This window comes from Curtobacterium sp. 9128, from assembly GCF_007673775.1.
GTDB lineage: Bacteria > Actinomycetota > Actinomycetes > Actinomycetales > Microbacteriaceae > Curtobacterium.
The window spans coordinates 1-115,343 of sequence record NZ_VEAF01000001.1; the positions used below are offsets into that span (position 1 = coordinate 1).

Annotated in this window: 98 protein-coding genes and 1 tRNA gene (1 of these 99 running past the window's edge); 24 read left to right on the plus strand and 75 right to left on the minus strand. The window is 71.3% G+C overall.

What is annotated here, in order from left to right:
- Positions 1-90 precede the first annotated feature (90 nt).
- The gene (gene glgA / locus FS641_RS00005) at positions 91-1,287 is read right to left on the minus strand and encodes a glycogen synthase (RefSeq protein ID WP_144758189.1); all 1,197 of its coding nucleotides are present in this window, start codon (positions 1,285-1,287) and stop codon (positions 91-93) included.
- A gap of 47 nt (positions 1,288-1,334) precedes the next feature.
- Between glgA and FS641_RS00010 the strand changes: the two genes are divergently transcribed.
- Positions 1,335-2,576 (plus strand): glucose-1-phosphate adenylyltransferase, encoded by a 1,242-nt coding sequence (locus FS641_RS00010; RefSeq protein ID WP_144758191.1) that lies wholly within the window; start codon positions 1,335-1,337, stop codon positions 2,574-2,576.
- A gap of 55 nt (positions 2,577-2,631) precedes the next feature.
- A complete protein-coding gene (gene serB / locus FS641_RS00015; RefSeq protein WP_144758193.1) occupies positions 2,632-3,270 on the plus strand; it encodes a phosphoserine phosphatase SerB in 639 nt (212 codons plus the stop codon).
- Between the two features lie 96 nt (positions 3,271-3,366).
- On the opposite strand, the gene fabG is transcribed toward serB, so the two are convergent.
- Positions 3,367-4,080 (minus strand): 3-oxoacyl-ACP reductase FabG, encoded by a 714-nt coding sequence (gene fabG / locus FS641_RS00020; RefSeq protein WP_144758195.1) that lies wholly within the window; start codon positions 4,078-4,080, stop codon positions 3,367-3,369.
- 178 nt (positions 4,081-4,258) lie between these two features.
- Here fabG and FS641_RS00025 point away from each other — a divergent pair, with 178 nt between their 5' ends.
- From FS641_RS00025 to FS641_RS00035, 3 genes are read left to right on the plus strand one after another with little or no spacing between them, the layout of a single operon-like run.
- Positions 4,259-4,702 (plus strand): DUF3099 domain-containing protein, encoded by a 444-nt coding sequence (locus tag FS641_RS00025; protein WP_186317502.1) that lies wholly within the window; start codon positions 4,259-4,261, stop codon positions 4,700-4,702.
- Entirely contained in the window at positions 4,702-5,013 is a 312-nt protein-coding gene (locus tag FS641_RS00030) for a hypothetical protein (RefSeq protein WP_395878675.1), read from the plus strand. The genes FS641_RS00025 and FS641_RS00030 overlap by 1 nt, the downstream gene beginning before the upstream one ends.
- A gap of 34 nt (positions 5,014-5,047) precedes the next feature.
- Positions 5,048-6,028: an SURF1 family protein gene (locus FS641_RS00035; protein ID WP_144758199.1), complete on the plus strand. Its 981-nt coding sequence runs from the start codon at positions 5,048-5,050 to the stop codon at positions 6,026-6,028.
- Between the two features lie 262 nt (positions 6,029-6,290).
- On the opposite strand, the gene FS641_RS00040 is transcribed toward FS641_RS00035, so the two are convergent.
- Entirely contained in the window at positions 6,291-7,889 is a 1,599-nt protein-coding gene (locus FS641_RS00040) for an ABC-F family ATP-binding cassette domain-containing protein (protein WP_144758202.1), read from the minus strand.
- Between the two features lie 115 nt (positions 7,890-8,004).
- Between FS641_RS00040 and FS641_RS00045 the strand changes: the two genes are divergently transcribed.
- Entirely contained in the window at positions 8,005-8,604 is a 600-nt protein-coding gene (locus tag FS641_RS00045; protein WP_144758204.1) for a biotin transporter BioY, read from the plus strand.
- A gap of 258 nt (positions 8,605-8,862) precedes the next feature.
- Here the strand turns inward: FS641_RS00045 and FS641_RS00050 are convergent, their stop codons facing one another.
- From FS641_RS00050 to sufB, 5 genes are read right to left on the minus strand one after another with little or no spacing between them, the layout of a single operon-like run.
- Positions 8,863-9,192: a metal-sulfur cluster assembly factor gene (locus FS641_RS00050; RefSeq protein WP_071300728.1), complete on the minus strand. Its 330-nt coding sequence runs from the start codon at positions 9,190-9,192 to the stop codon at positions 8,863-8,865.
- Between the two features lie 2 nt (positions 9,193-9,194).
- Positions 9,195-9,968, minus strand: a complete 774-nt coding sequence (gene sufC / locus FS641_RS00055) for a Fe-S cluster assembly ATPase SufC (RefSeq protein ID WP_144758206.1) — start codon at positions 9,966-9,968, stop codon at positions 9,195-9,197.
- Positions 9,969-10,023: 55 nt separating this feature from the next.
- Positions 10,024-10,353: a non-heme iron oxygenase ferredoxin subunit gene (locus FS641_RS00060; protein WP_144758208.1), complete on the minus strand. Its 330-nt coding sequence runs from the start codon at positions 10,351-10,353 to the stop codon at positions 10,024-10,026.
- Positions 10,350-11,648, minus strand: coding sequence for a Fe-S cluster assembly protein SufD (sufD, locus tag FS641_RS00065; RefSeq protein WP_144758210.1), 1,299 nt, complete (start codon positions 11,646-11,648; stop codon positions 10,350-10,352). The genes FS641_RS00060 and sufD overlap by 4 nt, the downstream gene beginning before the upstream one ends.
- A complete protein-coding gene (gene sufB, locus FS641_RS00070; protein WP_144758212.1) occupies positions 11,649-13,067 on the minus strand; it encodes a Fe-S cluster assembly protein SufB in 1,419 nt (472 codons plus the stop codon). It abuts the gene before it with no gap.
- 265 nt (positions 13,068-13,332) lie between these two features.
- On the opposite strand from sufB, the gene FS641_RS00075 reads away from it, so the two are divergent.
- Complete coding sequence (locus tag FS641_RS00075) at positions 13,333-14,304, plus strand: heme A synthase (RefSeq protein WP_144758214.1); 972 nt, start codon at positions 13,333-13,335, stop codon at positions 14,302-14,304.
- Between the two features lie 501 nt (positions 14,305-14,805).
- Here the strand turns inward: FS641_RS00075 and FS641_RS00080 are convergent.
- A complete protein-coding gene (locus tag FS641_RS00080) occupies positions 14,806-15,729 on the minus strand; it encodes a heme o synthase (protein WP_144758216.1) in 924 nt (307 codons plus the stop codon).
- Between the two features lie 449 nt (positions 15,730-16,178).
- Between FS641_RS00080 and tkt the strand changes: the two genes are divergently transcribed.
- The 6 genes from tkt (at position 16,179) to pgl (ending at position 24,542) form a co-directional block, all read left to right on the plus strand.
- Positions 16,179-18,272, plus strand: coding sequence for a transketolase (gene tkt, locus FS641_RS00085; RefSeq protein WP_144758218.1), 2,094 nt, complete (start codon positions 16,179-16,181; stop codon positions 18,270-18,272).
- A 153-nt stretch (positions 18,273-18,425) separates the two neighbouring features.
- Positions 18,426-19,541 (plus strand): transaldolase, encoded by a 1,116-nt coding sequence (tal, locus tag FS641_RS00090; RefSeq protein WP_144758220.1) that lies wholly within the window; start codon positions 18,426-18,428, stop codon positions 19,539-19,541.
- Positions 19,541-21,169, plus strand: coding sequence for a glucose-6-phosphate isomerase (locus FS641_RS00095; protein ID WP_144758222.1), 1,629 nt, complete (start codon positions 19,541-19,543; stop codon positions 21,167-21,169). The genes tal and FS641_RS00095 overlap by 1 nt, the downstream gene beginning before the upstream one ends.
- A gap of 22 nt (positions 21,170-21,191) precedes the next feature.
- The gene (gene zwf / locus FS641_RS00100; RefSeq protein ID WP_144758224.1) at positions 21,192-22,730 is read left to right on the plus strand and encodes a glucose-6-phosphate dehydrogenase; all 1,539 of its coding nucleotides are present in this window, start codon (positions 21,192-21,194) and stop codon (positions 22,728-22,730) included.
- Entirely contained in the window at positions 22,727-23,671 is a 945-nt protein-coding gene (locus FS641_RS00105) for a glucose-6-phosphate dehydrogenase assembly protein OpcA (protein ID WP_144758226.1), read from the plus strand. Before zwf ends, FS641_RS00105 begins: the two co-directional genes overlap by 4 nt.
- A 100-nt stretch (positions 23,672-23,771) precedes the next feature.
- Complete coding sequence (pgl, locus tag FS641_RS00110; protein ID WP_144758228.1) at positions 23,772-24,542, plus strand: 6-phosphogluconolactonase; 771 nt, start codon at positions 23,772-23,774, stop codon at positions 24,540-24,542.
- A gap of 506 nt (positions 24,543-25,048) precedes the next feature.
- Here pgl and FS641_RS00115 read toward each other — a convergent pair.
- From FS641_RS00115 to uvrB, 11 genes are all read right to left on the minus strand, one after another.
- The gene (locus FS641_RS00115) at positions 25,049-25,408 is read right to left on the minus strand and encodes an RNA polymerase-binding protein RbpA (RefSeq protein WP_144758230.1); all 360 of its coding nucleotides are present in this window, start codon (positions 25,406-25,408) and stop codon (positions 25,049-25,051) included.
- Positions 25,409-25,411: 3 nt separating this feature from the next.
- Positions 25,412-25,663 (minus strand): preprotein translocase subunit SecG, encoded by a 252-nt coding sequence (gene secG, locus FS641_RS00120; RefSeq protein ID WP_144758232.1) that lies wholly within the window; start codon positions 25,661-25,663, stop codon positions 25,412-25,414.
- A 93-nt stretch (positions 25,664-25,756) separates the two neighbouring features.
- Positions 25,757-26,536, minus strand: coding sequence for a triose-phosphate isomerase (tpiA, locus tag FS641_RS00125; protein ID WP_144758234.1), 780 nt, complete (start codon positions 26,534-26,536; stop codon positions 25,757-25,759).
- Positions 26,533-27,768, minus strand: coding sequence for a phosphoglycerate kinase (locus tag FS641_RS00130; protein WP_144758236.1), 1,236 nt, complete (start codon positions 27,766-27,768; stop codon positions 26,533-26,535). The genes tpiA and FS641_RS00130 overlap by 4 nt, the downstream gene beginning before the upstream one ends.
- A gap of 3 nt (positions 27,769-27,771) precedes the next feature.
- Positions 27,772-28,776 (minus strand): type I glyceraldehyde-3-phosphate dehydrogenase, encoded by a 1,005-nt coding sequence (gene gap / locus FS641_RS00135; RefSeq protein WP_144758238.1) that lies wholly within the window; start codon positions 28,774-28,776, stop codon positions 27,772-27,774.
- A 201-nt stretch (positions 28,777-28,977) separates the two neighbouring features.
- Entirely contained in the window at positions 28,978-29,958 is a 981-nt protein-coding gene (whiA, locus tag FS641_RS00140; RefSeq protein ID WP_144758240.1) for a DNA-binding protein WhiA, read from the minus strand.
- Positions 29,959-30,036: 78 nt separating this feature from the next.
- Positions 30,037-30,924, minus strand: coding sequence for an RNase adapter RapZ (gene rapZ / locus FS641_RS00145; protein ID WP_144758242.1), 888 nt, complete (start codon positions 30,922-30,924; stop codon positions 30,037-30,039).
- 183 nt (positions 30,925-31,107) lie between these two features.
- Positions 31,108-33,168: an excinuclease ABC subunit UvrC gene (gene uvrC, locus FS641_RS00150; RefSeq protein WP_144758244.1), complete on the minus strand. Its 2,061-nt coding sequence runs from the start codon at positions 33,166-33,168 to the stop codon at positions 31,108-31,110.
- The gene (gene uvrA, locus FS641_RS00155; protein WP_144758246.1) at positions 33,169-36,222 is read right to left on the minus strand and encodes an excinuclease ABC subunit UvrA; all 3,054 of its coding nucleotides are present in this window, start codon (positions 36,220-36,222) and stop codon (positions 33,169-33,171) included.
- Positions 36,223-36,270: 48 nt separating this feature from the next.
- On the minus strand, positions 36,271-37,185 hold the full coding sequence (locus tag FS641_RS00160; protein ID WP_144758247.1) for an SDR family NAD(P)-dependent oxidoreductase: 915 nt from the start codon (positions 37,183-37,185) through the stop codon (positions 36,271-36,273).
- Positions 37,175-39,253 carry an excinuclease ABC subunit UvrB gene (gene uvrB, locus FS641_RS00165; RefSeq protein ID WP_144759738.1) on the minus strand — a complete coding sequence of 693 codons (2,079 nt, stop codon included), beginning with the start codon at positions 39,251-39,253 and terminating at the stop codon, positions 37,175-37,177. Before uvrB ends, FS641_RS00160 begins: the two co-directional genes overlap by 11 nt.
- Before the next feature lie 206 nt (positions 39,254-39,459).
- Between uvrB and FS641_RS00170 the strand changes: the two genes are divergently transcribed.
- A complete protein-coding gene (locus tag FS641_RS00170; RefSeq protein WP_144758249.1) occupies positions 39,460-40,788 on the plus strand; it encodes an MFS transporter in 1,329 nt (442 codons plus the stop codon).
- A gap of 113 nt (positions 40,789-40,901) precedes the next feature.
- Here the strand turns inward: FS641_RS00170 and FS641_RS00175 are convergent, their stop codons facing one another.
- From FS641_RS00175 to polA, 7 genes are all read right to left on the minus strand, one after another.
- Positions 40,902-42,125 (minus strand): acyltransferase, encoded by a 1,224-nt coding sequence (locus FS641_RS00175; protein WP_144758251.1) that lies wholly within the window; start codon positions 42,123-42,125, stop codon positions 40,902-40,904.
- Complete coding sequence (locus FS641_RS00180) at positions 42,122-43,633, minus strand: class I adenylate-forming enzyme family protein (protein WP_186317504.1); 1,512 nt, start codon at positions 43,631-43,633, stop codon at positions 42,122-42,124. Before FS641_RS00180 ends, FS641_RS00175 begins: the two co-directional genes overlap by 4 nt.
- Positions 43,634-43,655: 22 nt before the next feature.
- On the minus strand, positions 43,656-44,765 hold the full coding sequence (locus tag FS641_RS00185; protein ID WP_144758255.1) for a BPSS1187 family protein: 1,110 nt from the start codon (positions 44,763-44,765) through the stop codon (positions 43,656-43,658).
- Positions 44,762-45,355 carry a dephospho-CoA kinase gene (gene coaE, locus FS641_RS00190; protein WP_144758257.1) on the minus strand — a complete coding sequence of 198 codons (594 nt, stop codon included), beginning with the start codon at positions 45,353-45,355 and terminating at the stop codon, positions 44,762-44,764. Before coaE ends, FS641_RS00185 begins: the two co-directional genes overlap by 4 nt.
- Before the next feature lie 108 nt (positions 45,356-45,463).
- Positions 45,464-46,921: a 30S ribosomal protein S1 gene (gene rpsA / locus FS641_RS00195; protein WP_144758259.1), complete on the minus strand. Its 1,458-nt coding sequence runs from the start codon at positions 46,919-46,921 to the stop codon at positions 45,464-45,466.
- A gap of 212 nt (positions 46,922-47,133) precedes the next feature.
- A complete protein-coding gene (locus FS641_RS00200) occupies positions 47,134-48,813 on the minus strand; it encodes a DUF885 domain-containing protein (protein WP_144758261.1) in 1,680 nt (559 codons plus the stop codon).
- Between the two features lie 246 nt (positions 48,814-49,059).
- A complete protein-coding gene (polA, locus tag FS641_RS00205) occupies positions 49,060-51,732 on the minus strand; it encodes a DNA polymerase I (protein WP_144758263.1) in 2,673 nt (890 codons plus the stop codon).
- A 43-nt stretch (positions 51,733-51,775) separates the two neighbouring features.
- Here polA and FS641_RS00210 point away from each other — a divergent pair, with 43 nt between their 5' ends.
- The gene (locus FS641_RS00210; protein WP_260855540.1) at positions 51,776-52,201 is read left to right on the plus strand and encodes a PaaI family thioesterase; all 426 of its coding nucleotides are present in this window, start codon (positions 51,776-51,778) and stop codon (positions 52,199-52,201) included.
- Positions 52,202-52,205: 4 nt separating this feature from the next.
- Here FS641_RS00210 and FS641_RS00215 read toward each other — a convergent pair whose 3' ends face one another.
- Positions 52,206-52,676, minus strand: a complete 471-nt coding sequence (locus tag FS641_RS00215) for a GNAT family N-acetyltransferase (protein WP_144758267.1) — start codon at positions 52,674-52,676, stop codon at positions 52,206-52,208.
- Between the two features lie 64 nt (positions 52,677-52,740).
- On the opposite strand from FS641_RS00215, the gene FS641_RS00220 reads away from it, so the two are divergent.
- Positions 52,741-53,748, plus strand: a complete 1,008-nt coding sequence (locus FS641_RS00220; RefSeq protein ID WP_144758269.1) for a hypothetical protein — start codon at positions 52,741-52,743, stop codon at positions 53,746-53,748.
- Here the strand turns inward: FS641_RS00220 and FS641_RS00225 are convergent.
- From FS641_RS00225 to FS641_RS00250, 6 genes are all read right to left on the minus strand, one after another.
- Complete coding sequence (locus FS641_RS00225; protein ID WP_144758270.1) at positions 53,745-54,719, minus strand: DUF6891 domain-containing protein; 975 nt, start codon at positions 54,717-54,719, stop codon at positions 53,745-53,747. The two genes, FS641_RS00220 and FS641_RS00225, sit on opposite strands and share 4 nt — an antisense overlap.
- A 21-nt stretch (positions 54,720-54,740) precedes the next feature.
- On the minus strand, positions 54,741-55,895 hold the full coding sequence (locus tag FS641_RS00230; protein ID WP_144758272.1) for a DUF1963 domain-containing protein: 1,155 nt from the start codon (positions 55,893-55,895) through the stop codon (positions 54,741-54,743).
- A gap of 103 nt (positions 55,896-55,998) precedes the next feature.
- On the minus strand, positions 55,999-56,604 hold the full coding sequence (locus FS641_RS00235) for an ANTAR domain-containing response regulator (RefSeq protein ID WP_144758275.1): 606 nt from the start codon (positions 56,602-56,604) through the stop codon (positions 55,999-56,001).
- A gap of 395 nt (positions 56,605-56,999) precedes the next feature.
- Positions 57,000-57,080, minus strand: a tRNA-Leu gene (locus FS641_RS00240).
- Positions 57,081-57,087: 7 nt separating this feature from the next.
- Entirely contained in the window at positions 57,088-58,602 is a 1,515-nt protein-coding gene (locus tag FS641_RS00245) for a HAMP domain-containing sensor histidine kinase (RefSeq protein ID WP_144758276.1), read from the minus strand.
- Positions 58,599-59,282: a response regulator gene (locus tag FS641_RS00250; protein ID WP_186317505.1), complete on the minus strand. Its 684-nt coding sequence runs from the start codon at positions 59,280-59,282 to the stop codon at positions 58,599-58,601. The genes FS641_RS00245 and FS641_RS00250 overlap by 4 nt, the downstream gene beginning before the upstream one ends.
- Before the next feature lie 144 nt (positions 59,283-59,426).
- On the opposite strand from FS641_RS00250, the gene FS641_RS00255 reads away from it, so the two are divergent.
- The 4 genes from FS641_RS00255 to FS641_RS00270 all read left to right on the plus strand — a co-directional run bounded on the left by FS641_RS00255 (position 59,427) and on the right by FS641_RS00270 (position 63,692).
- Complete coding sequence (locus tag FS641_RS00255; RefSeq protein WP_144758280.1) at positions 59,427-59,966, plus strand: hypothetical protein; 540 nt, start codon at positions 59,427-59,429, stop codon at positions 59,964-59,966.
- Positions 59,967-60,141: 175 nt separating this feature from the next.
- Positions 60,142-61,443 (plus strand): ATP-binding protein, encoded by a 1,302-nt coding sequence (locus FS641_RS00260; protein WP_144758282.1) that lies wholly within the window; start codon positions 60,142-60,144, stop codon positions 61,441-61,443.
- A complete protein-coding gene (locus FS641_RS00265) occupies positions 61,433-62,983 on the plus strand; it encodes a tetratricopeptide repeat protein (protein WP_144758284.1) in 1,551 nt (516 codons plus the stop codon). Before FS641_RS00260 ends, FS641_RS00265 begins: the two co-directional genes overlap by 11 nt.
- Positions 62,984-63,152: 169 nt before the next feature.
- Positions 63,153-63,692 (plus strand): HdeD family acid-resistance protein, encoded by a 540-nt coding sequence (locus FS641_RS00270; protein WP_186317506.1) that lies wholly within the window; start codon positions 63,153-63,155, stop codon positions 63,690-63,692.
- 61 nt (positions 63,693-63,753) lie between these two features.
- On the opposite strand, the gene FS641_RS00275 is transcribed toward FS641_RS00270, so the two are convergent.
- From FS641_RS00275 to FS641_RS00430, 32 genes are all read right to left on the minus strand, one after another.
- Positions 63,754-64,848 carry a VIT1/CCC1 transporter family protein gene (locus FS641_RS00275; protein WP_144758288.1) on the minus strand — a complete coding sequence of 365 codons (1,095 nt, stop codon included), beginning with the start codon at positions 64,846-64,848 and terminating at the stop codon, positions 63,754-63,756.
- Between the two features lie 114 nt (positions 64,849-64,962).
- Positions 64,963-66,408, minus strand: a complete 1,446-nt coding sequence (gene pyk, locus FS641_RS00280; RefSeq protein ID WP_144758290.1) for a pyruvate kinase — start codon at positions 66,406-66,408, stop codon at positions 64,963-64,965.
- A gap of 129 nt (positions 66,409-66,537) precedes the next feature.
- Positions 66,538-67,995, minus strand: a complete 1,458-nt coding sequence (locus FS641_RS00285; protein WP_144758292.1) for a glutamate synthase subunit beta — start codon at positions 67,993-67,995, stop codon at positions 66,538-66,540.
- Positions 67,996-68,105: 110 nt separating this feature from the next.
- A complete protein-coding gene (gene gltB, locus FS641_RS00290) occupies positions 68,106-72,644 on the minus strand; it encodes a glutamate synthase large subunit (protein ID WP_144759741.1) in 4,539 nt (1,512 codons plus the stop codon).
- A gap of 338 nt (positions 72,645-72,982) precedes the next feature.
- On the minus strand, positions 72,983-73,975 hold the full coding sequence (lgt, locus tag FS641_RS00295) for a prolipoprotein diacylglyceryl transferase (protein ID WP_144758294.1): 993 nt from the start codon (positions 73,973-73,975) through the stop codon (positions 72,983-72,985).
- Positions 73,976-74,189: 214 nt separating this feature from the next.
- Positions 74,190-74,984 (minus strand): tryptophan synthase subunit alpha, encoded by a 795-nt coding sequence (gene trpA, locus FS641_RS00300; protein WP_144758296.1) that lies wholly within the window; start codon positions 74,982-74,984, stop codon positions 74,190-74,192.
- Positions 74,981-76,195 (minus strand): tryptophan synthase subunit beta, encoded by a 1,215-nt coding sequence (gene trpB / locus FS641_RS00305; RefSeq protein WP_144758298.1) that lies wholly within the window; start codon positions 76,193-76,195, stop codon positions 74,981-74,983. Before trpB ends, trpA begins: the two co-directional genes overlap by 4 nt.
- A 44-nt stretch (positions 76,196-76,239) precedes the next feature.
- Positions 76,240-77,013 (minus strand): indole-3-glycerol phosphate synthase TrpC, encoded by a 774-nt coding sequence (gene trpC / locus FS641_RS00310; protein WP_144759744.1) that lies wholly within the window; start codon positions 77,011-77,013, stop codon positions 76,240-76,242.
- 16 nt (positions 77,014-77,029) lie between these two features.
- Positions 77,030-77,269, minus strand: coding sequence for a DUF6704 family protein (locus tag FS641_RS00315; protein ID WP_144758299.1), 240 nt, complete (start codon positions 77,267-77,269; stop codon positions 77,030-77,032).
- Complete coding sequence (locus FS641_RS00320; protein WP_144758301.1) at positions 77,256-77,987, minus strand: Trp biosynthesis-associated membrane protein; 732 nt, start codon at positions 77,985-77,987, stop codon at positions 77,256-77,258. Before FS641_RS00320 ends, FS641_RS00315 begins: the two co-directional genes overlap by 14 nt.
- Entirely contained in the window at positions 77,984-79,549 is a 1,566-nt protein-coding gene (locus FS641_RS00325) for an anthranilate synthase component I (protein ID WP_144758303.1), read from the minus strand. Before FS641_RS00325 ends, FS641_RS00320 begins: the two co-directional genes overlap by 4 nt.
- A complete protein-coding gene (gene hisI / locus FS641_RS00330; protein ID WP_144758305.1) occupies positions 79,546-79,965 on the minus strand; it encodes a phosphoribosyl-AMP cyclohydrolase in 420 nt (139 codons plus the stop codon). The genes FS641_RS00325 and hisI overlap by 4 nt, the downstream gene beginning before the upstream one ends.
- A 7-nt stretch (positions 79,966-79,972) precedes the next feature.
- Entirely contained in the window at positions 79,973-80,749 is a 777-nt protein-coding gene (hisF, locus tag FS641_RS00335) for an imidazole glycerol phosphate synthase subunit HisF (protein WP_313957769.1), read from the minus strand.
- Positions 80,746-81,585: an ATP phosphoribosyltransferase gene (gene hisG / locus FS641_RS00340; protein WP_144758307.1), complete on the minus strand. Its 840-nt coding sequence runs from the start codon at positions 81,583-81,585 to the stop codon at positions 80,746-80,748. Before hisG ends, hisF begins: the two co-directional genes overlap by 4 nt.
- Positions 81,586-81,645: 60 nt before the next feature.
- Positions 81,646-81,909: a phosphoribosyl-ATP diphosphatase gene (locus FS641_RS00345; RefSeq protein ID WP_144758309.1), complete on the minus strand. Its 264-nt coding sequence runs from the start codon at positions 81,907-81,909 to the stop codon at positions 81,646-81,648.
- 70 nt (positions 81,910-81,979) lie between these two features.
- Positions 81,980-82,639 carry a ribulose-phosphate 3-epimerase gene (gene rpe / locus FS641_RS00350; RefSeq protein ID WP_144758311.1) on the minus strand — a complete coding sequence of 220 codons (660 nt, stop codon included), beginning with the start codon at positions 82,637-82,639 and terminating at the stop codon, positions 81,980-81,982.
- Between the two features lie 205 nt (positions 82,640-82,844).
- Positions 82,845-84,380, minus strand: a complete 1,536-nt coding sequence (locus FS641_RS00355; RefSeq protein ID WP_144758313.1) for an RsmB/NOP family class I SAM-dependent RNA methyltransferase — start codon at positions 84,378-84,380, stop codon at positions 82,845-82,847.
- Positions 84,377-85,309 (minus strand): methionyl-tRNA formyltransferase, encoded by a 933-nt coding sequence (locus FS641_RS00360; RefSeq protein ID WP_144758315.1) that lies wholly within the window; start codon positions 85,307-85,309, stop codon positions 84,377-84,379. The genes FS641_RS00355 and FS641_RS00360 overlap by 4 nt, the downstream gene beginning before the upstream one ends.
- Positions 85,310-85,603: 294 nt before the next feature.
- Positions 85,604-87,655, minus strand: coding sequence for a primosomal protein N' (locus FS641_RS00365; RefSeq protein ID WP_144758317.1), 2,052 nt, complete (start codon positions 87,653-87,655; stop codon positions 85,604-85,606).
- 8 nt (positions 87,656-87,663) lie between these two features.
- A complete protein-coding gene (metK, locus tag FS641_RS00370) occupies positions 87,664-88,878 on the minus strand; it encodes a methionine adenosyltransferase (RefSeq protein ID WP_186317507.1) in 1,215 nt (404 codons plus the stop codon).
- A gap of 5 nt (positions 88,879-88,883) precedes the next feature.
- On the minus strand, positions 88,884-89,150 hold the full coding sequence (gene rpoZ / locus FS641_RS00375) for a DNA-directed RNA polymerase subunit omega (protein ID WP_144758319.1): 267 nt from the start codon (positions 89,148-89,150) through the stop codon (positions 88,884-88,886).
- A 55-nt stretch (positions 89,151-89,205) separates the two neighbouring features.
- Complete coding sequence (gene gmk / locus FS641_RS00380; RefSeq protein ID WP_144758321.1) at positions 89,206-90,117, minus strand: guanylate kinase; 912 nt, start codon at positions 90,115-90,117, stop codon at positions 89,206-89,208.
- Positions 90,114-91,022 carry an orotidine-5'-phosphate decarboxylase gene (gene pyrF / locus FS641_RS00385; RefSeq protein WP_260855543.1) on the minus strand — a complete coding sequence of 303 codons (909 nt, stop codon included), beginning with the start codon at positions 91,020-91,022 and terminating at the stop codon, positions 90,114-90,116. Before pyrF ends, gmk begins: the two co-directional genes overlap by 4 nt.
- Positions 91,019-94,312, minus strand: a complete 3,294-nt coding sequence (gene carB / locus FS641_RS00390; RefSeq protein ID WP_144758323.1) for a carbamoyl-phosphate synthase large subunit — start codon at positions 94,310-94,312, stop codon at positions 91,019-91,021. Before carB ends, pyrF begins: the two co-directional genes overlap by 4 nt.
- Positions 94,312-95,532 carry a glutamine-hydrolyzing carbamoyl-phosphate synthase small subunit gene (gene carA / locus FS641_RS00395; RefSeq protein ID WP_144758325.1) on the minus strand — a complete coding sequence of 407 codons (1,221 nt, stop codon included), beginning with the start codon at positions 95,530-95,532 and terminating at the stop codon, positions 94,312-94,314. The genes carB and carA overlap by 1 nt, the downstream gene beginning before the upstream one ends.
- A complete protein-coding gene (locus FS641_RS00400) occupies positions 95,532-96,074 on the minus strand; it encodes a hypothetical protein (RefSeq protein ID WP_144758327.1) in 543 nt (180 codons plus the stop codon). The genes carA and FS641_RS00400 overlap by 1 nt, the downstream gene beginning before the upstream one ends.
- Positions 96,071-97,423, minus strand: coding sequence for a dihydroorotase (locus tag FS641_RS00405; RefSeq protein ID WP_144758329.1), 1,353 nt, complete (start codon positions 97,421-97,423; stop codon positions 96,071-96,073). The genes FS641_RS00400 and FS641_RS00405 overlap by 4 nt, the downstream gene beginning before the upstream one ends.
- On the minus strand, positions 97,420-98,388 hold the full coding sequence (locus FS641_RS00410) for an aspartate carbamoyltransferase catalytic subunit (protein WP_144758332.1): 969 nt from the start codon (positions 98,386-98,388) through the stop codon (positions 97,420-97,422). Before FS641_RS00410 ends, FS641_RS00405 begins: the two co-directional genes overlap by 4 nt.
- Complete coding sequence (gene pyrR, locus FS641_RS00415) at positions 98,385-98,993, minus strand: bifunctional pyr operon transcriptional regulator/uracil phosphoribosyltransferase PyrR (RefSeq protein ID WP_144758334.1); 609 nt, start codon at positions 98,991-98,993, stop codon at positions 98,385-98,387. Before pyrR ends, FS641_RS00410 begins: the two co-directional genes overlap by 4 nt.
- A 58-nt stretch (positions 98,994-99,051) precedes the next feature.
- Positions 99,052-99,504 carry a transcription antitermination factor NusB gene (gene nusB / locus FS641_RS00420; protein ID WP_144758336.1) on the minus strand — a complete coding sequence of 151 codons (453 nt, stop codon included), beginning with the start codon at positions 99,502-99,504 and terminating at the stop codon, positions 99,052-99,054.
- Positions 99,501-100,064 carry an elongation factor P gene (efp, locus tag FS641_RS00425; protein ID WP_144758338.1) on the minus strand — a complete coding sequence of 188 codons (564 nt, stop codon included), beginning with the start codon at positions 100,062-100,064 and terminating at the stop codon, positions 99,501-99,503. The genes nusB and efp overlap by 4 nt, the downstream gene beginning before the upstream one ends.
- A gap of 244 nt (positions 100,065-100,308) precedes the next feature.
- Entirely contained in the window at positions 100,309-102,000 is a 1,692-nt protein-coding gene (locus FS641_RS00430) for an AarF/ABC1/UbiB kinase family protein (protein WP_144758340.1), read from the minus strand.
- Positions 102,001-102,412: 412 nt separating this feature from the next.
- On the opposite strand from FS641_RS00430, the gene FS641_RS17880 reads away from it, so the two are divergent.
- Positions 102,413-102,580 carry a hypothetical protein gene (locus tag FS641_RS17880; protein ID WP_186317508.1) on the plus strand — a complete coding sequence of 56 codons (168 nt, stop codon included), beginning with the start codon at positions 102,413-102,415 and terminating at the stop codon, positions 102,578-102,580.
- A gap of 7 nt (positions 102,581-102,587) precedes the next feature.
- On the opposite strand, the gene aroB is transcribed toward FS641_RS17880, so the two are convergent.
- The 9 genes from aroB to FS641_RS00480 all read right to left on the minus strand — a co-directional run bounded on the left by aroB (position 102,588) and on the right by FS641_RS00480 (position 112,791).
- Positions 102,588-103,685: a 3-dehydroquinate synthase gene (gene aroB / locus FS641_RS00435; protein WP_260855546.1), complete on the minus strand. Its 1,098-nt coding sequence runs from the start codon at positions 103,683-103,685 to the stop codon at positions 102,588-102,590.
- Positions 103,682-104,263, minus strand: a complete 582-nt coding sequence (locus FS641_RS00440; RefSeq protein ID WP_260855547.1) for a shikimate kinase — start codon at positions 104,261-104,263, stop codon at positions 103,682-103,684. Before FS641_RS00440 ends, aroB begins: the two co-directional genes overlap by 4 nt.
- Complete coding sequence (gene aroC, locus FS641_RS00445) at positions 104,260-105,480, minus strand: chorismate synthase (RefSeq protein ID WP_144758344.1); 1,221 nt, start codon at positions 105,478-105,480, stop codon at positions 104,260-104,262. The genes FS641_RS00440 and aroC overlap by 4 nt, the downstream gene beginning before the upstream one ends.
- 36 nt (positions 105,481-105,516) lie before the next feature.
- On the minus strand, positions 105,517-107,034 hold the full coding sequence (gene mltG / locus FS641_RS00450; RefSeq protein ID WP_260855549.1) for an endolytic transglycosylase MltG: 1,518 nt from the start codon (positions 107,032-107,034) through the stop codon (positions 105,517-105,519).
- A gap of 71 nt (positions 107,035-107,105) precedes the next feature.
- Complete coding sequence (gene ruvX / locus FS641_RS00460) at positions 107,106-107,552, minus strand: Holliday junction resolvase RuvX (RefSeq protein ID WP_186317554.1); 447 nt, start codon at positions 107,550-107,552, stop codon at positions 107,106-107,108.
- Between the two features lie 8 nt (positions 107,553-107,560).
- On the minus strand, positions 107,561-110,218 hold the full coding sequence (gene alaS, locus FS641_RS00465) for an alanine--tRNA ligase (RefSeq protein ID WP_144758348.1): 2,658 nt from the start codon (positions 110,216-110,218) through the stop codon (positions 107,561-107,563).
- Positions 110,219-110,272: 54 nt separating this feature from the next.
- Complete coding sequence (locus tag FS641_RS00470; RefSeq protein WP_144758350.1) at positions 110,273-110,455, minus strand: hypothetical protein; 183 nt, start codon at positions 110,453-110,455, stop codon at positions 110,273-110,275.
- A 118-nt stretch (positions 110,456-110,573) separates the two neighbouring features.
- Positions 110,574-111,203, minus strand: coding sequence for a 30S ribosomal protein S4 (gene rpsD, locus FS641_RS00475; RefSeq protein ID WP_144758352.1), 630 nt, complete (start codon positions 111,201-111,203; stop codon positions 110,574-110,576).
- A 223-nt stretch (positions 111,204-111,426) separates the two neighbouring features.
- The gene (locus FS641_RS00480; protein ID WP_144759762.1) at positions 111,427-112,791 is read right to left on the minus strand and encodes a replication-associated recombination protein A; all 1,365 of its coding nucleotides are present in this window, start codon (positions 112,789-112,791) and stop codon (positions 111,427-111,429) included.
- Positions 112,792-112,885: 94 nt separating this feature from the next.
- On the opposite strand from FS641_RS00480, the gene FS641_RS00485 reads away from it, so the two are divergent.
- The 3 genes from FS641_RS00485 to FS641_RS00495 all read left to right on the plus strand — a co-directional run.
- Positions 112,886-113,734, plus strand: coding sequence for a peptidylprolyl isomerase (locus FS641_RS00485; protein WP_260855550.1), 849 nt, complete (start codon positions 112,886-112,888; stop codon positions 113,732-113,734).
- 112 nt (positions 113,735-113,846) lie between these two features.
- Positions 113,847-115,079 (plus strand): DUF349 domain-containing protein, encoded by a 1,233-nt coding sequence (locus FS641_RS00490; RefSeq protein ID WP_186317509.1) that lies wholly within the window; start codon positions 113,847-113,849, stop codon positions 115,077-115,079.
- Positions 115,080-115,324: 245 nt separating this feature from the next.
- Positions 115,325-115,343, plus strand: partial view of an ABC transporter ATP-binding protein gene (locus FS641_RS00495; RefSeq protein WP_144758354.1) — the 5' end (the start) only. It continues 764 nt past the right edge of the window; the window shows 19 of its 783 coding nt (coding positions 1-19); it begins with the start codon at positions 115,325-115,327; its stop codon lies off the right edge, out of view.

Consider the following 115,343-nt stretch of genomic DNA (forward strand, 5'->3'; position numbering starts at 1 on the left):
TGGCGCGGGCAGTCCAACGGCCTGGAGGCCGGGGTGCCGTCCGGTGCGGACGTCACCCGGGCCTCCAGGCCGTTCCGGTGCGGTGGTCGCTCAGCGGGCCGCCAGGACCCGGTCGTAGACGGCGCGCGTGCGCGCCGCGATGGCCTCCCAGGTGAACTCGGTCTCCACACGGAGCCGACCGGCGCGCCCCATGAGCTTGGCGAGACCGAGGTCGCTGAGCACCTCGTTGAGCGCCGCCGCGAGGTCGGCCACGTACTTGTCGGGGTCCGTCGGCGTGCCGGTGCCGTCGGTCGCCTGGTCGATCGGGACGACGCGGCCGGTGAGACCGTCGGCGACGACCTCGGGGATGCCGCCGGTGCCGGTGCCGACGACGGGGATGCCGCACGCCATGGCCTCGAGGTTGACGATGCCGAGGGGCTCGTAGATGGACGGGCAGACGAACACGGTGCCGGAGGACAGGACGTGCACGATCTCCTGGTGGGCGAGCATCCGGTCGATCCAGACGACGCCGTCGCGGTGCTGCCGGAGGTCCTCGACGAGCCCGGTGACCTCGGCGAGGATCTCTGGCGTGTCCGGGGCGCCGGCGCACAGCACCACCTGGACCTCCGGCGGCAGCGACGCGACCGCGCGGAGCAGGTAGGGCAGGCCCTTCTGCCGGGTGATGCGACCGACGAAGACGACGCTCGGGCGCTCCGGGTCGATGCCGAGGGCACGGACGGCGTCGTGGTCGACGTCGGGCTTCCACTCCTCGACGTCGATGCCGTTGTAGACCACGTGCACCGACGCCGGGTCGATCGAGGGGTACGAGCGGAGGATGTCTGCACGCATCGCCTTGGACACGGCGATCACCGCGTCGGCCTGTTCGAAGGCCTCGCGCTCCATCCAGCTGGACAGGCGGTACCCGCCGCCGAGCTGCTCGGCCTTCCAGGGACGGAGCGGCTCGAGGCTGTGCGCGGTGACGACGTGCGGGATGCCGTGGGTGAGCTGGGCGATGCGCCCAGCAGCGTTGGCGTACCAGGTGTGCGAGTGCACGAGGTCAGCGCCCTCGACGTCGGCGGCGATCTGCACGTCGGTGCCGAGGGTCTGGAGGGCCGGGTTGGCGTGCTCGAGGCCGGCGGGGGTCCGGTAGGCCCACACGCCCTCCTCGTCGCGGAACGCCCCGAAGGCACGCACCCGCACGTCGGTGTCCGTCCCCGACCGCAGCGCAGCGGTGAGTTCGGCCACGTGGACGCCAGCACCGCCGTAGACCTCCGGCGGATACTCCCTGGTCAGCAGATCGACTCGCACCCGTTCAACGTAACGGGTTCCCAGTGCTGACGCCTACTGTGGACGGCATGGCTCCAAAGAAGGTCTTCGGCATCGTCCTCGCAGGAGGTGAGGGCAAGCGGCTCATGCCGCTCACTGCCGACCGGGCGAAGCCCGCCGTCCCGTTCGGCGGGAACTTCCGTCTCATCGACTTCGCGCTCTCGAACCTGGTGAACTCCGGGCTGCAGAAGATCGTCGTCCTGACGCAGTACAAGTCGCACAGTCTCGACCGCCACGTGGCGGAGACCTGGCGCATGGAGGGACTGCTCGGCTCCTACGTGGCGTCCGTCCCCGCGCAGCAGCGGCTCGGCAAGCGCTGGTTCGCCGGCTCGGCCGACGCGATCCTGCAGTCGCTCAACCTGCTGCGCGACGAGCGTCCGGACATCGTGGTCGTCGTCGGCGCCGACCACGTGTACCGCATGGACTTCCACCAGATGGTCGAGGCGCACATCGCGTCCGGTCGGAGTGCCACGGTCGCGGCGATCCGCCAGCCGATCGGCCTCGCGGACCAGTTCGGCGTCATCCAGGTCGACGAGCAGGACCCGACGAAGATCGACGCCTTCCTCGAGAAGCCCAAGGACGCCGTCGGGCTGGCCGACTCCCCCGGCGAGATCCTGGCCTCGATGGGCAACTACGTCTTCGACGCCGACGCCCTCGTCGACGCCGTGCTCCGCGACGGGCAGCTCGAGACGAGCGCCCACGACATGGGCGGCGACATCGTCCCCGACTTCGTCGCGCGCGGCGACGCCGGCGTGTACGACCTGCAGCGCAACGAGGTCCCGGGGTCGAACGACCGCGACAAGTACTACTGGCGCGACGTGGGCACGATCGACTCGTTCTTCGACGCCCACATGGACCTCATCGCCCCCGTGCCCGTCTTCAACCTGTACAACCAGGACTGGCCGATCTTCAACCAGCAGACGAACCTGCCGCCGGCGAAGTTCGTCCGCGACGGCAACGGCAACACCGGTGCGACGGTCGACTCGATCGTGTCGCTCGGCTGCCTGCTCTCCGGGGCCCAGGTGGAACGCAGCGTGATCGGTCCGTGGTGCTCGATCGACTCCGGCTCGAAGGTCCTCGACTCGATCGTGTTCGAGCGGGCGTCCATCGGCGCGGGCTCGGTCGTGAACCGGGCGATCCTCGACAAGGACGTCGTCCTCGAGGCCGGTGCGCAGGTCGGCGTCGACCGGGAGGCCGACCTCGCCCGGGGCTTCACGGTGACCGACTCGGGCATCACCGTCGTGGGCAAGGGCGTGCGCGTCTCCGCCTGAGCACGGTCGGCGACGCACGGCGTCACGAGGTGCGCGGCACCGCTACCGTTGTGGCGTGCCGCGCTTCCTCGTCGTCCTCGATGCCGATTCCACCCTGCTCGAGGACGAGGTCATCGAGCTCCTGGCCGACGCCGCCGGCACCAGGGCCGCGGTCGCAGCGGTCACCGAGCGGGCCATGCGCGGTGAGATCGACTTCGCCGAGAGCCTCCGTGAGCGGGTCGCCACGCTCGCGGGCCTGCCCTCCGCGGTGTTCGCCGAGGCGCAGCGCGCGGTCAGGGTCACCCCGGGCGCCCGGGAGCTCGTCGACGGGGTGCACGCCGCGGGTGGGACCGTCGGGGTCGTCTCCGGCGGGTTCCACGAGGTGCTCGACCCGGTCGCCGGCGGGCTCGGCCTCGACCACTGCCGGGCGAACCGCCTCGAGGTCGTCGACGGCGTCCTCACCGGACGGGTCCTCGGCGAGGTCGTCGACGCCGAGGCCAAGGCGGTCGCACTGCGGGCGTGGGCGGCGGCGGACGGCGTTCCCCTCCACCAGACGGTCGCGGTGGGCGACGGCGCGAACGACCTCGCGATGATGCGGGACGCGGCGCTGGCGGTCGCCTTCGACGCGAAGCCGCGGGTGCGGGCGGCGGCCGACGTGGTCGTCGTCGACCGGGACCTCGCCGCCGTGCTCGCCGTGCTCGGTCTGCGCGGCTGACGCGCTCTTCCGTCCACGTCACGCGCCCAGCGACGGTGCACGGGCCGGACGGCGCGTGCGGTGTCGCTGAGCGCGTGCGATCGCGCGGGACTGGGGCTAGTGGCCCATCCCGAGGCCGCCGTCGACCGGGATGACGGCTCCGGAGATGTACCCGGCGCCGTCACCGGCGAGGAAGAGCGTCGCGTCGGCGACGTCGTCCGTGCTGCCGTAGCGCGCCGCCGGGATCTGCTTCTTGAACTCCGCCTGCAGCTCCTCCGGCAGCGCCGCGGTCATGTCCGTCTGGATGAACCCGGGCGCGACGACGTTCGCCGTGATGCCGCGGGACCCGAGCTCGCGGGTGATCGACCGGGCCATGCCGACGAGCGCCGCCTTCGACGAGGCGTAGTTGACCTGCCCGATCTGCCCGTACGCGCCGACGACGCTGCCCATCAGGACGATGCGCCCGAACTTCGCGCGCATCATGCCCTTCGTCGCGCGCTTCACCACGCGGAACGTGCCCGTGAGGTTCGTGTCGAGGACGTTCGTGAAGTCCTCCTCCGACATGCGGAGCAGGAGCTGGTCGTTCGTGATGCCCGCGTTGGCGACGAGCACCTCGACCGGGCCGAGCTCGGCCTCGACCCGGGTGAACGCCGCGTCGACCGAAGCCGTGTCGGTGATGTCGGCCTGCACCGTGAGCGCACCCTCTGGGCCGCCCTGCCCGCTCCGGGAGGTCACCGCGACCCGGTGTCCCTCCGCCACGAACCGCTGAGCGAGGGCGAAGCCGATGCTGCGGTTCCCGCCGGTGATGAGGACGGTACGGGGGGTGGTCATGACGGCTCCGTTCGGTGGTGGTCTCGTGCTCGGCGTGGGCCGCTTGCGGCCCGACACGCCGCGCACGAGCCTACCGGGGCGCAGATGCCGCGCGTCTTGTGGACGCATCGTGCTCGGATGCGTCCATGTGTCGGTGCTCGGGATTAGGCTTGATCGCGGGAAGACGGAGACCGAACGCATGAAGACGACGCGACGCAGCACGCGACGCACGACGCAGGCCATCACAGCGCTGCCGGAGACGCCCCAGCGCGACCGCAAGCACCGGCTGTCTCGCTACATCTGGCAGATGGCGGTCCGGGTGATCCTCTTCGTCGGCGCGGTGCTCGTCTACACCGTCTGGCACAGCCCGTGGCTCGCGCTCATCCCGATCGTGCTCGCCGGGGTCATCCCGTGGGTTGCCGTCGTGATCGCGAACGCCGGCTCGCACACCGAGTCCGACTACGTCGCCCCCGCCGGTGCCCTCGTGCGCGCCGCCGACGTCGACCCGCGGCTGCGCGAACAGCAGGAGGAAGCGCGGGCGCAGGCCTACCGCGACGAACAGGACCGCCTCCGCAACGGCGCACAGCACGCGCAAGAGGAGTGGCAGCGCTCCGGGGACCGCCGCGTCTGGGGGCATCGCTGATGGGGGCCACGTTCGACCTGGTCACCGAGCCCGGCTCGACGCCGGTGTGCTCGCGCGCGGGCTGCTCCACGGCGGCGAACTGGCGCATCAACTGGCGGAACCCGCGTATCCACGCGATCGACCGGGTGAAGATCTGGGCGGCGTGCGACGAGCACCGCGACTTCCTCGCCGACTACCTGCGCTCGCGGACCTTCCCCGTCCGGGTCACCGGCCTCGACGAGGACGTCGACCAGCTCGACGACCCGCGCCACGAGCACGACGCCCCGAAGAACGACGTCGGCGAGCGTGCGCGCTCCGCGAACCAGCGATGACCGAGCCAGTGATGACCAGGCCGGACCCGACGCGATGAGCTCCGACTTCGATCCGACGTCCCGGTACGGTCGCCGCCATGCGGAACGCATCCGACGCGCCGCCGAGCAGGAGCGTCGGACGGCGACGCAGGACGCACATGCCGAGCGCGATCCAGACGAGCCCTTCGTCGGCTGGCGCTTCGTCGGGAGCCGGCGCTGGGTCGGGTACTTCGCGATCGCCGTCGCCTTCGCGATCGTCTGCGCCCTGTTCGGCATGTGGCAGTGGGACCGCCGGAACGAGGCCGTCCGCGAGAACGACCAGATCGCCGCGAACTACGACCACGCCCCGGTCCCCCTCGACCAGGCGCTCCCCCGGTCCTCGAGCTGGAACGACGACCAGACATGGCTCCGCGTCACGGTCACCGGACGGTACGACACCGACGACCAGCTCCTCGTGCGCAACCGCGTGCACAACGGCCAGCCCGGCTTCGAGGTCCTGACGCCGCTCGTCACCGCCGACGGGCGCGCCTTCGTCGTCGACCGCGGATGGGTCCCGACGGGCAACCGGCAGGACGCTCCGGACAGCGTCCCCGCGGCCCCGCGCGGTGAGGTGACCGTGGTGGCTCGCCTCCAGCAGAGCGAACCGCGCATCCCCGGGCGCACCGACCCCGCCCACACCGACCAGGTGCAGTCCGTGACCCTGACCGACGTCGCGAAGAAGGTCGACGCGCCGATCTGGACGGGCGCCTACGGACAGCTCGCCTCCGAGACGCCGGCACCGACCGAGGCGCGACCGCTCGGCTGGGACCGCCCGAGTGCCGACACCGGGCTCCACCTCAGCTACTTCATCCAGTGGTTCATGTTCGCCGCCGGCGGGTTCGGCTTCCTCGCGTACCTGATGGTGCAGGAGTACCGGAACCTGAACCAGGACGACCCCGAGGAGCGCGAGCGCGCCCTCGAGCGGCAGCGTCGGAAAGACGCCAAGCCCAAGTCAGACGCCGACATCGAGGACGAGCTCATCGAGTCCCGCCGCTGACACGGCACCCCGTGACCGGCGCCGTCGCTGCGGACGCCGACGCTGCTGGCCCCGATGCTGCTGGCGCCGACTGGTCACGACTCCCCGTCTGCACGTCGTCGAGCGGTCGCGTTCCGTCGCTCCGCGACGCGTGCGCCGACCGTTGGTGACCGCGCAACGGACGTGAGCGGTGCGTCCTGACCGCTCGCGCGGCGGACGGGAGGCCCGTGTCGATGCCGCCACAAGCCTCCCGTCCGTCATCGCCCCGGGCGCTCAGCAGGCGTCAGGCGAGCTCGATGAGCTCCGCGTAGTCCTTGTTCCAGTGGTCCTCGGTGCCGTCGGGCAGGAGCAGCACGCGCTCGGGGTTGAGCGCCTCCACGGCCCCTGCGTCGTGGGACACGAGCACCACGGCGCCCTCGTAGCCGGCCAGTGCGCCGAGGATCTCCTCACGCGATGCGGGGTCGAGGTTGTTCGTCGGCTCGTCGAGGAGCAGCACGTTGGCCCCGGAGACGACGATCATCGCCAGCGACAGGCGGGTCTTCTCACCGCCGGAGAGGACGCCGGCCTTCTTGTAGCCGTCGTCACCGGTGAACAGGAACGACCCGAGGACACGTCGCGCCTCGGTCTCGTTGAGCTCGGTCGACGCCGACACCATGTTCTCGATCACGGTGCGGTTGACGTCGATGTTCTCGTGCTCCTGGGCGTAGTAGCCGATGCGGAGGCCGTGCCCGGGCTGGACCTCGCCGGTGTCCGGCGCATCCGCACCCGCGAGGATGCGTAGCAGCGTCGTCTTGCCGGCACCGTTGAAGCCGAGGATGACCACCCGCGAACCGCGGTCGATCGCCAGGTCGACACCCGCGAAGATCTCGAGGGACCCGTACGACTTCGACAGGCCCTCGGCCATGAGCGGGGTGCGGCCGCAGGCGACCGGCGTCGGGAAGCGCAGCTTCGCGACCCGGTCGACGGCACGCTCGTCCTCGAGGCCGGCGAGCAGCTTGTCGGCGCGGGCGACCATCTGGTGCGCCGCCGCGGCCTTCGACGCCTTCGCACCGAAGCGGGCGGCCTGGTCCTTCAGCGTGGCGGCCTTCTTCTCGGCGTTCGCACGCTCCTTGCGGCGGCGGTCCTCGTCGGCCACGCGCTGCCGCTGGTAGAGCTTCCACCCCATGTTGTAGATGTCGATCGTCTGCCGGTTGGCGTCGAGGTAGAACACGCGGTTGACGACCTCGTCGACGAGCTCGACGTCGTGCGAGATCACGATGACGCCGCCCGGGTACGTCTTGAGGTGCTCGCGGAGCCACACCACGCTGTCGGCGTCGAGGTGGTTCGTCGGCTCGTCGAGGATCATCGTCTCGGCGTCCGAGAACAGGATGCGGGCGAGTTCGATGCGACGGCGCTGACCACCCGACAGCGTCTTGAGCTGCTGGTCGAGGATGCGGTCCGGCAGCTTGAGGTTCGACGCGATGGACGCCGCCTCGGCCTCGGCGGCGTACCCGCCGAGCGCGTTGAACTGGTCGTCGAGCCGGGAGTACCGGCGCATCGCCTTCTCGGCGACGGCTGGGTCGGTGCTCGCCATGTCGAGCGTCGCCTGGCGGATGCCCTCGACGAGCTCACCGAGACCACGGGCATCGAGGATGCGCTTCCGCGCGGTGTCCTCCGGGTTCCCGGAGCGCGGGTCCTGCGGCAGGTAGCCGATCTCTCCGCCGCGCTCGATCTTGCCGTCGGTCGGCTGTGCCTCGCCGGCCAGGGCCTTGGTCATGGTGGTCTTCCCCGCGCCGTTCCGGCCGACGAGACCGATCTTGTCGCCCTTCTCCACTCGGAAGGACACGTTCTCCATCAGGAGGCGAGCCCCGACGCGGATCTCGAGGTCGTGCACGGCAAGCACAGTGGAAGTCCAATCAGTTGGTGGTTTTGCACAACGACGTGCGCAGGAGGTGCACCGCTACGCTGACGGGACCGATGGTCCTGAACAGGACCAGCAGTCCATTCTAGGAGAATCCATGACGAACGCCACCGGGTTCGCTCCCCGCGCAGTCCTCGCCGACCGTCTGCGGACGCACGGCCTCGCCACCGACGTCGCGCTCATCGCCGGCGGAGCGCTCTTCACCGCGGCCATGGCCCAGGTGGAGGTGCCGATGTGGCCGGTCCCGATCACCGGTCAGACGCTCGCCGTGGTGCTCGTCGGTGCGTCGCTCGGGGCACGCCGCGGCGTCCTCTCGATGCTCGTGTACGCCCTCGCCGGTCTGGCCGGTGCGCCCTTCTTCGCCGACATGCAGGGCGGGCTGCACGCGCTGGCCCTGCCGAGCTTCGGCTACGTCATCGGCTTCGTCCCCGCCGCTGGAGTCGTGGGCTGGCTCGCGCGCCGCAACTGGGACCGTCGTGTGGGTCGTGCCGCGCTGGCGATGCTGCTCGCGAGCGCGATCCCGTTCGTCACGGGGCTGCCGTACCTCGCTGTGGCCCTCGGTGCGCTCGGCCTGCCGAACGACCTGCAGGCGGTGCTCGCCGCGGGGCTGTACCCGTTCGTCGTGGGTGGCGTCGTGAAGGCCCTCATCGCCGCCGGCGTCCTCCCCCTGGTGTGGAAGGCGCTCGCGCGCCGCTGACGCGCGTCCGGCGGCGGCTGCGCCCCGGCCCCTTCCCCTGCCCCGTCGAGGTTCCGTAATTGCGGAACCTCGACGGGGCCGTTCGGCGTGTTGTGGAACCACGCCGAACGTGAGCGGCGAGTTGCGGAACCGCGAGCCCCAGCCCGCGACCCCGCAGCGCACGTCGGGACGCACGCATCAGCCGTGCACGCGACGACAGACGGACGGGAGGCGCGGTGCCAGCTGGCACCGCGCCTCCCGTCCGGTGGTCGGTCGCGACTAGATCGAGAACCCGAGCGCGCGCATCATCTCGCGCCCGTCGTCCGTGATCCGCTCCGGGCCCCACGGCGGCATCCACACCCAGTTGATGCGGAAGGCGTCGACGATGCCGTCGAGCGCGTTCGCGGTGTCACCCTCGATGACGTCGGTCAGCGGGCAGCCGGCGCTCGTCAGCGTCATGCTGATGATGAGCGCCGTCGCCTCGTCGTCCCAGGCGAGGTCGTAGATCAGCCCGAGGTCGACGATGTTCACGCCGAGCTCGGGGTCCTGGACCTCCTTGAGGCCCTCGACGACCTCGTCGAACTTCTCCGGTGCGAGTGCGGTGATCACGGTCAGTTCGCCTCTGCTGCGGCCGCGGCCTGCACGTAGCGGTCGTAGCCCTCGTTCTCGAGCCGGTCGGCGAGCTCCGGACCGCCCTGCTCGGCGACCTTGCCCGCGACGAACACGTGCACGAAGTCCGGCTTGATGTAGCGCAGGATGCGCGTGTAGTGCGTGATGAGCAGCACACCGAGGCCGGTCGCGGCCTTGGCACGGTTGACACCCTCGGAGACGATCTTCAGCGCGTCGACGTCGAGCCCGGAGTCGGTCTCGTCGAGCACGGCGAACTTCGGCTTGAGCAGCTCGAGCTGCATGATCTCGTGGCGCTTCTTCTCGCCGCCGGAGAAGCCCTCGTTGACGTTGCGCTCCGCGAAGGCGGGGTCCATCTTGAGGTCAGCCATCGACGAGCGGAGGTCCTTGACCCAGCCGCGGAGCGCCGGAGCCTGCCCGTCGATCGCCGTCTTCGCGGTGCGGAGGAAGTTCGACACCGTGACGCCCGGGATCTCGACCGGGTACTGCATGGCGAGGAACATGCCCGCGCGAGCACGCTCGTCGACGCTCATCGCGAGGACGTCCTCGCCGTCGAGGGTGATCGAGCCGCCCACGACGTTGTAGCGCGGGTGCCCGGCGATCGTGTAGGCGAGCGTGGACTTGCCGGAGCCGTTCGGCCCCATGATCGCGTGGATCTCGCCCTCGTTGATCGTGAGGTCGACGCCCTTGAGGATCTCCTTGACACCCTGGTCGGTGTCGATCGAGACCTGCAGGTCGCGGATTTCGAGAGTGGACATTGCGTTCCTTCGGTTGAAGCTGGATCGCGGCGTCAGCCGCTGGAAGAAGTGGAGGTCAGTCGACAGGGACCGGGTCGTGCACGTCGACGTACACATCGCCCTCGCGGACCTCGACCCGGAAGACCGGGACGGGCTCGTAGGCGGGGAAGTTCTGCGGCTTGCCGGTCGTCAGGGAGAAACGCGACCCGTGCGCCCAGCACTCGAGCGCGTCGCCCTCCACGAACCCCTCGGCGAGCGAGATGTCGCCGTGCGTGCAGGTGTCGCCGATCGCATGCACCGTGCCGGCGGAGTCCTTGACGATCGCCACAGCGGTGCCGTCGACGACCACGCGCATCGGGCTGTCCACCGCGATGTCGGCCGCGGCGCAGACCTTCTCGGCCATCAGGCGTCCGCTCCGGCCGCGACGGTCTCCGCGGTGTCCGTCGACGGGGCGACCAGCACGGTGCGGCCCTCGGCGAGCTCCTGCTCGACGGCAGCGATCAGGCGTTCCTCGAGCTCGGGCGCGCCGATCTTCTGGATGACCTCGACGAGGAACCCGAGCACGACGAGTCGACGTGCCTCTTCTTCAGGGATGCCGCGGGCCTGCAGGTAGAACAGCTGCTCGTCGTCGAACCGGCCGGTGGCACTCGCGTGACCGGCGCCCTCGATGTTGCCCGTCTCGATCTCGAGGTTCGGGATGCTGTCCGCGCGGGTGCCGTCGGTGAGCACGAGGTTGCGGTTCTGCTCGTAGGAGTCGGTGCCGTCGCCGGCGCGGCCGATGAGCACGTCGCCGATCCACACGGTGTGCGCGCCCTGACCCTGCAGTGCGCCCTTGTAGTTGACACGACCGCGGGTGTTCGCCGCGTCGTGGTTCACGTAGACCTGCTGCTCGATGTACTGCCCGGCGTCGGCGAAGTACACGCCGTACATCTCGGTGTCGGCGCCCTGCTGGCCGAGGTGCGTCGACGGGTTCACCCGGATGACGTCACCACCGAGCGAGACGACGACGTGCTTGAGGAAGGCGTCGCGCCCGACCTCGGCGAACTGCGTCGAGACGTGCACGGCGTCGTCGTCCCAGTCCTGCAGCGACACGAAGGTCAGCCGGGCGTTGTCGCCGACGACGACCTCGACGTTCTCGCTGAGGAGCGCCGACCCGCGGTTGTCGATCACGACGATGCCCTGCGCGTTCGGCTCGGCCGTGACGACCGTGTGTGCCGCTCGTGCCTGCGGACCGAAGGCCGACCGGGTGATCGTGATCGACTCGAACGCGTCGGTCGCCTTCACCGTGACGGCGAGCACGGCGTCACGCGCGGTCCACGCCGCGGCAGCAGCGCGGTCCTCGGGGAGCCCTGCCGTGCCGACACGGGGGTCGTCACTCCGGCCCCACTCCACGTCGGCGCCGTCCGTCTGCGTCGCGAGGAACGGGTAGGCCGAACCATCGAGGCCGCCGGCCAGGAGCGGCGCGAGCTTGTCGAGCGGTGCGAACTTCCAGTTGACCTCACGCCCGGTGACGGTCGGGAAGGCCTCGATGTCACCGGACTGCGGGCGCTGGGAACGCGTCTGGACCGGGACCTTGGTGTCCCAGCCGCCGTCCGAGTGCGCACGAGCGCCGTGCTGCTCGGTGCCGGCTGCTGGCTCGACCGGCTGGTCGATGCGCGGGGTGCCCGCGGCGGATGCCTGGTTGGTGGTGGAGCTGGACATCTAGCCGACGGATCCTTCCATGCTCATCTCGATGAGCTTGTTGAGTTCGAGTGCGTACTCCATCGGGAGCTCGCGGGCGATGGGCTCGATGAAGCCGCGGACGATCATCGCCATCGCCTCGTCCTCCGGCATGCCGCGGGACATCAGGTAGAACAGCTGCTCCTCGCTGACGCGGGAGACCGTCGCCTCGTGCCCGAGCTGCACGTCGTCGACGCGGATGTCGATCGCCGGGTACGTGTCGGACCGGCTGATCGTGTCGACCAGCAGCGCGTCACAGCGGACGGTGTTCGCGGCGTGGTGCGCGTTCGGGTCGACACGGACCTCGCCCCGGTACCCGGCGCGGCCACCGCCGCGGGCGATCGACTTCGAGACGATCGAGGACGTCGTGTACGGCGCCATGTGGATCATCTTCGCGCCCGCGTCCTGGTGCTGGCCCGGCCCGGCGAAGGCCACGGAGAGCGTCTCGCCCTTGGCGTGCTCGCCGGCGAGGTAGATCGACGGGTACTTCATCGTGACCTTGGACCCGATGTTGCCGTCGATCCACTCCATCGTGGCGCCCTCGTGCGCGATCGCACGCTTGGTGACGAGGTTGTAGACGTTGTTCGACCAGTTCTGGATCGTCGTGTAGCGCACGCGGGCGTTCTTCTTCACGATTATCTCGACGACGGCCGAGTGCAGGGAGTCCGACTTGTAGATCGGCGCCGTGCAGCCCTCGATGTAGTGGACGTAGGAGTCCTCGTCCGCGATGATCAGCGTCCGCTCGAACTGGCCCATGTTCTCGGTGTTGATCCGGAAGTAGGCCTGCAGCGGGATCTCGACGTGGACGCCCTTCGGGACGTAGACGAACGAGCCGCCCGACCACACCGCGGTGTTCAGCGCGGCGAACTTGTTGTCGCCGGCGGGGATGACGGTGCCGAAGTACTCCTGGAAGATCTCCGGGTGCTCACGGAGCGCCGTGTCGGTGTCCATGAAGATGACGCCCTGCTGCTCCAGATCCTCGCGGATCTGGTGGTAGACGACCTCGGACTCGTACTGCGCGGCGACGCCGGCGACGAGGCGCTGACGCTCCGCCTCCGGGATGCCGAGCTTCTCGTAGGTCGCACGGATGTCCTCGGGGAGGTCCTCCCAGGACTGCGCCTGCTTCTCCGTCGAGCGCACGAAGTACTTGATGTTGTCGAAGTCGATGCCCGTCAGGTCGGCACCCCACGTCGGCATCGGCTTGCGGCCGAAGAGCTGCAGACCCTTGAGCCGGTTCTTGAGCATCCACTCGGGTTCGCCCTTGAGGGCCGAGATGTCACTGACGACCTCGGCGGAGATGCCGCGGCGCGCCGAGGCGCCGGCCGTGTCGGAGTCCGACCAGCCGAACTCGTACTGGCCGAGCCCTTCGAGTTCCGGACGGTCGATGAGCACGTCGGACATGATCTCCTCGTTTCCTTCTCGCGGCAGCGTTCCTGGGTGGCAACCGGCGGCTGCTGGACGCCATTCCACCGCAGACCGCCGACACACGGGTCACGTGCACGGCGGACACGGTGTTGCTGCCTCGCAACGTCATGGTTCCACGCAGCCCTGGGACTGATCGGCGATCTCGGCCCATTCGGAGCCGGCGCCTGCCTAGACTTGACTGCTGCTGAACCCTCGAATCCTACAGGTTCACTGCACGGAACAACAGGAAGGCACCATCCTCGTGACACGCGTCGGAGCACCCGTCGAACCGGAGACCCGCACCCGGTGGTGGTCGCTCCCCCGGGTCGTCGACCAGCGTGTGGTCGTCCTCGCGTGGGCCTCGTTCGTCGTCGAGGTCGTCCTGATCGGCACGGGAGGCCTCGTGCGCCTCACCGCGTCGGGCCTCGGATGCCCGACCTGGCCGCGTTGCACCGCGGATTCACTGGTCTCGACGCCCGAGATGGGCGTGCACGGGATCATCGAGTTCGGCAACCGTCTGCTCACCTTCGTGCTCGTCATCGTCGCCATCGCGATGTTCCTGCTGGTCGTCCGGATGCGTCGGACCCGGCCCGAACTCTTCTGGCTCGCGTTCGCCCAGGGCGCAGCCATCCCCGTGCAGGCCGTCATCGGTGGCCTGAGCGTCCTCACCAACCTGAACCCCTACGTCGTCGGGCTGCACTTCGTCGTGTCGACACTCCTGACGTGCATCACGGCGACGTTGGTCTACCGGGCGATGAACGGTCCGAGGACCAGCCTCCGGGTCGTCCCGAACTGGTACGTCGGCGTCGTCCGCGGCACGGTCGCGGCGACGGCCGTCACGGTGCTGATCGGCATCCTCACGACGGGCAGCGGCCCGCACGCCGGCGCGGACGAGGCCGTCGACGGCGGACGCCTGCACCGCACCGGCCTCGACCCGGCGATCCTGCAGCACGTGCACGCCGTGCCCGCCTACGTGCTGTTCGCGCTGACGCTCGTCCTCGTCGTGGGCGCGGTGCGCCTCCGCCTGTCGAGCAGGTGGGCCCTCGTGCTGCTCGTCGTGGAGTTCGTCCAGATCGCGGTCGGCCTGACCCAGGCCCGTACGGGCCTGCCGGTCGGCCTGGTCGGCACGCACATGGTGCTCGCCGGCCTGCTCGTCGGCGCGGTCACCGTCGTCACGCTCTCCACGCGTCGCTCCGCAGGGCGCGCTGCGGTCCGCGAGTCCGTCCTCCGCTGACGGACTGGAGGCTCGTCTCGGCCCCGCCGCGCGCTCGGCGTCCGGCAGGGCCCGCCTCCGCGTGGCGCCGCGCTGCCCAGCGCACCCGCGCCGCCCTGCCCTCGCGCCACCCAGCGCACCCGCGACGACTCGGAACGACAGTGTCGCTGTCGTACGACGACGACACTGTCGCTCCCCCGCGCCCGCGCCACCCCGCTCCCGCAACGAACGACACCGTCGATGTCGTACGACGACGACCGTGTCGTTCCAGCGCGTCTGCACCGCCCGTCGCCCGCGGCACCCCGCGCTCGCGACGCCCTGCGCCGGCGCCACCCCGCTCCCGCAACGAACGACACTGTCGATGTCGTACGACGACGACACTGTCGTTCCAGCACGCCCACAACACCCCGCGCACGCAACGGACGAGGGGGTCGCTGTCGTACGACAGCGACCCCCTCGTTCCGAGTCGAGAACGGCGCGACGCGACAACCAACCGCCCGGGCGACAGCCGCCCGCCGGCCCCTAGAAGGTGAAGACCTGCGGCAGCAGCGGGTCGATGCCCACCGCGATGAAGAGCAGCGTCAGGTACGTGATCGAGCTGCGGAACACCCGCATCGGCTGCACCTGCTCGACGTGCTGGATCGCCCGGTTGTAGAGCATGTGCGACTCGATCACGAACCACACGCCACCGGCGAGGGCGACCACCGAGTACAGCGGCCCCATGTGCGCGACGGGGATCAGCAGGAGCGAGCACACGAGCGTCGCCCAGGCGTACAGCACGACCTGGAGTCCGACGACCGTGCGGCCCCGGACGACGGCGAGCATCGGCACGTCGGCGGCGTCGTAGTCGTCGCGGTACTTCATCGAGAGCGGCCAGTAGTGCGGCGGCGTCCAGAGGAAGATCACCATGAAGAGGATGATCGGCGCCCACGAGAGCGACCCCGTGACCGCTGCCCAGCCGATGAGCACGGGCATGCACCCGGCCGACCCGCCCCACACGATGTTCTGCGGGGTGCGGCGCTTGAGCCACAGCGTGTACAGGAACACGTAGATCAGGATCGCGACCACGCTGAGCGCCGCGGCGAGCCAGTTGACCAGCAAGCCCAGGACGGCGGTCGAACCGATCGCCAGCACCCACGAGAACACCAGAGCCTGGCGGTCGGTCAGCTCCCCGGTGACGAGCGGGCGGTTGCTGGTCCGCTTCATGAGCCGGTCGATGTCGCGGTCGATGTAGCAGTTGAAGGCCGAGGCCGAACCGGCGGACATCGCCCCGCCGAGGAGCGTCCAGAGCACGAGCCACAGGTCCGGCACTCCGCGCGCGGCGAGGAACATCGTCGGCGCCGTCGTGACGAGCAGGAGCTCCATCACGCGCGGCTTCGTCAGCGAGACGTACGCTCGGACCTTGCGGGACAGCGTCGAACGACGCTCGATGTCGGGCCTGGTCACGGTGGCAGTCGGCAAGGGGACCTCAGTCTGTTCGCTTCAGCTCGCACACTCGGTGGACGACGCCATCGACGTCCGGGCATGCGCTGACCCGGAATGTCCACGGGCCGTCGACAGTTTACGTGATCGAAGCGCCGCGATGTCGCCCCGCTCCCCATCCCGCGCAGAACCGCCTCGGAACGGGGACAGAACCGCAGAACGACGGCCGACACGCCCGGAGCCGCGAGCCGCGACCACCGCGACGGTGAACATCGGGGGTCACCTGAACCCCTTCTGAGTGCCGGGTCAGTATGCTGGAGTCGCCCTCCCGCAGTGTGCCCCGACGAAGCCGGCCAGAACATGCGTCGGTCGGCCGCCGGTGACGGCGACACGACGGAGCCCCGGGACGGGAACCATGTCCGTGCGATGGCACGAGCCCTCGCACATGTCGCTACAGAAGGGTCAACATCCAAGTGGCTGAATTCACCTGGGACGCCATCGACCGGAAGGCCGTCGACACGGCCCGCGTTCTCGCCGCCGACTCGGTCGAGGCCGCCGGCAACGGTCACCCCGGCACCGCGATGAGCCTCGCTCCGCTCGCCCACCTCCTCTTCCAGAAGGTGATGCGCCGCGACCCGAGCGACTCCACCTGGATCGGCCGTGACCGCTTCATCCTGTCCGCGGGTCACGCCTCGATCCTCCAGTACGTGCAGTTCTACCTGCACGGCTACGGCCTCGAGCTCGAGGACCTCCAGCACCTCCGCAAGTGGGGCTCGAAGACGCCGGGTCACCCGGAGTACGGCCACACCGACGGTGTCGAGATCACCACCGGCCCGCTCGGCCAGGGCCTGGCGTCCTCGGTCGGCTTCGGCTACGCGCAGCGCTTCGAGCGCGGCCTGTTCGACCCGGAGACCGCCGACGGCGAGTCCCCCTTCGACCACTTCACCTACGTGATCGCCGGTGACGGTGACATGCAGGAGGGCATCACCAACGAGGCCGCGAGCCTCGCGGGCCGCCAGCAGCTCGGTCGCCTGGTCGTCTTCTACGACTCGAACCAGATCTCGATCGAGGACGACACCGACATCGCGTTCTCCGAGGACGTCGCCGCACGCTACGAGGCGCTCGGCTGGCACGTCCAGCACGTCGACTGGAAGAAGACCGGCGAGTACTCCGAGGACGTCGAGGAGCTCTACCGCGCCGTCGAGGCCGCCAAGGCCGAGACCGGCAAGCCGTCGCTCATCGTCCTCAAGACGATCATCGGCTGGCCGTCGCCGACCAAGCAGAACTCCGGCAAGATCCACGGCTCCGCCCTCGGTGGCGAGGAGCTGAAGGGCCTCAAGGAGGTCCTCGGCTTCGACCCCGACCAGACCTTCCACGTCGACCCCGAGGTCCTCGAGTACACCCGCGGCGCGATCGCCAAGGGCCAGGCCGAGCACGCCGAGTGGAACAAGTCCTTCGACGCGTGGGCCGCGGCCAACCCGGAGAAGAAGGCGATGCTCGACCGCATCAACAGCGGTGAGCTCCCCGAGGGCCTCGAGGAGGCGCTCCCGGTCTTCTCCACCGAGAAGGAGGTGTCGACCCGTGCCGCCTCCGGCAAGGTGATCAACGCCATCGCGCCGCTCATGCCCGAGTTCTGGGGTGGCTCGGCGGACCTCGCCGAGTCGAACCTCACCACGATCGAGGGCGCCAAGTCCTTCGGTCCGGCCGAGGCGTCGACCAAGGCGTGGACCACCGACCCGTACGGCCGCGTGCTGCACTTCGGCATCCGCGAGCACGCCATGGGCGCGATCCTCTCCGGCATCGTCCTGCACGGGAACACCCGCCCCTTCGGCGGCACGTTCCTCATCTTCAGCGACTACATGCGTCCGGCCGTGCGTCTCGCCGCGCTCATGAAGGCGCCGGCGATCTACGTCTGGACCCACGACTCCATCGCACTCGGTGAGGACGGCCCGACGCACCAGCCGATCGAGCAGCTCACCGCGCTCCGTGCGATCCCGGGTCTCGACGTCGTCCGTCCGGCCGACGCCAACGAGGTCGCGTACGCGTGGCTCGAGATGCTCAAGCACACCGACCGTCCGGCCGGCATCGCGCTGAGCCGCCAGAACCTCCCCGTCTTCGAGCGTGGCGAGGGCGAGGCCTCCGGTGACACCTTCGCGTCGGCGAAGAACGTCGCGAAGGGTGCCTACGTGCTCGCCGAGGCGCCGAACGGCACCCCGGACGTCATCCTCATCGGCACCGGCTCCGAGGTCCAGATCGCGCTCGACGCGCGTGAGCAGCTCAAGGGCGAGGGCATCAACGCCCGCGTCGTGAGCGCGCCGTCCCTCGAGTGGTTCTTCGAGCAGTCGGAGAACTACCGCGAGCAGGTCCTGCCGAAGGCCGTCACCGCACGCGTCTCGGTCGAGGCCGGCATCGCGATGAGCTGGCGCGACATCGTCGGCGACAAGGGCCGCAGCGTCTCGATCGAGCACTTCGGTGCCTCGGCCGACTACCAGCGGCTCTTCGCCGAGTTCGGCTTCACGACGGAGCACGTCGTCGCCGCCGCCAAGGAATCGATCGCCGCTTCCTGACCACGAGGGCCGGGTCCGGTACGCCGGATCCGGCCCTCCTGCCGGGAGGCGCGGTGGCAGCCCGCCCCGCGCCTCCCGGCCCACAGACCACGACACCACGGCCCGGTTCGCGACGAGCGCCCGGACCGGTCGACGAAAGAAGAAGAGAAACACATGGCTGAGAACACCCCCACTGCCGCCCTCTCCGAGGTCGGCGTCAGCATCTGGCTCGACGACCTGTCTCGCGAGCTGCTCGAGACCGGCAAGCTGACCGAGCTCATCGAGCAGAAGAACGTCGTCGGCGTGACCACGAACCCGACGATCTTCGCCTCGGCCCTCGCCAAGGGCGAGCGCTACGACGACCAGGTCAAGGAGCTCGCCGAGAAGGACACCGCGGTGACCGACGCGATCTTCGAGATCACCACGCAGGACGTCGCGAACGCCTCCGACGTCTTCAAGCCGATCTACGACCAGACGAAGGGCTTCGACGGCCGCGTCTCGATCGAGGTCGAGCCGGGCCTGGCCCACGAGACCCAGAAGACCATCGAGCAGGCCAAGTTCCTGTTCGAGAAGGTCGGTCGCGAGAACGTCCTCATCAAGATCCCGGCAACCGTCGAGGGCCTCGAGGCGATCACCGAGGTCATCGGTGCCGGCATCTCCGTGAACGTCACCCTGATCTTCTCGCTCGAGCGCTACCGCGCCGTCATCGACGCCTACCTCGGTGGCCTCGAGAAGGCCAAGGCCGCCGGCCACGACCTCTCCAAGATCCACTCGGTCGCGTCGTTCTTCGTCTCCCGCGTCGACTCCGAGATCGACAAGCGTCTCGACGCCGTCGGCTCCGACGAGGCGAAGGCCCTCAAGTCGAAGGCCGGCATCGCCAACGCGCAGCTCGCCTACCAGGTCTGGACCGAGGCCTTCGCCACCGAGCGCGCCCTGGGTCTGCTCGAGGCCGGTGCGAACACGCAGCGCCCGCTCTGGGCCTCGACCGGTGTCAAGGACCCGTCGCTGCCCGACACGCTCTACGTGACCGAGCTCGCCGCGCCGAACACCGTCAACACCATGCCGGGCAAGACGCTCGACGCCACGTTCGACCACGGCGAGATCCACGGCGACGCGATCGCGGGTCAGTACGACGCCGCGAACGAGGTCATGGACAAGCTCGCCGCTGCCGGCATCGACTACGACGACGTCGTGGCCCTGCTCGAGAAGGAGGGCGTGGACAAGTTCAACGTCTCCTGGGGCGAGCTCGTCGACACCGTCACGACGGCACTCGAGAACGCCAAGAAGTAGTGACCGTCTCCATCGCCGCCAGCGGTGACGCGGCGCGGGCCATCGAGACCGTGGTCCCGCGCCTCGTCACCGACCTGGTGGCGTCGGGCATCACCGCCCAGGACCCCGATCTCTGGGGTCCGTCGGCGGCGACCGAGGCCGCATCGCGCCTCGGGTGGGTCGAGGCGGTCGCGGTCTCGCGACCCCTCGTCCCCCGCATCGCCGCGCTCCGCGAGGAGTTCCTGGCGGCGGGGCTCGACCACGTCGTGCTCGCCGGCATGGGCGGTTCCTCGCTCGCGCCGGAGGTCATCACGAAGACCGCCGGCGTCCCGCTGACGGTGCTCGACTCCACCGACCCGGCCCAGGTCAGCACGGCGGTCGCTGACTCCCTCGAGCGCACCGTGCTCGTCGTGTCGTCGAAGTCCGGCTCCACACTGGAGACCGACTCGCAGCGCCGCCTGTACGAACAGGCCTTCCGCGACTCGGGCATCGACCCGGCCGAGCGGATCGTCGTCGTCACCGACCCGGGATCGCCCCTCCACGAGCTCGCCGAACAGGCCGGCTACCGGGTCTTCACCGAGGACCCCGAGGTCGGCGGCCGGTACTCGGCGCTGACCGCGTTCGGGTTGGTGCCGTCCGGGCTCGCCGGTGCGGACATCGCCGAACTGCTCGACGAGGCCGATGCCATCTCGGCCCTCCTCGCCGTGGACCTCGACGAGAACCCCGGCCTCGTGCTCGGTGCGGCACTCGCCGGCACGTCCCCGCTCCGGAACACGATCGGCATCGTCGCGGACGGCACCCACATCGTGGGCTTCGCCGACTGGGCGGAGCAGCTGATCGCGGAGTCGACCGGCAAGGACGGCCGCGGCCTCCTGCCCGTCGTGCTCGAGGTCGACTCCCCCGAGGTCACCGCCGGACTGCCCGACGTGCAGATCATCCGCCTCGTCGGCTCGCGCGAGGCCGAACGGCACGTCGCCGAGGGCGAGGTCGAGATCACCGGGACCCTCGGTGGACAGTTCCTCGTCTGGGAGTACGCGGTCGCGGTCGCCGGCATCCTGCTCGGGATCGACCCGTTCGACCAGCCCGACGTCGAGGCCGCCAAGGCAGCGGCTCGCGCGCTCCTCGAGGGCGACGGCGCAGCCGACGCCACCACCGGCACGACCGCAGCGTTCCAGGACCACGGCGTCACCGTGCAGTGGTCCGGTGTCGCTGCCGGCGGCACCACCGTCGTGGAAGCCGTATCGAGCCTCCTGGCCGCCGTCGGTGACGACGGCTACGTCGCGATCCAGGCGTACGTCGACCGCGGTGTCAACCGCGAGCTCGAAGCGCTCCGCGACATCGTCGCCGACCACGTCGCCCGGCCGGTCACCTTCGGCTGGGGTCCGCGCTTCCTGCACTCCACGGGGCAGTACCACAAGGGCGGACCGGCGACGGGCGTGTTCCTGCAGATCATCGCCGACGACGACACCGACATCCCCATCCCGGGCCGACCGTTCACGTTCGGCCAGCTCATCCGGGCCCAGGCCGCGGGGGACGCACACGTCCTCGCGCAGCACGGCCGCCCCGTGCTGACCCTCGCCGCGCAGGACCTCCCCGCGCTGGCGGACGTGGTCACCGCAGCGGTCTCGGCACCCGGACCCTCTTCCTGACACCAAAGGAGTTCACCGACACATGTCACCGGTGGCGATCACCCCGGAGCACAACCCGCTCCGGTTGCCCACGGACCGTCGACTGAACCGCATCGCGGGTCCCAGCACCCTCATCATCTTCGGCGTGACGGGCGACCTGTCCCGCAAGAAGCTGATGCCCGCGGTCTACGACCTCGCGAACCGGGGGCTCCTGCCGCCCGGGTTCGCGCTGGTCGGGTTCGCTCGACGCGACTGGGAGGACCAGGACTTCTCCCAACTCGTCCACGACGCGGTCAAGGAGCACTCCAGGACCCCCTTCGACGAGGACGTCTGGCGGCAGCTCGAACAGGGCATCCGCTTCGTCCAGGGGTCGTTCGACGACCCGGACGCATTCGTCCAGCTGAAGGAGACCGTCGACGCGCTCGACGCCGAGCGGGGAACGCTCGGCAACCACGCCTTCTACCTGTCCATCCCGCCGAAGATGTTCCCGGTGGTCACGGAGCAGCTCAAGCTGTCCGGCCTGACCGAGAAGCGCGACGGCTCCTGGAGCCGTGTCGTCGTGGAGAAGCCCTTCGGGTCCGACCTCCGCACCGCGCGTGAGCTGAACGCGATCGTCGAGAGCGTGTTCGCGCCGGACGACGTGTTCCGCATCGACCACTACCTCGGCAAGGAGACCGTCCAGAACCTCCTGACGCTGCGGTTCGCGAACCAGATGTACGAACCCATCTGGAACTCGAACTACGTGGACCACGTGCAGATCACGATGGCCGAGGACATCGGCGTCGCCGGACGCGCCGCGTACTACGACGGCATCGGGGCGGCACGCGACGTCATCCAGAACCACCTCCTGCAGCTCCTCGCGCTCACCGCGATGGAGGAGCCCGTCTCGTTCAAGGCCGGACACCTCCGCGCCGAGAAGGAGAAGGTGCTCTCCGCGGTCGAGCTCCCCGAGGACCTGTCCACGGCGACCGCCCGCGGGCAGTACGCGGGCGGCTGGCAGGGCGGCGAGAAGGTGCTCGGCTTCCTCGAGGAAGCGGGCATGAACCCGGAGTCCGGCACCGAGACGTACGCGGCGATCAAGCTGAACATCGCCACGCGTCGCTGGCAGGGCGTCCCGTTCTACCTCCGCGCCGGCAAGCGCCTCGGTCGACGCGTCACCGAGATCGCGATCGTGTTCAAGCGGGTCCCCGAGGACGTCTTCGGCATCCCGCAGTCCCCCCTCGGTCAGAACGCGCTCGTCATCCGCGTGCAGCCGGACGAGGGCGTCACGCTCCGGTTCGGCTCGAAGGTCCCCGGTGTCGGCACCCAGGTGCGCGACGTCACGATGGACTTCGGCTACGGCCACGCCTTCACCGAGGCATCCCCCGAGGCGTACGAACGGCTCATCCTCGACGTGCTCCTCGGTGACCCGCCGCTGTTCCCGCGGCACCAGGAGGTCGAGCTGTCCTGGAAGATCCTCGACCCGATCGAGGAGTTCTGGGCCACGCAGGGCCAGCCCGAGCAGTACCGTCCCGGCACGTGGGGTCCGGCTTCGGCCGACGACCTGCTCGCCCGTGACGGCCGGACCTGGAGGCGTCCATGAAGATCGACCTGCCCGACACCACGGTCTCGAAGATCCAGAAGACCCTGGTCCACATCCGCGAGGAGGGCGGCGCCGTCGCCCTCGGCCGCGTCCTCACGCTGATCATCTCGACGGCCCTCGGCCACGAGGAAGAGGCGATCGCGGCGGCGAACGAGGCGTCCCGCGAGCACCCGATGCGCGTCATCATCGTGTCGAAGAACGACGGGGACATCGCGTCCCCCGGTCGTCTCGACGCGCAGATCCGCGTCGGGAGCGACGCCGGCGCGAGCGAGGTCATCGTGCTCCGTGCGTACGGCGAGACCGCGACCGACGAGGAGAGCCTGGTCACGGGCCTCCTGCTGCCGGACGCGCCCGTCGTCGCCTGGTGGCCGGGAACCGCCCCGTCGAAGCCGGCCGAGTCGTCCCTCGGCCGGATCGCCCAGCGCCGGATCACCGACGCTGCCGCGCAGAAGGACCCGAACGAGGCGATCACCGCGCTCGGGGAGTCCTACGTGCCAGGCGACACCGACTTCGCGTGGACGCGGTTGACGCTCTGGCGCAACCAGCTCGCGGCGGCGCTCGACCAGCCGCCGTACGAGCCGATCACGGGTGTCGAGGTCTCCGGAGCGAGCGACAGCCCGTCGACGATCCTCCTCGCGGCGTGGTTGCAGCTCCGGCTCCAGGTGCCTGTGTCGGTGGTGACGTCGCCGCGGGCGACCGGCTCGAGCGGCATCCACGGCGTCTCGCTCATGCGCGAGTCCGGCACGATCGAACTCGAGCGGTCCCTCGTCGACGTCGCGACGCTCTCGATGCCCGGCCAGCCGACGCACGACCTGTCGCTGCCACGCCGCAACCTGCGTGACTGCCTGGCCGAGGAACTCCGTAGACTCGACCCAGACGTCCTCTTCGGAGACGTCGTCCAGCACGGGGTTGCCCAGCTCCGCGACTCGCTCGCGAGCTGACCAGCACCACAGCGGTCCGGCCGACCTCCCCCGACGGAGGCAGGCCGGCCGGACCGACGGCGGTCACACCGTGTGGCCGCACCACGAACACGGGAGTCACGTGACCAACGAACGGCGGGTGCTGGTGCACCCGGACAAGCAGGCCCTCGGCGCCTCCGTCGCCGCACGCTTCATCACGAAGATCATCGACGTGCTCGACGAGCAGGAGCGTGCCGACATCGCCATCAGCGGCGGCTCGGTGTCGTCCCTGGTCCTCGCGGCCATCGGCCAGTCGCAGGCGCGCGAGAGCGTCGACTGGTCGAAGGTGCACGTGTGGTGGGTCGACGAGCGCTGGGTGCCGGAGGGGGACGCGGACCGCAACGTCACCGGTACGCAGACCGACTTCTTCGACCACGTCGCGATCCCGGCCGAGAACATCCACCCGATGCCCGCGTCGGACGCCGGCCTCGGCATCGACGAGGCCGCCCAGCAGTACGAGCGTGAGCTCGCCGCAGCTGCGCCGGACTCAGCCGTCGCCCCGCGGTTCGACATCGCCCTGCTCGGCGTCGGCCCGGACGGCCACACCGCGTCGCTCTTCCCGGAGTTCCCGCAGCTCTCGGTCACGGACCGCGTCGTCGTCTCGGTGGACGACTCCCCCAAGCCGCCGCCGCAGCGCCTCACGCTGACCTACCCGGCGATCAACGCCTCGCAGCGGGTCTGGGTGATCCTCTCCGGTGCCGAGAAGGCGTCCGTCCTCGGACTCGCCCTCGCCGGGGCGTCCGTGGACGAGGTCCCCGTCGGCGGCGTGCAGGGCCGGAAGCGCACCGTGTTCTTCGTTGACCAGGACGCCGCGCGCGACGTCCCGGAGAACCTCATCGCGTCCACGTACTGATCGTTCGCACGTCCCGACGGGAGGCGCGGTGCCGGCTGGCACCGCGCCTCCCGTCGTTCTGTGGGTGGGGCGACCCCGAGGTTCCACAATTACGGAAAACCTCGGGGCGCCCCAGCGGAGCGTCGTGGAACCGCGGCGGACCCGAGCGGCGAGTCGTGGAACCTCGACGGTGCGCGCGGGACGGGCACGCCCGTACGCCCGGCCGGTGCGCGCGGGACGGCCCCGCCCGTGCGCCCGCCCGAACGCCCGCCCGAACGCCCGCCCGGACGTCGGCCCGGACGACGCCCCGCACGCCGGCCCGCGTCCGCCCGGCCCCGAGTGGTCACGACTCCCCGCGCGCGAAACGCCGAGTGGTCGGGAACCGTCGGCCGCGCAAACTCGCAGCGACAAGACGTGACCGTTCGCCGGAGATGAGCGGGGTGTCGTGACCACCCGGGCGGTGCCGGAAGCGACGACGAAGGCCCCCGTACCGATCTTCGGTGCGGGGGCCTTCGTGACGTCTGGTGCTACTTCGCGGTACCGCGACGCTGCCGGAGCTGCTGGAGCGCGTCCTCGAGGAGCTGCTCTGCCTCTTCCTCGGTGCGACGCTCCTTCACGTACGCGAGGTGCGTCTTGTACGGCTCGGTCTTCGTGACCTGCGGCGGGTTCTCCTTGTCACGACCGGCCGGGAGCCCGGTGGACGGCGAGTCGACCGTCTCGGGGATCTCGTCGTCGGGGAGGTTCGCGGCGAAGTACCGCACGACTTCGTTGCCGAGGGCGTCCCAGTACGAGACCGCCACACGCTCGGCCTGGACCCCGCGGTCCTGCTCCCCCATCGGGCCCGCACCGACGCGCGAACCCCGGATTGCACTGCCTCCGGATGCCATGGATCAGCTCCCCGCCGTGAACTTGTTGATGAGCCCGAGCACGATGATGCTGGCGATCCAGAGGAGGCCGAGGATCACCGTGATCCGGTTGAGGTTGCGCTCGGCTACGCCGGACGCCCCGAGGTTGCTCGTCACACCGCCGCCGAACATGTCGGAGAGACCGCCACCGCGGCCCTTGTGCAAGAGGATGAGGAGCGTGAGCAGGAGACTCGTGATGGCGAGGAGGACCTGCAGCACGACGGAGAGTATCGCCACGACGTACCTTTCGTGTCAGTCAGCCGTACCAGTGTACCGGCCGAGCAGGGCTCGGCCGGTCCACCGGACGGGAGTGGTGCGGAAGAACGTCGATCAGAGACCGACGTGCTGACGGAAGCGCGCGATCGCCGCGAACTCCTGCACGTCGAGCGATGCCCCACCGACGAGTGCTCCGTCGACGTCGGGCTCGCGGAGGAACCCCGCGATGTTCCCGGACTTCACCGAACCGCCGTACAGCACGCGGGTCTCGGCGGCGGCCTCGTCACCCCAGGCTGCGGCGATGCCCCGACGCAGAGCAGCGCACTCGTCCTGCGCCTGCTCGGCCGTCGCCGCCTGACCCGACCCGATCGCCCAGACCGGCTCGTACGCGACGACGATCTCGGCGGGCTGCACGGCGTCGAGCACGACCTGGAGCTGTTCGACGGGAACGACACCGGGGCCGCGGCTCTCGCGCTGCTCGCCGGTCTCACCGACGCACACCACCGGGACCAGCCCGTGCTTGACGGCGGCGGCGGTCTTGGCGGCCACGACCTCGTCGGTCTCCCCGTGCACCGTGCGGCGCTCGGAGTGCCCGACGATCACGTACGCAGCGTCAAGCGCGGCGAGGAACGCCCCGGACACGTCCCCGGTGTAGGCACCGGAGTCGTGCTGGGACAGGTCCTGCGCGCCGAAGCGGATCGGGAGCTTGTCCGCCGAGATGAGCGTCTGCACACTGCGGAGGTCCGTGAAGGGCGGGAACACCGCGACCTCGACGTCGTCGAAGTCGTGGCGCGCGTCCTTCAAGGTCCACGCGAGCTTCTGCACGGTCGCGATGGCCTGGAGATGATCAAGATTCATCTTCCAGTTGCCGGCGATCAGCGGCGTGCGGCTCATCGGGTCCACCCCAGTGCTTCGAGACCCGGCAGCGACTTGCCCTCGAGGAACTCGAGGCTCGCACCGCCACCGGTCGAGATGTGCCCGAACTGGTCGTCCGAGAACCCGAGCGAGCGCACGGCCGCGGCGGAGTCGCCACCGCCGACGACCCCGAGGCCGTCGACCTCGGTGAGCGCCTGCGCGACCGTCTTCGTCCCGGCGGCGAAGGCCGGGAACTCGAACACGCCCATCGGGCCGTTCCAGAACACCGTCTTCGATCCGGACACGGCCGACGCGAAGCGTGCTGCGGTCTCCGGCCCGATGTCGAGGCCGATGCCGTCGCTGCCGAACGACGACGACTCGATGGCGTCGGCGCGGACGGTCTCGTGGTCGGCGTCGGCCGAGAAGCCGGACGCCACGACGACGTCGGTCGGCAGGTCGATCGTGACGCCGAGCTCGTCGGCGCGCGACAGGTACTCGCGCACGACGTCGAGCTGGTCCTGCTCGAGCAGCGACTTCGCGACGCCGTGGCCCTGTGCCGCCAGGAAGGTGAACAGCATGCCGCCACCGATGCAGAGCGTGTCGACCTGCGGGAGCAGGTGGTCGATGACGCCGAGCTTGTCGCTCACCTTCGACCCGCCGAGCACGACCGTGTAGGGGCGCTCCGGGTCCTTCGTGAGCCGCTCGAGCACGCGCAGTTCGGTCTCGATGAGCTCACCGGCTGCCGAGGGCAGTATGGAGGCGAGCTCGTACACCGAGGCCTGCTTGCGGTGGACCACGCCGAAACCGTCGGACACGAACGCGTCCCCGAGCGCCGCGATGCGTTCCGCGAACTGCTGGCGCACAGCGGCGTCCTTCGCGGTCTCCTCCGGGTTGAACCGGAGGTTCTCGAGCAGGACGACGTCGCCGTCCTCGAGGGCCTCGACGGCGGCGGTGGCGTCGTCACCGACGGTCTCGCCGACGAACGTCACCGGCTTGCCGAGCAGCTCGGAGAGCCGCTGCGCGACGGGCGCCAGCGAGTACTCCGGCGCCGGCGACCCGTCGGGTCGGCCGAGGTGGGAGATCACGACGACGCGGGCGCCGGCCGTGATCAGCGTGTTCAGCGTGCCGAGCGACGCGCGCACGCGGCCGTCGTCCGTGATCGAGCCGTCCTTGAGCGGGACGTTCAGGTCACAGCGGACGACGACGCGCTTGCCGGCGAGGTCGCCGAGGTCGCCCCAGTGATCGGGGCTCCCCAGAGTACGGAGGCTCATTTGTTACAGGCGCTCGCCGACGAACTCGGTCAGGTCGACGAGGCGGTTCGAGTAGCCCCACTCGTTGTCGTACCACGAGGTGATCTTCACGAGACCACCGATGACCTTGGTCAGGCCGGAGTCGTAGATCGAGGAGTGCGGGTCCGTGGTGATGTCGGTCGACACCAGCGGGTCCTCGCTGTACAGCAGGATGCCCTTGAGCGGGCCCTCTGCTGCCTCCTTGTACGCGGCGTTGATCTCGTCGACCGTGACCTCGGCCTTGGTCTCGAGCGTCAGGTCGGTGATCGAGCCGGTCGGCACCGGGACGCGGAGCGCGAAGCCGTCGAGCTTGCCGGCGAGCTCCGGGAGGACCAGGCCGATGGCCTTCGCCGCACCGGTCGAGGTCGGGACGATGTTGAGCGCCGCGGCACGGGCACGACGGGGGTCCTTGTGCGGGCCGTCCTGCAGGTTCTGGTCGGCCGTGTAGGCGTGGACCGTGGTCATGAGACCGCGCTCGATGCCGAACTTGTCGTGGAACACCTTGGCGAGCGGCGCGAGGCTGTTCGTGGTGCAGGACGCGTTCGAGATGATGTTGTGGTTGGCCGGGTCGTACTGGTCCTCGTTCACGCCGAGCACGATCGTGACGTCGTCGCCGGTGGCGGGCGCGGAGATGATGACCTTCTTGGCACCGGCGTCGATGTGCTTCTGCGCGTCGGCGGCCTTGGTGAAGAAGCCGGTCGACTCGATGACGATGTCGACGCCCAGCTCGCCCCAGGGGAGGTTGGCGGGGTCGCGCTCCGCGAGGACCTTGATCGGCTTGCCGTCGACGACGATGTTGTCGCCGTCGAGCTCGACCGTCGCCGGGAGCTTGCCCGTGATCGAGTCGAACTTGAGCAGGTTCGCGAGAGCGGTGTTGTCGGTGAGGTCGTTCACCGCCACGATCTCGAGGTCGCTGCCCTTGGCCAGAGCGGCCCGGAAGAAGTTACGGCCGATGCGGCCGAAGCCGTTGATACCGATCTTGACGGTCAATGGATCTCCTGTTGGTGTGGAGCGCCCGGGGGCGCTGCTTTCGCGAGGCGCGAGCCCTCTGCGGGCCCACGTGTGGTGGACGATACGCCCCGTAACGCCGCCGAAACGAGCCTAGCAGTCTGACCCTGCGCGACGGCGACGGATGACGGCCCGCAACGACGGACCGGAGGCTCCCCACCGGCACGGCCGGAGGAGCCGACCTCAGGCGCCCTCGAGCTCCTCGGGGACGCTGGCCTCGGTCCCGGGGACGTCGAGCTCGACGGCCCGCTTGTCCGCCATCGCGAGCAGGCGCCGGATGCGCCCCGCGATGGCGTCCTTCGTCATGGGCGGGTCCGCGTGCTGACCGAGCTCGTCGAGCGACGCGTCCCGGTGCGCCAGCCGGAGCGATCCGGCGTACTGCAGGTGGTCGGGGACCTCGTCGCCGAGGATCTCCAGCGCACGCTCGACCCGGGCGCACGCGGCCACGGCGGCCTGGGCGGAGCGGCGGAGGTTCGCGTCGTCGAAGTTGACGAGGCGGTTGGCGGTCGCGCGGACCTCGCGACGCTGCCGCATCTCCTCCCACTCGGCGGTGGTGCGGGCGGCCCCCATGACGGTGAGCATCTGGCCGATGGCCTCGCCGTCGCGGATCACGACGCGGTGCACGCCGCGCACCTCGCGGCCCTTCGCGGCGATGCCGAGGCGCGACGCGGCACCCACGAGCGCCATTGCCGCCTCGTTGCCGGGGCACGTCACCTCGAGGGCCGCCGCACGACCGGGGTCGGTCAGCGTCCCGGCGGCGAGGAACGCCCCGCGCCAGATCGCGGCGAGGTCCTCGCGGTTGCCGGTGGTGAGCCGGTTCGGCAGCCCACGGACCGGACGACGACGCGCGTCCATGAGCCCGGTCTGACGGGCGAGGGTCTCCCCCGCCTCGAGGACGCGGACCAGGTACCTGGTGCCCCGACGGGCCGAGGCGGACGAGCCGACGGACGCCTCGCTCCGGACGCCGTAGAGCTCGGCGAGGTCCTTGCGGACGCGGTGCACGATGATCCGGGTGTCGAGCTCGACCTCCACCGCGATGCGACCGGAGATGACGTGCAGGCCGCCCGCGAACCGCAGGATCGTCGCGAGTTCGGCGGCACGGACCGTGTTGCGGCCCACGACGACCCTGGCCAGTTCGTCCTTGACCTCGGCAGTCAACGGCACAGCATCATTCCTAACGTTTCTTCGGGGTGGGGCTCGCGGGACCCCCGGCGCAGCCGTGTGGAGCGGCCGGTGGGACGCTCACTCCCGGCCGAGATCTCGGTTCTTCACACGCACGGCGACGTTGGGCATCCCGCGGACGAGACTCGCCAACTCGGCGACGATGGCGACCGAGCGGTGCTTGCCGCCGGTACAGCCGATGGCGATCGTAGCGTGTCTTTTGTTCTCGCGCTGGTAGCCGTCCAGGACGGGCTCGAGCACGGCGGCGTACCGGTCGACGAACGTGCGGGCTCCGGACTGGGCCAGGACGAACTCCGAGACGGGGGCGTCGAGCCCGGAGTGCGGCCGCAGTTCCGGCACCCAGTAGGGGTTCGGCAGGAACCGGACGTCGGCGACCATGTCGGCGTCGGCGGGCAGCCCGTACTTGAAGCCGAAGCTCATCAGGGTCACCTGGACGCCGGTGAAGCGGTCCTCGGCGAACTTCTCGACGACGGTGTTCGCGAGCTGGTGGATGTTCAGGTCGGAGGTGTCGATGATGACGTCGGACGCCTCACGGAGCCCGAGCAGCCGGTTCCGCTCCCGTGCGATGCCGTCCAGCAGGGTGTCCTCGCCCTGCAGCGGGTGCGGCCGTCTGACCTGCTCGAACCGCCGGACGAGCACCTGGTCGGTCGCCTCGAGGAAGAGCACGCGGACCCGCGCCGAGGTGCTCGCACGCAGCTGCTCGACCGCGGCCTCGGGGTCGGTGAAGTGCCGCCCACCGCGGACGTCGACCACCGCGGCGAGCTTCGGGATCTTCTCACCGGCACGGTCGGCCAGGTCCGTCAGCGGTCCGAGCATCTGCGTCGGCAGGTTGTCGACGACGTACCAGTCGAGGTCCTCGAGCGCCTTGCCGACGGTCGACCGGCCCGCCCCGGACATCCCGGTGACGATGAGGACGTCGTGCTGGGGCTTCGCTTCGGTGTCGTTCATCTGCGAGATGTGCTCCGTCGTCGCTGCCCGGGCGCGTCGTCAGGGGTGTCCTGGACGTCCCGGAGGAGGGGTGTCGGGTCGGTCGGGTTCGCCGACAAGGCTATCCCGCGTCGGGCGGGTCGTCGCGGCCGATCCTGCGGCCCGACCCGTGGTCGGCGACCCGGTCTGGAGGCTCGGCCCGCGTCACGCGGGCAGCTCCGGACCGTCGTCGGTGGTCTCCGGGACGCGCACCGGGCCTCCTGTCCGGTCGCCGTCCGCACCACGCACCGTGGTCGTGTCGACCGGCGTTCCGTCCGCCGCCTCGGGTGCGCTCGACGGGGAGTCCCCCGTCGGCGTGCTCGTCGGCACGGTCGTCAGCTTGCGGACGACCGCCGCGGCCGTCGCCGGGCCGACACCGGGCACCTCGCCGATCTCCTCGGCGGTGGCGCCGCGGAGCCGCGCCACGGAGCCGAAGTGCTTGAGGAGCGCGCTCACCCGGCTCGGGCCGAGGCCCGGGATCTCGGACAGCTGCGTGCGGACGTCACGCTTGCGCCGACCGCGCTGGTGGGTGATCGCGAATCGGTGCGCCTCGTCGCGGATGCGCTGGATGAGGAACAGCGCCTCGGAGTTCCGCGGCAGGATCACCGGGAAGTCGTCGTCGGGCAGCCAGAGCTCCTCGAGCCGCTTCGCGATGCCGACGAGCGCGATGTCGGTCACGCCGGCTTCGTCCATCGCCCGCTTGGCGGCCTGCACCTGGGGCTGCCCGCCGTCGACGATGAGCAGCTGCGGCCGGTACGCGAAGCGCTTCGTCGGCTTCTCCACCGCGACCACGCCGTCGGCGTTCTGGTCCGGCTGCTCCGGGAGCTCGGCGTCCTCGTCGAGGCGTGCCAGGCGCCGGGTCAGCACCTGGTGCATGCTGTCGGTGTCGTCGCGGGTCTCGGCGATCGAGTACCGCCGGTACTGGTCCTTGCGGGGCAGACCGTCCTCGAAGACGACCATCGACGCGACCACGTTCGTGCCCTGCAGGTGCGAGATGTCGTAGCACTCCATGCGCAGCGGTGCCTCGGTCATGCCGAGGGCGTCCTGGATGTCCGCCAGGGCGGCGGCGCGCGTGGTGTAGTCGGCCGAGCGCTTCGTCTTGTAGAGCATCAGCGCCTGCTGCGCGTTCTGGGACGCGGTGCGCGCGAGCCCCGCTCGGTCGCCGCGCTGCGCGGTGCTGAGCTTCGTTCCACGCCCGCCGCGCCGGTCGCTGAGCCACTGCTGGAGGGCGTCGGCGTCCTCGGGGAGTTCGGGCACCACGACCTCGCGCGGGGGCACGCTCTCGGCGGTGCCGTCGGCGTAGTTGCCCTGCACGATCTGCTCGACGAGGTCGCCGGTGCTGATGTCGAGCTCCTTGTCGACGACCCACCCGCGGACACCGCGGATGCGGCCGCCGCGGACGCTGAACAGCTGCACGGCGGCGGCGAGCTCGTCCTCGGCGATGCCGAACAGGTCGAGGTCGACCGAGTCGCGGAGCACCACGGCGGACTTCTCGAGCACGGCCTCGAGGGCCTCGACCTGGTCGCGGTACTTCGCGGCCTGCTCGTACTGCATCGCGTCCGCCGAGGCGCCCATCCGCTGCCGGAGCTCCGTGATCACCCGTCGGTCGTAGCTGTTCATGAACCGCACGAACTCCTCGACGAGCGCACGGTGCTCGGCGATCGTGACCCGCTGGGAGCACGGCCCGCCGCACTTGCCGATCTGCCCGGGGAAGCAGGGCTTGCCGGTCTGCATGGCCCGCTTGTACGACGAGTCGGAGCAGGTGCGGATCGGGAAGACCTTGATCATCAGGTCGATGGTGTCGTGCACGGCCCAGATCTTCGGGTACGGACCGAAGTACTTCGCGCCCTTGATCTTCCGGTTCCGCGTCACCATCACGCGGGGCGCTTCGTCCGCCATCGTGATCGCCATGTACGGGTACGACTTGTCGTCGCGGAACTTGACGTTGAAGGGCGGGTCGAACTCCTTGATCCAGGTGTACTCGAGCTGCAGCGCCTCGATCTCGGAACCGACGGTGGTCCACTCGACGCTCTGCGCCGTGAGGACCATCCGCCGGGTGCGCTCGTGCAGGGTCGGCAACGGTGCGAAGTAGTTGCTCAGCCGTGCCCGGAGGTTCTTCGCCTTGCCGACGTAGAGCACCCGCCCGTTGCCGTCACGCCAACGGTAGACACCGGGATCGGTGGGGATCTCCCCCGCCTTCGGACGCCACGGGACGGTGTCCGCCACCTACCGCGCCCCCGCCTTCGACCCGCGCTTCAGGGTGCCCGTCTCGGACACCGTGCGGGCGCCCACCGAGCGCTCCTTGCCGACCCGGGCGTCCTGCGCGTCGAGGATCTCGCGCAGGAAGACGCCGGTGTGGCTCTCCTGGACGTCGGCGACGTGCTCCGGGGTGCCGGTCGCGAGGACCGTCCCGCCGCCGGAGCCGCCCTCGGGACCCATGTCGATGAGCCAGTCGGCGCTCTTGATGACGTCGAGGTTGTGCTCGATCGTGATGACCGTGTTGCCCTTGTCGACCAGGCTCTGGAGGACGAGCAGCAGCTTCCGGACGTCCTCGAAGTGCAGACCCGTCGTCGGCTCGTCGAGCACGTAGACCGTGCGGCCGTTCGAGCGACGCTGCAGCTCGGTCGCGAGCTTCACGCGCTGCGCCTCGCCGCCGGAGAGCGTCGTGGCGCTCTGCCCGAGGCGGACGTAGCCGAGGCCCACGTCGACCAGGGTCGCCATGTAGCGGTGGATCGCGGAGATCGGCGCGAAGAACTCGGCGGCCTCGCTGATGGGCATGTCGAGGACCTCGGAGATGTCCTTGCCCTTGTAGTGCACCTGCAGCGTCTCGCGGTTGTACCGGGCACCGCCGCAGACCTCGCACGCGACGTAGACGTCGGGCAGGAAGTTCATCTCGATCTTGATCGTGCCGTCGCCGGAGCAGTTCTCGCAGCGACCGCCCTTGACGTTGAAGCTGAAGCGACCGGGCTGGTACCCACGCGCCTTCGCCTCCGGCGTCTCGGCGAAGAGCTGCCGGATCCGGTCGAACACCCCGGTGTACGTCGCCGGGTTCGACCGCGGCGTGCGGCCGATGGGCGCCTGGTCGACGTGCACGACCTTGTCGAGCTGGTCGAGGCCCTTGACCCGGGTGTGCTTGCCGGCGATGTGCCGCGCGCCGTTGAGCTGGTTCGCGAGCACCTTGTAGAGGATGTCGTTCACGAGCGTGGACTTGCCGGACCCGCTGACGCCGGTGACCGCGGTGAAGACGCCGAGCGGGAAGTCGACGCTGACCTCTTTCAGGTTGTTCGCCCGGGCGCCCTGCACGCTGATGACCCGGCGCTTGTCGACCTTCCGGCGCTCGGTCGGCATCTCGATGGCGCGGCGGCCGGCGAGGTAGTCGCCGGTGATCGACTCGTGGTTGGCGATGATGCCCTCGTAGGAACCCGAGTGCACGACGTTGCCGCCGTTCACGCCGGCACCGGGACCGATGTCGACGACCCAGTCCGCCGTGCGGATGGTGTCCTCGTCGTGCTCGACGACGATGAGCGTGTTGCCGAGGTTCTTCAGCTTGACGAGGGTGTCGATGAGCCGACGGTTGTCGCGCTGGTGCAGCCCGATGCTCGGCTCGTCGAGGACGTACAGCACGCCGGTGAGCCCGGAGCCGATCTGCGTCGCGAGGCGGATGCGCTGGGCCTCACCACCGGAGAGCGACCCGGCGCCGCGGGACAGCGTGAGGTAGTTGAGGCCGACCTCGAGCAGGAACTCGAGCCGCGCCCGGATCTCGCGCAGCACGGCCGCGGCGATGTGGGCCTCGCGGTCGGTGAGGGTGAGGGTGTCCATGAACGCGTAGGCGCCGTCGAGGCTCATCTCGGTGACGTCCGCGATGCTGCGGTCCGCGACCGTCACGGCGAGGACCTCGGGCTTCAGGCGCGTGCCGTCGCACACGGGGCACGGGACCTCGCGCAGGTAGCCCTGGAACCGCTGCCGCTGCGAGTCCGACTCGGCCTCGGCGAACTTGCGCTCGATGTAGGGCATCACGCCCTCGAAGCCGCTGGTGTAGCGCATCTCGCGACCGAAGCGGTTGCGCCAGGAGACCGAGACCTCGAAGTCCTTGCCGGTCAGGATCGCGGCCTGCACGGACGGGTCGAGCTGGTTCCACGGGGTGTCCAGGCGGAACCCGAGCTCCTTGCCGAGACCGGCCAGGAGCTTCTCGAAGTACGAGTAGAGCCCGCTCGTGCCGGTCCACGGCAGCAGCACGCCGTCGGCGAGCGAGGCCTCGGGGTCGCCGAGCACCAGGTCAGGGTCGACGGACATCCGCGTGCCGAGGCCGGAGCACTCCGGGCACGCGCCGAACGGGGCGTTGAAGGAGAACGTCCGCGGCTCGATCTCGGTCAGCGCGAGCGGGTGGTTGTTCGGGCAGGACAGGTTCTCGGAGTAGGTCCGGACCGCGCCGGGTCCCTCGTGGTCGACGAGGTCGATCGCGACCGTGCCGTTCGTCAGCCGCAGGGCCGTCTCGAGCGAGTCGGTCAGACGACCGAGGATGTCGTCGCTCGCGACCAGGCGGTCCACGATGACGGCGATGTCGTGCTTGACCTGCTTCTTCAGCGTCGGTGGGCTGGCCAGCTGGACCCGCTCGCCGTCCACGATCGCGCGCGAGTAGCCGGACGCCGCGAGCTCCTGGAAGAGGTCGACGAACTCGCCCTTCTTCTTCGACACGATCGGCGCGAGGACCTGGAACCGGGTGCCGGTCTCCTGGGTCATGAGCTGGTCGGCGATCTGCTGCACGGTCTGCTTGCTGATGACCTCGCCGCAGGTCGGGCAGTGCGGGACCCCGATGCGCGCCCAGAGCAGGCGCATGTAGTCGTAGACCTCGGTGATGGTGCCGACCGTCGAACGCGGGTTGCGGTTCGTCGACTTCTGGTCGATGGACACCGCGGGCGACAGGCCCTCGATGAAGTCGACGTCCGGGCGGTCCACCTGGCCGAGGAACTGCCGGGCGTACGCGGACAGGGACTCGACGTAGCGCCGCTGCCCCTCGGCGAAGATCGTGTCGAACGCCAGCGAGGACTTCCCCGACCCGGACAGCCCCGTGAAGACGACGAGCGAGTCCCGCGGGATCTCGAGGTCGACGTCGCGGAGGTTGTGCACCCGGGCGCCGCGCACGCTGAGCGTCGAGCTGCTCTCGGGGGCGGAGACACCGGCGGCGAACCGCTCGGCGGGGTCGAGGTCGGCAGGGGAGGCGGACTCGCCGAAGGCGTTCCGGCCGGGAGTCGCGGTACCGCGGTCAGAGGTGATGGTCATCGCGAACGATTCTACGAAGCCGCTCCGACATCCGCCCGCGGGTCGGCTTCACCCGAGTGCGTCGAGAGCGAACGCCACCCCGGTGACGCGCTCGCTCGCGTGCCACAGTCGCGCCGCCTCGGTCCGGTCGTGCGCACGCGGTTCGGCGTGCACGACCGCCGCGGGACCGCGGAGCTGCAGGGCTCCCCTCGGCCCCCAGTACTCCCCCGAGCGGACGTCGAGACCGACCGCGGCGTGCACGAGCGGCTCGGCGCCGGCGTCCTTCCCCTGGGCGAACAGGTGCTCGCCCGGACGGAGCCAGGCGGGTTCGGCGCGTGCCGGCGTGACCTCGGGCCGTGGCGGACCCAGCGCGTCGAGCGCGAGCCCCGGGTGGGCGACGACGCTCGATACCCGGGAGCCCGCGTCGGCGAGGCGCTGGGCGAGCTCGAACCCGAAGAGCATCACCGCGAGTTTGCTCCTGGCGTACTGCCGGTAACCGGAGTAGACGCCGACCCGCAGGGGGTCGCGTCGGTCGAGGGTCGGCCAGCGGTGCGCGATCGACCCGAGGTGCACCACCCGGCCACCCGTCGCCTCGAGCAGCGGCAGCACCAGGCCGGTGAACGCGAAGTGCCCGAGGTGGTTCGTGCCGATCTGGAGCTCGAAGCCCTGCCGGGTGGTGCGCTGCTGCCGCGACCCGACGACGCCGGCGTTGTTCAGCACCGCGTCGACCGGCCCCAGACCGGCGAGCTCGGTCGCGGCGGCACGCACGCTGTCCAGGTCGGCGAGGTCGACGTGCAGGTGCGCCAGGTCGGCACCGGGAGCGTGCCGGCGGATGCTGCGCTCGGCGGCGGCCGCACGGTCACGACTCCGGGTGGCGAGCACCACGCGGTGACCCGCTGCGGCCAGCTGTTCCGCCGCGTGGTACCCCAGTCCGGCGCTCGCGCCGGTGACGACGACGGTCTGTGCGGAACCGTCAGTTGACATGCCCGGCCGACTCCATCTGCCGCAGGGCCTTCTTGAGGTCCTGCACCTCGTCGCGGAGCCGCGCGGCGAGCTCGAACTTCAGCTCGGTCGCCGCCTGCAGCATCTGGCCGTTGAGGTCGGCGATGGTCGCCTCGAGCTGGGTCGCGCCCTCGCCGGCGATGCCCGTCCGCTTGAGTGACGGGGTCGGGGCACGCCCGCGGTCACGGGCACTGCTCCCCCGGCGTTCGAGGAGCGCCTGGGTGTCGTCGTTCTCGCGCGCGAGCTGCTCGGTGATGTCGCCGATCTTCTTGCGGAGGGGCTGCGGGTCGATGCCGTGCTCGGTGTTGTACGCCACCTGCTTCTCGCGACGGCGATCGGTCTCCTCGATGGCCTGCTTCATCGAGTCGGTCATCTTGTCGGCGTACATCAGCACCTGGCCGGAGACGTTGCGCGCCGCGCGACCGATCGTCTGGATGAGCGAGGTCGACGAGCGGAGGAAGCCCTCCTTGTCGGCGTCGAGGATGGCGACGAGGGAGACCTCGGGCAGGTCGAGGCCTTCACGGAGCAGGTTGATGCCGACGAGCACGTCGTACACGCCCTGACGCAGCTCGGTGAGCAACTCGACGCGCTTCAGGGTGTCGACGTCCGAGTGCAGGTACCGCACGCGGACTCCCGCGTTGCCGAGGAAGTCGGTCAGCTCCTCCGCCATGCGCTTGGTGAGCGTCGTGACGAGGACACGTTCGTCCTTCTCGACGCGCTGCTGGATCTCCTCGAGCAGGTCGTCGATCTGCCCGTCGGATGGCTTGATGACAATCTCGGGGTCGACGAGTCCGGTGGGGCGGATGATCTGTTCCACCACGCTGTCGGTCACGCCGAGTTCGTAGCGACCCGGCGTCGCCGACAGGTAGACCTTCTGCCCGGCGCGCTCGAGGAACTCCTCCCACGTGAGCGGGCGGTTGTCGAGCGCACTCGGCAGGCGGAAGCCGTGGTCGACCAGGGTCCGCTTGCGGGAGGCGTCGCCTTCGTACATCGCGCCGATCTGCGGCACGGTGACGTGCGACTCGTCGATGACGATGAGGAAGTCGTCCGGGAAGTAGTCGAGCAGGCAGTGCGGGGCCTCCCCCGGCAGGCGGCCGTCGACGTGGCGCGAGTAGTTCTCGATGCCGGAGCAGAACCCGATCTGCTCCATCATCTCGATGTCGAACGTCGTCCGCATCCGGAGCCGCTGTGCCTCGAGCAGCTTGCCCTGCCCCTCGAGCTCGGTGAGGCGCTCGGCCAGTTCTTCCTTGATGGTGCCGATCGCGCGGTGCATCACGTCGGTGTCGGCCACGTAGTGCGACGCCGGGAAGATCGACACGGCGTCGAGGTCCTCGATGACACTGCCCGTGAGCGGGTGCAGCGAGCTCAGGGCCTCGACCTCGTCGCCGAACATCTCGATGCGGATCGCGTGCTCTTCGTACATCGGGATGATCTCGATGGTGTCGCCGCGCACCCGGAACGTGCCGCGGGCGAAGTCGACGTCGTTGCGCTGGTACTGCATCGCGACGAAGCGGCGGACGAGCTGGTCACGCGAGATCGTCTGGCCGCGGTGCAGTGCGACCGAGGCGTTCATGTACTGCTCCGGCGTCCCCAGGCCGTAGATGCAGGAGACGGTCGAGACGACCACGACGTCGCGTCGACTCAACAGCGAGTTCGTTGTGGAGTGCCGGAGCCGCTCCACCTCGGCGTTGACCGAGGAGTCCTTCTCGATGAAGGTGTCCGTCTGCGGGACGTAGGCCTCGGGCTGGTAGTAGTCGTAGTACGACACGAAGTACTCGACCGCGTTGTTCGGCAGCAGGCCGCGGAACTCCGTCGCGAGCTGAGCCGCGAGCGTCTTGTTGTGCGCGAGCACGAGCGTGGGGCGCTGCACCTGCTCGATGAGCCACGCGGTGGTGGCGGACTTGCCCGTACCGGTGGCGCCGAGGAGCACCACGTCGGTCTCACCCGCGTTGATCCGACCGGCGAGCTCCGCGATGGCGGCCGGCTGGTCACCGCTCGGCGAGTACTCGCTGATCACCTCGAACGGACGGACCGCGCGGGTGGGTTCGATCGCTACTGCCATGCCTCCAGCGTAGGCGCGACCCCCGACACCGACCGGGCCTGCTCGCCCACGGCGTACCCCGCCGGGGCGAGCGCGTCCCGTGGCCACCGGAACGAACCACAAAGGACGCTGATAGGAATCATGGATACCGTCCCACTCGTTCAGCTTCGGTTGCGACGCCCCCACCGACTCCCCCGACGACCCAAGAGGCACCCATGACGACGGCGACCCCGGTTGCACCGGCGAAGGGCACCCCGTTCCGCGGACGGATCCGCGGGCGCGTGCTCATCCTGCTCTGCTTCATGTACGCGATCTCGTACATCGACCGCACGAACATCTCGACCGCGCTCCCGCACATCACCGCCGAGTTCGGCTTCAACGAGGCCACCGCCGGCCTGATCGTCTCCGCCTTCTCGCTCCCGTACGCCCTGCTGCAGGTGTTCGGCGGCACGATCAGCGAGAAGGCCGGCCCGCGCAGGGCCCTGTTCGTCATCACCGTCATCTGGGGCATCGCGACGCTCTGGACCGGCTTCGCCGTCGGCTTCTGGACCCTGTTCGCCGCGCGGGCCCTGCTCGGGCTCAGCGAGGCGGCCGCCTTCCCCACCGCGACGCAGGCGATGAGCCGGTGGATCCCCCGCGACCGGAACGGCTTCGCGCAGGGCGTGGTGCACTCCGCCGCCCGGCTCGGCAACGCGCTCGCGCCCCTCCTGGTGGCGTGGTTCATCCACATCAGCGGGTGGCGGCTCGCCTTCTTCGCGACCGCGGTGTTGTCCTTCGCCTGGGCCGTGGTGTGGTGGTTCTGGTTCCGGGACAAGCCCGAGTCGGCGAAGGGCATCACGCAGGCCGAGCTCCGCGAGCTCCCGCCGGTCGAGACCCGCGCCACCCGCCCGCCGGTCCCGTGGCGCCAGATGGCGAAGCAGATCCTCCCGGTGACCTTCGTCGACTTCGGCTACGGCTGGACGCTCTGGGTCTTCCTGACCTGGCTGCCGACGTTCCTCAGCTCCACCTACGGCCTCGCGATCGGCTCGTTCGCGCTCTTCACCACGCTCATCCTGCTGGCGGGCGTGGTCGGCGACACCGTCGGCGGCATGCTGAGCGACCGCATCATCCACCGCGGCGGCGACACCAGGAAGGCACGACGGGCGATCCTGGTCGTCGGCCTCGGCGGCTCGCTGCTCTGCCTGATCCCGCTCGTGATCGGCCAAGGCCTCGTCGTCGCGACGATCTCGCTGGCGCTGTCGTTCTTCTTCCTCGAACTCTGCAACGCGAACCTCTGGGCGATCCCGATGGACGTCGCACCGCAGTGGTCGGGCACCGCGTCCGGGTTCATGAACACCGGGTTCGGCATCGCCGGGGTCGTCTCGCCGATCGTCTTCGGGCTGCTCATCGACGCGTCCGGCTGGCAGCTCCCGTTCGCGCTGTCCTGCGTGCTGCTCGGTGCCGCCGCGGTGGTCGCGTGGTTCATGAAGCCGCAGCGGCTCACCGTGACCGACGGCGTCCTCGAGATCGGCACCCCGAAGGCGGAGCAGCAGCGCGCCTCCTGAACGTCGCGGCGGTCGCCCGACGCGGGGACCACCGGACGGGAGGCTCGTGTCGGGCCGGCACCGAGCCTCCCGTCCGTCACGGGCCGGCCCCGGCGAGGACCGGGACGGCGCGGCTAGGCTGCGGCGCGCTCCCGCTCGGCGACTCGCTCCCGCACCGCGACGCGCGCTGCGCGCGCCTTCCGGGACGACAGCGACGGTCGCCCGGTCAGCGGGACGCTGAGCGGCGTCCACCGGAACAGCTCCGTGATCGCGACCGACAGCACCACGACGAGCACGTAGGTCACGAGCGTCAACCACGGTTTCGGGACGAGCGCCTCGAGCGGGCTGGCGCCGTAGAGCAGCAGCCAGATCACCAGGGGGTGGCTCAGGAAGATCCCGAACGAGCGGTCGGATGCGTAGTCGACGGCACGCGCCAGCCGGCTGCCCGGGTCGCGGCGGTCCGCCCAGGCCGCGCCGATCGCCAGGAACGCGACGAACACCACGGTGCTCCAGACCACCTCGATCGGCTGCAGCGGCGTCCCCGCGGCGTACGGCGAGTCGCCGGTGGCCATCTGGACCACGAACACGACCAGGGTGAGCAGCGCCCCGGCAGCGAAGGACCACAGGACCGCGCGACGACGGCGTCGGATGAAGCCGAGGAAGGCATCGGCGTGGTCAGCGGCGATCGCTCCGGAGACGATGAAGAACACGTACGAGAAGAAGAACTGCTTCTGGTACCCCTGCATCCAGGCGTCGGTGGCGGGGAAGTACTTGTAGCAGGCGAAGATGCCGAGCTGCACCACGAACGCGACCACCAGCACCGTGACGTGGTGTCGCCGGGTCGTCCGGACCAGCCACATGACGGCCGGCAGGAGCAGGTAGACCTGCATCGTGACGAGCAGGAAGTACAGGTGGTACTTCGCCGTCCCGGTGACGACCCCGTCGGCGAACGTCGTCACGAGCGCCGGCACGTCGCCGCGCTGCCCCGGGTCGAGCAGCCACGCGGACGCGACGTACACGAAGGACCACGCCAGGTACGGCACCCCGACCAGCAGGAACCGCTTCGGCCAGAACACCGACATCGGCTTCGGGCGGATCGTGTAGCTGTAGACCAGCACGAACGCGGTGAGGGTGAAGAACACCAGGCGGGTGAAGTGCAGCAGTGCCAGGAGCCCGGCGAGGCCGAGGTCGTCGGACGCCATCGTGTGGCTCGTGGTGTGCACGCCCAGCACGCACGCGAACGTGAGGATGCGCAGGACGTCGACCTCGTAGAGGTGCCGCGGTCGCCCCGCGGCCGTCCGGGTCGGCGTCTGCACGCCGGCGGCGGACGACGCCGACGAGGTGCTGGTCGCGGTCACGGGGTCTCCGCCATGGTCCGGACCCGGGCGCGCTGGATCTTGCCGGTCGGCGCGCGCGGCAGGTCGGGCACGACGATGACCTCGACCGGCCGACGGAACCGGGAGAGCTCGGCGGTCGTCCGCGCCGTGAGGTCGGCCACGAGCACCTCGGCGTCGACCGGCTGGTCGGGGTGCGGGATCACGTAGGCGACCGGCACGCTGCCGAGGACGTCGTCAGGCCGGCCGACCACGACGGCCTCGAGGACGCGGGCGTCGCCGAGCAGGACGTCCTCCACCTCGGACGGGTAGACCTTCTCGCCGCCGCGGTTGATCACGTCGTCGGAGCGTCCGGCGAGCGAGACCCAACCGTCCTCGGAGACGGACCCGACGTCGCCGGTGGCGAGCCAGCCGGCGGCGTCGAAGCGCTCCGCGGCCCGGCCGAACAGGTACGACCGGACGATGCCGGGGCCACGGACCCAGAGGGCGCCGACCTCGCCCGCGGGGAGGACGCCGCCGTCGTCGCCGCGCACCTGCACCTCGGTCCCGACGGGGACGCCGACGGTGCCGAGGCGGGCCGGCTCGTCGAGCGGTGTCGCCGTGATCTGACTCGCGCCCTCGGTCATCCCCCAGCTCACGACGAGCGGGACGTCACCGAGCGCGGCGCGCACGGGGTCGGGCAGCGGCGCCGACGCGCTGCGCACGAACCGCAGGCTCGGCGGGAAGTCGAGCGGCCCGGTCTTGGCGAGCACGGCGAGGATCGCCGGCACCGCGTTCAGCCAGGTGATCCGCCGATCGGCGAGGAGCTCCCAGAAGCCCGTGCGGCGGAACCGTCGGTCGAGCACGAGGGTCGACCCCGCCACGAGGGACGCGAGCAGGCCGACGACCTCGGCGTTGACGTGGAAGAGCGGCAGTGAGTTGAAGCCGCGGTCCTCGGGGCCGAGGGCATTGTGCTCCGCCACGGCGCGGGCGACGAAGAGCAGCTGCGACTCCGGCAGCTCGACGCCCTTCGGCGTCCCCGTCGAACCGGACGTGAAGAGCACCACGGAGCCCTCCCCCGGTGCGTCCGGGCTCGTCGCCGGCAGGTCGCCGCCGCGGACTTCGATCGGGAGGCCCGTGGCCGGGTCGACGCGAGCGGACGGCGTCCCCGGGACGGTCGCGTCGGCGTCGCGGTCAGACACCACGATCGAGGCGCCGCCGAGGAGCCCGGCGAGCCGTGCGGGCTCGGTGGTCGGCTGGCCGGTGTCGACCGGCACCGCGCGACGCCCCGTCGCCACCGCGGCGAGGTGCACCACCGCGAAGGACAGCGGGTCGCCGACGTCGACGAGGACCGCGCCGGACGGAGCGATCCCGATGTCGTCGAACGTCGCCGCCCAGGCATCGACCGCGGAGGCGAGCTCGCCGTGGCGCAGGACCCGGTCGGAGCGGGCGTCCTCGAGGAAGACACGGTCGGCGTCGCGCTCGGCTCGGGTCCGGATCAGGTCACGGAGCCCGGCTGGCGCGGGAACGGGCGGTCGGCCATCGTGCTGCACCACCCAATGCTAGTTCGGGTTCCTATGACCGTCCGGAAGGCGTGGGGACCGGCTGGGGCTCGTCCGTGGCGCCGGGCTGCGGGCCCGCCTCGGTCGTGGTCGTCGTCGGGAACCGCCGCAGCAGCCACTGCCACAGCCCGAGCATGCGGGGCTGACCGTCCTCGGCCAACGGGGTCGTGTCCTTGATGGTGCGGGAGTGGGACTGCGCGGGCGTCCCGACACTGATGTCGGTGAGGATCGCGTGCGGGTCCCAGCCCTCCGGTGGCGGCGCGGTGTCCGTGTGCCAGGGCCCGTCGGGGCCACCAGGGGTCGCGGGGCCGTCCAACCCGAGCACCTCCCACGACCCGCGGATCCGCGGACCGAAGACGTCACGGACGTCGTCGATCGCGTACATCCGCGACGCCGGCGTCTGACCCGGGTGGTCCATCCAGGCCGCGTGCACCGGCCCGAGGGACTCCACGGGCGACGAGAACATGAGCGCGCCGAGCACCGGGCGGATGTGCGCGATGTACGCGGCCTCGCCGCCGCCCTGCGAGTGTCCGGCGACGACGATGTCCTGCCAGGCGATGTCGTCCTGGGTCGTGACGAACCGGCCCCACCCGCCCTTCGGGTCGATGTCGTCGAGGTGCGCGATGGCGTCCCGGAAGCGCGACACGATCGAACCGGCCGGCGAGACGTCGCTGAACCGGGAGGGCTGGCTGCCGTCGAAGCGGTTGCGCTGGACGAGACCGTAGCACCGGGGGTCCGCCTCGCACGTCCCCGAGAGGGTCTTGCCGAGGTTCCAGTAGTCGAGCCCGAGCACGTGGTAGCCGTCCCCGAGCGCCGTCGTGAGGAAGCGCTGGTACTGCGCCGGCTTCGCCCGGGTGGCCGGCAGGAAGAGCAGGAGCGGCCCGTCCGAGGCGGTCCGCGCTGCGAAGTCGTCGCGGTTCGGCTCGAGGCGCTCACCGTCGATCGCGCCGAGTCGGAACCGGTGGAACTCGTCCTGCGGCCCGTGGGTGGACCGCGGCCGGGCCTCGGCGCGACCGTGGTCAGCGACGCGCTGCTCGCCTGTGACGTTGGCGGCCACGACGGACGCGACCGCGATCGCGAGCAGCACCACGAACGCGGTGACGATGGTCCACCGGTGCTTCATCCGACGAGCCTCGCCCACACCTCGTCCGCCGACCGCAGGGTCTCCTCGAGGGTGCCGGTGGCGTCCACGACGTGGTCGGCGAGTGCGAGCCGCTCGGCGTCCGACGTCTGGGCACCGATCCGCCGCTCGGCCTCGGCACGGGACATGCCGCGGTGTTCGACGAGGCGTTCCACGCGCTGAGCTGCGGGCGCGTCGACGACCACGACGGCGTCGAAGTGCAGGGGACGGTCGGCGGTCGCTTCGGCGAGCAACGGCACGTCGTAGACGACCGTCGCGTCCGGGTCGGCGGCGTCGAACGCCTGCTGCGCGAGACGCCAGACCTCGGGGTGCGTGATCGCCTCGAGGTCCTTCCGCGCGGCGGGGTCGGCGAACACCACCGCGCCGAGGGCGGGTCGGTCGAGGGACCCGTCGGCGGCGATCACACCGCTGCCGAACCGCTCGGCCACCTTCGCCAGGCCGGGCGTTCCGGGCGCGACCGCGTCCCGGGCGAGCCGGTCAGCGTCCACGACGACGGCACCGTGCTCGGCCCAGCGGCGGGACACGGTCGACTTGCCGGCGGCGATCCCGCCCGTGAGTCCGATGATGCGCACGGCAACAGCGTAGGGGCACCGGGCTCCCGGAACGCCGGAAGCCCGGCACCCTCTCGGGTACCGGGCTTCCGGTGCGCTCAGTGCTGCGTGGACGCAGCACCGGCTCGATCAGTTGGTCGAGCTGAGCTTCTCGCGGAGCGCCGCGAGCGAGGCGTCGTCGGCCAGGGTGCCCTGACCGTTGGTCTCGCTCGTGAACGACGAGGAAGCGCTGGCCGGGAGGTCGAAGCCACCCTGCGCCTCTTCGGTGAGGGACCTGGCGACCTGCGCCTTGTGGGCCTCCCAGCGGCCCTGAGCGGCGGCGTACTGACGCTCCCACTCTTCGCGCTGGGTGTCGTAGCCCTCGAGCCACTCGTTGGTCTCCGGGTCGAAGCCGTCCGGGTACTTGTAGTCGCCCTTGTCGTCGTACTCCGTCGGCATGCCGTAGAGCGCCGGGTCGAACTCGGTGCCCTCGGGGTCGACACCCTCGTTCGCCTGCTTGAGGCTGAGGGAGATGCGACGACGGTCGAGGTCGATGTCGATGATCTTCACGAAGACCTCGTCGCCGACCGCGACGACCTGCTCGGCGAGCTCGACGTGCTTGTTCGAGAGCTCCGAGATGTGGACCAGACCCTCGATGCCGTCGGCAACGCGGACGAACGCACCGAACGGCACGAGCTTCGTGACCTTGCCCGGCGCGATCTGACCGATCGCGTGGGTGCGGGCGAAGACCTGCCACGGGTCCTCCTGGGTGGCCTTGAGCGAGAGCGACACGCGCTCGCGGTCCAGGTCCACCTCGAGGATCTCGACGGTGACTTCCTGACCGACCTCGACGACCTCGCTGGCGTGCTCGATGTGCTTCCAGCTGAGCTCCGAGACGTGGACGAGACCGTCGACGCCACCGAGGTCGACGAACGCACCGAAGTTGACGATCGACGAGACGACGCCCTTGCGGACCTGGCCCTTGTGGAGGTTGTTGAGGAACGTGGTGCGCGACTCGGACTGCGTCTGCTCGAGCAGGGCGCGGCGCGAGAGGACCACGTTGTTGCGGTTCTTGTCGAGCTCGAGGATCTTCGCCTCGATCTCCTGGCCGAGGTACGGCGTGAGGTCGCGGACGCGACGCAGCTCGATGAGCGAGGCCGGGAGGAAGCCGCGGAGACCGATGTCCACGATGAGGCCACCCTTGACGACCTCGATGACGGTGCCGGTGACGACCCCGTCGGACTCCTTGATCTTCTCGACGTCGCCCCACGCACGCTCGTACTGTGCGCGCTTCTTCGACAGGATCAGACGGCCTTCCTTGTCCTCCTTCTGGAGGACCAGGGCCTCAACCTCGTCGCCGACCTCGACGACCTCGTTGGGGTCGACGTCGTGCTTGATCGAGAGCTCACGCGAGGGGATGACGCCCTCGGTCTTGTAACCGACGTCGAGGAGGACCTCGTCGCGGTCGATCTTCACGACGGTGCCGGAGATGAGATCGCCGTCGTTGAAGAACTTCAGGGTCTTCTCGACCTCGGCCAGGAAGTCATCAGCCGAACCGATGTCGTTGATGGCGACCTGCTTAGGAGCCTTGGTCGTAGTGGTTGTCATGTAGAGATTGCTCCGAACGGACATGAGTCGGGCCAGGGCGACGTCAGGAGTCGGGCTCCTGCACGGTGTCGCCGTGGCGGTTGATTGGGTGACGCGGATTGCGCCGCACAAGTCTAACCGGTGCGCGCGACCCCCCACAAGCGGGTGCGCCGTCCGGCGGTTCGGCGTGTCGCGCGCCCGGTCGGGGGCGCGTCGGGGCGCCTTCCAGCCGGTCAGCCGAGGAGCGCCGACCGCAGGGTGTCGAGCCCGATGCTGCCGAGTGCGAGCGCTCGGTGGTGGAAGGCCTTCAGGTCGAACGCGGCGCCCTCCCGCGCGGCGACCTCGTCGCGGATCGACTCCCAGACGCGCTGCCCGACCTTGTACGACGGCGCCTGTCCCGGCCAGCCGAAGTAGCGGGCGACCTCGAAGCGCACGAACGCGTCGTCCATGTTGACGTTCTGCCGCATGAAGTCGAGGGCGTACTCCCACGTCCAGCCGCCGCCGTCCGGGTTCGTCTTCTGCAGGTGCACGCCGATGTCGAGCACGACGCGGGCGGCGCGCATCCGCTGTCCGTCGAGCATGCCGAGCCGGTCGCCCTCGTCGTCGAGGAAGCCGAGCTGCTCCATCAGGCGCTCGGCGTAGAGCGCCCAGCCCTCGACGTGGCCCGACGATCCAGACAGCTGGCGCCGCCAGGTGTTGAGCTCGCCGCGGTTGAACACGCCCTGGCTGATCTGCAGGTGGTGACCGGGGACGCCCTCGTGGTACACCGTGGTCTTCTCGCGCCAGGTCTGGAACTCGGTCACGCCCTGCGGCACCGACCACCACATGCGTCCGGGGCGGGAGAAGTCGTCGGAGGGACCGGAGTAGTAGATCCCGCCCTCCTGCGTCGGCGCGATCCGGCACTCGAGGCGCTTGATCGGGTCGGCGATGTCGAAGTACACGCCGTCCATCGCCCGGATCGAGGCGTCGCTCGTCTCCTGCATCCACCGCTGCAGCGCATCGGTGCCGTGCAGCATCCGCGCGGGGTCGGCGTCGAGCACCCCGACGGCACGCGCGACCGAGGCACCGGGTTCGATGCGCTCGGCGATGCGCTCCTGCTCGTGGCGCATGCGTGCGAGTTCCTCGAGCCCCCACTCGTACGTCTCGTCGAGGTCGACGACGGCCCCGAGGAACCGACGGGAGTGCAGTTCGTAGGCGTCGCGCCCGACGGCGTCCACCGGGGTGGCGAGCGGCATCAGCTCGTGCTCGAGGAAGCGGCCGAACGACCGGTAGGCGGCCGCCGCGACCTCACCGCGTCGGGCGAGTTCTGCGCGGAGGGCGTCCGGGACCGGCGAGCCGTCGTCGAGGACGGCGTCGGCGGCGAGCTGCTGGAAGAAGCCGTCGGGCGCGCCGCTCCTGGCGGCCTGCTCGGCGACGAGCTCCACCTGGCGCCGAGCCGGGGTGACGTCCTCGCGCGTGCCCTGCAGCAGGGTCTCGCGGAAGCCCTCGAGCGCGTCCGGGAGGGCACCGACACGACCGGCGATGTCGGCCCAGTCCGACTCGGTCGCGGTCGGCATCAGGTCGATGACCTCGCGCAACGACTGCGCGGGGCTCGCGATGACGTTGAGGTCGCGCAGGTGGAGCTTCCGGTCGTACGACTCGACGACGAGGTCGAGCTCCGCGGCGAGGTCGGTCTTCGTCACGCGGTCGACGTCGTCCACCGGCTCGGCCGCTGCGAGGGCCCGCGCGGTCGTCCGCGCAGCGTCCGCCATCGCCGCTGCCCCGGCCGGCGAGGTGTCGCCGTACTCCGCGGTGCGCCCCGGGACGCCGATGTACGTGGCGACGGTGGGGTCGAGGTCGACGAGGGTGGACACCCAGTCCTCGGCGACGCGGTCGACGGCGGACGGTTGGCGGACGGGACGCGCTTCGGTCATCCTCCGACCCTACCGACGCACGCCGACGTCCCGCGGTTCCGCAGCTCTGGCGGTCGGCCGCCCGCGCACCCGTTCGGGTTCCGCAACTCACCGCTCACGTTCCCCGAGGTGCCACGACACGCGGGTCCGCGCCGTCGAGGTTCCGCAATCGTGGAACCTCGACGGGTCGAGCCGCAGCACGAACGGGCCGAGCCGCAGCACGAACGGGCCGAGCCGCAGCACGAACAGGCCGAGCCGCAGCGTGGGTCAGTGCGCCGCGGCCTCCCAGTTGGCCCCGAGGCCGACCGAGACGTCGAGCGGCACGGACAGGTCCGCGGCGCCGCCCATCCGGGTGCGGAGGATCTCCTCGACCCGCTCCTGCTCCCCAGGGGCGATCTCGAGGATCAGTTCGTCGTGCACCTGGAGCAGCAGCCGGGAGCCGAGGTCGCCGTCGCGGAGGTCAGCGGCGACACCGAGCATGGCGATCTTCATGATGTCCGCTGCGGAGCCCTGGATCGGCGCGTTGAGGGCGGCGCGCTCGGCGTTCTCGCGGAGGACCCGGTTCGGGCTCTTCAGGTCGGGGAACGGACGACGGCGACCGAAGATCGTCTCCGTGTAGCCGTCCTCGCGCGCCTGCTCGACGACGTTGCGGAGGTAGTCGCGCACCGCGCCGAACCGGGCGAAGTACTCGGTCATGAGCGTCCGGGCCTCGCTCTGCTCGATGCGGAGCTGCTTCGACAGGCCGAACGCGCTCAGCCCGTACGCGAGGCCGTACGACATCGCCTTGACCTTGGTACGCATCTCGGGACTGACGTCGGCGGGCTCCACACCGAAGACGCGGGCGCCGACGAACCGGTGCAGGTCCTCGCCCTCGTTGAACGCCTGGATGAGTCCGGGGTCGCCGGAGAGGTGCGCCATGATGCGCATCTCGATCTGCGAGTAGTCGGCGGTGAGGAGCGTCGTGTACGGCTCGGCGACGGCGAACGCGGACCGGATGCGACGTCCGACGGCGGTCTTCACCGGGATGTTCTGCAGGTTCGGGTCGGTCGAGGACACCCGCCCCGTGCTCGTTCCGGTCTGCTCGTAGCGGGTGTGGATCCGGCCGTCCTCGAGCACGGCGGCGTCGAGGGTGTCGACGATCTGCCGGAGCTTCGTGGCGTCCCGGTGCTGCAGCAGCAGACCGAGGAAGGGGTGCGGGTGCTGGTCCTGCAGGTCCGCGAGGCTCGCGGCGTCGGTCGAGAAGCCGGTCTTGGTCTTGCGGGTCTTCGGCATCGCGAGCTCGGTGAACAGGACCTCCTGCAGCTGCTTCGGCGACCCGAGGTTGACCTCGTGCCCGATCTCGGCGAAGGCCTGCTGCGCGAGCTCCGCCGCACGCTCCCCGAGCTCCTTCGACAGGCCGGTCAGCACGGGGCGGTCGATCCCGACGCCGGTGGTCTCCATCTGGGCGAGCACGGACACGAGCGGCAGCTCGATGTCGTCGAGGACCTGGAGCGATCCGGCGTCGACACGGGCACGCAGGGCAGTGGTCACACGCAGGACGTACCAGGCGTGCACGCCGACGTTCACCGGCTCGGTCTCGGGCACGAGCTGGTTCGGGTCGGCGGTCGGGAGCTCCTCGCCGAGCTCCTGGTAGACCAGGTCGGCCAGCGGCTGACCCTGCTTGCCGGGGTTCGCGAGCCACCCCGTGATCCGGGCGTCGCCGGCGACGCCGCGCACGGTGATCCCGGCCGTGCCGAGCGCCTTCACCGCGGCCTTGGCGTCGTGGAAGTGCTTGGGCGCGTCCGAGGCGAACCAGGCGGCGAGCTGCTCGTAGTCCTTCGCGCCGCTGCCGCCGGGGACGAGGACGGCGTCGTCGTGCGTGGCGATCCCGATCGCGCTGAGTCGACCGTCGATGACCTCCACCGCGACCCCGTACCCGTTCTCGGCGTCGGCGGCGTCCTTCTGGGCGAGCCAGTGCCCGAGCTCCTCGTCGATGAGGGTCTTCACCGCCGGCGGCGCGACGGCGTCGTCGTCGACCCCGCCCTCCACCTGGACGTCGGAGGGCTCACCGGAGCCGGCGACCTTGAAGACGCGGTCGAGCAGCGTGCGGAACTGGAGCTTGGCGAAGAGCTCGCGCACCGCGGCTTCGTCGAGGGGGCGGAGCGCGACGTCCGCGGGGCCGACCGGGAGCTCGACGTCGGTGACGAGGCGGTTGAGCCGGCGGTTGCGGATCGCCCGGTCCTTCTGCTCGCGGAGGTTGTTGCCGACGACGCCCTTGATCTCGTCGGCGTGCTCCAGGACCCCGTCGAGCGAGCCGTACTGCGTGATCCACTTGACGGCCGTCTTCTCACCGACCTTGTCGATGCCGATCAGGTTGTCACTGGTCTCGCCGACGAGCGCGGCGATGTCGGGGTACTGGTGCGGCTCGATGCCGTACCGCTCGTAGACCTTGTCGCGGTCGTAGCGGGTGAGCTCGGAGACGCCGCGGACCGACGGGTAGAGCAGCGTGACGTCGTCGTTCACGAGCTGGATCGAGTCGCGGTCCCCGGAGACGACGTACACCTGGTACCCCTGGGCGGCACCCTGGGACGAGAGCGTCGCGAGGATGTCGTCGGCCTCGTAGTCCTCCTTCGTCACCGTCGTGATGCCCATCGCCTCGAGCGCCTGCTGCAGCAGCGGGATCTGCCCCTTGAACTCGGCGGGGGTCTCGGAGCGGGTGCCCTTGTACTCCTCGTACTCACGCGTGCGGAACGAGAACCGGGAGATGTCGAACGCGACCGCGAGGTGTGTCGGCTTCTCGCGCTGCAGGAGCATGAGGAGCATCGAGATGAAGCCGTGGATGGCGTTGGTGTGCTGGCCTTCGCGGTTGACGAAGCTGTCCACCGGGAGCGCGTAGAAGGCCCGGAAGGCGAGCGAATGGCCGTCGATGACCATGAGGGTAGGCTTTGCGGAGTCCGACACCCGGACAGCCTACCGACGCCATCCGACACGGGAGTGCCAGCGCGTGACCGACGAAGCGACCACCACCGGAGCCGTCGACGAGCGCCTCGCCGAGCGCGGCCTGGGCGAACTCGCCGAGAAGATGGGCATGGTGGTCACGGAGCTCACCGCCGAGCGTGCCGTCGGTTCGATCCCGGTCGAGGGCAATCGGCAGCCGGTCGGCCTGCTGCACGGTGGTGCCTACGTCGTGCTCGCCGAGAGCCTCGGCTCGATGGCCGCGAACGTCCATGCCGGCCCGGGCCGCTACGCCGTCGGCATCGAGCTGAACGCCTCGCACTCCCGCAGCGCGACGAGCGGCACCGTGACCGGGACGTGCACCGCCATCCACCTCGGCAACACGCTCACGACGCACGAGATCGTCCTCACCGACGACCAGGGCCGGCGCTGCTCGACGGTGCGCATCACGAACATGATCCGCGAGCGGCGCTGACGCCTCAGTCCTCCGGTGGGCGCTGCAACAGCAGGCGGGCGTCGCCGAAGCCGAGCCGCCGGTAGAGCCGCTCGCCGTCGATGCTCGAGTGCACGCTGACCCGCTCGACACCGAGACCGTCGGCGATCTCGAGCAGGTGCGCCACGAGTCGTCCGGCGACGCCCTGGCCGCGGAGCTCCGGGTGCACGTAGACGGTCTGGAGCTCCGCCGCGATCCGTCCGCCGGCGCGGTGCGGCGCCGGCGGCCGCGGGTGCACGGCCAGCCACGCCATCCCGAGGACGACGCCGTCGCGCTCGGCGACCACGCACCGGTGCGAGTCCCGGTGCTCACGCTCGAACGCGGCCATCGCCGCCCGGTACTCGTCGGGGGTCTGGACGGGTTCGCGGACGTCCTCGACGGTGTTCCACCGCCAGCGCAGGTCGGCCACCGCCGGCATGTCGGTCGGACGGGAGGCACGGATCACGACGTCGTTCACGGCTCCACCTTCGCAGAGGGCCGGCTCCACGGCACATGCGGTCGCGACGCGTTATGGTCGGCTCGTGGGGAACACCGTGACGTTGACCGTGCTCGCCGGGACACCGGGCTCCGGGACCGAACCCGGCGTCCGTGCCGGGGACCTCGACCTCGACGCCGTCACCGGCGAGTGGGAGGTCCAGTGGCTGCTGCCCTTCCTCTGGATGGGGCTGGTCCCCGACACCTGGTGGGCAGCGCACTGCGAGCGGCTCCTGGCCGCGCTCGACGCCGGCGAGGACGAGTCCCCCGACCTGACCGACGTGGTCGTGTCCTGGCCGGTGGCGGAGGCCGCGTTCCGCTCCCGGCTCGACGCGGTCCTCCGGGTCTGGCCGGAGGTGCGTGCTCCAGCGGAGCGGTTCATCGGCGACGTCGCCTCGGTCGCGGAACGGACGTCCGACCCGGCGATCCGCCTGCAGCTCGACCAGCTGGTGACGGCGTCGTGGGGCGACCCGACCGAGCTCGGCCAGTACGCCTCCGACGTGCTCCTCGACGCGGACCAGTGGGATGCCCCACGCCGGAGCGACGACGGCCGGATGTCGGAGCTGCACCGCGCCGTCGCGGCCGACGAACCGGAGCGGACGTTCCTCCTCGCCGGGGAGTGGACGTACGGCGGGTCCCCGGCTCCCGGGGACGAACCCGCTCCCCTGCCGGAACCGGCACGCCCGGCACTGCACGACGCGCGGGCGGACGCGCGTGGCGCGACACCGCGGGTCCCCCGACCGTCGTGGATCGACGAGCGGCAGTGGGCGGCGCGCTACGGCGTCCACGGTGAGGACCTGTGGGAGATCGCGGCCGAGCGGTCCGGCGCGACCACGAGCGTCTGGCCCTGGCACTGGGCGGTGGTCATCGCCGTGGTGTTCGCCGTCGTGACGTGGCTCGTGGTCGGCATGTTCAGCGACAGCATGGTCTGGGCCGTCGTCGGCGGGGTCGTCGTCCTCGTGGGCGTGCTCGCCCTCTGGGGGCGGGCGGCCGCGCGGGCCCGTCGGGCCGAGCGGGCGGCGGACCGGGCGGCCGTGCAGACCCGTCGCGCCTAGCGGTCGGCGGGCGGGGCGTCCGTGCGGGCCATCTCGACGAGCCGGTCGAGCGCCTCGCCGAGGTCGTCGTGCCACGTGCCTGGCGACCACGGGCCGCCGCGCTCGTCCGTGCCCCACACGTGCCACCGACCGTCCTGCTCCTCGAGCGCGGCGGCGTCGGACCGGGTGGGTTCGCCGGGCCAGCGGACGCGCAGCCGCTCGTCGGCAACGACCCGACGTGCCTCGTCGAGGTCGCTGAACGGCAGCGCCTTCCGCCACTGGTCGACGACGACGCCGATCCGCCGACCGGCGGTGCCGTCCCAGTCGACGTCGAACCCGTGGTCGGTGAGGACCTCGGCGACCTGGTGCCCGGCGGCGAGGTGGGAGCGTTCGGTGATCGCGGCTTCGCCACGGCTCGAGAGCATGGCCTTCGCGACGAGGTCCTGGTCGATGTCGGGCGCGGGGCGGAACGACCCGAACGCCAGGCGCAGCACGTGGCGGTCCAGGCAGAGTCCCTCGGCGTCCTGGGCATGGAAGTACACGTAGGCCCACTCCCGGAACCCACCGGGGGCGTCACGGTCCGGCGTGCGCAGGTCACGTGCCTCGCGGAACCCGTCGGCCTGGTCGACGCCGAGGGCCGTGCCGGTCACGAAGCCGAGCGTCCGGAGCTGCCGGAACGCGCGCTGCAACCGGTCGTGCTGGCTGGTGTCGGGCCTCCACGACCGTTCCTCCCGGCGCCGTGCATCCCAGATCGGGCGTGCGCGACCGACCACGGCCGACCGGAACGCGGCTTCGTCGGGGACGTCGTCGGCGTACCACTCGACGACGGCCTCGACGACGTCGTCGAACCGGAGGAACCCCGGGAGCAGGTGCTCGGAGACGGCCTCGTCGATCATCTCGTCGTCGGGTTCGACCTCGTCGAGGACGTCGTAGGCGGTCTGGTCGATGCCGTCGTCGACGGGCTTCCGCCGCCACCGGTCGAAGAACCCCACGGCACGGATCCTACGGTGGGATCAGGCCTGCGTGACGACCTTGGCGTGTCCGCGGTCGTCGACGAACACGTAGGCGGCACCCGCGGAACCGAGGTTCACGCCCAACGGCTCCTCGTCGAGCATCGCCAGGAAGCGGTACCCGTCCGGGGTCTCGTCCTCCTGGATCCACGGGGGCGATCCGCCCCACTGGCCGGCGACCGTGACCCCGTCCGCTCGTGCCCTGGTCACGGCGTCGACGTGCTCGCTCGCGTCCGTTCGGCGCACGCCGAGGAGCCAGGGCCGTCCGGGGACGACCGCGGTGTCGGACGGCGAAGTGGGGGCCTCGGCGAGCCGGAGGTCGCGGCCACCCGTGACGATCGCGGCGTTGCACCCCGAGTCCGGGTCCCAGGACGCGCACGTGCCGGGGTCCACCTGGCAGAGGAACACCAGGACCAGGGCACCGCGGTCCTCCAGCTGGGCCGTGAACTGCATCGGCTCGTCGTGTTCGGCACACCGCGGCCAGCGGAACCCCTCCGGCACGGCGGGGAGGCCCCCGAGTCGCGACGACACGAGCGGCGCCGGGACGTCGGACCGGTACGCGCCGAGGAGCCGTACGTCGTTCCGGGGCGCGCTCGCCGGGACGCGCCGTGGTCTCGATCCGGCGGCGACGACGGCCACGCGCGTGGTCTCCGGAGCGCCCTCGCGGGTGATCGCGACGAGGACCGAGGGATCGACCGTGGCGAGCTCCCACCGGCGGAGCGGCTGCTGGTGATCACGTCCTGACGGCGAGTACGGGATCGCCGCCTCGTCGTCCCTGAGGAGCCGGTCCTCGAGCAGCGCGACGTCCAGGGCCGGGTACCCGGCGGCAGCGGCCTGGTCCGCGACGCGTCCGGCAGCGCGCCGTGCGATCGTCCGTCGACGGGCCCGTGCCCCGTGGAACAGCACCAGGTGGAGCAGGTGCGCGACGACGAGGAACGGGACGACCCAGAGCGCCGCGAGGAGGAACGACGCACCGACCCTGTGGTGCTCCCAGGCGTTGAAGAAGATGCCCAGCGCGAGGAACGCGAGGACGCCGAGCGTGTAGGCGACGGCGTACACACCGGTGAAGGCGCGCGACCCGGGTGGCGTGCGGACCGCGGCGACGTCGCTCGTGTCGACCACGACGTCGGGCAGCACGGTCGAGTGGTCGTCGGTCATCGTGGTCCCCCGAATGTGATGGACCGCCAGGGTACCGGGGCGGGAACGACGACGACGCCGCCGGAGGCCGGCGGCGTCGTCGCGAAGCGTGTGGAGTGCGTGCCTACTTCTTGGCGCTGAGCTGCTCGATGATCGCCTTCGCGACGTCGTGCATGGTCAGACGGCGGTCCATCGAGGCCTTCTGGATCCAGCGGAACGCCTCGGGCTCGGTGAGGCCCATCTTCTCGTTCAGCAGGCCCTTGGCGCGGTCGACGAGCTTGCGGGTCTCGAAGCGCTCGACGAGGTCGGCGACCTCGGCCTCGAGCGTGATGATCTGCTGGTGCCGCGAGAGGGCGATCTCGATCGCGGGGAGCAGGTCGTTCGGGGTGAAGGGCTTCACCACGTAGGCGAGCGCACCGGCTTCGGTCGCACGCTCGACGAGTTCCTTCTGGCTGAACGCCGTCAGGAGCACGACGGGGGCGATGTGGTTCTTCGAGAGCTTCTCGGCCGCGGAGATGCCGTCGAGCTGGGGCATCTTGACGTCCATGATGACCAGGTCGGGGCGGAGGTCGGTCGCGAGCTGCACGGCGGTCTCCCCGTCTCCGGCCTCACCGACGACGTCGAAGCCGTTGTCACGGAGGATCTCGACGATGTCCAGGCGGATGAGCGACTCGTCCTCAGCGACGACGACGCGACGGGGTGCTGTTGCAGTTGCTTCTGAGTCACTCACGACCCAGAGCCTACTAGACACCGGAACTGCCGCGTTCCATCTGTCGTGGACGAGCCGGTTCTGGACGAGTGGCGGGTCTGGACGAGTGGCGGGACCCGGTGGTCGGCGCAGCCCCGCGCGCCGTGGTACGAGTGGCGGGACCCCGCGATCGATGCAGCCCCGCGCGCCATGACGGCCACTTGTACGAGTGGCGGGACCCGGTGGTCGGCGCAGCCCCGCGCGCCATGACGGCCGCTGGTACGACTGGCGGGACCCGGTGGTCGGCGCAGCCCCGCGCGCCGTGGTACGAGTGGCGGGACCCGGTGGTCGGCGCAGCCCCGCGCGCCGTGACCGCCGTGGTACGAGTGGCGGGACCCGGTGGTCGGCGCAGCCCCGCGCGCCGTGACCAACGATCGTACGAGTGGCGGGACTCGAACCCGCACGCCGTGAGGCAGAGCATTTTGAGTGCCCCGTGTCTACCATTCCACCACACTCGCGAGGACTTCAGGCTAGCAGGACGTCGTGCTCGGTCCGCCTCCGGACCGGCTCCGGCGCGGCACCCGGGAGCCGGAGCTCGAACACGGCGCCCCCGAGCCGGCCCGCATCGATCCCGTGAGCGAGCGTGCCCCCGTGCGCGACGGCGATGCCCCGCGCGATCGGGAGCCCGAGACCGGCGCCGCCGGAGCGGACGTCCCGCGCCTGTTCGAGACGGACGAGTCGGTCGAACACGCGCGCACGGTCGGCCTCGGCGATCCCGGGTCCGTCGTCCTCGACCCGGAGCAGCACCTCGCCGTCCGTGGTCGACAGCGCCACCGCGATCGTGCCCGCGCCGCCGGTCGCCCGTGCGGCGTTGTCGACGAGGTTGCCGAGCACCTGTGCCAGCCGGTCGGGGTCGACGTCCGCGGCGATGGACCCCTCCGGGACCGACTCGCGGATGTCGGTGCCCGGCAGGCGGAGGCGGAGGCGTTCCACCTCGCTCGCAAGCCACGGCACCAGGTCCGTCCGACGGCGTTCGAGCACGATCCCCCGGTCGAGCCGTGCCATCGTCAGCATGTCGTCGACGAGTCGGGCTGCACGGTCGGCCTGCCGCACGACGTGGACCGCCAGGACCTCCCGGGTCGCGGCGTCGTCGGGACCGCTGCGGACCAGGGTGTCCGCGGCCGCCCGCACCCCGGCGACCGGGGTGCGCAGTTCGTGTGCGGCGTCGGAGAGGAACGACCGGACGCGCTCTTCCGCCTGGACCGCGTGCGTCTCCGCTCCCTCCACCGCGTCGAGCATCTCGTCGAACGCCGTCGCGACGCGGCCGATTTCGGTGTCGGTGCGGGACGGGCGGAGCCGTCGTCCGCGGTCGCCGCCGGCGATCGACCGGGCGGCCGCCGTCATCTCGTCGAGCGGCCGGAGCGACCGCCGGACCACCAGCACCACGCCGACGACCGCCACGCCGAGGAACGCCGCGGACGCACCGCCCAGCACCCACCCGAGCTGCGTCAGCGTCTCCTGGACGTCCCGGGTGCCGGCGGTGAGGCTGATCACGGTGCCGTCGTCGAGCGTCGAGCGCAGTGTCAGCACGCCGTCGTCCTCGCGCACCGTGGACGACGTGATCCGTGCACCGGAGGTCGCGTCACGCGTCGCGCTGCCCGTCGCGGCGCCGGCACGGTCGGTGCTCCCGCCCGGTCGTGGCCCCGGGAGTGCCGCAGGGTCGGGCGGCCCTGCCCGGAGCTGGTCCGGCGTCGGACCGGCCTCGACCGCGGCACCGTCGGACTGGACGATGCGCACCGACAGCCCCTGCGCGGACAACCGGTCCGCCAGGTCGTCGGCGTCGAGCACGCCGACGAGTGCAGCGGCGGCCGACGCACGGTCCCGCAGCCGGTCCTCGACCTGGGCGCGCAGGCGGGCACCGAGCACCGCCTCGACGGCGACCACGAAGCCGGCGAGCAGGACTGCGAGGAGCGCGATGACGGCGACGACCGTCCGCAGCCGCAGCGAGGTGGTCCGGAGTCCCCCGGTCGCGGCCCTCACGCGGCACCCCGGTCGACCGACAGACGGTAGCCGAGTCCCCGCACGGTGTGCACGAGCCGCGGCCCGTGCGCCTCCATCTTCCGGCGGAGGGCGCTCAGGTGCACCTCGACGAGGTTCGCCGCGACCTCGTCGTAGCCCCACACCTGCGTGGTGATCTGCCCCTTCGACACGGTCCGACCGCGGCTCTCGGCGAGGAACCGCAGCAGGCGGAACTCGGTCGCGGTGAGGTCGAGCGGCGTCCCGGCACGGCGGACGGTCGCCGCCTCGGGGTCGAGCACGAGGTCGCCGACCTCGATCACGGACGGCACACGTCCGCGGCGCCGCAGCACGGCGGTGACCCTGGCGACGAGCTCCGCCATCGCGAACGGCTTCACCACGTAGTCGTCGGCGCCCTCGGCGAACCCACGGAGCCGGTCGTCGAGCTCGTCCCGTGCGGTCGTCATCACGACCGCGGCGTCCGACCGTGCCCGAATCCGGGCCGCCAGGAGGATGCCGCTCGGGCCGGGCAGCATCCAGTCGAGCAGGACGATGTCCGGCGCGGCACGGTCGAGGTCCGCGGCGATGGACCGACCGTCGGGAGCCTCGGTGACGAGCCACCCCTCGGCACGGAGGGTCGCGGCCACGGCGGTGCGGAGGGCGTCGTCGTCCTCCACGAGGAGGATGCGGGCTGGAGCGTTCACGGCAGACACCGTAGGGTCCGCTCGCGATCACGGAGCATGGAACCAGCTGGAGAACCCCTGTGCTTCAGTCATGCTTCAGATTCGAGCTCGACCGTCGTCCTCGTCGGCGGACCACCCCGGTCCGCCACGACGATCGGAGACACCATGCAGGACGAACAGCACGACCAGACCGACACCGCGACCGGCGGACGCCGGCGACGCACCCTCCGCCTGGTCGGCATCGGATCGGCGGCAGCAGCGGTGCTGGTCCTCGGCGGACTCGGCGTGACCGCTGCGGTGGCCGACGGCGGCGGGAGCTCCCTCGCATCCGCGACGCCGACGGGCGCCCCGAGCGGCGCGCCCTCCGGCGCTCCGGGCCACGGCGGCGGCGCGGCGAGCGGGCGCCCGACCGCCGGCCCGGACGGCGCTGCACCGGCACCGGGCCGCGGCCCCGCCGGTGGCGGTGCGTGCACGCCCGACGGCGCGCCGACGCCGCCGAAGGGCGGGGCGGCCCCCACGCCCCCCGACGGCGCGCCGACGCCGCCGAAGGGCGGCGAGGCCCCCATGCCGCCGAAGGACGGCACCGCCGCCACGCCGAAGGACGGCACCGCCCCGACGCCGCCGAAGGACGGCACCGGGCCCACCCCGCCGGCCGCTCCCGGTGCCCAGGACTCGGCGACGCCCGCCCCCACCAGCGGCTCCTGACCGGTCGCGCCGTGTGGACGAGCGGGAGGCGCACCCCCGTCGGCCGACCGGTCGACCGGAGGCGTGCCTCCCGTCCGCGTCGTCGCAGGAGGTGGCTGGCGGCGACAGCCGGTATGGTCCTCGGCATGGGGACGGGACGACCAGGTGTGCCCGCAGGGCGGGAGCGCAGCAGCCGATGACCGATGATCCACTCTTCACGAGCCTGTTCGCCGCCGTGCAGGCGGCGCCGGACGACGTCGTCCTGCGCGGACAGGTCGCGCAGCTCCTGCTCGAACGCGGGAGGCCGGCCGAGGCACTGCAGCACGCCGGCATCGTCCTGCAGCAGGACCCGGGCAACGCCGTCGCCCTGCGGGTCCTGACGACCGCCGCGAGTGCGCTCGGGTCGACTGCCGAGACGTCGACCGACACAGCATCGACCGGCGAGACACCGACCGACGCGGCGCCCGACGTCCCCGGCACCGACCACCCCGAGGGGTTCGACTGGCACCGGGCCGAGGCGGACCTGGACGCCCCGGTGCCCCCGCCCTTCGTCGAGTCCACCGGCGACGCACCGGAGCGGCTCCGGGTGGACGGCGAGGGCGAGCACCGGCTCGACGTCGAGATCGAGCGGCCCGACGTGACGCTCGACGACGTCGGCGGTCTGGCCGACGTCAAGCAGCGGATCCGCGAGTCGTTCCTCGAGCCGATGCGGCACCCCGAGATCGCCGAGGCGTTCGGGCAGACGCTCCGCGGCGGCCTGCTGCTGTACGGCCCTCCCGGCTGCGGCAAGACCTTCATGGCGAGGGCCATCGCCGGAGAGCTCGGCGCACACTTCGTCACCGCACGGATCGACCAGATCCTCGACCCCTACGTCGGCAACACGGAGAAGAACGTGCACGCCGTGTTCGAGGCCGCACGCGCGAAGGCGCCGGCGGTGCTGTTCCTCGACGAGGTCGACGCCCTCGGAGCCCGACGCTCCGGCATCGGTGCCGGATGGAGTGGACTGCGGCAGATGGTGAACCAGCTGCTGCTCGAACTCGACTCCGTCGGCTCGGACAACGACGGCCTGTTCGTGCTCGCCGCAACGAACAGCCCCTGGGACGTCGACCCCGCGTTCCTCCGCCCCGGCCGCCTGGACCGGATGACGCTGGTGCTGCCACCGGACGCACCGGCCCGGCACGCGATCCTCCGCCACCACTTCGCCCGTCGCCCGATCGCCGGGATCGACCTCGACCAGGTCGTCGCGCGCACCGAGGACTTCTCCGGTGCCGACCTGGCCCACCTCGTGACCTCGGCCGCGGAACAGGCGATGTCCCGCTCGGTCGCCGCCGGCGAGGTCCAGCCCGTCGTGATGGCCGACGTGCAGCACGCCCTCGCGCAGGTGCGTCCCTCGACGGGGTCGTGGCTCGTCACCGCCAAGAACGTCGCCGCGTTCGCGAACGCGGACGGCCGCTACGACGAACTCGTCGCGTACCTGCGGCAGAAGCGTGTCCTCTGAGGAACCGGCGGCCGTCGCGGCCCGGGCCGGATCGCTCCGCGCCCTGGGGCAGCTCGACGGCGCCGGACGCATGCTGCAGGAGGCGCTCGCCGAGGCACCGGACGACGCCGACCTGCTGACCGAGTGGGCCGCGGTCTGCCAGGCGCGCGGCGACCTGCGCCAGGCGGAGGACGCCGCCCGCGCCGCCGTGCAGTCGGCACCCGAGACGCTCCCACCGTGGACGCGCCTGGTCGCGGTGCTCATCGCCCAGGACCGGGCCCCCGAGGCACGGGTGATCACCACCGAGCTCATCGGCCGCGTCCCCGACGTGCCCGGGGTCTGGGCGCAGCACGCGATCGCGAGCTTCGACGGCCGAGGACGACGACTCGCCGAGGTGCGGCACGCCTACGAACAGGCGATCGAGCTGGCCCCGGAGTCGCCCGACATGTACGTGATCGGGTCCATCAGCGAGCGGGCGTACGGCAATCTCGACCTGGCACGTGCCCTGGTCGCCGATGGTCTGGCCACCGCGCCGCAGCACGCCGGGCTCCTCAGCCTCCGCGCCGAGTACGCACCGGTCTCCCAGCAGCCGGAGCTCCTCCTCGACGTGCTGACGACGAACCCCGGCGACCAGGAGTCCCGCGAACTCCTCGACGCGGCGGTCACCTGGGAGCGCCGAGCGGCGTCGACAGCGGCCCTCGCACCGGTGGTCGTGGCGCTCGGGACGCTCGCCGCCGGGCCTGGGATCCCCGGAGCGGTGACGGCGACGCTCCTCGCGGCCGGGAGCGCAGTCGCCGCGTGGGCGGTCGTCCGACGGTACCGCCGGCGACGGGACCGGCTGCCCGCGAGCTACCTGTCGACGCTGCCACGCCAGGGCCTCGCACTCGCGCGCACCGCCGCAGTCGCGACGGCGGTCCTCGTCCTGGTCGGGGTCGTGCTCGAATGGGTGACGGCCGCGGTGGGCGCCGGCCTGCTCGCCGGGCCGATCGCGTTCGGGCTCGCGATCGTCGCCGGCCTGGTCACGATCGCCGCGCCGCTGCTCGGCGACGACCGGGTGCTCCGGACGTCCCGGAACCGCGAGGGACGGGTGCTCTGGGGAACGGCGTGGCGGTACGGCAGCCTGCGGCAGGAGCTCGCCCTCTGGTCCGGGCTCGGGACGGCCGTGGCCGCGCTCGTCATCGGGTCGTCCGCACTGTCCGGCTCCGCACCGGCCGGCTCGGTCCCCGCCGTGACCTGGCCCGCCGCGCTCGTCACCGCACTGTCGGTGGGCGAGGCGCTCCGCGCGGGACGCTTCGCCGTGCAGCGCTACCTCCGGAGCCTCGGGATCCGCTACCGGCTGATCGCGCTCGTCGGGGTGACGATCGGGCTCGTGGCCATCGGGGTGGCCGGTCTGTCCGCACCCGGCAGCGCGGGGCGGACCGACCGACCCGAGCCGACGTCGCCGATGTCCGTCCCGGCGCCGTCGTTCCCCGACCCCGCACGGACGCCGGTGCCGGTGCCGTCGGTGAGCGTGCCGACCTTCGACCTGCCGTCCATCCCGCCGCTCACGGACCAGGGCTGACCGGACCGCTCCCCTGACGGCCACCGACGCGACGGTCGCCGACGCGACGGCCGCCGACACGACAGCCGCCGACGCGACGGCCGCGGGCGAGCGCCCGCGGGCCGAACGTCCCGGGCGCTCGCCGGGTACCGTCCAGTCCGACCAGCAGTGGAGATCAGGGAGGGTGCCCGTGGATTCCCGTGCCGTCCGCTCGTTCCGCGTGTTCGTCGTCGTCACCGCGGTCGTCGCGATCGCGCTCGGCGTCGTCGGCGTGGTCTGGCCGAGGCCGTCGCTCGTCGTGGTGGCGCTGCTCTTCGGCGTGTACCTCGTCGTCGCAGGGACGCTGCGGGTGGTCGCCGCCGTCCGCGGGCACGGGACGCGGCGGGTGTGGCGCTGGACGTCCGGCGTGGTCGGCGGACTCGTCGCGGTCGCCGGGCTCGTCACGCTCCTCGACCCGGCCGTGCCGCTGCTCGTGTACGCCCTGCTCGCCGGCGTCGGCTTCCTCGTCGAGGGCATCGCGTCGATCGTCGGGGGCGTCGTCGGCCATCCGGGGTCGTCGCGTGTGCCGACGATCGTCAGCGGTGTGGTGTCGATCCTCGGCGGGGTCGTGGTGCTCTCCGCGCCGGGGCTCGCGCTGACGGTGTTCGTCGTCCTCGCCGGCATCGCCCTCGTCGTCATCGGCGCGGCGGTGCTGTTGCTCCTGCCGCCGCGGGCAGCCGTGCGTCGGTAGCCGGACTCGCGGCCAACACGGCGCACCGCACCGCGGCCTCCCATGACCGCGCTTCGGAGCCCTACGCCGCGCCGGTGCCGAAGAGCAGGCCCAGCAGGTAGGTCACGACGGCCGCGCCGAACCCGATCACCAGCTGCCGGAGTGCACGACGGAGCGGCGACGCCCCGCTCAGGACCCCGACCACCGCGCCGGTGCCGAGCAGGGCGACACCGACGAGCACCGCCGCTACCCCGATGGCCGTCCACCCGTGGAGCCCGAACAGGTACGGGAGCACCGGGATGACGGCGCCCGAGGCGAAGAAGAGGAAGCTCGACACCGCAGCGCTCATGCCGTTGCCGACCGCCTCGTGGTCGTCCCCGACGCGGGTGCCGGCGGTCGCCGGTCCGCTGCTGAGCCCGGCGATCACGTCGGCGGCGTGGGCCTCGGCCTCGCCCTCCGGCATGCCGCGGGCGCGGTAGACCAGGGCGAGTTCGTTCGCGTCGACGTCGAGGTGGGCGACGGCGTCGCCGGCGTCGGGGTGCGGCGCGGAAGCCTCCAGGAGTTCGCGCTGCGACCGCACGGACACGTACTCCCCCGCACCCATCGAGAGCGCTCCCGCCAGGAGACCGGCGATGCCGCTCAGCAGGACGAAGTGGCGGTCGGCACCGGAGGCACTGATGCCGATGATGAGCGCCAGGTTCGACACGAGCCCGTCGTTCGCGCCGAACACCGCCGCGCGGAAGGTCCCGGACAGGCGCATCCGGCCCCGGTTCGCCAGTCCGCGGACGACCTCGCCGTGGATGCGTTCGTCGGCAGCCATCTGCGCCGTGGCGTCGTCGTCCTCCGCGTACGGTGAACGGTCCTCGGCGCGCTGCATGAGCGCGAGGACGAAGACCGACCCGAAGCGCTTCGCGAGGGCCGCCAGGACGCGGGTGCGCAGGCTTCCCCGGAGCGGCCGGCCGACGTCGTTGCCGAGCAGGTCGATCCAGTGCTGCTCGTGCCGACCCTCGGCCTCCGCGAGGGCGCCGAGGATCTGCCGTTCCTCACCACTCCGTCGGGCGGCGAGGTTCCGGTAGACGGCCGCCTCCGCGCGCTCGTCAGCGAGGTAGCGGCGCCACCGGCGCACATCGCCAGGCGTGCGGCCCACCGTCTCGGACCGGAGGCTGCGCTCGCTCATCTGGGTCGTCTCCTGTCGACGGGACACCGGGTCGGAACGCCAGCGGGCGCGGACCGGAGGGGTGCACCCGGGTGCACCGAGCCTCCAGTCCGCGCCCGCACGCGGTCCGTGGGACTAGTCGCGAACGTACGCCGGCGCCGCCTCGGCGTGCGCGTCCCCGACGCGGTGCACGCGGAGGTCGTTCGTCGACCCCTCGATGCCGGGGGGCGAACCGGCGGTGACGATGACGCGGTCGCCGGGGGTGGCGAGCCCGTTCTCGAGCAGGACGTCGTCCACCTGCGAGAAGAGCTCGTCGGTGTGGGTCTTGCGCTCGACCAGGAACGAGCGGACGCCCCAGGTGAGCGCCATCCGGCGCCGCGTGGCCTCGTTCGGGGTGAAGGCGATGATCGGCAGGCCGTGGCGCAGGCGCGACATGCGGCGCGCCGAGTCGCCGGACTCGGTGAAGACGCAGAGGTACGACGCCGCGGTGAACTCCGCGATCTCGACCGCTGCCAGCGTGATGGCGCCGCCGAGGGTGCGCGGCTTCGTGCCGAGCGGCGCGATGCGCTCGAGGCCGTGGTCCTCGGTGGACTCGACGATGCGGGCCATCGTGCGGACGGTCTGCACCGGGTACTCACCGACGCTGGTCTCGCCGGAGAGCATGACCGCGTCCGCGCCGTCGAGCACCGCGTTCGCGACGTCCGAGGTCTCGGCGCGGGTCGGGATCGGCGACGAGATCATCGACTCGAGCATCTGCGTGGCCACGATGACCGGCTTCGCCATGCGGCGGGCGAGCTCGACGGCGCGCTTCTGCACGATCGGGACGGCCTCGAGCGGGAGCTCGACGCCGAGGTCACCGCGAGCCACCATGATCGAGTCGAAGGCGTCGATGATCTCCTCGAGCGCGTCGACCGCCTGCGGCTTCTCGATCTTGGCGATGACGGGCAGACGCTTGCCCTCCTCGTCCATGATCTCGTGCGCGCGGTCGACGTCGGCCGCGTTGCGGACGAACGACAGCGCGATGAGGTCCGCACCCTGGCGGAGCGCCCAGCGCAGGTCCGCCTCGTCCTTCTCGCTCAGCGCGGGGACGTTCACGGCGACACCGGGGAGGTTGATGCCCTTGTTGTTCGAGACGGTCCCGGCGACGACGACCTCGGTACGGACACGAGTGCCGTCGGTGTCGAGCACGCGGAGGCGCACACGGCCGTCGTCGATGAGGAGCGGGTCGCCGGGCTTGACGTCCTGCGGGAGCCCCTTGAACGTCGTGCCGCAGATCTCCTTCGATCCGGGGACGTCCTCGGTGGTGATCGTGAAGACGTCGCCGACGTCGAGGTGGTGCGGGCCGTCGGCGAACTTCGCGAGGCGGATCTTCGGGCCCTGCAGGTCGACGAGGATCGCGACGGGCTTGCCGAGCTCCTCGGCGGCGCGGCGGACGTTCTCGTAGTTGGCCTCGTGGACGCTGTAGTCGCCGTGGCTGAGGTTGAGTCGAGCGACGTCGACGCCGGCCTCGATGATCTCCTTGACGGTCTCGTAGTCCGAGGTGGCCGGACCGAGGGTCGAAACGATCTTTGCGCGTCTCACTGGATTCCTTCGTGTGCTGGTGGTGGGGCTGTGCGGCGTTCGTGCGTGCTGACTGCTGCGCGGTGACGAAGCGAGGCCACCAGCACCTTATCGAGTGCTGGTGGCCTCGCGCTCACCGTGGGGTGTCCATCAGACGGAGATCGCCCGGTCGGTCGCCTTCACCGGCGCCGGCAGCATCGTGCTGCCCTCCAGGTACTCGTCGACCTTCGCGGCGGCCGCACGACCCTCGGCGATGGCCCAGACGATGAGCGACTGCCCGCGGCCGGCGTCCCCGGCGACGAAGACACCCGCCTCGTTGGTGGTGTAGTCCGCCTGACGGGCGACCGCGCCGGACACCGTCACCGGGAGACCGAGCTGCGGCTCGATCGTGTCCGTCTCCGGACCGGTGAACCCCATCGCGATGAGGACCAGGTCGGCGGGGATCTCGCGCTCCGTGCCGGCCTTCGGCACGCGACGGCCGTCGATGTACTCGGTCTCCGCCACGCGCAGGGCCCGGACCTCGCCGGCCTCGTTCGCGAGGAACTCGACGGTCGAGGCCAGGAAGGTCCGCTCGCCGCCCTCCTCGTGGGCGCTGGTGACCTCGAACACGGTCGGGAACATCGGCCAGGGCTGGTCGGACGGACGCTCGAGCGGGGGCTGCTTGCCGATCGCCAGGTTGGTCACGCTGAGCGCGCCCTGACGGTGGGCGGTGCCGATGCAGTCCGCACCGGTGTCGCCACCGCCGATGACGACGACGTGCTTGCCCTCCGCGGTGATCTGGTTGTCGACCGCGGTGCCGGCCCCCACGCGGTTCTGCTGCACGAGGTACTCCATCGCGAAGTGCACGCCCGCCAGGTCACGACCCGGGATCGGGAGGTCGCGCGGGACCGTCGCCCCGGTGGCGACCACGACCGCGTCGTAGCGCGACTTCAGGTCGTCCCAGGTGATGTCACGTCCGATCTCGACCCCGGCGCGGAACCGGGTGCCCTCCGCCTGCATCTGGGCGAGCCGGGCGTCGATCTGCCGCTTCTCCATCTTGAAGTCCGGGATGCCGTAGCGGAGCAGGCCGCCGATCCGGTCGTCGCGCTCGTAGACCGCGACCGTGTGCCCGGCGCGGGTGAGCTGCTGCGCGGCGGCGAGACCGGCCGGTCCCGAGCCGACGACGGCGACGGTCTTGCCGGTCAGGCGCTCCGGCGGGTGCGGGGTGACCCACCCGTTCTGGAACGCCTCGTCGATGATCGAGACCTCGACCTGCTTGATGGTGACGGGCGGCTGGTTGATGCCGAGCACGCACGATGCCTCGCACGGTGCCGGGCAGAGCCGCCCCGTGAACTCCGGGAAGTTGTTCGTCGCGTGGAGCCGCTCGATCGCCTGACGACCTTCGCCGCGCCACGTCAGGTCGTTCCACTCCGGGATGAGGTTGCCGAGCGGGCACCCCTGGTGGCAGAACGGCACACCGCAGTCCATGCAGCGACCGGCCTGGCGCTTCAGCTGGCCGGACTCCTGCTGCTCGTAGACCTCTTTCCAGTCCATCAGCCGGACGGGGACGGGCCGGCGTGCCGGGAGTTCACGTTCCTGGACCTTCAGGAACCCCTTGGGGTCAGCCACGGGTCACCTCCGAGGTGGTGGTCATGTGTCGAGTCGATTGCGGACGTGCGGTGGTGTCAGCCCGGTCCGGACGTGCCGTCGTGTCAGCCCGGTCCGGACGTGCCGTGGTGTCAGCCACCTGCGGTCACCTCCATGATGCGGTTCCAGACGACGTCGCCATCGGGGTCGAGCCCCTCGTCGACGGCCTGCCGGCGCGTCTCGAGCACCGCCGCGTAGTCCCGCGGGAGCACCTTGACGAACTCGGAGAGGTCGCCGGACGCCAGCAGCTCGGCCGCCAGCGTCGACCCGGTCTCCGTCGCGTGGCGCTGGAGCAGGTCGGTGACGATCTCGACGTCCGCGCTGTCGAGCGCCTCGAGCCGGAGCTCACCGCTCGCGAGGGCGTCCGCGTTGACGTGCTCGGTCCGGAGACCGCGGACGTACGCCGTGCCGCCGGACATGCCGGCGCCGAGGTTCCGGCCGGTCTCGCCCAGGATGAGCGCGAGGCCGCCCGTCATGTACTCGAGCGCGTGGTCGCCGACGCCCTCGACCACGGCGGTCGCACCGGAGTTGCGCACCAGGAAGCGCTCACCCACGATGCCGCGGATGAACATGCTGCCCTGGGTGGCGCCGTAGCCGATGACGTTGCCGGCGATGACGTTCTCGGAGGGCTCGAAGCCGACGTCCTCGTTCGGACGCACGACGACGTCGCCACCGGAGAGGCCCTTGCCGACGTAGTCGTTGCTGTCGCCGATGAGCCGGAGCGTGATCCCCGAGGGCAGGAACGCGCCGAGCGACTGCCCGGCCGAGCCGCGGAGCGTGACGTCGATCGACCCGGCGGGGAGCCCGTTCTCGCCGTGGCGGAGGGTGACCTCGTGCCCGAGCATCGTCCCGACCGCGCGTTCGGTGTTGCGGATCGGCAGGTCGAGCTGCACCGTGCCGCCGTGCTCGAGCACGTCGGACGCCTGCTGGATGAGCTGCACGTCGAAGTGCTGCTCGAGCTCGTGGTCCTGCTCGCGGTGGCGCCGGCGGGGCTCGTCGGCTCCGAAGACCGGTCCGGTGAGGACCGGTTCGAGGTCGAGGCCGGACGCCTTCCAGTGCTCGACGGCTCGGTCGACGTCGAGTGCCTCGGTCCGGCCGATCGCCTCCTCGAGGCTGCGGAAGCCGAGCTCGGCGAGGAGCTCCCGGACCTCCTGGGCGATGAACTCGAAGAAGTTCACGACGAACTCCGGCTTGCCGGAGAACCGCTTGCGGAGCTCGGGGTTCTGCGTCGCGACGCCGACCGGGCAGGTGTCGAGGTGGCAGACGCGCATCAGGATGCAGCCCTCCACCACGAGCGGCGCGGTCGCGAACCCGTACTCCTCGGCGCCGAGCAGCGCCGCCACGACGACGTCGCGGCCGGTCTTCATCTGACCGTCGACCTGCACGACCACGCGGTCGCGCATGCCGTTGAGCATGAGCGTCTGCTGCGTCTCGGCGAGGCCGATCTCCCACGGCGTGCCGGCGTGCTTCAGCGAGTTCAGCGGGCTGGCACCGGTCCCGCCGTCGTGGCCGGACACGAGCACGACGTCGGCCAGGGCCTTCGTCACGCCGGCGGCGACCGCGCCGATGCCGGACTGGCTGACGAGCTTGACGTGCACGCGCGCCGACGGATTGGCGCGCTTGACGTCGAAGATCAACTGCTTGAGGTCCTCGATCGAGTAGATGTCGTGGTGGGGCGGCGGCGAGATGAGGCCGACCCCCGCCGTGGCGTGCCGGGTCCTGGCCACCCACGGGTACACCTTCTGCGGCGGGAGCTGTCCACCCTCGCCCGGCTTGGCGCCCTGCGCCATCTTCAGCTGGATGTCCGTGGCGTGCGTCAGGTACATGCTCGTGACGCCGAAGCGTCCCGAGGCCACCTGCTTGATCGCGCTGCGCCGCTCCGGGTCGAGGAGCCGGTCGACGTCCTCACCGCCCTCGCCCGTGTTCGAACGGCCGCCGAGTCGGTTCATCGCGATCGCGAGCGTCTCGTGGGCTTCCTTCGAGATCGAGCCGTACGACATCGCACCGGTGTTGAACCGCTTGACGATCGACTCGATCGACTCGACCTCGTCCAGCGGGACGGGCTTCCGCTCGCCGTGCTTGAAGCGGAACAGGCCGCGGAGCGTCATCAGCTCCTCGGACTGGTCGTCGACCGCCGACGAGTACTCCTTGAAGATGTCGTACCGGCGCGCACGCGTGGCGTGCTGCAGACGGAACACGGTGTCCGGGTTGAACAGGTGCGGCGGGCCCTCGCGACGCCACTGGTACTCGCCGCCGGTCTGCAGCCGCTCGTGCGCGAGGACCGAGCCGTCCTGCGGGTAGGCCTGCTGGTGACGCTCGGCGTTCTCCTTCGCGATGACGTCGATGTCGACGCCGCCGAGGATCGACGAGGTACCGGTGAAGTACCGGTCGACGAACTCCTGCGACAGGCCGACCGCCTCGAACGCCTGCGCGCCCGCGTAGCTCGACACCGTCGAGATGCCCATCTTCGACATGATCTTCAGCACGCCCTTGCCGAGCGCCTTGATCACGTTCTTGACGGCCTGCTCCGGCGTGAGTCCGGTGATCATGCCCTGGCGGACCAGGTTCTCGCAGGTCTCCATCGCCAGGTACGGGTTGATCGCGGAGGCGCCGTACCCGATCAGGGTGGCGACGTGGTGCACCTCGCGGACGTCACCGGCCTCGACGATCAGGCCGACCTTCATGCGTTGCTCGGTCCGGATCAGGTGGTGGTGCACCGCGGCGAGCAGGAGCAGGCTCGGGATCGGCGCGCTCTCGGCGTTGCCGTCGCGGTCGGACAGCACGATGAACTGCTTGCCGGCCTCGATCGCCTCGTCGACCTCGTCGCAGACGGCCTGGATCCGCTGCTCCATCGCCTGCTCACCGGCGTCGACCCGGTAGAGGCCCTTGATCGTCACGGTGAGGTGGCGCCCGGACGCGGTCTCGAAGTGCTGGACCTTGGCGAGCTGGTCGTTGTCGATGACCGGGAAGTCGAGCACGATCTGCTTGGCGTGCTCGGGACCCGCGTCGAGCAGGTTGCGCTCCGGCCCGAGGCCCATGCCCATCGAGGTGATGACCTGCTCGCGGATCGAGTCCAGCGGCGGGTTCGTCACCTGGGCGAACTGCTGCGTGAAGTAGTCGAACAGCAGGCGCGGACGCTGCGACAGCACCGCGATCGGCGTGTCCGACCCCATCGCGCCGAGCGGCTCGGCACCCGCCTGCGCCATCGGACGCAGCAGGATGCGGACCTCTTCCTCGGTGTACCCGAAGGCGCGCTGACGCCGCGTGACCGATGCGGGGGTGTGCACGATGTGCTCGCGCTCCGGCAGGTCGCGGAGGTTGATCCGGCCGGCCTCGAGCCATTCGCTCCAGGGTCCGGAGGACGCCAGCTCGCGCTTGACCTCGTCGTCCTCGATGATGCGGCCGGCCTCGGTGTCGACCAGGAACATCCGGCCGGGACGCAGGCGGCCCTTTCGCACGACCTTCGACGCGGGGACGTCGATGACACCCGTCTCGGACCCCATCACGATGAGGCCGTCGTCGGTGACCAGGAAGCGCCCGGGGCGCAGGCCGTTGCGGTCGAGGGTCGCACCGACGAGCGAGCCGTCCGTGAACGTGATCGCCGCGGGGCCGTCCCACGGCTCCATGAGCATCGAGTGGTACTCGTAGAACGCCCGCAGGTCGGGGTCCATGTCGCCCTGGTTCTCCCACGCCTCGGGGACCATCATCGACACGGCGTGCGGGAGCGACCGGCCGGTCAGGGCCAGGAGCTCGAGGGTCTCGTCGAAGGACGCCGAGTCGCTGGCGCCGGGGCTGACGATCGGCAGGAGCGGCGCCATGTCGCCGAGCAGTTCGCTCTCGAGCTGCGACTGCCGGGCGCGCATCCAGTTCCGGTTGCCGCGGACGGTGTTGATCTCGCCGTTGTGCGCGAGCGTGCGGAACGGCTGCGCGAGCGGCCACGACGGGAACGTGTTCGTCGAGTACCGCGAGTGCACGATCGCGAGCTTCGACGCGAACCGCTCGTCGCTGAGGTCGGGGTAGAACGGCTCGAGCTGCAGCGTCGTGACCATGCCCTTGTAGACCATGGTCCGGCTCGACAGCGACATGAAGTAGATCTCCTGCTCGCGCTCGACGCGCTTGCGGAGGCGGAACGTCTGCCGGTCGAGCGCGATGCCGTGCACCGGGGCACCGTGCTCGTCGTGCCGCTCGGACGCCACGAAGAGCTGCTCGAACGCCGGCATCGCCGCACGGGCCAGGGTGCCGAGGACCTCCGGACGCACCGGGACCTCGCGCCAACCGAGGACCGTGAGGCCCTCGGTCCGCGCGACGGTCTCGACGGCGGTCTTCACCGCGGCACGGTCGGCGTCGTCGATCGGCAGGTAGGCGGTACCCACCGCGTACTCCCCCGCCCCGGGGAGGTCGAAGGCCACCTCGTCGCGGAAGAACGCGTCCGGTACCTGGCACAGGATGCCGGCGCCGTCACCGGTCCCGGCGTCGGAACCGACGGCACCGCGGTGCTCGAGGTTGCGCAGGGCACCGAGTGCGGCGTCCACGATGTCGTGCCCAGGGGTGCCGCGCAGCGTGGCCACCATGGCCAGGCCGCACGCGTCCTTCTCGTTCGCGGGGTCGTACATGCCGGTCGCCTCGGGCATCGCCGAGAAACGCCGGTGTGCCGGCAGGAGTGCCGTGGTGTGGGGTGGCAGGAGCGCCATGGGGAACCGTCCTCACGAGGAAGTGGAACAGGGACAGCGGTGGCCCGGTGGTGCGTTCCGCCCGGAGGGGCGGGACTGGTGCCCGTGCACGCCGTCAGCGAGTTGCCCTGCGGCGAGCGGAGGTGGTGGGTCCGGTGGTGGTGGACCCTGGTCGTGGTGACCCGGTGCCATGGTGGCCCGGTGTCGTGGTGCTGGTGGACGCGGTGTGATCGGTGCTGTGGTGATCGTCGTCCTGGACCTGAGCGGCCCGAGTGAGCGGGCTCGGTGTGGGCCGGATCTCAGGGGCGGTCGGCGGCGGTGGCGACCGGTTCGGAACCGTCGACGAGGGGTGCGTCGTCTGGGTGCTCCGAGTAGGTGTCGTCCGAGTCTACATGCGACTTCGCACGGGGTTCGTGACCGCGCACGTAGGGGCTCGGCTCCTTGCCGGTGTGCCGCTTCGACTGCAGCCAGAAGACGATCACACCGAGCAGGATCGCGGCGAAGGACGCCCACACGTTCGTGCGGATGCCGAAGAACGTCTCCGACGTGTCGACGCGGATCGACTCGAGGAACGAGCGACCGAGGCCGTACCAGATCAGGTAGAGCGCGAGGACGCGGCCCCACTGCAGCTGGAACTTCCGGTCGAGCAGGATGATCACGGTGAAGCCGATGACGTTCCAGATGATCTCGTAGAGGAACGTCGGGTGGAACAGCGTCCCCTCGGGCAGGCCCGTCGGGTACGCCGCGTTCGACGACTCGATCTGCAGGCCCCACGGCAGGCTGGTCGGCATGCCGAAGAGCTCGTGGTTGAAGTAGTTGCCGAGCCGCCCGAACGCCTGCGCGAGCAGCATCGCGGGCGCGACGGCGTCGAGGAAGGCGGTGAAGCGGAGCCCGACCTGGCGGCAGCCGATGTACGCGCCGACGGCACCGAGGATGAGCGCACCGAAGATCGCCAGGCCGCCCTCCCAGATGTAGAGGAAGGAGAGCGGGTCGCGACCTGGTCCGAAGTAGTCACTGACGTGCGTGAACACGTGGAACAGGCGGCCGCCGATGATGCCGGCCGGGACCGCCCAGATCGCGATGTCGATGATGATCCAGCGCTCGACGCCGCGGGCGTTCAGCCGGTGGTTCGTGACGAGGACGGCGGCGACGATGCCGAGCAGGATGCAGATCGCGTACGCGTGGATGCGGAAGTCGAGCGGCAGCGACCACCCGAACACGTCGTGCAGCCATGCGGTCAGGTCGAAGTACTGCCACGCGGTGCTGGGGCTCGGGATGCTCAGGAGGGGCATGGAGGTGCTGTCGCCTTTCGGTTTGCGCCGTGGGGCCGACGCAGTCGCGGTGACCCCGGATCACTGTAGCGCGGGTCGCGCGCTCGGCAGGAACCCGCGGCGGCTCCTGTGGGAACCGTGACACGGGAAGACGGAAGCCGGCGAGACGAGATGACGGGAGGCCCGGGGGACGTGGGCCGACCGGCTCACGTCCCCCGGGCCTCCCGTCCGGTCGTCAGCGGCGCTGCGCGCCGGCCGTCAGCTCGGCTGCGCGCTGGCCGACACCGGTCACACCGAGGTCGGCGAGTGCCCGGACGAAGGCCGAGCCGACGATCGCCCCGTCGGCGTACTCGAGGACCTCGGCGACCTGGTCGGCGGTGGAGATGCCGAGCCCGACGCAGGTGCGCGCCACCCCGGCGTCACGGAGTCGGGACACGACGGTGCGCGCGGCGACGTCGACGCCGAGGCGCGCACCTGTGACGCCCATCGTGGACACCGCGTACACGAACCCACGGCTGGCGTCGACGGCCTGGTGCATGCGGGCGTCCGAGGAGGACGGTGCCGCGAGGAACACCCGGTCCAGACCGGTGCGCTCGGAGGCGTCCATCCAGGCGGTCGCCTCGTCGGGGATGAGGTCCGGCGTGATGAGCCCGGACGCGCCCGCGGCGACGAGGTCGTCGGCGAACCGCTCCACGCCGTAGCGGAGGACCGGGTTCCAGTACGTCATGACGAGCACCGGGACGTCGACCCGGTCGGTGATGGCGTGCACCGCGTCGAACACCTGCGCGACCCGGAAGCCGTTCGCGAGCGACTCCTCGGCAGCGCGCTGGATGACGGGGCCGTCCATCACCGGGTCGGAGTACGGCAGGCCGAGCTCGATGACGTCCACGCCGTTCTCGGCGAGGGCGACCGCGGCGTCGACGCTGGTCTCGAGGGTCGGGAAGCCCGCTGGCAGGTAGCCGACCACCGCTCCCGCACGGTCCTGGTTGGCCTGGTCGATCGTCGTCGCGACGGTCCGCGTCTCGCTCACATCTGCTCCGCGTTCTCGTCGAGGATGCCGAAGTACCGGCTGGCCGAGGCGACGTCCTTGTCGCCGCGCCCGGAGAGGTTCACCAGGATGACGGCGTCAGGGCCGAGCTCCTTGCCGAGCTTCATCGCGCCGGCGAGGGCGTGTGAGGACTCGATCGCCGGGATGATGCCCTCGGTCTGGCTGAGCAGCCGGAACGCCTCCATCGCCTCGGTGTCCGTGATCGGCTCGTACTGCGCGCGCCCGATCGACGCCAGGTAGGCGTGCTCCGGGCCGACGCTCGGGTAGTCGAGCCCCGCCGAGATGCTGTGGCTCTCGATGGTCTGACCGTCCTCGTCCTGCATGAGGTACGACTTCGCTCCCTGCAGGACGCCCTCACGCCCGAGCGTGATGCTCGCCGCGTGCCGACCGGTCTCGACACCGTCGCCACCGGCCTCGTACCCGAGGAGCCGCACGGACTCGTCGTCGAGGAAGGCCTCGAAGATGCCCATCGCGTTCGATCCGCCACCGACGCACGCGGCGACGGCGTCGGGCAGGCGGCCGACGAGGTCGAGCACCTGCTGCCGGGCCTCGACGCCGATCACCTTGTGGAACTCGCGCACCATCTCCGGGAACGGGTGCGGACCGGCGACCGTGCCGAGCAGGTAGTGCGTGGAGTCGACGTTCGCGACCCAGTCACGCAGGGCGTCGTTGATGGCGTCCTTCAACGTGCGCGAGCCCGTCTCGACGGGGATCACCTCGGCGCCGAGGAGCCGCATCCGTGCGACGTTGAGCGCCTGGCGGTCGGTGTCGACCGCGCCCATGTACACGACGCAGTCCATCCCGAACAGCGCCGCGGCGGTGGCCGTGGCCACGCCGTGCTGGCCGGCGCCGGTCTCGGCGATCAGGCGGGTCTTGCCGAGGCGCTTCGCGACCAGCGCCTGGCCCAGCACGTTGTTGATCTTGTGCGAGCCGGTGTGGTTCAGGTCCTCGCGCTTGAGGATCACGCGTGCGCCGCCGGCGTGCCTGGCGAACCGCGGCACCTCGGTGATGATCGACGGCCGACCCGTGTAGTCGCGCTGCAGGGCGTCGAGCTCCTCGTGGAAGGCCGGGTCCGCCCAGGCCTCGCGGAAGGCGGCTTCGAGTTCGTCGAGGGCCAGCACGAGCGACTCGGGGACGAAACGCCCGCCGAAGTCGCCGAAGTACGGGCCGTGGAGGTCACGGAGTGAGGTCACGTTGGTGCTCCCGGAACGTGTCCGGCACCGGGCCGGACGGAGGGTCAGGCGTCGATGAACGACGCGAGTGCAGCGGCGGGGTCGGCGCCCGTCACGAGCGCCTCCCCCACCAGGACGACGTCGGCTCCCGCAGCGCGGTAGTGGGCGACGTCGGCGGGACCGGAGACGGCGGACTCGGCGACACGGACGACCCCGTCGGGGATCGACCCGGCCAGGGAGCCGAAGAGGTCGCGGTCCAGCGAGAAGTCGGTGAGGTCGCGGGCGTTCACGCCGAGGATCCGTGCACCGGCGTCGAGGCCCCTGGCGACCTCGTCGCCCGAGTGGGCCTCGACGAGGACACGCATGCCGAGCTGCTCGGCGAGCTCGTGCAGCTCGACGAGCCGCGCCTGGTCGAGGGCGGCGACGATGAGCAACACGATGTCGGCACCCGACGCACGCGCCTCGACGACCTGGTACGGGTCGGCGATGAAGTCCTTGCGGAGCACCGGGACACCGACGCGGGCCTTGACGGCTTCGAGATCGGCGAGGCTGCCGAGGAACTTCCGTCCCTCGGTGAGCACGCTGATGGCCGAGGCGCCACCGCGCTCGTAGTCGGCGGCGAGCCCCGCGGGGTCGGCGATCGTCGCCATCGACCCGCGGGAGGGGCTGGCACGCTTCACCTCGGCGATGACCTTCACGCGGTCGGCGGGGGCGAGGAACTCGAGCGCGTCGAGCGGCGAGGCGACCCGGTCGAGGTCACGTTCGACGTCCGCGTAGGGACGGTCGACGCGACGGGCCGCGGCGTCCTCGAGCGCGCCCGCGACGAGGGTCTCGAGCACGTTCGGCATCGTGGGCCTACTCGTCGTGGTGCTTGGGGACGAACTTCGGACCGTTCACGCCGTAGCCGGCCTTGCTCATCACGACACCGACGATCAGGCCGACGACGAGCAGCGCGGCGGAGGCCCAGACGGCCCACGCGATGCTGAACCAGAAGCAGATCGTGCCGATCGCGAACGCCACCAGCATGATGATGACGGACGTCCAGGCTGCCGGCGAGTGGCCTTCGCCGAGTTCTGCGGGCTCAGTGGTGCTCACGGTGCTCCTCGTGGTCGGTGGCGTCGTCGGTCGATCGACGCGGGTCCAAGCCTACCGTGTCGTCACCGCCGGTCTCCGCAGCGGGGAGGTCGGTCCGCGCTGCGCCGCCGTCGGATCCGTCGGCGCTCGCCCGGGTCGGGTCGACGCCGGCGCTCAGGTCGTCCCAGTCCACGACCGCGTCGCGCTCGACCGGCACGGCCACGCGGGAGGTGGTCGGCGTGGCGGCGTACTTGCGGCTCGGACCGGGCCACGACCGCTGCACCACCAGCACGACGATGCCGAGCAGCACGGCCAGGACGCCCCCGGCGATGCCGACCGCGGGCCACGCGGAGACGTCGACGGACGTCACGACCCGACGGATCGCGGACAGGTCGCTCACGCCGGCCACCTCGCCGACGGCGCCCTTCGCGGCCGCCACGGGGTCGGCGAGGGCGTTCACGCCGGCGACGACGATCGCGACGCCGAGCAGGACCTCGATCACCGCGAGCACGATGCGGACGACGCGCCCGGCGATCGTCATCGCGAGGAACAGCGCCAGCGACGCGATCGCCAGCGCGGTGTACTGCGGGACCGCCTTCGACCCGTCGGCGTCGACGGTGGTGGTCACCGCCGCCGTCGCGTCGAGGTGCACGGTGAACCACGTCTGCGTCCACGAGAGCATCACGATGCCGGCGACCGCGAGCCCGATGACGACGACGAGCGGACGGGAGCGCCTCACGAGCGGACCTCGCGCATCTGGTTGGCGGTGGCGACGGCGCGGAGCGGCGCCGCGGCCTTGTTGACGGCCTCGGTGTGTTCGGTCGCGGGGTCGGAGTCGGCGACGAGCCCCGCTCCTGCCTGCACGCGGGCCACACCGTCCTTGATGAGCGCGGTCCGGATCGCGATGGCGAGGTCGGCGTCCCCGGCGAAGTCGAAGTACCCGACGACGCCCGCGTAGGCGCCGCGCGTCGCGGGTTCGAGCTCGTCGATGATCTCCAGCGCGCGCGGCTTCGGTGCGCCGGAGAGCGTGCCCGCCGGGAAGGTCGCCCGGAAGACGTCGATCGCGGAGGCTTCGTCGCGGACGGTGCCCTCGACGCTCGACACCAGGTGCATGATGTGGCTGAACCGCTCGACGGTCATGAACTCGGTCACCGCGACGGTGCCGGGCTCGCACACCTTCTGCAGGTCGTTGCGGGACAGGTCCACGAGCATCAGGTGCTCGGCACGTTCCTTGGGGTCCTCGAGGAGGTCCTCGCCGAAGCGGACGTCCTCCTCCGGCGTCGCCCCGCGCGGGCGGGAGCCGGCGATCGGGTGCGTGATGGCCCGGCCGCCCTGCACCTTGACGAGCGCCTCCGGCGACGCCCCGACGATCCAGAACGGTGCGCCGGCGGTGTCCTCGAGCGACAGGAAGTACATGTACGGGCTCGGGTTCAGCGTGCGCAGCACCCGGTAGACGTCGAGGGGCTCGGCCGTCACGTCGTGGTCGAAGCGCTGCGAGATGACGACCTGGAACACGTCGCCGTCGCGGATGAAGTCCTTCGACCGCGTCACCGCGGCCATGTACTCCTCCGGCGTCGACCGGTGCCGCGGCGTCGGCTCGGCGATGTCGAACGCCTCGGCGACGGTCGCGACGGTGGGCTGCACCAGGTCGGCCTGCATGCGGTCGAGTCGGTCCTGTGCCGCCGTCCACAGCGCGTCCGCGTCGTCGGTGCCGTCGTTGAGCGCACTCGCGACGAGCAGCACGAGCCCGGTGCGGTGGTCGAGCGCGGCGAGCTCGGCGACGAACGCCAGGGACTGCCCCGGCACGGTGAAGTCCGACGGCGGGACGTTCGGCAGGTGCTCGAGCTGGCGCACGGCCTCCCAGCCGATGAACCCGACGGTCCCGCCGACCAGGGGCGGAGTGCCGGGGACGCGCGGGGTGGCCCAGCGCTCGTGCAGTCGGGCGAGCACGTCGAGGGGTGCGCCGTCGAGGTCGCCGACGGCGCGCTCCGCGCTCATCCCGGTGTCGATCCACGCGGCGCGGTCGCCGTCCTGCGTGAGGACACCGAAGCTCCGCACCCCGACGAAGGACCAGCGCGACCACAGGCCACCCTGGCCGGCGGACTCGAGGAGGAACGAGCCGGGTCGGCCGTCGGCGAGCTTACGGTACACGCCGACCGGGGTCTCGCTGTCGCCGTAGAGCGCGCGGACGACGGGGACGACGCGGTGGCCGTCCGCCACCAGGGCGTCGAACTCCGGACGGGAGGTCGTGTGCGGCTGATCGGAGACCGTGGCGGTGGGCGACGTGGTGGCGTTCGTCATCGGGTCGCCTCCGTCGTCTCGGATGACGGTGCGGTCGCCGCCGCCGTCGGTGCCGACGCGGTCGTCGGGGTCAGCGGGTCGACGTCGAAGCACCGGTGCGCGCCGGTGTGGCACGCGGCACCGACCTGCTGCACCGTCACGAGCAGGGTGTCCGCGTCGCAGTCGAACGCCGCAGCACGGACGTACTGCGCGTGGCCGGAGGTGTCGCCCTTCCGCCAGTACTCCTGCCGGGACCGGGACCAGAAGGTCACCCGGCCCTCGGTCAGGGTGCGGCGGAGGGCTTCCCGGTCCATGTAGCCGAGCATGAGGACGTCCTTCGACGACTCCTCCTGCACGACTGCCGGGAGCAGCCCGTCCGCACCGAACCGCGCGCGGTCGAGGACCGCGTCCGTGCTGGTGCTGGTGCTGTCGGTCATGAGGCTCCTAGCGTACGGCGTGCCCGGAGTCCCGCAGCGCGTCCTTGACCTCGCCGATGGTCATCTCCCCGCGGTGGAACACGCTCGCGGCGAGCACGGCGTCCGCACCGGCGTCCACGGCCGGGGCGAAGTGCTCGAGCCGACCCGCGCCTCCCGAGGCGATGACCGGCACCGACGAGACGGCGCGCACCGCGGCGGTGAGCTCGAGGTCGAACCCGTTCTTCGTGCCGTCGGCGTCGATCGAGTTGACGAGCAGTTCGCCAGCGCCGCGCTCGACGGCCTCGCGGGCCCAGCGGAGCGCGTCGAGGTCGGACTCGGTGCGTCCGCCGTGGGTCGTCACCACGAAGCCCGACGGCATCCGGTCCGAGCGCTTGACGTCGAGCGAGAGCACGACCGCCTGCGCGCCGAACCGGTCCGCGATCTCGCCGACGAGCGAGGGGCGGGCGATCGCCGCGCTGTTGACGCCGATCTTGTCCGCACCGCACTGCTGCAGCCGCGACACGTCGTCCACGCTGCGGACGCCACCGCCGACCGTGAGCGGGATGAAGACCTGCTCGGCCGTCCGCGTCACCGTCTCGTACATCGTCGACCGGTTCTCCACGGTCGCCCCGACGTCGAGGAACGTCAGTTCGTCAGCACCCTGCTCGTAGTAGCGCGCCGCGAGCTCGACCGGGTCGCCGGCGTCCTGCAGGTCGAGGAAGTTCACGCCCTTGACGACGCGGCCGCCCGACACGTCCAGACACGGCACGACGCGGACGGCGACGCCGCCGGGCACCGCGGTCACAGGCGTGCGGCGTGGATCGGGCTGACCAGGATGGCCCGCGCGCCGAGGTCGTAGAGCGCGTCCATGATGAGGTTCGCGTCGTCACGCGGGATCATCACGCGGACGGCCGACCAGTCCCGGCCGTGCAGCGGCGAGACCGTCGGCGACTCGATGCCGGAGGCGATCGCGGTGGCCTGCTCGAGGAGGTCCGTCGGGATGTCGTAGTCGAGCATGACGTAGCCGCGGGCGACGAGCACGCCCTGCAGCCGGCGGCGCAGGACGTCGATGCCCGGGATCGTCTCGTCGGTGGTGACCAGCAGGGCGGTGGACTCCAGGATGACCGGGCCGAAGATCTCGAGTCCGGCCTGGCGCAGGGTGCTGCCGGTCGACACGACGTCCGCGACCGCGTCGGCCACACCGAGCCGGACCGCGCTCTCCACGGCACCGTCGAGCTTGACGAGCTCGGCGTGCACGCCGTGCCGCGCGAGGAACTCCCTCACCAGGCCGGGGTAGCTCGTGGCGACGCGCACGCCGTCGAGGTCCGACAGCGCGGAGAACCGACCGGGGGTGCCGGCGAAGCGGAACGTCGAGTCGGCGAACCCGAGCGCGTCGACCTCGTGCGCCCGGGACCCGGAGTCGAGCAGCAGGTCGCGCCCGGTGATGCCGACGTCGAGCGCGCCGGACCCGACGTACGTGGCGATGTCGCGCGGGCGGAGGAAGAAGAACTCCACGCCGTTGCGCTCGTCGAGCAGGTGGAGCGCCTTCGGGTCACGGCGACCGGCGTACCCGGCCTCCCGCAGCATCTCGGAGGCGGTCTCGGACAGCGAGCCCTTGTTGGGCACGGCGATGCGGAGCATCAGGGTCTGCTTTCTGGTCGGAGGTGTCGGTGACTGTCTGCGGGAGCGCCGGAGCGCGTCCTACAGATGTCGCCAGACGTCCGCCGGGGTGAGGCCCTTCGCGACCATCAGGACCTGCAGGTGGTAGACGAGCTGGGAGATCTCCTCCGAGGTGCGCTCGTCGCCCTCGTACTCGGCCGCCATCCAGACCTCGGCGGCTTCCTCCACGATCTTCTTGCCGATCTGGTGCACGCCGGCGTCCAGTTCGGCGACGGTGCCGGAGCCCTCGGGGCGCGTGGCGGCCTTCTCGGTCAGCTCCGCGAACAGGTCGTCGAACGTCTTCACGCTCTCAGGCTACCGTCCTCCGCGGGTGCTCCGGTCGCACCGTCCGGACGGGAGGCTCGGCTCGGCCCCGTCACGCGCGCGCCGCAGCGGCGGCCTCACGGAGGTCGACGATCCGCTGCGCGGGCTCGCCACCGTAGACGGCGGACCCGGCGACGAGGGTGTCGGCGCCGCTCTGCACGGCCTGCGGCACGGTGTCCACCGCGATGCCGCCGTCGACCTCGAGCCAGACGTCGAGTCCGGAGGCGTCGACCGCGGCCCGGGCGTCGGCGAGCTTCGGCATCACGGAGGGCATGAACGACTGGCCGCCGAACCCGGGCTCGACCGTCATGAGCAGGATCATGTCGTAGGCGTCCAGGTGGCGGAGCACCTGCGTGACGGGCGTGCCGGGCTTCACCGCGACGGCAGCGCGGGCACCGTTCGACCGGATCGCGGCGGCGGTCGCCACCGGGTCGACGGCCGCCTCGAGGTGGAACGTCACGCTCGACGCGCCGGTCTCGGCGTACTTCGGGGCCTCGGAGTCGGCGTCGGTGATCATCAGGTGCACGTCGAGCGGCACCGGCGAGACCTCCTGCAGGCGCTGCACGATCGGCAGCCCGAGGGTCAGGTTCGGCACGAAGTGGTTGTCCATCACGTCGACGTGCACCATGTCGGCGCTCTCGATGCGGTGCAGCTCCCGTTCGAGGTTCGCGAAGTCGGCGGACAGGATGCTCGGCGAGATGCGGATCGTCACCCGACAACCCTACCGGCGGCGGCCCGACCACCGGCTCGCCCGACGAGTTGCTCGAGCTGTCCGTGGTACGTACGGAACGGCTTCGGATCCCCCACGCAGCCTCCCACGGACCCGTCGAACGAAGAGGACCGGCCCTGGACCTGCGGAGCAGGCGGAACCGGTCGTGTCCGACCAACACATCACACTGGTCAGGAGGAGACGGTCATCACGACCGACGGAACAGCGCGATGAACATCGCGTCCGTCCCGACCCGGTGCGGCCAGAGCTGCGCCGTCGGGCCGTCCGCGACCTGCGGATCACGGGCCGCGACGCGCCGCACGACCGACGCCGTGTCGAGCTGCTCGAGGACGTCCCCGTGTCGCGTCATCACCGCGTCGACCTGCCCGCGCGTCTCCGCCAGGTGCGGCGAACACGTCACGTACGCGAGCGTGCCCCCAGGGGCCAGCACCCGGACCGCCGCGTCGAGCAGCTCGGCCTGCAGCACCGCGAGTTCCTGGACGTCCTCCGGGACCTTCCGCCAGCGGGCCTCGGGGCGACGGCGGAGCGCTCCGAGTCCGGTGCAGGGCGCGTCGAGGAGGATGCGGTCGAACGTCACGCCCGACCCGTCCGTCCCGTACCGACGGCCGTCGCCCTCGACCACGGTCACCGTGTCGCCGAACCCGGCGAGGGCCTTCCGCACCAGCCCGACACGCGCCGGCACCAGCTCGTTGGCGGTGAGCGTCGCGCCGCCCTGGGCTGCCTCCGCGGCGAGCAGGGCGGCCTTGCCGCCGGGCCCGGCGCAGAGGTCCAGCCAGCGCTCCCCCGGACGCACCTCGGAGGCGCGGCTCAGCGCGAGGGCGGCGAGCTGCGACCCCTCGTCCTGCACGCGGAGTCGCCCGGCAGCCACACCGGGCACACGGGCGGGGTCACCGGTGACGCCCCGGATCCCCACCGGTGAGACCGGCAGCGCATCCGCGTCCAGCACGGGAGGCTCGGTACCGGTCGCGTCGACGGCCGTCGGTCCGGCGTCGCTCGGCTCGGCACGGGTCGGTTCCGCGTCGGTCGGTCCGGCGTCCGTCGGCTCGGCGTCCGTCGTCGGCGCGGTCGTCGCGGTGGCGACGTCCTCCTCGGTCGCCAGGCCCGGCAGGGCGGCGAGCTGCACCCGCGGTGCCACGTCGTCCGCCGCGAGCAGCGCCACGAGTTCGTCCCGGGACCGCTCGGCCGCGAGGGCGTCCCGGAGCGAGGACACCACCCACGTCGGATGCGACCACCTCGTGGCGAGGAGCGCGTCGCCGGAGAGCCCGCGGGTGATCTCCACGTCCCACTCGTCGGGCGTCCGGGCAGCGACCTTGCGGAGGACCGCGTTCACGAAGCCCGTGGCACGCGGGGCCCCCACCTCACGGGTGAGCTCGACCGTGGCGGACACCGCGGCGTGCACGGGCGTGCGCAGGGCGAGGAGCTGGTGGACCCCGAGGCGCATGACGTCGAGCACGTCGGCCTCGATGTTCGCGACACGACGTCCGGACGCCGCCTCGACGATGGCGTCGTAGCGTCCGATCATCCGGATCGTGCCGTACGTGAGCTCGGTGGCGAACCCGGCGTCGCGCGCGGAGAGTGCGGCGCGCCGGATCCGGGTCGGGAGGAGCAGGTTCGCGTAGGCGTCGTCCACCTGCACGGCTCGGAGCACGTCGAACGCCACACGCCGGGCGCTCGGACCCCGCACCGTGCGCGCCGGCTGCCGGGTCTGCTGGTGGGGGCTCATGCCAGTGCCTTCCCGGAGAGGTCGCCGAGACCGCGGGCCCAGGCTGCGGCGTCCATCGGCTTCTTGCCGGCTGGCTGGACCTCGGTGAGGACCAGTGGACCGTCACCGGTGCCGACGAGCAGCCGACCGTCGTGGACCGTCAGCGCGCCGGGGGCGAGCTGCGGGGCGGGGCCTGCCGAGCCTGGGTCCCGGGTCGCGCGGAGCAGCTTGACGCGCGTGTCGCCGAGGTGTGCGAACGCACCGGGTTCCGGGGTGACACCGCGGATCCGGGCGTGCACGGCGGCCGCGTCGGCGGTGAAGTCGACGTGGCCGTCCTCGATCGTGGTCTTCGGGGCGAGGGTCGGCTCGCCGACCTGCTCGGTGGCGGTGGCGGTGCCGGCCGCGATGTCGTCGACGACGCGCGCGACGACCTCCGCGCCGGTCTCCGCCATCGCGGCGAGGACCTCGCCCGCAGTGGCCTCGCCGTCGATGGCGAAGGGCTCCGCGGCGAACACCGGACCGGCGTCGAGGGCCTCGACGAGCTGGAACACCGTCGCGGCGGTGCTGGCGTCACCGGCCATCACGGCGCGCTGCACGGGGGCGGCACCGCGGTACGCCGGGAGGTCGGAGAAGTGCAGGTTGATCCACCCGTGGCGCGGTGTGTCGAGCGCCGGGCGCCGGAGCAGTGCCCCGTACGCGACGATGACGCCGAGGTCGACGTCGAGCGCGGCGATGCGGGCCGTCACGGCGTCGTCGACCCGTGAGGCCTCGATCACGGGGAGGCCGAGCTCGGCGGCGGCCTCGGCGACCGGCGTCGGGGTGAGGACGCGCTTCCGGCCCTGCGGTGTCGGCGGTCGGGTCAGCACGGCGGCGATCTCGTGGTCGGAGACCGCGAGTCGGCGGAGGGTGGGGACGGCCGCAGCGGGGCTGCCGGCGACGACGAGACGCATGGGTTCGATCCTCCCACGGCGGCGGCGGTGGGGCGTGTCGGGGGGCGGGGGGCGCCCGCGGGTCCGACTCCGAACGACACGGTCGCTGTCGTACGACAGCGACCGTGTCGTTCGGTGCGGGCGCGTGGTGTCGCGTTCGGCCCGAGCGACATCGTCGTCGTCGTACGACAGCGACGCTGTCGTTCCGAGTCGAGCGCGGGAGCGGGCGGGCAGGCGAGCGCGGGAGCGGGCGACGGCGGGCGCGTGCGGGCGCGGGCGACGGCGGGCGCGTGCGGGAGGGGGGCGCCCGGCGCGTCAGACCTCGGCGAAGGGCTCGGCGTCGTCGAGGCGCGCGCGGAGCGCCGGGGCAGCGCGGCGCTTCTCGCCTCCCGGCAGCACGCGGCGCGTGGACGAGCGACGGATGACCTCCGCCTTCAGGGTCGCGGCGACCTCGGTCCCGTGGGCGTAGGGGAAGCGCACGATGGCGCGCACGGTGCCGGGGACGGGGTCCTCGATCGGGACGGGTCCGAGCACGGGGCCGACGAGTGCGTCGCCGAGGGCCTCCACCGCCGCGGTGACGGCCGGCTCCGTGCCGGTGAGCGTCGCGACGCGGACGGCCGGCGGGAACAGGAGCTCGCGGCGGTCGACGAGCTCGTCGTGTGCGGGTCCGTCGAGCTGCCACAGGGCCATCGCCGTCGCGAGCCGGCCGCCGATGCCCACGAGGTACACCGACGCTCCGGGAGCACCCTTCGCCGCGGCGTTGGTCCAGAAGCGCAGCACCTCCTCCTGCACGCGGAGCCCCTCGCGCGCGAGCATCCGCTCCCCGTCGAGCAGCAGCACGCAGGCGTAGCCGCCCGGGGTCGACGGTTCGGCGCCGCGGGTGGCGACCACGACCGCGGGCTTCGCCGGGACCTCGTCGATCGGCCGTGAGCCGTCGGCGACGATGATCCTGGTGCCGGGGAACGCCCGACCGAGTTCGTCCGCCGTGCGCTGTGCCCCCTGCCCGACGGGCTTGAGCTTCCCGCCGCCGCACGTCGGGCAGCGGTACCCGACCGCCAGCGCGCCGCAGAACCGGCACTGCGGCACGGCCCCGTGCGTGGGGCTGCCGAGCGGACCACCGCACACCCGGCAGTGCGCCCGCTCCCCGCAGTCCGCGCAGACCAGTCCGGTACCGAAGCCGGGGTTCGCGACCTGCACGAGCACCGGGCCGGTCCGGCTGGCCTCGCGGGCGGCACGCCACGCACTGCTCGGGATGCGTGCCTGCGCGGCGGGTCCGTCGGCGTTCACCTGCTGCTGCGTCGGGATGACGTTCGGCACGGCCTGCCGGTACGGGGCGACGTCCTCGAGCCACTGCAGCTCGACGAGGCGCTGCACGTCGGTGCTCCGTGCGTGCGACGCGAACAGCAGCGCGGCGCCGGACTGCGCGGCCCGGACGAGGGCGACGTCGCGCGTGTGCACGTACGGTGCGCGGGGTTCGATGAACGACTGGTCGCCGTCGTCCCACATCGCGATGAGCCCGAGGTCGTCCGCCGGGGCGTACATCGCCGTGCGGTTGCCGATCGCGACCACCGGGTGCGTCCGTGCCTGCAACAGCGCCTTCGCCCGCTGGCCGTTCGTCTGCTTCGCGTCGAACCGGACGACACGCTCGGCGGGGACGTACACGTGCAGCGCGCGCTCGAGGTCCGTCAGGTCGCGGAAGTCGGGCACCGCGATGACGGCGGAGCGTTCCGCGGCGAGGGTGCGCGCAGCGGCCTGCGCGAGGGTCGCCGCCCACCCGGGGACCCACACGTGCACGGGCTCGGGAGCCTCGCCGGAAGTCGGAGCCGAAGCAGAAGCGGGAGCAGGAGCAGGAGCAGGGCTGGCGGCACCGACGGCACCGAGGTCCACCGGGTGCGGCACCGCGGCGACGGCAGCACGGCCGTCCTCGGCGAGGACCCGCTCGAGCACGCCGTCGCCGTACCCCGTGACCTCCGGCGCGACGACCGCGGTCGGCACGTGCGACGGGTCCCGCGCCAGCCACGCCTTCTCGGCACGGACCTGCCGGGTCGGCACCGCCAGCCGGAGGACGTCGCTCGCCACACCGGCAGCGCGGTCGGCGACGGCGCGGGCGAGTCGCCAGATCTCCGGCGCGAGCACCGGGACCGCGCTGACGACCGTCTCGACGGCGCTGAGCTCGCCCGGGTAGCCACCCTCGCGGAGGACCTCGACCACGTACGCGTCCGACATCCGGGCACCGGTCCGGAGCGGGACCTTGACCCGCACCCCCGGCACGCAGTCGTCCTCGAGCTCGGCCGGCACCCGGTAGTCGAACAGACGGTCGAGCTGCGGGAGCGGCGAGTCGAGGACGACGCGCGCGACGGTGGTCACGCGGACCTTCAGACGGCGGCGGTGGCGAGTCCTGCGGCCTGGCGGAGCTCCTCGACGCGGTCGAGCGCCTCCCAGGTGAACCCGGGGAGCTCGCGGCCGAAGTGGCCGTACGTCGCGGTCTGCGCGTAGCGCGGCTTCAGCAGGTCGAGGTCACGGATGATCGCCGCCGGACGGAGGTCGAACACCGTGCGGATCGCCGCCTCGATGGTGGCGTCGTCGACGTGCCCGGTCCCGAAGGTCTCGACGTAGAGCCCGACGGGCTTCGCCCGACCGATGGCGTAGGCGACCTGGACCTCGAGCCGGTCGGCGAGGCCCGCCGCGACGGCGTTCTTCGCGACCCAGCGCAGCGCGTAGGCGGCCGAACGGTCCACCTTCGACGGGTCCTTGCCGCTGAACGCGCCACCGCCGTGACGGGAGGCCCCACCGTAGGTGTCGACGATGACCTTGCGGCCGGTGAGCCCGGCGTCGCCCTGGGGGCCACCGATCTCGAAGCGACCGGTCGGGTTCACGATGACCTCGACCCGGGAGGAGTCGAGGTCGACGAGGTCGAGCACCGGACGGATGACGTGCTCGGTGATCGCCGCGGTGAGCTCGTCGAGCGTCACAGCCGGCGAGTGCTGCGTCGACACGACGACCGTCTCGACCGTCTTCGGCACGACGCCGTCGTACCCGACGGTGACCTGGGTCTTGCCGTCGGGGCGCAGGAAGTCCAGCGTGCCGGACTTGCGGACGGCGGCGAGCCGCTCGGCCAGGCGGTGCGCGAGCCAGATCGCGACGGGCATGTACTCGGGCGTCTCGTTCGTCGCGAACCCGAACATGATGCCCTGGTCCCCGGCACCCTGACGGTCGAGCGGGTCGACGCCGGCACCGGTACGGGTGTCGAGCGACTCGTCGACGCCCTGTGCGATGTCGGGCGACTGGGCCCCGATCGAGACCTCGACACCGCAGGTGCGGCCGTCGAACGAGACCTCGGACGAGTTGTAGCCGATGCCCGTGATGACGTCACGGACGAGCTTCGGGATCTCGACGTAGCCGGAGGTCGTGACCTCACCCGCGACGTGCACGAGCCCCGTCGTGACCATCGTCTCGACGGCCACGCGGGCGTGCGGGTCGACGGTCAGCAGTGCGTCGAGGATGGTGTCCGAGATCTGGTCGCAGATCTTGTCGGGGTGGCCCTCCGTCACCGACTCGGACGTGAACAGGCGCAGCGTGCTGGACGTCACCGGGCTCAGACGGTCGGCTGCGGCTGCTGCTTGGTGACGGTGAGCTTGTCCTCGTTGATCTCGTGGAGGGCCACCGACAGCGGCTTGTCGTCGATCGTGGAGTCGACGAGCGGACCGACGTTGTCGAAGAGCGAGCCCTCGTGCAGGTCGGCGTAGTAGTCGTTGATCTGGCGGGCACGCTTCGAGGCGAAGATGACGAGCGCGTACTTCGACTCCACCTTGGCGAGCAGGTCGTCGATGGGCGGGTCGATGATGCCCTGGGGGTTGGCCATGGTGTCTCCAGTCGACAGAAGATGGTGTGTGCCCGGTGAGCACGGGCGCCCCCGGCTAGGGCGCAGTGAACAAGTCTACGACCTCTCGTGCCGCAGTGCCGACATCGGAGTTGACGATCCGCACGTCGAACTCGTCCTGCGCAGCGAGCTCGACCTTCGCGGTCTCGAGCCGTCGGGCCTGTTCCTCTGGCGACTCCGTCCCCCGGCCGATGAGCCGACGGACGAGTTCCTCCCACGTCGGCGGCAGCAGGAAGACCAGCACGGCCTCGGGCATCGCGTCGCGGACCTGACGGGCGCCCTGCAGGTCGATCTCGAGCATCACCTTGTCGCCGGCGTCGAGCGCGCGGTCGATCGGCGGGCGCGGCGTGCCGTACCGGTAGGAGTTGTGCACGGTCGCCCACTCGAGGAGCTCCCGGTCGCGGATCATCCGGTCGAACTCGGCGTCGTCGACGAAGTAGTAGTGCACCCCGTCGACCTCGCCCGGGCGGGGCTTCCTGGTGGTCGCGGAGACGCTGAGGTTCACCTCGGGGTACTGCTCGCGGATGTAGGCGCTGACGGTGCCCTTCCCGACGGCGGTCGGCCCGGCGAGGACGACGAGCTTCGACGTGCCCCGCTTCCGTCCGCGGGCGACCAACCAGTCCGACAGTGCGGTGCGCTGCCGGGTGCCGAGGCCGCCGAGCCGCTTCGACGGCGCGATCCGGAGCGTCCCCATGACGCTCTCGGCGCGCGCCGGACCGATGCCGCTCAGGCTCGTCAGCAGGTCGCGCACGCGCAGGGACTTCTCGGCGGGCGCGTCCGCGTCGCTCCAGGCGGTCCGGGCCACGTCGAGCGCTGAGCGCTCCCCCGACGCCACGGCGGCCTTCACGGCGGCTCGGGCGCGCCGAGCAGCGACCGCGGCACGTGCGGCGGCGACGCGGTCGACCTCGGGCGGGTTCCGGTGCGCCGGCAGCTCGGAGCGGTCGCTCATGCCCGTGCCCCCGGGAGCGCCAGGGCCGCCGCGATGCGATCGGCGCGTTCGGCCACCAGCCCGGCGACGCCGTCGGGGCCGTCTGCGAGGAGCCCGCGCGACTCGCTCACGAGCACCTGCTCGGCACGTGTGCCGTACAGCGCCCGGAGGTCCTCGATGCGCGCGCCCTGGGCACCGAAGCCCGGAGCGAGGACCGGCGCCGTGGCGATGTCGTCCGCGCCGATGCCGAAGTCGGACAGGGTCAGGGTCGCGCCGAGCACGAGCCCGACGTCGCCGATGGCCTGGTCGCCCACGGCCGGGTTGTCGTCTGCCACGTCGAGAACGATACCGGCAGCGACGCTCCGACCAGCACGCGGGCCCTCGGTCAGGACCGCGGTCTGCAGCACCCGCGCCTCCGGGTTGCTCGTCGCGGCGAGCACGAAGACCCCCGCGCCGTTCCGGCGCGCCAGGTCGACCGTGCCGGCGAGCGAGCCGTACCCGAGGTACGGCGACACGGTCATCGCGTCCGCCGCGAACGGACCGTCCCGGTCGAGCCACGCGAGGGCGTAGTCGTCACCGGTGGAGCCGATGTCGCCGCGCTTGACGTCCGCGACGACCAGGAGGCCCGCATCGTGTGCCCGACGGATCGTCGCCGCGAGCGCGCGGTAGCCGGCGACCCCGGCGGCCTCGAAGAACGCGACCTGCGGCTTCACCACGGCGGCGCGGCGCGCGGCCGCGTCCACGAGGACGCGGCCGAACTCCGTCAGGCCCGCCTCGTCCCGGCCGAGCCCCCACGCCGCCAGGGTGGCGGCGTGGGGGTCGATCCCGACGCAGAGCGCCGACCGCGACCCGATGGCTGCCGCGAGCCGCACGCCGAACGGAGCCGTGCCTCCCGTCCGGTCCACGACGCCGGGACGGACCGTCACCAGCCCGCTCGCTCGAGCGCGTAGTCCTGCAGGCTCCGCACGCTGTGCTGGGTGCCGATCGTCTCGATCGCGGCGACGGCCGCGCCGAGCTGCGCGATCGTGGTGAACAGCGGCTTGTCCGCGGCGACCGTCGCCGCGCGGATCTCGTAGCCGTCCGCACGCCCGGACGCACCGGAGGGGGTGTTGATGACGATGTCGACCTCGTTGCGGGCGAGCAGGTCGACGACGCTCTCGCCGCCCTGGCTGTACTTGCCGACCACATCGACCAGGATGCCGTTGCGTCGGAGCACCTCGGCGGTCCCCTCGGTCGCGGTGATCGTGAAGCCGAGCTGCTGGAGCCGGTGCACCGGCAGGACGATCGCCCGCTTGTCGGTGTCCGCGACGCTCACGAAGACCGTGCCGCTCGTCGGCAGACCGCCGTACGCGGCCTCCTGCGACTTGAGGAACGCCCGCGGGAAGTCGCGGTCGATGCCCATCACCTCGCCGGTGGAGCGCATCTCGGGGCTGAGCACCGAGTCGACGACCTGGCCCTCGGCGGTGCGGAAGCGACGGAAGGGCAGCACGGCCTCCTTCACGGCGACGGGTGCCTGTGCCGGGACGAACGCGCCGTCCCGCTCCGGCAGGACGCCCTCGGCGACGAGGTCGTCGATCGACGTGCCGGTCATCACGCGCGCCGCGGCCTTCGCGAGGGCGATGCCGAGGGCCTTGGACACGAAGGGCACCGTGCGGCTGGCGCGCGGGTTCGCCTCGAGCACGTAGAGCACGCCGGCAGCGATGGCGAACTGCACGTTCAGCAGCCCCTGCACGCCGATGCCGCGCGCGATCTCGCCGGTCGCGTCGACGACCGCCTGGATCTCGCCACGGCCGAGGCCGACCGGCGGGAGCGTGCACGACGAGTCGCCGGAGTGGATGCCGGCCTCCTCGATGTGCTCCATGATGCCGCCGATGTACAGACGCTCCCCGTCGAACAGCGCGTCGACGTCGATCTCCACGGCGTCGTCGAGGAACCGGTCCACCAGGAGCGGCAGGTCGGGGCCGATGATCGCCTGGTCGGCCATCCGGTCGAAGTAGTCGGCCATCGCGGTGGAGTCGTAGACGATCTCCATCCCGCGGCCGCCGAGGACGAACGACGGGCGCACGAGCACCGGGTACCCGATCTCCTCGGCCACCGCGGTCGCGCTGGCGAGGTCGTGTGCGGTGCCGTTGCGCGGGGCGAGGAGGCCCGCCTCGTCGAGGATCGCGGAGAACTGGCCGCGTTCCTCGGCGGAGTCGATGGCCGTCGGCGTGGTGCCGAGGATCGGGATCCCGGCCGCCTCGAGCGGCTTCGCCAGGCCCAGGGCCGTCTGGCCGCCGAGCTGCACGACGACGCCGACGAGCTCGCCCGACGCCGCCTCGGCCTCGATGACCTCGAGGACGTCCTCGGTGGTCAGCGGCTCGAAGTACAGGCGGTCCGAGGTGTCGTAGTCGGTCGACACCGTCTCCGGGTTGCAGTTGACCATGATGGTCTCGAAGCCGGCGGCGGAGAGCGCGAAGGACGCGTGCACGCAGGAGTAGTCGAACTCGACGCCCTGCCCGATGCGGTTCGGACCCGAGCCGAGGATGACGACCTTCTTCCGGTCGCTCGGGGCGACCTCGGTCTCGGTGTCGTACGACGAGTAGTGGTACGGCGTCAGGGCCGGGAACTCGCCGGCGCAGGTGTCGACGGTCTTGAACACCGGGCGGATCCCCAGCGCGTGGCGGGTGTCCCGGACGTCCTGTTCGGTGACCGTCGCCGCGTCGCTGCTCCGCAGGGCCGCGATCTGGACGTCGCTGAACCCGTGCTCCTTGGCCCACCGGACGGTGTCGGCGTCGAGTTCCGCGGCGGCGGCGACCTCGGCGGCGACCTCGTTGATGAGGACGATCTGGTCGATGAACCAGGGGTCGATCCCGGTGGCGTCGAAGACCTCCTCCGCGGTGGCGCCGGCGACGAGGGCCTGCTGCACCGTGACGATGCGGCCGTCGGTCGGGATCGCCGCCTTCGCCAGCAGCGCCGCCTTGTCGAGCGACTCCGCCGGGGTGTCCCAGTGGAAGCTCGAGCCCCGCTTCTCGAGCGAACGGAGCGACTTCTGCAGCGCCGTGGCGTAGTTCCGACCGATGGCCATCGCCTCGCCGACGCTCTTCATCGTCGTGGTGAGCGTGGCGTCCGCTGCCGGGAACTTCTCGAACGCGAAGCGCGGGGTCTTCACGACGACGTAGTCGAGCGTCGGCTCGAAGCTCGCCGGCGTGACACCCGTGATGTCGTTCTGGATCTCGTCCAGGCGGTACCCGATGGCGAGCTTCGCGGCGATCTTGGCGATCGGGAAGCCGGTCGCCTTCGACGCGAGCGCACTCGAGCGGGACACGCGCGGGTTCATCTCGATGACGATCAGGCGACCGTTGGACGGGTCGACGGCGAACTGGATGTTGCAGCCACCGGTGTCGACACCGACGCGACGGATGATGTCGATGCCGATGTTCCGCATGTTCTGGTACTCGCGGTCGGTCAGCGTCAGCGCGGGGGCGACCGTGATCGAGTCGCCCGTGTGCACGCCGACCGGGTCGACGTTCTCGATCGAGCAGACCACGACGGTGTTGTCGTGGTTGTCCCGCATGAGCTCGAGCTCGTACTCCTTCCACCCGAGGATCGACTCCTCGAGCAGCACCTCGGTGGTCGGGCTCGACTGCAGGCCGTCGCCGACGAAGCGGACGAGCTCGTCCTCGTTGTACGCGAAGCCGGAGCCGAGACCGCCCATGGTGAAGGACGGCCGGACGACGAGCGGGTACCCGAGGTCCTTCGCGTACTCCTTCGCCTCCTCCAGGGTGTGCGCGATGTGGCTACGGGCGACGTCGGCACCGGACTCGAGGACGAGCTCCTTGAACAGCTGGCGGTCCTCACCGCGCTGGATGGCGTCGACCTTGGCACCGATCAGCTCGACACCGTGCTTCTCGAGGATTCCGGCCTCGTCGAGCGCGATCGCCGCGTTCAGCGCGGTCTGACCGCCGAGTGTCGGCAGCACGGCGTCCGGCTGCTCGATGCGGATGATCTCCTCGAGGGAGGCGTTCGTGATCGGCTCGATGTACGTCGCGTCGGCGAAGTCCGGGTCCGTCATGATCGTCGCCGGGTTCGGGTTGACGAGGATCACGCGGATGCCCTCGGCGCGGAGGACGCGGCACGCCTGGGTGCCGGAGTAGTCGAACTCGGCGGCCTGACCGATGACGATCGGGCCGGAGCCGATGACGAGGACGGAGGAGATGTCAGAGCGCTTCGGCATCAGTTGCTGCTTTCGTTCGTCGTGGCCGAACCGGACGTGGGGTCGGCCGCGGGGGTCGTGGCGTCGGCGGTGGCGGCGTCCAGCGGACGGCCCTCCTTCCGCGCGACGACCATGTCCCGGAACCGGTCGAAGAGGTACATGCTGTCGTGCGGTCCGGCGGCGGCCTCGGGGTGGTACTGCACGCTGAACGCCGGGATGTCGAGCGCGCGGAGGCCCTCGACGACGTCGTCGTTCAGCGAGTAGTGCGAGACCTCGACCCGCCCGAAGCCGACCGGGGACTCCAGGACCTGACCGATCGGGGCGTCGACCGCGAACCCGTGGTTCTGGCTCGTGATCTCGACCTTGCCGGTGGTGGTGTCGAGCACCGGCTGGTTGATGCCGCGGTGCCCGAACGGGAGCTTGTACGTGCCGAACCCGAGCGCGCGTCCGAGGAGCTGGTTGCCGAAGCAGATGCCGAAGAACGGGCGGCCGTCCCGCAGGCTCTCCTGCAGCAGCTCGACCTGCGCGTCGGACGCTGCCGGGTCCCCCGGGCCGTTCGAGTAGAACAGCGCGTCGGGGGCGAGCGCACGGAGGGTGTCGATGGTGACGTCCTGCGGGAGCACGTGCACCTCGAAGCCGCGCTGGGACAGGTAGCGGGTGGTCGAGGCCTTCACGCCGAGGTCGAGCACGGCGAGCGTGCCGATCTGCTCGCCGACGGCCGGGACCACGTAGGCCTCCGGCGTCGAGACGGTCGCGGAGAAGCTCGCGCCGGCCATCTGCGCCTGCGACCGCACGGCGTCGAGCTGCTCCGCCTCGGACAGCGCGGCGTCGGCTCCGCTGAACACACCGCCCTTCATCGCGCCGGCGTCACGGATGCGCCGGGTGAGGGCACGGGTGTCGATCCCGGAGATGCCGACGATGCCGTCGCGCTCCAGGTGGTCGTCGAGCGACGCCGTCGCGCGGTGGTTCGACACCATCCGGCTGGGATCGCGGACGACGTACCCGGCGACCCAGATGCGGCGCGACTCCGGGTCCTCGTCGTTCACGCCGGTGTTGCCGATGTGCGGTGCGGTCTGCACCACGATCTGGCCGGCGTAGGAGGGGTCGGTGAGCGTCTCCTGGTAGCCGGTCATCCCGGTCGCGAAGACCACCTCGCCGAGCGTGCGCCCGCGGGCGCCGTAGGCCCAGCCGTCGTACCGGGTGCCGTCCTCGAGGACCAGCACGGCCCGTTCGCGTGTCATCAGTTCGTCCCTTCGCCCGCGGGGTGCGGGTGGTTGTGCTTCGTCGCCAGTTCCTGGAGCGCGTGCAGTGCTGCCGCATCGCCCTCCGGGAACCGGAAGTAGGTGTCGAGGTCCGTCGCTCCTGCGGCGCCGGTCGCCGTCCATCGCAGACGGACCAGTCCCCCGGGCTCGACCACGCGGTCGATCGCCCACGTCGCGCGGTCCGCGCCGCGGACGGCGTCCTCCGCGATCCACCGGTCGTCGGCCCCGGCCAGGTGCAGGACGACGCCGTGCTCGTGCACGGTCACGCCGCCGCGTCCACGGAAGCCGAGTCCGCCAGCGGTGATCCGCTCGAGCGGCTGGTCGGCCCGGGTCGTCGCGACGCTGAAGCCGTCCCACGACCCGGCCGCCGGTCCGACGTTCGTCGGCACGCTGACGGGAGGCACGACCTCCGCCTGCCGCCGCTCCCGCGTCCGCCAGGTGCGCACCATGGCGACGAACAGCGCGGCGACCGCGAGCAGGATCACCCCGCCGAGCAGCCACCGGGCGGCGTCGCCGCTCATGCGTGCACCTGCTGGGCGCGTGCGGCCGCGGCGATCGTCTGCGGGTCGACGAGCGCACCGTCGAGGAGCGTCGGGTACCCGTGGTGGAAGGTCGCGACGATCCGACCGGGGAGCTGCATGCCGAGGTACGGCGAGTTCTGCGACTGGCCGGCGAGGTCGGTGACCGCGAACTCGCGGACGACGCTCGGGTCGTAGAGCGTGATCTCCGCCGGGGCGCCCTCGGCGACGGCGTGGCCGTGCCCGTCGACCTGGCCGATGCGTGCCGGTGCACTCGAGAGCACCCGGGCGACGTCGGCCCAGTCGAGCTGGCCGGACGCGACCACCGCGGCGTGCACGACGCTCAGCGCGGACTCGAGCCCGACCATGCCGTTCGCAGCAGCCGGCCACTCGCAGCACTTCGCCTCGGCCGTGTGCGGGGCGTGGTCCGTCGCCACGATGTCGATCGTGCCGTCGGCCAGGGCCGCGCGCAGGGCGTCGACGTCCTCGCGGGAGCGCAGCGGCGGGTTCACCTTGTACCGGGCGTCGTACCCGGGCGCGCCGTCGACCCCGGCGATCAGGTCCTCGGTCAACACCAGGTGGTGCGGCGTGACCTCGGCGGTGACGTCGATCCCGCGGGACTTCGCCCAGCGGATCACCTCGACGCTGCCGGCGGTCGAGACGTGGCAGACGTGCAGGCGCGCCCCGACGTGGTCGGCGAGCAGGACGTCGCGGGCGATGATCGCCTCTTCCGCGACGGCCGGCCACCCGGCGAGTCCGAGCTCCGAGGACAGTCGGCCCTCGTTCATCTGCGCGCCGATGGTCAGGCGGGGCTCCTGCGCGTGCTGCGCCAGGACACCGCCGAAGCCCTTGATGTACTCCAGCGCCCGACGCATGAGCAGCGGGTCGGCCACGCACGAGCCGTCGTCCGAGAAGACCCGGACCTTCGCGCGCGAGGTCGCCATCGCTCCGATCTCGGACAGGTGCGTCCCCTGCAGGCCCTGCGAGACGGCACCGATCGGCCGGACGGTGACGTACCCGGCGTCGTCACCGAGCGCCTGCACCTGCTCGACGACACCGGCGGTGTCGGCCACCGGCGAGGAGTTCGCCATCGCGTTGACGGCGGTGAAGCCGCCGGCGGCCGCGGCACGGGAGCCGGACAACACGGTCTCGGACTCCTCGAAGCCGGGCTCGCGGAGGTGGGTGTGCAGGTCCACCAGACCGGGCAGGGCGATCAGGCCGTCCGCGTCCACGACCGTGGCCCCGGCCGTGTCGAGACCGGACCCGACCGCGGTGATGCGCCGGTCCTCCAGGCGGATGTCGGCGCGCGAGCCGTCGACCAGCTGGGCGCCGCGGATGAGGTGGGCGGTCATGCGACGGTCTCCTTCTGCTGGTCGCCCGTCAGGGCGAGGTAGAGCGCGGCCATGCGGACCGAGACGCCGTTCTCGACCTGCTCGACGACCGTCGAGTTCGGCGCGTCGGCGGCGACGCCGGCGATCTCCAGCCCGCGGTTCATCGGTCCCGGGTGCATCACGAGTGTGCGCTCGGACAGCCGCTGGAACCGGGCCGCGGTCAGGCCCCAGTGCCGGGTGTACTCGCGGGGGTTCGGGAAGAACGCGTCGTTCATCCGCTCCTGCTGGATGCGGAGGGTCATCACGACGTCCGGGTCCTCCGCGAGGGCGGCGTCGAGGTCGTGGTGCACGGCAGCGCCGAACGGCGTGGGCGAGGCCTTCGTCGCCGGCAGGAGGGTCGGCGGGGCGGCGAACGTCACGTGCGCGCCGAGCGTGCGGAGCAGCCAGGCGTTGCTCCGGGCGACGCGACTGTGGAGCACGTCGCCGACGACGAGGACGCGGACGCCGTCGAGGGCCTGCCCGCGACTGGCGGTGCCGTGCAGGCGCCGACGCATCGTGAACGCGTCGAGGAGCGCCTGCGTCGGGTGCTCGTGCGTCCCGTCACCGGCGTTCACCACGGGGACGTCGATCCAGTCGGCGTCGGCGAGGACCCGCGGAGCGCCGGACGCACCGTGCCGCATCACGATGCCGTCGATGCCCATCGCGCCGAGCGTCTGCACGGTGTCCTTGAGCGACTCGCCCTTGGAGACGCTCGACCCCTTCGCCGCGAAGTTGATGACGTCGGCGGAGAGGCGCTTGGCCGCGGCCTCGAACGAGATCCGCGTCCGGGTGGAGTCCTCGAAGAAGAGGTTCACCACGGTCTTGCCGCGGAGGGCGGGGAGCTTGCGGACCTCGCGGGTGTTGACCGCGGCCATCTCCTCGGCGACGTCGAGGATGTGCACGGCGTCCGCACGGGAGAGGTCGGCGGTGGAGAGGAGGTGCTTCACGCGATGCCCCCCGGCTGCGCCTGCTGCGCCTGCTGCTCCGGCTGCTCCGGCTGTTCGATGACGACCTCGTCCGTGCCGTCGGTCTCGGTCAGGCGCAGCGTGACCCGCTCGTCGGACGCGGTCGGCAGGTTCTTGCCGACGTGGTCCGCACGGATCGGGAGTTCGCGGTGCCCGCGGTCGACGAGGACCGCCAGGCGGACCGCGCGCGGACGCCCGATCCCCTGCAGCGCGTCGAGCGCCGCCCGGACCGTGCGGCCCGAGTACAGGACGTCGTCGACGAGGACGACGACCTTGCCGTCGACGCCACCGGCCGGGATCGACGTGCGGTGCGGCGCCCGACCGATGCCGTGCCCGAGGTCGTCGCGGTGCATCGTGACGTCGAGGGCGCCGACGCGTTCGGTGCCGATGCCGCCGCGTGCGGAGGCCCACTCGGGCTCGATGTCCGCGAGGATCCGGCCGAGTCGTTCGGCGAGGACCGCTCCCCGGGTCGGGATGCCCAGGAGCACGAGGTCCGAGCCGCCGTGGTTGGCCTCGAGGAGCTCGTGCGCGATGCGTGTCAGGGCACGCGTGATGTCGGGGTGCTGCAGGACCGTTCTGGTACCCACGCCGACCTCCTTCCCCGCCTCTCTGGACGGCATTTAAAGGATGCTGACGTGGTCAACCCTACCGGGACTCCTGGTCTCCTGCGACCGACCGACCGGACGGTTCGCGGCCTCCGGCGACGGCGCCGAGGACGCCGTTGACGAATCCCGCCGACTCCTCGGTGGAGAGCGACTGGGCGAGTTCGACGGCCTCGGCGATGGCGACGCCGTCCGGGACGTCGGCGTTGAACCGGATCTCCCAGACGCCCATCCGCAGGATGCAGCGGTCGAGCACCGGCATCCGGGCGATGGACCAGCCCTGGGCGTGGTCGACGATCACCGCGTCGATCTCCGCGCGGGCCTCGTCCACCCCGGTGACGACCTGCCGGGCGTAGTCCCAGCTCGACGCACGCTCGGGCTGGTCGAGGTGTCGGACCGTCTCGGTCGCCAGGACGTCGGCGATCGGGAGGTCACGCACCTCGGCCACGTAGAGCATGTCGAGGGCGCGCTTGCGGGCCTTGGAACGAGCGCTCATTCGTTGACGCGGCCGAGGTAGTTGCCGTCGCGCGTGTCGATCTTCACCTTGGTGTCGGTCTCGAGGTAGAGCGGCACCTGGATCTGGTAGCCCGTGGCCTTGATCGTCGCGGGCTTGGTGCCGCCGGAGGAACGGTCGCCCTGCAGGCCGGGCTCGGTCTCGATCTCGGTGACGATCGACGTCGGGAGCTCGATGTACAGCGGGTTGCCCTCGTTCATCGCGATGGTGACCATCGCGGACTCGAGGAGGAAGTTCTTCGCGTCGCCGACGACCGTCGCGGGGACCGGGATCTGGTCGTAGGTGTCGGTGTCCATGAACACGTAGGAGTCGCCGTCCTCGTAGAGGAACTGGTAGTCGCGACGGTCGACGGTCGCCGTCTCGATCTTCGCGCCGGCGTTGAACGTGCGGTCGACGACCTTGCCGGAGACGACGTTCTTCAGCTTGGTGCGGACGAACGCACCACCCTTGCCGGGCTTGACGTGCTGGAACTCGACGACCGACCAGAGCTGCCCGTCGATGATGAGAACGGCGCCGTTCTTGATGTCAGTGGTACTGGCCATGAGTCTTCGATGTCCCGTTCGTGTTGATGAGTGAAGTGTCGCAGGGCGGTGCGCCCGCTGTGGGCGGCTGCGCCCTGACCGGACCCGTGCCCGGTCGGACTCGCGCCCGTGTCCGGACTCGAACCCGTTGCCGGACTCGTGCCCGGTCGGACCCGTGCCCGGTCGGACTCGTGTCCGTCGGGTGCCTCGGCACCCGGTCACGGGCGACGCGGCATCCGGCCCGCCACGAGTGTAGCCGACCCGGTCACTCGTGCCGTCTGGCCCGCCAGGCGTCGACTGCTGCCCAGACGAGCAGCACCACCGCGGCACCGCCGAGCAGTCCGCCGGCGGCCCCGGTGCTGAGGACCGCCGTGGGACGGGCCGGCGCGGTGAGGTACACGATCGCCAGGATGCCGGCGCCGGAGCCGAGCAGGACGAGGAGGATCCGGCGGATCATCCCGGAGACGGTCCGACGGTCGCGTTGGTCGGCGAGCAGGCGGATGTTCACGGACAGCTTGTTCTGCTCGATCGCCTCGCTGATCCGGTCGACCCGGCGCGGCAGGCGCCGGATCGTGGACACGAGTCCGAACAGCTCCCGGGCGGCCACGTCCCGCAGCACGCTCGGGCGGAGCTGGTCGCGGATCTGCTCGCGCGCCAGGTTCCGCGACTCGTCGAGCAGGTCGAACGAGGGCAGCAGCGTGCGCAGGGTCCCCTCGAAGATCGCGAGGGCACGGGCGGCGGCGATGAAGTCCGGCGGCGGCTTCAGGCGGTAGCGCCCGAACACCTCGACGGCGTCGTCGACGGTCTCCACGCCGATCCGGGCACCGGGACCGAGTTCGTCCGCGACGAACCGGGCGATGTCCCGGCGGAAGTCGGGTTCGTCCTCGGCCCGACGGACGGGTGCCATCCGCAGCACGGCGTCCGCGATGCGCGAGGTGTCGTTCTGGATGTAGGCCGCCACGAGTTCCTGCACGGTCTCGCGGAGCGTCGGGTCGAGCCGCCCGACCGAGCCGAAGTCGATCAGTGCCGGACGCCCGTCCGGCAGGAGCAGGACGTTCCCCGGGTGCAGGTCGCCGTGGTAGATGCCGTCGAAGACGACCTGCCGGAGGAACGCCCGCAGGATCGCCCGCATGGGCTCGTCGAGGTCCCGGTCGGCTCGGGAGGCACGGACGGCGCTCAGCGTGTCGCCCTCCAGGAACTCCATCACGAGCACCCGCTGCCCGGACAGCTCGGGGTGGGCGGCCGGGAACCGGACCTCGTCCGGCCGCGCGCTCCGCTGCTGCGCCGCGCTGAGGGTCTCCAGGTTCCGCAGCTCCGTCCGGAAGTCCACCTGGCGGAGGAGGTCGTCGGCGTACTGCTGCGCGACGTCGGCGACGCCGACCTGCCGTGCCTCCACCGAGGTGCGCGCCAGGAACCGCACGACCCGGAGTGCGATGTCGACGTCGCGACGGACGGCGTCGTCGATGCCGGGTCGCTGCACCTTGACGGCGACCGCGGTGCCGTCGGGCAGACGCGCACGGTGGACCTGGGCGATCGAGGCCGCGGCGACCGGTGTCGGGTCGAAGGACGGGAACACCTCGGCGACGGGGGCGTGCAGCTCGGCCGCGAGCAGCTCCGCGACCGCTGCCGGGTCGGCCGGCGTGACGCTCCGCTGGAGGTGCGCGAGGCCCTCCGTCCACTCCTCGGGGAGCAGGTCGTCCCGCGTGGAGAGCAGCTGTCCCATCTTGACGAAGCCACCGCCCGCCTCCTCGAGCGCCCGGCGCAGGTGGTCGGCCTGGCTCCGACGCAGGTCCGACGTCGCGGGGTCGTGCGTGAAGTCGAGGCGCCGGAAGGGCAGCAGGCCGTGCCGTCGGGCGATGGACAGCAGCTCGGTGAAGCGGCGGGCACGGCTGCGGAGGGTGCCGGCGTCGGCCGGCCGCGTGCCGCCGAGGTCGCTCAGGCGGGGAGGGGTGGGCACCCGATCAGCATGCTCCTGTGTCCTGGACGCTCCTCCTCCACCAGCCTGGAGGCAGTGCTCTTCCGTCCACAGGTCAGTGACCGTCCGTCTCGGGACAGCGATCGCCCCGGCACGCTCGTCACATGGACACCCCACTGATCGCCGCGATGATCGCGGCCGCCGCAGCCGTCTTCGCCGCGCTCATGGCCTGGACCGCCGCCGGTCGCGCCCGTCGGTCGAGCGACCGCACTCATGCGTGGACCAGGCTCGTCTGGATCATCACGACGTCCGGGGATCTCGAACACGACATCTCGGAACGTGTACTCGCGAGCATGCGCGACCTACGGTGGGCTCCCGCGGACGATCGTGCACTCGCGGCCGAGCTCCTCGAGCGCGCACGTTCGACAGCATCGAGAACCGAAGGAGAACCACCATGCTGAACCGGAAGCCGCTCGAGGTCCCGGCGGACCCGTCCGATCGCCGTGCCTTCGTCAACGGCGCGACGCCCGAAGAGTGGGCCGAGTTCCACCGCACCAACATCATCACCGTCTCGATGCGCGTGAAGTGGTGGTGGCGACGGACGCTCCACGTGTTGCGGTGATGCTGCGCTAGACCCCGACCTCCTGGTAGGCGGTGAACAGCAGGTGGTCCTCCGGCCCCTCGAGCGTCACCGGCTTCCCGACACCGTCGAGCACGATGAACCGCAGCATGCCCGCGCGCGCCTTCTTGTCCCGGCGCATCGTCGCGAGCAGCGACTGCCAGCGGCCGAGTGGGTACGTGGTGGGCAGCGACAGCGACTCGAGGATCGCCCGGTGTCGGTCGACCGTGGCGTCGTCGAGGTGCCCGGTCAGGCGCGCGAGTTCCGCGGCGAACACCATGCCGACGGACACCGCGGCACCGTGGCGCCACTGGTAGCGCTCGGCGTGCTCGATCGCGTGACCGAGGGTGTGCCCGTAGTTGAGGATCTCCCGTCGGCCCTGCTCGGTGAAGTCGTCCGACACGACCTGCGCCTTGAGCTCGATCGCGAGTTCGACCACCCGCCGGAACTCCGGCGTGGTGGGGTCCGTGGCACGGTCGACGTCGGCCTCGATCACGTCGAGGATCTCGGGCACGGCGATGAACCCGGCCTTGACGATCTCGGCGAAACCGGTCAGCACGTCGTTGCGGGGCAGGGTCCGCACGAGGTCGATGTCCACGACGACGGCCCGGGGGGCGAAGAACGCGCCGACGAGGTTCTTGCCCTCGTTCGTGTTGATGCCCGTCTTGCCGCCCACGCTCGCGTCGACCATGCCGAGCACGCTCGTCGGGATCGCGACGTACGGCACACCGCGGAGCCAGGTCGCCGCGACGAAGCCGGCGAGGTCCGTGACGGCTCCCCCGCCGAGGCCGATCACCGCGTCGGTGCGGGTGAAGTCCGACTGCCCCATGACCTGCCAGCAGAACGCGGCGACCTCGATGCGCTTCGCGGCCTCGGCGTCGGGCACCTCGGCGATGAGTGCCTCGAGGCCGGCGTCGACGAGCTGTACGCGGAGCTCCTCGGCGCGGGCTCCGAGTGTCGGCGCGTGCACGATGAGCACCTTCGCCACGCGGGGGCCGAGCAGCGCCGGGACCGACCCGAGCAGCCCGTTGCCGACCGCCACGACGTAGCCGTCGTCGCCGCCGACACGGATCTCGGTGGTGCCCTCGGGGAGGATCGACTCGGTCACGGTGCTCCTTCGTTGCCGTTCGCGGACCGCGGCGCGGACCCCGGTCCCTGTCCGTCGCGCACCCATGCCACGACGTCGTCGACGACGTGGGACATCGGTCGACGGGAGGTGTCCACGACGATGTGCGCCAGCTCGGCGTACGTCGCGGCGCGCTCGTCCATGATGGTCTGCCAGGCGTCGATGCCGCCGGACGCGAGCAACGGCCGATCCGACCCGGCGATCCGCTCAGCCACGGCCTCCGGGGAAACGGTCAGCAGCACCACGCGGGCACCGGCCATCGCCGCTCGGGTGTCGGCGTGGGTCACGGCGCCGCCGCCGACGGCGACCACGCCACCGGTCGCCATCGCCGCGCGCACGGCCTCGGCCTCGAGCGCGCGGAATGCCGACTCGCCGCGGTCGGCGAAGATCGCCGGGATCGGACCGTGCTCGCGCACGATCGCGCGGTCGGTGTCCGTGAACGGCACGCCGAGCTGTTTCGCGACGCGCTTGCCCACAGTCGACTTGCCCGCGCCCATCGGGCCGATCACCACGACGGGCACCGGCCGGTGCTCGTCCGCGCCCGGCAGGGTCGTGCTCACCAGGTGGTCGAGGGCGCGGCCGGCTCGGTCCGACGGGAGCGCAGCGTCTCCGGGATCGACGCCAGGTACGACTCGAGGTTGCGCTTGGTCTCCACGACGTTGTCGCCGCCGAACTTCTCGAGCACCGCGTCGGCGAGGACGAGCGCGACCATCGCCTCGGCCACGACACCGGCGGCCGGCACGGCGCAGACGTCCGAGCGCTGGTGGTGCGCGGATGCGTCCTCGCCCGTGGTGACGTCGATCGTGTGCAGCGCGTGCGGGACCGTCGCGATGGGCTTCATGCCGGCACGGACACGCAGCACGGTCCCGGTGGACATCCCGCCCTCGGTCCCGCCGGCGTGGTCGCTCGTCCGGATGATCTCGCCGTCCTCGCGGTACAGCTCGTCGTGCGCCTCGGATCCACGGCGGGCGGCGGTCTGGAAGCCGTCGCCGACCTCGACGCCCTTGATCGCCTGGATGCCCATGATCGCCGCGGCGAGTCGAGCGTCGAGACGACGGTCCCACTGCACGTGCGAGCCGAGCCCCGGCGGGACGCCGTAGAAGAGCACCTCGACGACGCCGCCGAGCGTGTCGCCGTCCTTCTTCGCGGCCTCGACCTCGGTCACCATGCGCGCCGAGGTCTCGGCGTCGAAGCACCGCAGCTGGTCCTCGTCGAGGCGGTCGACGTCGTCCGGCTGGGGCAGCGCGGTGCCGTCCGGGACGCGCACCGTGCCGACCTGCAGCGTGTGGGCGACGGACCGGATGCCGAGCTCGGCGAGGAACGACTTCGCCACGGCGCCGAGCGCCACCCGGGCAGCGGTCTCACGTGCCGACGCGCGCTCGAGGATCGGACGGGCCTCGTCGAAGCCGTACTTCTGCATGCCGACCAGGTCGGCGTGCCCGGGGCGCGGACGGGTCAGCGGAGCGCTGCGCCCGCGGGAGAGCTCGGTCTGCTCGACCGGCTCCGGGTTCATCACCTCGACCCACTTCGGCCACTCGGTGTTGCCGATGCGGATCGCGATCGGGCTGCCGAGGGAGTACCCGTGTCGGACACCGCCGGAGACGTGGAGTTCGTCCTGCTCGAACTTCATGCGCGAGCCACGGCCGTAGCCGAGCTTGCGCCGTGCGAGGTCGGTACGGATGGACTCGAACGACACCGGGACGCCGGCGGGCAGGCCCTCGAGCATCGCGATCAGTTCGGGTCCGTGGGACTCACCAGCGGTCAACCAACGAAGCATGACCACCATCCTCCCACAGCCCGACGACCGCGATCGCTACTGGTACGAGGGGTTCGCCCGGAGCCACGCCTGGAACTGCGCCACGGCCTGCTGGTGCTCGGCGTACGTGTCCGAGAACACCGTCTCCCCCGTCTCCAGGTTGACCGTGACGAAGTACAGCCAGTTCCCCAGCGTCGGGTGCAGGACGGCCTGGATGGCGATGTCCCCGGGGTTCGAGATCGGCCCCGGCGGCAGCCCGGTGTGCTGGTACGTGTTGTAGGGGTTGGAGGCGTCGTTCCGCTCGGCGTCCGTGGTGGTCACGCGGTGCGTGTTGCCGGTGCCGTACGCCACCGTGGCGTCGGACTGCAGCTTCATGCCCTGGTCGAGCCGGTTCTGGAACACCCGCGCGACCTTCGGGTAGTCGGCGGCCAGACCGGCCTCACGCTGCACGAGGGACGCGAACACGATCACGTGCTCCTGGTCGGCCTCGGCGACCCCCGCAGCGGCGAGGTGCTGCTTCATCGTGTCGACCATGGACTGGAAGTACTGCTTCGCCGTCCACCCCGGGTTGATCGGGTACGTGGCGGGGAAGAGCCACCCCTCGAGCGAGGTGACACCGCTCGGCAGGCCGTACGCGCCGACGTCCTTCGCCGCCGCGGACACCTCGGCGTCGCTCAGCCCGGCCTTCGAGACCATGCCGGCCTCGATGTCCTTCAGGGCCGTGCCCTCCGGGATGATGATCGACGCGGTGACCTTGTTGTCCTTGTCCTGCAGCGCCGCGAGCGCGGCCTTCGCGCTCATGTGCTTCTTGAGCGCGTACGAGCCCGGCTGGAACTGCACGTCGTTCGACGCCAGCAGCAGCTTGTAGAAGGCCGTCGACGTCTTCACGACACCGCTGCGCTGCAGCGTCTTCGCGACGTCCTCGCCGATGTCGCCCTGCTTGATGGTGATGGTCACCTTGGTGGTCCCGCTGCCGGTGTAGTCGTCGGACTCCTTCGGCGCCGTCAGGGCACCGACCACCTGCTGGATCTTCGGCGCTGCGAAGGCGTAGGCACCGATCCCGGCGGCCAGCACGAGGGCGACGATCACGATCCCGGCGATCAGGCCGCCGCGGGTCCGGTGGTGCGGTTCGCGGGGCGGCCTGGAGGCTCGTCCGCGTCGTCCGCCCGATCCGCGTCCGCCACCTCCCGCAGCACCACCACCGCTGCCGGGTCCGCCGTCGCCGGCGGCGCCGTCCTGGCCACCAGCCGCCGCTGCCGTGCCGGCGCCGGCAGTCGGGGCTGCGTCGTCGAGCAGCGCGCGCACCTCGGGGTGCACCTCGTCGGCGTCCCGGGCGACCGGCGCGTCGGCCGGCGAGACCGGGCGCTCGGCCGGGTCGTCCTCGGCAGCCCGAGGTGCCCGGGCCGCACCGGCCGCTCGGGCGCGGGCCTCCCGTCGGGAGCGCGGCTGCGCGGCGTCGCCGTCAGCGGAACGGACGTCGTCGCGTCCATCGGTGGCCTCGTCGGCGGGCGTGGCCCGTCGTGCGGCGTCGTTGCCGGGCGCGATGATCGCGTTCCAGTCCAGGTCGTCTGCCAACGGTCCTCGGTCTCTCGGTCGGGGGAACTCCGCGGGGCTCCGCCGGCGGTGTCGACGACGGGAGGGCAGCCCTACTCGGGGAGCGTGGCCCCTGGTGGGGCACCGGACGCGCGCTCGTGGTCGAGCGCATGTTGCAGAATGATAACAGCGGCCGCTTGGTCGATCACGGCCCGCGACTTCTTGGTGTTCCGTCCGGCCTGCTGCATGCCCCGCTGGGCGGTGACGGTGGACAGCCGCTCGTCGACGAGGCGCACCGGCCGGTGTTCCGCGATCCGCGCTGCGAAGGCGCGGGCGTCCGCCGTCGACGGGGTGTCACCCCCGGACATCGAGAGCGGGAGGCCGACGACGATCTCCAGGACGTCGTACTCCTCGGCGATCGCCAGGATGCGCGGGACGTCGCGCTTGTCGTCCCGCGCGACGGTCTCCACCGGGGTGGCGAGGAGTCCGTCGCGGTCGCAGACGGCGACGCCGATCCGGGCGCGGCCCACGTCGACGCCGAGCCGGCGCCCGGATCGGATGCCCACGGTCAGGCCGCGAGCCGGGCGGTCACGGCACGGAGCGCCGCCGGCAGTGCCGCCGCGTCCGTCCCGCCGCCCTGGGCGAGGTCGGGCTTGCCGCCGCCGCCGCCCCCGAGGACGCCGGCGGCCTCCTTGGCGAGCGGACCTGCCTGCACACCGGCGGACCGCGCCGCGTCGTTCGTCGCGACGATCACGACGGGCTTGCCGCCGATGACCGCGCCGAGGACCACGACCGCCGCGCCGTCGCCGAGCTGGGCACGGACGCCGGTCGCGAGCGAGCGCAGGTCGTCCGCCGAGCCGACGTTCTCGATCGTCTCCGCGACGACCGTGTGCGCTCCGACCGTCGAGGCCTGGCGGACGATCGTCGGGACACGCTGCTGGAGGCCGGCCGACTCGAACTCCGCGATCCGCTTCTGCGCGACCCGGAGGTCCTCCATCAGCGTCTGCACGCGCGTCGGCAGGTCGGCGCGCGGGGCCTTGAGCGCGCTGGAGAGCTGCGACACGATGGTGCGCTCCGTCGCCAGGTCGCGGAAGCCCTCGAGGCCGACGAGCGCCTCGACGCGACGGTTCGTCGAACCGACGCTGGCCTCACCGACGAGGTTCACGAGACCGACCTGCGCGCTCGACGCGACGTGGGTGCCACCGCAGAGCTCGCGCGACCAGGGGCCGCCGATGTCGACCATCCGGACCTCGGCGCCGTACTTCTCGCCGAAGAGCGCCTGGGCGCCGAGGGCCTTCGCCTCGTCGAGGGGCATGATCCGGGTGGACACCTCGAGGTCGGAGCGGATCGCGGTGTTGACCACCTCTTCGATCTCGGAACGGGTCTCGAGCGAGACCGGCTGGCTCCACGAGAAGTCGAGGCGCATGTACCCGGACTTGTTGTAGGAACCGGCCTGGAGCGCCTCCGGCCCGAGGACGTCGCGGAGCGCCGCGTTCACCAGGTGGGTCGCCGAGTGCGCCTGGGTCGCCCCACGGCGGTACTCGGCGTCGACGACGGTCGTCGCGGCGTCGCCGACACCGACCTCGCCGGAACGGACCTGGACCCGGTGGCTCCAGAGGCCGGACACGGGACGCTGGACGTCGAGGACCTCGAGGTCGAAGCCGTTGCCGACGATCGAGCCCTGGTCGGCGTCCTGACCACCGGACTCGGCGTAGAGCGTCGTCTCGCTGAGCACGACCTCGGCGATGTCGCCGACGACCGCACGGTCGACACTCCGACCGTCGACGATGATGCCGAGCACGCGGGACTCGGTCTCGAGTGCGTCGTAGCCCAGGAAGGTCGTCTCGCCCGCTGCACGGAACGCGCTGTAGACGCTGAGGTCCGCGAGCGCGGTCCTCTTGCTCTTGGCGTCCGCCTTCGCACGCGCGCGCTGCTCGGACATCAGCGTCTCGAACGCGGTGCGGTCGACCTGCACGCCGGCTTCCTCGGCCATCTCCATCGTCAGGTCGATCGGGAAGCCGAAGGTGTCGTGCAGCAGGAACGCGGTGTCGCCGCCGATCGCGGGCTGGTCGTCCTGCTTGGCACGCTCGACCGCGACGTCGAGGATCGTGGTCCCCTGCGCGAGCGTGCGGAGGAAGGTCTCCTCTTCGGCGTAGGCGATCCGGGCGATGCGGTCGTAGTCGCTCGCGACCTCCGGGTAGGCGTCGCGCATCGCGTCACGGGACGCCGGGAAGAGGTCGGGGAAGGTCGCGCCCTCGACGCCGAGCAGACGCATCGCGCGGACGGTGCGACGCAGGAGTCGACGCAGGATGTACCCGCGGCCCTCGTTCGACGGCGACACACCGTCCGCCATGAGCATGAGCGAGGAACGCACGTGGTCGGCGATGACGCGCATCCGGACGTCGTCCTCGTGCACCGCGCCGTAGGGCCGTCCGGAGATCTCCGCCGCCTTGTCGAGGACCGGGCGCACCTGGTCGATCTCGTACATGTTGTCGACGCCCTGCTTGATGAACGCGACGCGCTCGAGGCCCATGCCGGTGTCGATGTTCTTGTTCGGCAGCTCACCGGTGATCTCGAAATCGTACTTCGACCGCACGTCGGCGATCTGGTACTGCATGAACACGAGGTTCCAGATCTCGACGTAGCGGTCGTCGTCCGTCGCCGGACCGCCGTCGATGCCGTACGCCGGACCCCGGTCGAAGAAGATCTCGGAGCAGGGGCCGGCGGGACCGGGCTGCCCGGTGGACCAGTAGTTGGTGTCCTTGCCGAGTCGCTGGATGCGCTCGTCCGGCAGCGTCGAGTGCTGCTTCCAGAACGCGATCGCCTCGTCGTCGTCCTCGTAGACCGTCACCCACAGGTCGTCGGGCGAGAAGCCGAGGCCGCCGTCCGCCTCTGCCGAGGTCAGGAACTCCCAGGCGTACTGGATCGCCTGCTCCTTGAAGTAGTCACCGAAGGAGAAGTTGCCGTTCATCTGGAAGAACGTGCCGTGCCGCGGCGTCTTGCCGACCTCTTCGATGTCGTTCGTCCTGATGCACTTCTGCACGCTGGTCGCCCGCGGGTACGGTGCGGGGACGAGACCCGTCAGGTACGGGATGAACGGGACCATGCCGGCCACCGTGAACAGCAGCGACGGGTCGTCCGAGACGAGCGAGGCGGACGGGACGACGGTGTGGCCACGGTCGCCGAAGTACTGGAGCCAACGGCGGCGGATCTCTGCGGTCTGCATGGTGCTTCCTGACGAGGGGCGGTGGGGACGGGCGCTGGGACGGCGCTGGGCTGGTCAGTCGTCGGTGCGGAGTTCGGCTTCGCGGGAGCGGTACCCGTCGGCCACGGCACCCGTGAAGGCCTTCGCCCTGGCGTCGACCTCGGCGAGGAACGCGGCTCCCGGAGCGGTCCTGCTCACCCGGTGGGCGACGAGGAACCCGATGACGACGCCGACGGCGACGGCGAACAGCTGCTTCACGGTGCCTCCCTCTCTCGCGCGCCGAGGCGCACGTCCGACCAGCTTAGTCGTCGCTCCGGGAACGCAGAACGGCGGGCCGTCCGGTGTGGACGACCCGCCGTTCAGGCGGTGCGGTGGATCAGCGAGCCGCGTAGTACTCGACGACGAGCTGGACCTCGCAGGTCACGGGGACCTCGGCGCGCTTCGGGCGACGCACGAGGCGGGCCTGGAGCTTGTCGATCTCGACCTCGAGGTAGCCCGGGACCTTCGGGAGGACTTCCTGGTGACCACCGGCGGCGGCGACCTGGAAGGGCTCGAGCGACTCGGAGCGCTGCTTGACGTGGATCAGCTGGCCCTCCTTGACGCGGAAGGAGGGGCGGTCGACGAGCTTGCCGTCGACGAGGATGTGACGGTGCACGATCAGCTGACGAGCCTGCGCAGTGGTGCGGGCGAAGCCGGCACGGAGCACGAGGGCGTCGAGGCGCTGCTCGAGCAGCTCGACCAGGTTCTCACCGGTCAGGCCGCTGGTCCTGCGGGCCTCTTCGAAGACGATGCGGAGCTGCTTCTCGCGGATGCCGTACTGGGCGCGCAGACGCTGCTTCTCACGGAGGCGGACGGCGTAGTCGCTGTCGGCGCGACGACGGGTACGACCGTGCTCGCCGGGGCCGTACGGGCGCTTCTCGAGGTACCGGGCCGCCTTCGGCGTCAGCGGGATGCCGAGCGCACGGGACAGGCGGGTCTTGCTACGGGTACGTGACTTGGTAGACACAGGGTCCTTTTCTCTGTACGAACTGGTGGACACGGGTCCCGGCACGCGCACGTGCCGACGAACCCCGTGAAGGGATCCAGAGGGATGAGCCTGTGGGATCGGACGGCTACAGTCCGAACCTCTGCCCCCGTGCCGCTGCGGTGCTCGGCACCACCGCGACACTGTGTCCTCGACGCAGCCGCACGCGAGGACCAGGACGTAGGCCCGTCAACGATAGCAGGGTTCAGGCGTCGCCAGGAGCACCGCGGGTGATCCGGCGCAGCCGGTCGAGCCGCGGGCCCACCTCGCGCTCGTACCCGTTGGCGGTCGGCGTGTAGTACTCGGTGCCCTCCAGGGCATCTGGCAGGTACTGCTGCCGGGCCACGCCGTGCTCGGCGTCGTGCGAGTAGATGTAGCCCTTGCCGTGCCCGAGGCGCTTCGCCCCCGCGTAGTGGGCGTCCCGCAGGTGGTTCGGGACGACGCCCATCCGACCGGCCTTGACGTCCGCCATGGCCTGGTTGACGCCGTTGTACGCCGCGTTCGACTTGGGCGCGGTGGCGAGGTAGACCACCGCCTCGGCCAGGGGGATCCGCCCCTCCGGCATGCCGATGAGCTGGACGGCCTGGGCTGCCGCGACGGCGATCGGGAGTGCCTGCGGGTCGGCCATCCCGATGTCCTCGGACGCGGAGATGATGATGCGCCGCGCGATGAACCGCGGGTCCTCGCCGGCCTCGATCATCCGGGCGAGGTAGTGCAGCGCCGCGTCGACGTCGCTCCCCCGCACCGACTTGATGAACGCGCTGATCACGTCGTAGTGCTCGTCACCCTGTCGGTCGTAGCGGAGCAGCGCCCGGTCGACGGCCGCGGCCACGGTGTCGGCGTCGACGACGGGCACACCGTCGTCGTCCTCGTCCTGCGCCGCCGTGGCCGAGGCGGCGGCGGCCTCGAGCGCGGTGAGTGCACGACGGGCGTCACCGGAGGCGAGCCGGACGATGGCTGCCCGCGCCTCGTCACCGAGCACGACCGCGCCGCCGAGACCGCGGGGGTCCTCCACCGCGCGGTCGACGAGCATGCCGAGGTCGGCGTCGGTGAGCGGTTTGAGGGTGAGCAGGAGCGACCGGGACAGCAGCGGCGAGATCACCGAGAACGACGGATTCTCGGTGGTGGCGGCGATGAGGATCACCCATCCGTTCTCCACACCGGGCAGGAGCGCGTCCTGCTGCGCCTTGCTGAAGCGGTGGATCTCGTCGAGGAACAGCACCGTCGTCGACCCGTAGAGGTCACGGTGCGTCAGGGCCTTCTCCATGACCTCGCGCACGTCCTTGACGCCGGCGGTCACCGCGGACAGCTCGACGAACTCGCGGCCGGACTGCCGTGCGATCGCCTGCGCCAGCGTGGTCTTGCCGGTACCGGGCGGTCCCCAGAGGATCACCGAGACACCACCGGGATTCTCCCGCGTGCCGGTCGCCAGCTGCACCAGCGGGGAACCACGACCGAGCAGGTGCTGTTGGCCGGCGACCTCGTCGAGGCTCGTCGGCCGCATCCGCACCGCGAGCGGCACGGAGCCCTGCGCGAGTCCGGCGCGTCCACCGGTCGTGGGCGCGGTCATGCCCGATCGGTCCGCTGCCATGCAGGCAATCGTAGGTGGCTCCACTGACAGCCGGTCCACGCCCGCTCGTTCGGTACGCTCGTGGACACACTGCGTGACGAGAGGGCAGACCAGCACCGTGGCACCGAAGAACCAGGCGCGTGACAACCGCGAAGCGCGCGAGCGGCTCCGTCTCTACGAGGCACGACAGGGCCTCCACCAGCGGCAACGGCGGCGTCGCGTGCGGGACAACCTCGTCGGCATCGTCACCCTGGTCGTCGTCGCGGCCCTGGCGACCGGCTCGCAGCTCGTCTTCGCGGGGACGCGGTCCGACACACCGGACCGCGCCGGTGCCAGCGCCAGCGCCAGCGCGACGGCCACCCCGACTCCCTCGGCGGACGCCACCCCGGCGAACACCGGGGACGTGCCGAGCAAGTCGATCGCGGAGAACGCCACCTGGACCGGCACGCTGACGCTCCACAAGGACGTGCGCCTCGGCATCGAGCTCGACGGCGCACGGGCCCCGCAGGCCGCCAGCGTCGAGATCGACCTGATCCGGAAGCAGTTCTACGAGGGCACGACGTGCCACCGACTCGCCGACAGCGCGGACTTCCGGTTCCTGCAGTGCGGCTCCGCGAACGGCGACGGCACCGGCGACGCGGGCTTCCAGTACGGGCCGATCGAGAACACGCCGAGCGACGACGTCTACAAGGCGGGCACGATCGCGATCGCGCGGAGCTCGTCGACGTCGTCGCAGTCCACGCAGTTCTTCATCGTCTACGGGGACACCACGCTCGACGGGTCGACCGGCGGCTACACCGTCGTCGGGAAGGTCACGAGCGGCCTCGACGAGCTCGAGTCGCAGATCACCTCGAAGGGCATCGCCGACCCCGGATCCGACGGCACCGGGGAGCCGAAGGTGAAGACGACCATCACCGGCGCGACGATCAAGCGGGAGCAGTAGTCCACAGACGCGCGCACGGGCGGGCCGCCGGGGCCACCAGTGCAATAGGGTGGCTTCCTGACCGTACCGACGGTGACGTCGGTGATGCACGACCACGATCGAGGCGAGACCTGTGGGATCTGACGAAGCAACGACCTGGGGGCGGGTCGACGATGCCGGCACCGTGTACGTCCGGTACCAGGACACGGAACGTGTCGTGGGTGAGTACCCGGACGCCACCGCCGACGAGGCCCTCGCGTACTTCGCGCGCAAGTACGCGGACCTCGAGGGCCAGGTGAAGATCGCCGAGCAGCGAGTGCAGCGGGGCGCTTCGGCGAACGACGTCGCCCGCACCGTGGAGCACCTCACCGCGCTCGTGGCGGACGCCCGTGTCGTCGGTGACATCAAGGCGCTGGAAGACCGCGTCGGCGCCCTCTCCGAGCAGGTCGGCTCGCTCACCAAGGAGCAGGCCGAGCAGGCACAGCAGGCCCTCACCGAGGCGCTCGCGTTCCGGACCGCCCTGGTCGAAGAGGCCGAAGCCCTCGCCGCGGTGGACCCGGCCCGCGCCCAGTGGAAGCAGGTCACCGCGCAGCTGGACGACGTGTTCGCCCGGTGGCAGCAGCACCAGCACGACGGCCCGCGCATCCCCAAGAACGAGGCCAACGAGCTCTGGAAGCGGTTCCGTGCCGCGCGTTCGACGGTCGACCAGCACCGCCGCGCGTTCTACTCCGAGCTCGACGCGCAGCACCGCGACGCCAGGACCCGGAAGCAGGAGCTCGTCACCCAGGCGGAAGCGCTCGCGCCGCGCGGCTCGGACGCGATCCCGACGTACCGTCAGCTGCTCGACGACTGGAAGCGCGCCGGGCGTGCCGGCAAGCGCCACGACGACGCCCTCTGGGCCCGCTTCAAGGCCGCTGGTGACGTCCTCTTCGAGCAGCGCCACGCCGAGAGCGCCGCGGAGGACGAGGAGTACTCGGCCAACCTCGAGGCGAAGACGGCGCTCCTGGCCGAGGCCGAGCCGCTGCTCCAGCAGGACGACCGCGCCGCGGCGCGACGGACCCTCACCGACATCCAGCGACGCTGGGACGAGATCGGCAAGGTCCCCCGCGGCGACGTCCGCCGCATCGAGGACCGCCTCCGCGCGGTGGAGGACCACGTGCGCGGACTCGAGGACGCGCACTGGCGCGAGTCGAACCCGGAGCGCAAGGCCCGCACCACGGGGCTCGCGAGCCAGCTCGAGGACGCCATCGCCAAGCTCGAGTCCGAGCTCCAGGCCGCGGAGGCCTCCGGAGACGCCCGGAAGATCAAGGACGCCCGGGAGGCCCTCGACGCCAGGAAGATCTGGCTCGACGCCCTCGGCAGCTGACACCACCGCACGACGACGGGCCCCGGCAGCCGCCCGGGGCCCTCGTCGTGCTGGCCCCCCGTGCGCCTCACCACCACGGGTGCGCGCGCGCCCCCCCCCCCGGACGGGCCGGGGGCCCGGGGTGACGTCCGCACCGGACGGCACCCGGGCCTCCAGGCCGTTGCACTGCCCGCGCCACCCGGTGGTGCGCGCTGCGGCCCGGCGTGTGCCGGGTCTCGGCTGCCGCGCTGCCGTAGGGTGATCACATGCCCTCGGTTGTGCGCT

What these genes read in the sequence shown, in the direction of transcription:
- FS641_RS00010 (WP_144758191.1), top strand. Translation starts at nt 1,335, where the DNA reads ATGGCTCCAAAGAAGGTCTTCGGCATCGTCCTCGCAGGAGGTGAGGGC.
- fabG (WP_144758195.1), bottom strand. Translation starts at nt 4,080, where the DNA reads ATGACCACCCCCCGTACCGTCCTCATCACCGGCGGGAACCGCAGCATC.
- FS641_RS00025 (WP_186317502.1), top strand. Translation starts at nt 4,259, where the DNA reads ATGAAGACGACGCGACGCAGCACGCGACGCACGACGCAGGCCATCACA.
- FS641_RS00030 (WP_395878675.1), top strand. Translation starts at nt 4,702, where the DNA reads ATGGGGGCCACGTTCGACCTGGTCACCGAGCCCGGCTCGACGCCGGTG.
- FS641_RS00035 (WP_144758199.1), top strand. Translation starts at nt 5,048, where the DNA reads ATGAGCTCCGACTTCGATCCGACGTCCCGGTACGGTCGCCGCCATGCG.
- FS641_RS00045 (WP_144758204.1), top strand. Translation starts at nt 8,005, where the DNA reads ATGACGAACGCCACCGGGTTCGCTCCCCGCGCAGTCCTCGCCGACCGT.
- sufC (WP_144758206.1), bottom strand. Translation starts at nt 9,968, where the DNA reads ATGTCCACTCTCGAAATCCGCGACCTGCAGGTCTCGATCGACACCGAC.
- sufD (WP_144758210.1), bottom strand. Translation starts at nt 11,648, where the DNA reads ATGTCCAGCTCCACCACCAACCAGGCATCCGCCGCGGGCACCCCGCGC.
- sufB (WP_144758212.1), bottom strand. Translation starts at nt 13,067, where the DNA reads ATGTCCGACGTGCTCATCGACCGTCCGGAACTCGAAGGGCTCGGCCAG.
- tal (WP_144758220.1), top strand. Translation starts at nt 18,426, where the DNA reads ATGGCTGAGAACACCCCCACTGCCGCCCTCTCCGAGGTCGGCGTCAGC.
- zwf (WP_144758224.1), top strand. Translation starts at nt 21,192, where the DNA reads ATGTCACCGGTGGCGATCACCCCGGAGCACAACCCGCTCCGGTTGCCC.
- FS641_RS00105 (WP_144758226.1), top strand. Translation starts at nt 22,727, where the DNA reads ATGAAGATCGACCTGCCCGACACCACGGTCTCGAAGATCCAGAAGACC.
- FS641_RS00115 (WP_144758230.1), bottom strand. Translation starts at nt 25,408, where the DNA reads ATGGCATCCGGAGGCAGTGCAATCCGGGGTTCGCGCGTCGGTGCGGGC.
- tpiA (WP_144758234.1), bottom strand. Translation starts at nt 26,536, where the DNA reads ATGAGCCGCACGCCGCTGATCGCCGGCAACTGGAAGATGAATCTTGAT.
- FS641_RS00130 (WP_144758236.1), bottom strand. Translation starts at nt 27,768, where the DNA reads ATGAGCCTCCGTACTCTGGGGAGCCCCGATCACTGGGGCGACCTCGGC.
- rapZ (WP_144758242.1), bottom strand. Translation starts at nt 30,924, where the DNA reads ATGAACGACACCGAAGCGAAGCCCCAGCACGACGTCCTCATCGTCACC.
- uvrA (WP_144758246.1), bottom strand. Translation starts at nt 36,222, where the DNA reads ATGACCATCACCTCTGACCGCGGTACCGCGACTCCCGGCCGGAACGCC.
- FS641_RS00160 (WP_144758247.1), bottom strand. Translation starts at nt 37,185, where the DNA reads ATGTCAACTGACGGTTCCGCACAGACCGTCGTCGTCACCGGCGCGAGC.
- FS641_RS00170 (WP_144758249.1), top strand. Translation starts at nt 39,460, where the DNA reads ATGACGACGGCGACCCCGGTTGCACCGGCGAAGGGCACCCCGTTCCGC.
- FS641_RS00185 (WP_144758255.1), bottom strand. Translation starts at nt 44,765, where the DNA reads ATGAAGCACCGGTGGACCATCGTCACCGCGTTCGTGGTGCTGCTCGCG.
- rpsA (WP_144758259.1), bottom strand. Translation starts at nt 46,921, where the DNA reads ATGACAACCACTACGACCAAGGCTCCTAAGCAGGTCGCCATCAACGAC.
- FS641_RS00200 (WP_144758261.1), bottom strand. Translation starts at nt 48,813, where the DNA reads ATGACCGAAGCGCGTCCCGTCCGCCAACCGTCCGCCGTCGACCGCGTC.
- FS641_RS00230 (WP_144758272.1), bottom strand. Translation starts at nt 55,895, where the DNA reads ATGACCGACGACCACTCGACCGTGCTGCCCGACGTCGTGGTCGACACG.
- FS641_RS00255 (WP_144758280.1), top strand. Translation starts at nt 59,427, where the DNA reads ATGCAGGACGAACAGCACGACCAGACCGACACCGCGACCGGCGGACGC.
- FS641_RS00260 (WP_144758282.1), top strand. Translation starts at nt 60,142, where the DNA reads ATGACCGATGATCCACTCTTCACGAGCCTGTTCGCCGCCGTGCAGGCG.
- FS641_RS00275 (WP_144758288.1), bottom strand. Translation starts at nt 64,848, where the DNA reads ATGAGCGAGCGCAGCCTCCGGTCCGAGACGGTGGGCCGCACGCCTGGC.
- gltB (WP_144759741.1), bottom strand. Translation starts at nt 72,644, where the DNA reads ATGCCCGAGGCGACCGGCATGTACGACCCCGCGAACGAGAAGGACGCG.
- lgt (WP_144758294.1), bottom strand. Translation starts at nt 73,975, where the DNA reads ATGCCCCTCCTGAGCATCCCGAGCCCCAGCACCGCGTGGCAGTACTTC.
- FS641_RS00325 (WP_144758303.1), bottom strand. Translation starts at nt 79,549, where the DNA reads ATGACGAACGCCACCACGTCGCCCACCGCCACGGTCTCCGATCAGCCG.
- hisI (WP_144758305.1), bottom strand. Translation starts at nt 79,965, where the DNA reads ATGACCGACAGCACCAGCACCAGCACGGACGCGGTCCTCGACCGCGCG.
- hisG (WP_144758307.1), bottom strand. Translation starts at nt 81,585, where the DNA reads ATGCTCCGCATCGCCGTGCCCAACAAGGGCTCGCTGTCCGAGACCGCC.
- FS641_RS00355 (WP_144758313.1), bottom strand. Translation starts at nt 84,380, where the DNA reads ATGAGCCCCCACCAGCAGACCCGGCAGCCGGCGCGCACGGTGCGGGGT.
- FS641_RS00360 (WP_144758315.1), bottom strand. Translation starts at nt 85,309, where the DNA reads ATGCGTCTCGTCGTCGCCGGCAGCCCCGCTGCGGCCGTCCCCACCCTC.
- rpoZ (WP_144758319.1), bottom strand. Translation starts at nt 89,150, where the DNA reads ATGGCCAACCCCCAGGGCATCATCGACCCGCCCATCGACGACCTGCTC.
- gmk (WP_144758321.1), bottom strand. Translation starts at nt 90,117, where the DNA reads ATGAGCGACCGCTCCGAGCTGCCGGCGCACCGGAACCCGCCCGAGGTC.
- carB (WP_144758323.1), bottom strand. Translation starts at nt 94,312, where the DNA reads ATGCCGAAGCGCTCTGACATCTCCTCCGTCCTCGTCATCGGCTCCGGC.
- carA (WP_144758325.1), bottom strand. Translation starts at nt 95,532, where the DNA reads ATGACACGCGAACGGGCCGTGCTGGTCCTCGAGGACGGCACCCGGTAC.
- FS641_RS00400 (WP_144758327.1), bottom strand. Translation starts at nt 96,074, where the DNA reads ATGAGCGGCGACGCCGCCCGGTGGCTGCTCGGCGGGGTGATCCTGCTC.
- FS641_RS00405 (WP_144758329.1), bottom strand. Translation starts at nt 97,423, where the DNA reads ATGACCGCCCACCTCATCCGCGGCGCCCAGCTGGTCGACGGCTCGCGC.
- nusB (WP_144758336.1), bottom strand. Translation starts at nt 99,504, where the DNA reads ATGAGCGCTCGTTCCAAGGCCCGCAAGCGCGCCCTCGACATGCTCTAC.
- efp (WP_144758338.1), bottom strand. Translation starts at nt 100,064, where the DNA reads ATGGCCAGTACCACTGACATCAAGAACGGCGCCGTTCTCATCATCGAC.
- FS641_RS17880 (WP_186317508.1), top strand. Translation starts at nt 102,413, where the DNA reads ATGCTGAACCGGAAGCCGCTCGAGGTCCCGGCGGACCCGTCCGATCGC.
- aroC (WP_144758344.1), bottom strand. Translation starts at nt 105,480, where the DNA reads ATGCTTCGTTGGTTGACCGCTGGTGAGTCCCACGGACCCGAACTGATC.
- alaS (WP_144758348.1), bottom strand. Translation starts at nt 110,218, where the DNA reads ATGCAGACCGCAGAGATCCGCCGCCGTTGGCTCCAGTACTTCGGCGAC.
- FS641_RS00480 (WP_144759762.1), bottom strand. Translation starts at nt 112,791, where the DNA reads ATGACCGCGCCCACGACCGGTGGACGCGCCGGACTCGCGCAGGGCTCC.